The 114,499-nt window shown below is 72.3% G+C and carries 97 protein-coding genes (1 of these 97 running past the window's edge); 61 read left to right on the forward strand and 36 right to left on the reverse strand.

Features of this window, described 5'->3' with window-relative positions:
- Positions 1-695: 695 nt before the first annotated feature.
- Entirely contained in the window at positions 696-1,670 is a 975-nt protein-coding gene (locus AB0G17_RS07965; protein ID WP_361377282.1) for a carbohydrate kinase family protein, read from the reverse strand.
- 131 nt (positions 1,671-1,801) lie between these two features.
- On the opposite strand from AB0G17_RS07965, the gene AB0G17_RS07970 reads away from it, so the two are divergent.
- Together AB0G17_RS07970 and AB0G17_RS07975 are read left to right on the forward strand one after the other, a co-directional pair.
- Complete coding sequence (locus AB0G17_RS07970) at positions 1,802-2,008, forward strand: hypothetical protein (protein WP_361377285.1); 207 nt, start codon at positions 1,802-1,804, stop codon at positions 2,006-2,008.
- Positions 2,009-2,142: 134 nt separating this feature from the next.
- Positions 2,143-3,708 carry a hypothetical protein gene (locus AB0G17_RS07975; RefSeq protein WP_361377288.1) on the forward strand — a complete coding sequence of 522 codons (1,566 nt, stop codon included), beginning with the start codon at positions 2,143-2,145 and terminating at the stop codon, positions 3,706-3,708.
- 133 nt (positions 3,709-3,841) lie between these two features.
- Here the strand turns inward: AB0G17_RS07975 and AB0G17_RS07980 are convergent, their stop codons facing one another.
- Positions 3,842-4,198 carry an iron-sulfur cluster assembly accessory protein gene (locus tag AB0G17_RS07980; RefSeq protein WP_159692765.1) on the reverse strand — a complete coding sequence of 119 codons (357 nt, stop codon included), beginning with the start codon at positions 4,196-4,198 and terminating at the stop codon, positions 3,842-3,844.
- A 254-nt stretch (positions 4,199-4,452) separates the two neighbouring features.
- On the opposite strand from AB0G17_RS07980, the gene nadA reads away from it, so the two are divergent.
- Positions 4,453-5,640 (forward strand): quinolinate synthase NadA, encoded by a 1,188-nt coding sequence (nadA, locus tag AB0G17_RS07985; RefSeq protein ID WP_361377291.1) that lies wholly within the window; start codon positions 4,453-4,455, stop codon positions 5,638-5,640.
- 74 nt (positions 5,641-5,714) lie between these two features.
- Here the strand turns inward: nadA and AB0G17_RS07990 are convergent, their stop codons facing one another.
- The 4 genes from AB0G17_RS07990 to AB0G17_RS08005 all read right to left on the reverse strand — a co-directional run bounded on the left by AB0G17_RS07990 (position 5,715) and on the right by AB0G17_RS08005 (position 9,024).
- Complete coding sequence (locus AB0G17_RS07990) at positions 5,715-6,404, reverse strand: response regulator transcription factor (protein WP_361377294.1); 690 nt, start codon at positions 6,402-6,404, stop codon at positions 5,715-5,717.
- On the reverse strand, positions 6,401-7,690 hold the full coding sequence (locus tag AB0G17_RS07995; RefSeq protein WP_361378039.1) for a histidine kinase: 1,290 nt from the start codon (positions 7,688-7,690) through the stop codon (positions 6,401-6,403). The genes AB0G17_RS07990 and AB0G17_RS07995 overlap by 4 nt, the downstream gene beginning before the upstream one ends.
- A 160-nt stretch (positions 7,691-7,850) precedes the next feature.
- A complete protein-coding gene (locus AB0G17_RS08000) occupies positions 7,851-8,129 on the reverse strand; it encodes a hypothetical protein (RefSeq protein ID WP_361377297.1) in 279 nt (92 codons plus the stop codon).
- A 25-nt stretch (positions 8,130-8,154) separates the two neighbouring features.
- Positions 8,155-9,024: a PspA/IM30 family protein gene (locus AB0G17_RS08005; protein ID WP_361377300.1), complete on the reverse strand. Its 870-nt coding sequence runs from the start codon at positions 9,022-9,024 to the stop codon at positions 8,155-8,157.
- 175 nt (positions 9,025-9,199) lie between these two features.
- Here AB0G17_RS08005 and AB0G17_RS08010 point away from each other — a divergent pair, with 175 nt between their 5' ends.
- The 4 genes from AB0G17_RS08010 (at position 9,200) to AB0G17_RS08025 (ending at position 13,634) form a co-directional block, all read left to right on the forward strand.
- Positions 9,200-9,796: a DUF3043 domain-containing protein gene (locus tag AB0G17_RS08010; RefSeq protein ID WP_361377303.1), complete on the forward strand. Its 597-nt coding sequence runs from the start codon at positions 9,200-9,202 to the stop codon at positions 9,794-9,796.
- 86 nt (positions 9,797-9,882) lie between these two features.
- Entirely contained in the window at positions 9,883-10,590 is a 708-nt protein-coding gene (locus tag AB0G17_RS08015; protein WP_361377306.1) for a methyltransferase domain-containing protein, read from the forward strand.
- Between the two features lie 52 nt (positions 10,591-10,642).
- Entirely contained in the window at positions 10,643-12,400 is a 1,758-nt protein-coding gene (locus AB0G17_RS08020) for an ABC transporter ATP-binding protein (RefSeq protein ID WP_361377309.1), read from the forward strand.
- Positions 12,401-12,524: 124 nt separating this feature from the next.
- Complete coding sequence (locus AB0G17_RS08025) at positions 12,525-13,634, forward strand: trypsin-like peptidase domain-containing protein (protein ID WP_361377312.1); 1,110 nt, start codon at positions 12,525-12,527, stop codon at positions 13,632-13,634.
- 183 nt (positions 13,635-13,817) lie between these two features.
- On the opposite strand, the gene AB0G17_RS08030 is transcribed toward AB0G17_RS08025, so the two are convergent.
- The gene (locus AB0G17_RS08030; protein ID WP_329398201.1) at positions 13,818-14,027 is read right to left on the reverse strand and encodes a hypothetical protein; all 210 of its coding nucleotides are present in this window, start codon (positions 14,025-14,027) and stop codon (positions 13,818-13,820) included.
- A 79-nt stretch (positions 14,028-14,106) separates the two neighbouring features.
- On the opposite strand from AB0G17_RS08030, the gene AB0G17_RS08035 reads away from it, so the two are divergent.
- The 4 genes from AB0G17_RS08035 (at position 14,107) to AB0G17_RS08050 (ending at position 19,024) form a co-directional block, all read left to right on the forward strand.
- Positions 14,107-15,294, forward strand: a complete 1,188-nt coding sequence (locus AB0G17_RS08035; RefSeq protein WP_361377315.1) for a bifunctional adenosylcobinamide kinase/adenosylcobinamide-phosphate guanylyltransferase — start codon at positions 14,107-14,109, stop codon at positions 15,292-15,294.
- Between the two features lie 64 nt (positions 15,295-15,358).
- Positions 15,359-16,432: a nicotinate-nucleotide--dimethylbenzimidazole phosphoribosyltransferase gene (gene cobT / locus AB0G17_RS08040; RefSeq protein ID WP_361377318.1), complete on the forward strand. Its 1,074-nt coding sequence runs from the start codon at positions 15,359-15,361 to the stop codon at positions 16,430-16,432.
- Positions 16,433-16,517: 85 nt separating this feature from the next.
- Complete coding sequence (locus AB0G17_RS08045) at positions 16,518-18,284, forward strand: phosphatidylglycerol lysyltransferase domain-containing protein (protein ID WP_361377321.1); 1,767 nt, start codon at positions 16,518-16,520, stop codon at positions 18,282-18,284.
- Positions 18,281-19,024, forward strand: a complete 744-nt coding sequence (locus AB0G17_RS08050; RefSeq protein WP_361377324.1) for a hypothetical protein — start codon at positions 18,281-18,283, stop codon at positions 19,022-19,024. The genes AB0G17_RS08045 and AB0G17_RS08050 overlap by 4 nt, the downstream gene beginning before the upstream one ends.
- On the opposite strand, the gene AB0G17_RS08055 is transcribed toward AB0G17_RS08050, so the two are convergent.
- Complete coding sequence (locus tag AB0G17_RS08055) at positions 18,973-19,731, reverse strand: hypothetical protein (protein WP_361377327.1); 759 nt, start codon at positions 19,729-19,731, stop codon at positions 18,973-18,975. The genes AB0G17_RS08050 and AB0G17_RS08055 overlap by 52 nt on opposite strands.
- A gap of 84 nt (positions 19,732-19,815) precedes the next feature.
- On the opposite strand from AB0G17_RS08055, the gene AB0G17_RS08060 reads away from it, so the two are divergent.
- Positions 19,816-20,598: an adenosylcobinamide-GDP ribazoletransferase gene (locus tag AB0G17_RS08060; protein ID WP_361377329.1), complete on the forward strand. Its 783-nt coding sequence runs from the start codon at positions 19,816-19,818 to the stop codon at positions 20,596-20,598.
- A gap of 61 nt (positions 20,599-20,659) precedes the next feature.
- On the opposite strand, the gene AB0G17_RS08065 is transcribed toward AB0G17_RS08060, so the two are convergent.
- From AB0G17_RS08065 to AB0G17_RS08085, 5 genes are read right to left on the reverse strand one after another with little or no spacing between them, the layout of a single operon-like run.
- Positions 20,660-21,523 carry an endo alpha-1,4 polygalactosaminidase gene (locus tag AB0G17_RS08065; protein WP_361377332.1) on the reverse strand — a complete coding sequence of 288 codons (864 nt, stop codon included), beginning with the start codon at positions 21,521-21,523 and terminating at the stop codon, positions 20,660-20,662.
- A complete protein-coding gene (locus AB0G17_RS08070; protein ID WP_361378042.1) occupies positions 21,520-22,188 on the reverse strand; it encodes a spherulation-specific family 4 protein in 669 nt (222 codons plus the stop codon). The genes AB0G17_RS08065 and AB0G17_RS08070 overlap by 4 nt, the downstream gene beginning before the upstream one ends.
- Positions 22,189-22,247: 59 nt before the next feature.
- Entirely contained in the window at positions 22,248-23,702 is a 1,455-nt protein-coding gene (locus tag AB0G17_RS08075) for a hypothetical protein (RefSeq protein ID WP_361377335.1), read from the reverse strand.
- A complete protein-coding gene (gene pelF / locus AB0G17_RS08080; protein ID WP_361377338.1) occupies positions 23,699-25,252 on the reverse strand; it encodes a GT4 family glycosyltransferase PelF in 1,554 nt (517 codons plus the stop codon). The genes AB0G17_RS08075 and pelF overlap by 4 nt, the downstream gene beginning before the upstream one ends.
- A gap of 37 nt (positions 25,253-25,289) precedes the next feature.
- Positions 25,290-27,320: a hypothetical protein gene (locus tag AB0G17_RS08085; RefSeq protein ID WP_361377341.1), complete on the reverse strand. Its 2,031-nt coding sequence runs from the start codon at positions 27,318-27,320 to the stop codon at positions 25,290-25,292.
- 298 nt (positions 27,321-27,618) lie between these two features.
- Between AB0G17_RS08085 and AB0G17_RS08090 the strand changes: the two genes are divergently transcribed.
- From AB0G17_RS08090 to AB0G17_RS08120, 7 genes are all read left to right on the forward strand, one after another.
- The gene (locus AB0G17_RS08090; RefSeq protein WP_361377344.1) at positions 27,619-29,139 is read left to right on the forward strand and encodes a leucyl aminopeptidase; all 1,521 of its coding nucleotides are present in this window, start codon (positions 27,619-27,621) and stop codon (positions 29,137-29,139) included.
- Positions 29,140-29,438: 299 nt separating this feature from the next.
- Complete coding sequence (gene lpdA / locus AB0G17_RS08095; protein WP_361377347.1) at positions 29,439-30,827, forward strand: dihydrolipoyl dehydrogenase; 1,389 nt, start codon at positions 29,439-29,441, stop codon at positions 30,825-30,827.
- A 54-nt stretch (positions 30,828-30,881) separates the two neighbouring features.
- Positions 30,882-32,681 (forward strand): 2-oxoglutarate dehydrogenase, E2 component, dihydrolipoamide succinyltransferase, encoded by a 1,800-nt coding sequence (gene sucB, locus AB0G17_RS08100; RefSeq protein WP_361377350.1) that lies wholly within the window; start codon positions 30,882-30,884, stop codon positions 32,679-32,681.
- 109 nt (positions 32,682-32,790) lie between these two features.
- Positions 32,791-33,414 (forward strand): GntR family transcriptional regulator, encoded by a 624-nt coding sequence (locus AB0G17_RS08105; protein WP_361377353.1) that lies wholly within the window; start codon positions 32,791-32,793, stop codon positions 33,412-33,414.
- Between the two features lie 373 nt (positions 33,415-33,787).
- On the forward strand, positions 33,788-36,487 hold the full coding sequence (gene aceE / locus AB0G17_RS08110; protein WP_361377356.1) for a pyruvate dehydrogenase (acetyl-transferring), homodimeric type: 2,700 nt from the start codon (positions 33,788-33,790) through the stop codon (positions 36,485-36,487).
- A 349-nt stretch (positions 36,488-36,836) separates the two neighbouring features.
- Positions 36,837-37,838 carry a WYL domain-containing protein gene (locus AB0G17_RS08115; RefSeq protein ID WP_361377359.1) on the forward strand — a complete coding sequence of 334 codons (1,002 nt, stop codon included), beginning with the start codon at positions 36,837-36,839 and terminating at the stop codon, positions 37,836-37,838.
- Positions 37,839-37,918: 80 nt separating this feature from the next.
- Positions 37,919-38,443, forward strand: a complete 525-nt coding sequence (locus AB0G17_RS08120) for a DUF4240 domain-containing protein (RefSeq protein ID WP_361377362.1) — start codon at positions 37,919-37,921, stop codon at positions 38,441-38,443.
- Here the strand turns inward: AB0G17_RS08120 and AB0G17_RS08125 are convergent.
- Positions 38,440-39,540 carry a PP2C family protein-serine/threonine phosphatase gene (locus AB0G17_RS08125; RefSeq protein ID WP_361377365.1) on the reverse strand — a complete coding sequence of 367 codons (1,101 nt, stop codon included), beginning with the start codon at positions 39,538-39,540 and terminating at the stop codon, positions 38,440-38,442. The genes AB0G17_RS08120 and AB0G17_RS08125 overlap by 4 nt on opposite strands.
- Before the next feature lie 234 nt (positions 39,541-39,774).
- Between AB0G17_RS08125 and AB0G17_RS08130 the strand changes: the two genes are divergently transcribed.
- Both AB0G17_RS08130 and AB0G17_RS08135 read left to right on the forward strand, forming a co-directional pair.
- Positions 39,775-40,674, forward strand: a complete 900-nt coding sequence (locus tag AB0G17_RS08130; RefSeq protein ID WP_361377368.1) for a TIGR01777 family oxidoreductase — start codon at positions 39,775-39,777, stop codon at positions 40,672-40,674.
- A 208-nt stretch (positions 40,675-40,882) separates the two neighbouring features.
- Positions 40,883-42,247: an NAD(P)/FAD-dependent oxidoreductase gene (locus tag AB0G17_RS08135; protein WP_361377371.1), complete on the forward strand. Its 1,365-nt coding sequence runs from the start codon at positions 40,883-40,885 to the stop codon at positions 42,245-42,247.
- Between the two features lie 265 nt (positions 42,248-42,512).
- On the opposite strand, the gene AB0G17_RS08140 is transcribed toward AB0G17_RS08135, so the two are convergent.
- Positions 42,513-43,979 (reverse strand): regulator, encoded by a 1,467-nt coding sequence (locus AB0G17_RS08140; RefSeq protein ID WP_361377374.1) that lies wholly within the window; start codon positions 43,977-43,979, stop codon positions 42,513-42,515.
- A gap of 208 nt (positions 43,980-44,187) precedes the next feature.
- On the opposite strand from AB0G17_RS08140, the gene lipB reads away from it, so the two are divergent.
- The 4 genes from lipB to AB0G17_RS08160 all read left to right on the forward strand — a co-directional run bounded on the left by lipB (position 44,188) and on the right by AB0G17_RS08160 (position 47,321).
- Positions 44,188-44,985 carry a lipoyl(octanoyl) transferase LipB gene (lipB, locus tag AB0G17_RS08145; RefSeq protein ID WP_361377377.1) on the forward strand — a complete coding sequence of 266 codons (798 nt, stop codon included), beginning with the start codon at positions 44,188-44,190 and terminating at the stop codon, positions 44,983-44,985.
- 126 nt (positions 44,986-45,111) lie between these two features.
- Positions 45,112-46,089 (forward strand): lipoyl synthase, encoded by a 978-nt coding sequence (gene lipA, locus AB0G17_RS08150; protein ID WP_361377380.1) that lies wholly within the window; start codon positions 45,112-45,114, stop codon positions 46,087-46,089.
- 310 nt (positions 46,090-46,399) lie between these two features.
- Entirely contained in the window at positions 46,400-46,612 is a 213-nt protein-coding gene (locus AB0G17_RS08155) for a hypothetical protein (protein WP_361377383.1), read from the forward strand.
- Between the two features lie 10 nt (positions 46,613-46,622).
- On the forward strand, positions 46,623-47,321 hold the full coding sequence (locus AB0G17_RS08160) for a DUF4191 domain-containing protein (protein ID WP_361377386.1): 699 nt from the start codon (positions 46,623-46,625) through the stop codon (positions 47,319-47,321).
- Between the two features lie 273 nt (positions 47,322-47,594).
- Here AB0G17_RS08160 and AB0G17_RS08165 read toward each other — a convergent pair whose 3' ends face one another.
- Complete coding sequence (locus AB0G17_RS08165; RefSeq protein ID WP_361377389.1) at positions 47,595-48,062, reverse strand: RDD family protein; 468 nt, start codon at positions 48,060-48,062, stop codon at positions 47,595-47,597.
- A 242-nt stretch (positions 48,063-48,304) separates the two neighbouring features.
- Between AB0G17_RS08165 and glnA the strand changes: the two genes are divergently transcribed.
- Positions 48,305-49,714: a type I glutamate--ammonia ligase gene (glnA, locus tag AB0G17_RS08170; RefSeq protein WP_283143737.1), complete on the forward strand. Its 1,410-nt coding sequence runs from the start codon at positions 48,305-48,307 to the stop codon at positions 49,712-49,714.
- A 204-nt stretch (positions 49,715-49,918) separates the two neighbouring features.
- On the forward strand, positions 49,919-51,196 hold the full coding sequence (locus tag AB0G17_RS08175; protein ID WP_361377392.1) for a phospholipase D-like domain-containing protein: 1,278 nt from the start codon (positions 49,919-49,921) through the stop codon (positions 51,194-51,196).
- A gap of 51 nt (positions 51,197-51,247) precedes the next feature.
- Here the strand turns inward: AB0G17_RS08175 and AB0G17_RS08180 are convergent, their stop codons facing one another.
- A complete protein-coding gene (locus AB0G17_RS08180; protein ID WP_361377395.1) occupies positions 51,248-51,529 on the reverse strand; it encodes a hypothetical protein in 282 nt (93 codons plus the stop codon).
- A gap of 140 nt (positions 51,530-51,669) precedes the next feature.
- Here AB0G17_RS08180 and AB0G17_RS08185 point away from each other — a divergent pair, with 140 nt between their 5' ends.
- Positions 51,670-52,029 carry an arsenate reductase family protein gene (locus AB0G17_RS08185; protein WP_361377398.1) on the forward strand — a complete coding sequence of 120 codons (360 nt, stop codon included), beginning with the start codon at positions 51,670-51,672 and terminating at the stop codon, positions 52,027-52,029.
- Positions 52,030-52,106: 77 nt separating this feature from the next.
- Here the strand turns inward: AB0G17_RS08185 and AB0G17_RS08190 are convergent, their stop codons facing one another.
- Positions 52,107-52,631 (reverse strand): carboxymuconolactone decarboxylase family protein, encoded by a 525-nt coding sequence (locus AB0G17_RS08190; protein ID WP_361377401.1) that lies wholly within the window; start codon positions 52,629-52,631, stop codon positions 52,107-52,109.
- A gap of 261 nt (positions 52,632-52,892) precedes the next feature.
- Between AB0G17_RS08190 and AB0G17_RS08195 the strand changes: the two genes are divergently transcribed.
- On the forward strand, positions 52,893-53,366 hold the full coding sequence (locus AB0G17_RS08195; RefSeq protein ID WP_361377404.1) for a hypothetical protein: 474 nt from the start codon (positions 52,893-52,895) through the stop codon (positions 53,364-53,366).
- A gap of 12 nt (positions 53,367-53,378) precedes the next feature.
- On the opposite strand, the gene AB0G17_RS08200 is transcribed toward AB0G17_RS08195, so the two are convergent.
- A complete protein-coding gene (locus AB0G17_RS08200; protein WP_361377407.1) occupies positions 53,379-54,305 on the reverse strand; it encodes a Gfo/Idh/MocA family oxidoreductase in 927 nt (308 codons plus the stop codon).
- Between the two features lie 202 nt (positions 54,306-54,507).
- Between AB0G17_RS08200 and glnII the strand changes: the two genes are divergently transcribed.
- From glnII to AB0G17_RS08230, 6 genes are all read left to right on the forward strand, one after another.
- Complete coding sequence (gene glnII, locus AB0G17_RS08205; RefSeq protein WP_361377410.1) at positions 54,508-55,536, forward strand: glutamine synthetase; 1,029 nt, start codon at positions 54,508-54,510, stop codon at positions 55,534-55,536.
- 363 nt (positions 55,537-55,899) lie between these two features.
- Positions 55,900-56,499 carry a winged helix-turn-helix domain-containing protein gene (locus AB0G17_RS08210; protein ID WP_361377413.1) on the forward strand — a complete coding sequence of 200 codons (600 nt, stop codon included), beginning with the start codon at positions 55,900-55,902 and terminating at the stop codon, positions 56,497-56,499.
- Between the two features lie 217 nt (positions 56,500-56,716).
- Entirely contained in the window at positions 56,717-57,985 is a 1,269-nt protein-coding gene (locus tag AB0G17_RS08215; RefSeq protein WP_361377416.1) for a sensor domain-containing protein, read from the forward strand.
- The gene (locus AB0G17_RS08220; protein WP_361377419.1) at positions 57,970-58,617 is read left to right on the forward strand and encodes a response regulator transcription factor; all 648 of its coding nucleotides are present in this window, start codon (positions 57,970-57,972) and stop codon (positions 58,615-58,617) included. Before AB0G17_RS08215 ends, AB0G17_RS08220 begins: the two co-directional genes overlap by 16 nt.
- A 102-nt stretch (positions 58,618-58,719) precedes the next feature.
- Positions 58,720-59,865, forward strand: a complete 1,146-nt coding sequence (locus tag AB0G17_RS08225; protein ID WP_361378045.1) for a methyltransferase — start codon at positions 58,720-58,722, stop codon at positions 59,863-59,865.
- 116 nt (positions 59,866-59,981) lie between these two features.
- Positions 59,982-61,520, forward strand: a complete 1,539-nt coding sequence (locus tag AB0G17_RS08230) for a DUF1996 domain-containing protein (protein WP_361377422.1) — start codon at positions 59,982-59,984, stop codon at positions 61,518-61,520.
- Positions 61,521-61,607: 87 nt separating this feature from the next.
- Here AB0G17_RS08230 and AB0G17_RS08235 read toward each other — a convergent pair whose 3' ends face one another.
- Positions 61,608-62,003 carry a hypothetical protein gene (locus tag AB0G17_RS08235; protein ID WP_361377425.1) on the reverse strand — a complete coding sequence of 132 codons (396 nt, stop codon included), beginning with the start codon at positions 62,001-62,003 and terminating at the stop codon, positions 61,608-61,610.
- 372 nt (positions 62,004-62,375) lie between these two features.
- On the opposite strand from AB0G17_RS08235, the gene AB0G17_RS08240 reads away from it, so the two are divergent.
- The 6 genes from AB0G17_RS08240 (at position 62,376) to AB0G17_RS08265 (ending at position 68,656) form a co-directional block, all read left to right on the forward strand.
- The gene (locus tag AB0G17_RS08240; protein WP_361377428.1) at positions 62,376-63,179 is read left to right on the forward strand and encodes a tyrosine-protein phosphatase; all 804 of its coding nucleotides are present in this window, start codon (positions 62,376-62,378) and stop codon (positions 63,177-63,179) included.
- 199 nt (positions 63,180-63,378) lie between these two features.
- Positions 63,379-65,295, forward strand: a complete 1,917-nt coding sequence (locus AB0G17_RS08245; RefSeq protein ID WP_361377431.1) for a hypothetical protein — start codon at positions 63,379-63,381, stop codon at positions 65,293-65,295.
- A 100-nt stretch (positions 65,296-65,395) separates the two neighbouring features.
- Entirely contained in the window at positions 65,396-66,283 is an 888-nt protein-coding gene (locus AB0G17_RS08250; protein WP_361377434.1) for a metal-dependent hydrolase, read from the forward strand.
- A gap of 1 nt (position 66,284) precedes the next feature.
- Complete coding sequence (locus tag AB0G17_RS08255) at positions 66,285-67,358, forward strand: PDR/VanB family oxidoreductase (RefSeq protein ID WP_361377436.1); 1,074 nt, start codon at positions 66,285-66,287, stop codon at positions 67,356-67,358.
- Between the two features lie 13 nt (positions 67,359-67,371).
- Positions 67,372-68,085: a TetR/AcrR family transcriptional regulator gene (locus tag AB0G17_RS08260; protein ID WP_361377439.1), complete on the forward strand. Its 714-nt coding sequence runs from the start codon at positions 67,372-67,374 to the stop codon at positions 68,083-68,085.
- 49 nt (positions 68,086-68,134) lie between these two features.
- Positions 68,135-68,656 (forward strand): GNAT family N-acetyltransferase, encoded by a 522-nt coding sequence (locus AB0G17_RS08265; protein ID WP_361377442.1) that lies wholly within the window; start codon positions 68,135-68,137, stop codon positions 68,654-68,656.
- Positions 68,657-68,676: 20 nt separating this feature from the next.
- On the opposite strand, the gene AB0G17_RS08270 is transcribed toward AB0G17_RS08265, so the two are convergent.
- The 7 genes from AB0G17_RS08270 to AB0G17_RS08300 form a co-directional block, all read right to left on the reverse strand.
- Positions 68,677-70,272, reverse strand: coding sequence for a fused response regulator/phosphatase (locus AB0G17_RS08270; protein ID WP_361377445.1), 1,596 nt, complete (start codon positions 70,270-70,272; stop codon positions 68,677-68,679).
- A 130-nt stretch (positions 70,273-70,402) separates the two neighbouring features.
- Positions 70,403-72,436 (reverse strand): NB-ARC domain-containing protein, encoded by a 2,034-nt coding sequence (locus AB0G17_RS08275; RefSeq protein WP_361377448.1) that lies wholly within the window; start codon positions 72,434-72,436, stop codon positions 70,403-70,405.
- Between the two features lie 161 nt (positions 72,437-72,597).
- Complete coding sequence (locus AB0G17_RS08280) at positions 72,598-73,629, reverse strand: LacI family DNA-binding transcriptional regulator (protein WP_361377451.1); 1,032 nt, start codon at positions 73,627-73,629, stop codon at positions 72,598-72,600.
- A complete protein-coding gene (locus AB0G17_RS08285; protein WP_361377454.1) occupies positions 73,626-75,302 on the reverse strand; it encodes a glycoside hydrolase family 13 protein in 1,677 nt (558 codons plus the stop codon). The genes AB0G17_RS08280 and AB0G17_RS08285 overlap by 4 nt, the downstream gene beginning before the upstream one ends.
- A gap of 580 nt (positions 75,303-75,882) precedes the next feature.
- Positions 75,883-76,719 (reverse strand): carbohydrate ABC transporter permease, encoded by an 837-nt coding sequence (locus AB0G17_RS08290; protein ID WP_361378048.1) that lies wholly within the window; start codon positions 76,717-76,719, stop codon positions 75,883-75,885.
- Positions 76,720-76,721: 2 nt separating this feature from the next.
- A complete protein-coding gene (locus AB0G17_RS08295) occupies positions 76,722-77,726 on the reverse strand; it encodes a sugar ABC transporter permease (RefSeq protein ID WP_361377457.1) in 1,005 nt (334 codons plus the stop codon).
- A gap of 33 nt (positions 77,727-77,759) precedes the next feature.
- The gene (locus tag AB0G17_RS08300; RefSeq protein ID WP_361377460.1) at positions 77,760-79,034 is read right to left on the reverse strand and encodes an extracellular solute-binding protein; all 1,275 of its coding nucleotides are present in this window, start codon (positions 79,032-79,034) and stop codon (positions 77,760-77,762) included.
- Positions 79,035-79,353: 319 nt separating this feature from the next.
- Here AB0G17_RS08300 and AB0G17_RS08305 point away from each other — a divergent pair, with 319 nt between their 5' ends.
- From AB0G17_RS08305 to AB0G17_RS08335, 7 genes are all read left to right on the forward strand, one after another.
- On the forward strand, positions 79,354-80,982 hold the full coding sequence (locus tag AB0G17_RS08305) for a glycoside hydrolase family 13 protein (protein ID WP_361377463.1): 1,629 nt from the start codon (positions 79,354-79,356) through the stop codon (positions 80,980-80,982).
- Between the two features lie 25 nt (positions 80,983-81,007).
- Positions 81,008-82,030 carry a LacI family DNA-binding transcriptional regulator gene (locus tag AB0G17_RS08310; RefSeq protein ID WP_361377466.1) on the forward strand — a complete coding sequence of 341 codons (1,023 nt, stop codon included), beginning with the start codon at positions 81,008-81,010 and terminating at the stop codon, positions 82,028-82,030.
- A gap of 166 nt (positions 82,031-82,196) precedes the next feature.
- Positions 82,197-83,108 carry a phosphatase PAP2 family protein gene (locus tag AB0G17_RS08315; protein ID WP_361377469.1) on the forward strand — a complete coding sequence of 304 codons (912 nt, stop codon included), beginning with the start codon at positions 82,197-82,199 and terminating at the stop codon, positions 83,106-83,108.
- A gap of 99 nt (positions 83,109-83,207) precedes the next feature.
- A complete protein-coding gene (locus AB0G17_RS08320; RefSeq protein WP_361377472.1) occupies positions 83,208-86,198 on the forward strand; it encodes a bifunctional [glutamine synthetase] adenylyltransferase/[glutamine synthetase]-adenylyl-L-tyrosine phosphorylase in 2,991 nt (996 codons plus the stop codon).
- 217 nt (positions 86,199-86,415) lie between these two features.
- A complete protein-coding gene (locus AB0G17_RS08325) occupies positions 86,416-87,306 on the forward strand; it encodes an alkaline phosphatase family protein (protein WP_361377475.1) in 891 nt (296 codons plus the stop codon).
- Position 87,307: 1 nt separating this feature from the next.
- A complete protein-coding gene (locus tag AB0G17_RS08330; RefSeq protein ID WP_361377478.1) occupies positions 87,308-88,579 on the forward strand; it encodes an MFS transporter in 1,272 nt (423 codons plus the stop codon).
- Positions 88,580-88,593: 14 nt separating this feature from the next.
- Positions 88,594-89,658: a TolB-like translocation protein gene (locus AB0G17_RS08335; protein WP_361378051.1), complete on the forward strand. Its 1,065-nt coding sequence runs from the start codon at positions 88,594-88,596 to the stop codon at positions 89,656-89,658.
- On the opposite strand, the gene AB0G17_RS08340 is transcribed toward AB0G17_RS08335, so the two are convergent.
- The 3 genes from AB0G17_RS08340 to AB0G17_RS08350 form a co-directional block, all read right to left on the reverse strand.
- Positions 89,655-90,014: an isomerase gene (locus AB0G17_RS08340; RefSeq protein WP_361377481.1), complete on the reverse strand. Its 360-nt coding sequence runs from the start codon at positions 90,012-90,014 to the stop codon at positions 89,655-89,657. The genes AB0G17_RS08335 and AB0G17_RS08340 overlap by 4 nt on opposite strands.
- Before the next feature lie 128 nt (positions 90,015-90,142).
- The gene (locus AB0G17_RS08345) at positions 90,143-90,487 is read right to left on the reverse strand and encodes a VOC family protein (protein ID WP_361377484.1); all 345 of its coding nucleotides are present in this window, start codon (positions 90,485-90,487) and stop codon (positions 90,143-90,145) included.
- Between the two features lie 105 nt (positions 90,488-90,592).
- Positions 90,593-91,954 (reverse strand): glutamine synthetase family protein, encoded by a 1,362-nt coding sequence (locus tag AB0G17_RS08350; RefSeq protein WP_266978977.1) that lies wholly within the window; start codon positions 91,952-91,954, stop codon positions 90,593-90,595.
- 227 nt (positions 91,955-92,181) lie between these two features.
- Here AB0G17_RS08350 and AB0G17_RS08355 point away from each other — a divergent pair, with 227 nt between their 5' ends.
- The 5 genes from AB0G17_RS08355 to AB0G17_RS08375 all read left to right on the forward strand — a co-directional run bounded on the left by AB0G17_RS08355 (position 92,182) and on the right by AB0G17_RS08375 (position 98,092).
- Positions 92,182-94,155: an amino acid transporter gene (locus AB0G17_RS08355; RefSeq protein ID WP_361378054.1), complete on the forward strand. Its 1,974-nt coding sequence runs from the start codon at positions 92,182-92,184 to the stop codon at positions 94,153-94,155.
- Between the two features lie 134 nt (positions 94,156-94,289).
- The gene (locus tag AB0G17_RS08360) at positions 94,290-94,628 is read left to right on the forward strand and encodes a hypothetical protein (RefSeq protein WP_361377487.1); all 339 of its coding nucleotides are present in this window, start codon (positions 94,290-94,292) and stop codon (positions 94,626-94,628) included.
- A 76-nt stretch (positions 94,629-94,704) separates the two neighbouring features.
- Positions 94,705-95,364 (forward strand): DUF3105 domain-containing protein, encoded by a 660-nt coding sequence (locus AB0G17_RS08365; RefSeq protein ID WP_361377490.1) that lies wholly within the window; start codon positions 94,705-94,707, stop codon positions 95,362-95,364.
- Entirely contained in the window at positions 95,361-95,981 is a 621-nt protein-coding gene (locus AB0G17_RS08370; RefSeq protein ID WP_361377493.1) for a DUF305 domain-containing protein, read from the forward strand. The genes AB0G17_RS08365 and AB0G17_RS08370 overlap by 4 nt, the downstream gene beginning before the upstream one ends.
- A 197-nt stretch (positions 95,982-96,178) precedes the next feature.
- Positions 96,179-98,092 carry a S53 family peptidase gene (locus tag AB0G17_RS08375; protein ID WP_361377496.1) on the forward strand — a complete coding sequence of 638 codons (1,914 nt, stop codon included), beginning with the start codon at positions 96,179-96,181 and terminating at the stop codon, positions 98,090-98,092.
- 454 nt (positions 98,093-98,546) lie between these two features.
- Here AB0G17_RS08375 and AB0G17_RS08380 read toward each other — a convergent pair whose 3' ends face one another.
- Positions 98,547-99,371, reverse strand: coding sequence for an alpha/beta hydrolase (locus AB0G17_RS08380; RefSeq protein ID WP_361377499.1), 825 nt, complete (start codon positions 99,369-99,371; stop codon positions 98,547-98,549).
- On the reverse strand, positions 99,368-100,045 hold the full coding sequence (locus AB0G17_RS08385) for a DUF998 domain-containing protein (RefSeq protein WP_361377502.1): 678 nt from the start codon (positions 100,043-100,045) through the stop codon (positions 99,368-99,370). The genes AB0G17_RS08380 and AB0G17_RS08385 overlap by 4 nt, the downstream gene beginning before the upstream one ends.
- 72 nt (positions 100,046-100,117) lie before the next feature.
- Here AB0G17_RS08385 and AB0G17_RS08390 point away from each other — a divergent pair, with 72 nt between their 5' ends.
- From AB0G17_RS08390 to AB0G17_RS08400, 3 genes are all read left to right on the forward strand, one after another.
- The gene (locus tag AB0G17_RS08390; RefSeq protein WP_361377505.1) at positions 100,118-100,528 is read left to right on the forward strand and encodes a DUF6153 family protein; all 411 of its coding nucleotides are present in this window, start codon (positions 100,118-100,120) and stop codon (positions 100,526-100,528) included.
- 66 nt (positions 100,529-100,594) lie between these two features.
- Positions 100,595-102,265, forward strand: a complete 1,671-nt coding sequence (locus AB0G17_RS08395; protein WP_361377508.1) for a multicopper oxidase family protein — start codon at positions 100,595-100,597, stop codon at positions 102,263-102,265.
- Between the two features lie 196 nt (positions 102,266-102,461).
- Positions 102,462-104,210, forward strand: a complete 1,749-nt coding sequence (locus tag AB0G17_RS08400; RefSeq protein WP_361377511.1) for an NAD+ synthase — start codon at positions 102,462-102,464, stop codon at positions 104,208-104,210.
- A gap of 210 nt (positions 104,211-104,420) precedes the next feature.
- Here the strand turns inward: AB0G17_RS08400 and AB0G17_RS08405 are convergent, their stop codons facing one another.
- Positions 104,421-105,443 carry an endonuclease/exonuclease/phosphatase family protein gene (locus tag AB0G17_RS08405; RefSeq protein WP_361377514.1) on the reverse strand — a complete coding sequence of 341 codons (1,023 nt, stop codon included), beginning with the start codon at positions 105,441-105,443 and terminating at the stop codon, positions 104,421-104,423.
- A 318-nt stretch (positions 105,444-105,761) separates the two neighbouring features.
- On the opposite strand from AB0G17_RS08405, the gene panB reads away from it, so the two are divergent.
- The 3 genes from panB to AB0G17_RS08420 all read left to right on the forward strand — a co-directional run bounded on the left by panB (position 105,762) and on the right by AB0G17_RS08420 (position 108,692).
- On the forward strand, positions 105,762-106,640 hold the full coding sequence (gene panB, locus AB0G17_RS08410) for a 3-methyl-2-oxobutanoate hydroxymethyltransferase (protein WP_361377517.1): 879 nt from the start codon (positions 105,762-105,764) through the stop codon (positions 106,638-106,640).
- Between the two features lie 178 nt (positions 106,641-106,818).
- A complete protein-coding gene (locus AB0G17_RS08415) occupies positions 106,819-107,844 on the forward strand; it encodes an ATP-binding cassette domain-containing protein (RefSeq protein WP_361377520.1) in 1,026 nt (341 codons plus the stop codon).
- The gene (locus tag AB0G17_RS08420) at positions 107,841-108,692 is read left to right on the forward strand and encodes an ABC transporter permease (RefSeq protein WP_361377523.1); all 852 of its coding nucleotides are present in this window, start codon (positions 107,841-107,843) and stop codon (positions 108,690-108,692) included. Before AB0G17_RS08415 ends, AB0G17_RS08420 begins: the two co-directional genes overlap by 4 nt.
- A gap of 79 nt (positions 108,693-108,771) precedes the next feature.
- On the opposite strand, the gene AB0G17_RS08425 is transcribed toward AB0G17_RS08420, so the two are convergent.
- Positions 108,772-112,146 (reverse strand): BTAD domain-containing putative transcriptional regulator, encoded by a 3,375-nt coding sequence (locus tag AB0G17_RS08425; protein WP_361377526.1) that lies wholly within the window; start codon positions 112,144-112,146, stop codon positions 108,772-108,774.
- Positions 112,147-112,323: 177 nt separating this feature from the next.
- On the opposite strand from AB0G17_RS08425, the gene AB0G17_RS08430 reads away from it, so the two are divergent.
- Complete coding sequence (locus AB0G17_RS08430) at positions 112,324-113,124, forward strand: site-2 protease family protein (RefSeq protein WP_361377529.1); 801 nt, start codon at positions 112,324-112,326, stop codon at positions 113,122-113,124.
- Here the strand turns inward: AB0G17_RS08430 and AB0G17_RS08435 are convergent.
- Together AB0G17_RS08435 and npdG are read right to left on the reverse strand one after the other, a co-directional pair.
- Positions 113,114-113,305 (reverse strand): hypothetical protein, encoded by a 192-nt coding sequence (locus tag AB0G17_RS08435; RefSeq protein WP_361377532.1) that lies wholly within the window; start codon positions 113,303-113,305, stop codon positions 113,114-113,116. The genes AB0G17_RS08430 and AB0G17_RS08435 overlap by 11 nt on opposite strands.
- Positions 113,306-113,384: 79 nt before the next feature.
- The gene (gene npdG / locus AB0G17_RS08440) at positions 113,385-114,098 is read right to left on the reverse strand and encodes an NADPH-dependent F420 reductase (protein ID WP_361377535.1); all 714 of its coding nucleotides are present in this window, start codon (positions 114,096-114,098) and stop codon (positions 113,385-113,387) included.
- 160 nt (positions 114,099-114,258) lie between these two features.
- Here npdG and AB0G17_RS08445 point away from each other — a divergent pair, with 160 nt between their 5' ends.
- On the forward strand, positions 114,259-114,499 hold the start of the coding sequence (locus AB0G17_RS08445; RefSeq protein WP_361377538.1) for a hypothetical protein. It continues 362 nt past the right edge of the window; 241 of the gene's 603 nt are visible here — the first part of the coding sequence; it begins with the start codon at positions 114,259-114,261; the stop codon falls past the right edge of the window.

Here is a 114,499-nt window from a genome sequence, read left to right on the forward strand (position 1 = left end):
GCGGGGGACTTGAGGGGCGCGGGCCCGGCGGGCCGCGAGGTTGCCCCTGGCGGCACGATGACCCACAGCGGCGGCGGAGGTTGCGCACAGCGGGGGACTTGAGGGGCGCGGGCCCGGCGGGCCGCGAGGTTGCCCCTGGCGGCACGATGACCCACAGCGGCGGCGGAGGTTGCGCACGGCGGGGGGCCTTGAGGGGCGCGGGGAACTGCGCGACCAGCCCCCACCGGCCCGCGGCCGCGCGACGAACCGCAAGGGTCCAGGCGCAGCGCGGCGGCGCGCGGAGCGCAACGGCAGGACCGGGCCCCACCACGGAGCGGACCACGGCGCCGCGCGGAGCGCAACGGCAGGACCGGGCCCCACCACGGAGCGGACCACGGCGCCGCGCGGAGCGCAACGGCAGGACCGGGCCCCACCGCGAAGCGGACCGCGGCGGCGCGCGGAGCGCAACGGCAGGACCGGGCCCCACCGCGAAGCGGACCGCGGGCGGCGCGCAGCCCCGCCGCGGAGCGGTCGGGGCTACGGGAGTGTGGGGGTACGGAGTACCCCCCCACCGGTGAGGGCGGGCGGGTGGGGCAGGCCCCACCGCGGAGCGGGCATCAAGCCGCACGCAGCCCCGGCGCGCAGCGCCGGGGCTACCGGAGTGGGGGGTACGGAGTACCCCCCACCGAAAGGGCGGGCGGGCGGGGGCTCCGCCGCTACGCCAGGTACGCCCGGACCTCCGCCGCCGCCTCGTCCCCGTACGCCTTCGTGAAGCGGTCCATGAAGTGGGCCCGCCGCAGCTGGTACTCCTGGGTGCCCAGCGTCTCGATCACCAGCGTCGCCAGCATGCAGCCGACCTGCGCGGCCCGCTCGTGGCCGACGCCCCACGACAGCCCCGACAGGAAGCCCGCGCGGAACGCGTCGCCGACGCCGGTCGGGTCGACCTTCGCCTCCTCGTCCGGGCAGCCGACCTCGATCGCGTCCTCGCCGACGCGCTCGATGCGCACGCCCCGCGAGCCGAGGGTGGTGACCCGGTAGTCGACCTTCCCCAGGATCTCCGCGTCGCTCCAGCCGGTCTTGGACTCGATGAGCCCCTTCTCGTACTCGTTGGAGAAGAGGTACTTCGCGCCATCGAGGAGCGTACGGATGTCGTCGCCCGACATCCGGGCGATCTGCTGCGAGAAGTCCGCCGCGAACGGGATCCCGCGCGTCTTGCACTCCTCCGTGTGGCGGAGCATCGCCTCGGGGTCGTCGGCGCCGATGAGCACCAGGTCGAGGCCGCCCACGCGCTCGGCCACCGACTGGAGCTCGATCTGGCGGGCCTCGCTCATCGCGCCCGTGTAGAAGGAGCCGATCTGGTTGTGGTCGGCGTCCGTGGTGCACACGAAGCGGGCGGTGTGCAGGACCTCGGAGATGCGGACCGAGTTCGTGTCCACCCCGTGGCGGTCCAGCCAGGCCCGGTACTCGTCGAAGTCGGAGCCGGCGGCCCCGACGAGGATCGGCCGGGTGCCGAGCTGCCCCATTCCGAAGCAGATGTTCGCGCCCACACCGCCCCGGCGCACGTCGAGGTTGTCGACGAGGAAGGAGAGGGAGACCGTGTGCAGCTGATCGGCGACCAGCTGGTCGGCGAATCGGCCGGGGAAGGTCATGAGGTGGTCGGTGGCGATGGAGCCGGTGACAGCGATACGCACGGCTAGGACACTCCTGCGTGGAGGACTGTTGACAGTTAACGCTACCCGGTCCGGGGGACTCGTCTGAAGGGCTGAAACTACCCGATAGTAGGCCTTTTTTCGCTTGGCTCCCGATGCATACGGTGCGGAACATGGAAACCATGGAGCAGACCGGGAATGTCACGGCGTCCGAACCGGGCCTGGCGGCGCTGCGCGGCGCCTGTGCGCGGATGGCGCCCCACTGGGTGGTCCCGACGGAGCCCGGGCCCGCGCCCGTACCACCGTCCCGCATCCACGGGGTGTCCGTGCCGGACGACTCGGTCCGGCTCATCGCCACGATGTCCGAGTACGGCGACTGAGCGGGGCCGAAGGCGCGCCCGGGCCGGCCCGGGCGACGGGGCAGCGCGCGGAGGGAACCGTGCGCTCCCCCGCTCCGTCCAAGGCCTGTCCCCCGTAAAGGGGATGCGGGATACGACTGGACAGGAGCGATGCGGTGAGCAGCGAGCACACGCAGGAAGAGTCGCAACAGCGGCGGACGCGACGATCCCCCTTCGTCCTCGCCTCGGTCGCGGCGGCGGTGCTGGTCGCGGGCGGCGGCGGGGCGTACTGGGCGTCCACCGCCTCGGGCGGCTCGCCCGCCGCCGAGGGCGCCGCGGACGGAAAGGCCGGGGCGGGGGCGGACTCCACTCCGCCGCCGCTGGGCCTGGACAGCGGCAGGGAGGGCATCGCCCCCGGCGAACCGGACCCGAACGGAGTGGTCTACCGCGCCGGGGGGAAGCTTCCCGACGGCCCGACGAAGGCGGCGGTGTACCGCCCGGGCGGCACGGTCGGCGAGGCCGAGGTGGCGAAGCTGGCGAAGGCGCTCGGGATCGACGGCGCCCCCCGCCTCGAGGGGCCGGTCTGGAAGGCCGGGATCACCAAGGACGGCGGTGGTCCGGTCCTGACGGTTAATCAGAAGGCGCCGGGCGCCTGGACGTTCGCCCGGTACGGCGGCGGCGGCACGGACAACTGCCCCAAGGGCAGCAAGTGCCCCATGCACACCACCGGAGCGGACACCTCCACGACCTCGAACCCGGGCATCGCGCCGGGCGAGCACGACCCCACGGGAGGCGGCTCCCCGGTGAGCGAGCAGGCCGCGAAGGCCGCGGCCGCCCCCGTACTGAAGGCGCTCGGCCAGGACGACGCCAAGCTGGACGCGTCCCAGCTGATGGGCGCGGTCCGGGTGGTGAACGCGGACCCGGTGATCGGCGGCCTGCCCACGTACGGCTGGACGACCGGAGTCCAGATCGGCCCCGACGGCCAAGTGGTCGGCGGCAGCGGCCAGCTGAAGGCGCCGGAGAAGGGCGCCACGTACCCCGTGCTGAGCGGCGAGGAGACGCTGAAGCAGCTGAACGGTTCGGGCGGCGGGCGTCCGGCGAGCAAGGACTGCACGGGCCCGGTGCCGCTGGAGGACCAGCCGCAGGGCGAGCCCACCAGGGGCAGGCTGCCGAGCGACCCGCAGCGCAAGCTGCCCAGTGACCCGCAGGGCAACATCCAGCACCAGCCGTGCAAGCAGGGCACACCCTCGACGGTGACCATCGACAAGGCGGTGTTCGGGCTCTCCGCGCAGTACGTGGACGGGCGGCAGGCGCTCGTGCCGTCGTGGCTCTTCCAGGTGAGGCCGACCGGCGCCGCGCAGCCGGTCACCGTCACGGCCCCGGCGCTGGCCCCGAAGTACCTGGCGAAGCCGCCCGTGCCGCCGTCCGGGCCCGGCACTCCCCTGCCGACGCCGTCCGGGTCGTCACCGGTCGGCCACCAGGCCCTGGTCTCGTACGCGATCGACCAGGACGGCCGGACGCTGACCGTGACCTTCTGGGGCGGGATCTGCGACACCTACGCGGCGACCGCGGACGAGAGCGGCACGGAGGTCCGGGTCACGGTGGGCGTCGCGCACCACGACCCCAAGAAGATCTGCTCCATGATCGCCAAGAAGGAGACGGTCTCGGTGACGCTGCACCAGACGCTGGGTGAGCGTCAGGTGGTGGACGCCAACACCGGGAAGGCGCTGCCCAAGAGCTGAGCGGGCCCGGCGTACACAGACCGCCCGGCGCAGACAGACCGCCCGGCGTACACAGACGAGGAGGGCGGGCACCCCGTGGGGTGCCCGCCCTCCTCGTACGTACGAAGCGTCGCGGCTCGCGGAGCCGTACGCCTCAGCTGAAGGAGTCGCCGCAGGCGCAGGAGCCCGTCGCGTTCGGGTTGTCGATCGTGAAGCCCTGCTTCTCGATCGTGTCCACGAAGTCGATCGAGGCGCCGCCCAGGTACGGGGCGCTCATGCGGTCGGTGACGACCTTGACGCCGTCGAAGTCCTTGACGACATCGCCGTCGAGCGAGCGCTCGTCGAAGAAGAGCTGGTAGCGCAGGCCGGAGCAGCCGCCGGGCTGGACCGCGACGCGCAGCGCCAGGTCTTCCCGGCCTTCCTGGTCAAGGAGGGCCTTGACCTTGGCCGCGGCGGCGTCGGACAGGAGGATGCCGTCGCTCACAGTGGTGGTCTCGTCCGATACGGACATCTGCTTCTCTCCCGGGTTGTACGGAGACTGCTTGCCGACGGTTGCAACCGGCGGTGCCCCGGATTCATTCCGGGCCATGCGTGTGTCTTGGCTCCCCTTCATGCTCGCACACCCGGCACCCGGCCGGAAAAGACCTGTGGACAGAGTCGAAAGGGGATGTGTCACATCGACGCTATGGCCATCGTCAAACTGACGTGAAGCAGTTATGATAGATAGCGTCATTTAGACGAAAACTCGTCTGCGAAAGAGAAAGGGTGCGTGACGTGACCACCGCCCAGCCCCTGGACGTCCAGCCGACGCCGCTCGCCCTGCTGCTGCTCGGCCGCGAGGCCGACCCGAAGAGCGAGCGCGGCGTGGAGTGCCCCGGCGACCTGCCGTCCCCGTCCGACCCGGACCTGGTGGCGCGGGCCCGCGCGGCCAAGGAGAAGCTCGGGGACAAGGTCTTCGTGCTCGGCCACCACTACCAGCGCGACGAGGTCATCCAGTTCGCCGACGTCACCGGTGACTCCTTCAAGCTGGCCCGGGACGCCGCCGCGAAGCCGGAGGCCGAGTACATCGTCTTCTGCGGTGTGCACTTCATGGCCGAGTCCGCGGACATCCTGACCTCGGACGACCAGAAGGTCGTGCTGCCGGACCTGGCGGCCGGCTGCTCGATGGCCGACATGGCCACCGCCGAGCAGGTCGCCGAGTGCTGGGACGTGCTGACCGAGGCGGGGGTCGCCGAACAGGTCGTGCCCGTCTCTTACATGAACTCCTCCGCCGACATCAAGGCCTTCACGGGCAAGCACGGCGGCACGATCTGCACCTCGTCCAACGCCAAGAAGGCGCTGGAGTGGGCCTTCGAGCAGGGTGAGAAGGTGCTCTTCCTGCCGGACCAGCACCTGGGCCGCAACACCGCCGTCCGCGACATGGGGATGTCGCTGGAGGACTGCGTGCTCTACAACCCGCACAAGCCCAACGGCGGTCTGACCGCCGAGGAGCTGCGGAACGCCAAGATGATCCTGTGGCGCGGCCACTGCTCGGTGCACGGCCGGTTCTCGCTGGACTCGGTCAACGACGTACGGGAGCGCATCCCGGGCGTGAACGTGCTGGTGCACCCCGAGTGCAGGCACGAGGTCGTCGCCGCCGCGGACTACGTGGGTTCGACGGAGTACATCATCAAGGCGCTGGAGGCGGCGCCGCGCGGGTCGAAGTGGGCCATCGGCACGGAGCTGAACCTCGTCCGCCGTCTGGCGAATCGATTCGCCGCGGAGGACAAGGAGATCGTCTTCCTCGACAAGACGGTCTGCTTCTGCTCGACGATGAACCGGATCGACCTGCCGCACCTGGTGTGGACGCTGGAGTCCCTCGCGGACGGCAAGCTGATCAACCAGATCCAGGTGGACGCGGAGACGGAGAGCTTCGCGAAGCTGGCGCTGGAGCGGATGCTGGCGCTTCCGTAGGAAGCAGGTACGTATGTGTAAGGGCCGCTCCCCCATGGGGAGCGGCCCTTACACATACAGCGCGCGCCAGTCGGCTACTCGACCCTCGGGCGCACCAGCCCCGACTCGTACGCGATCACCACCAGCTGGGCCCGGTCGCGGGCGCCCAGTTTGGCCATCGCGCGGTTGACGTGGGTCTTGACCGTGAGAGGGCTGACTACCAGGCGCTCGGCGATCTCGTCGTTGGAGAGGCCGCCCGCGACCTGGACGAGGACTTCGCGTTCGCGGCCGGTGAGGGCCGCCAGGCGTTCGGCGTGGGCGCCGGGCGGGTCGCCGGAGCCGTCCCAGCTGCCGCCCTGGGCGAGGAAGCTGGCGATGAGGCCCTTGGTCGCCAGCGGCGAGAGCAGGGCCTCGCCGGCCGCCGCGATCCGGATGGCGTTCAGGAGCTCCTCCGGCTCGGCGCCCTTGCCCAGGAAACCCGAGGCGCCCGCCCGCAGCGACTGCACCACGTACTCGTCGACCTCGAAGGTCGTGAGCATCACCACGTGCACATCGGCGAGTTCGGGGTCCTCGCTGATCATGCGGGTGGCGGCGAGGCCGTCCGTGCCGGGCATCCGGATGTCCATCAGGACCACGTCCGCCCGGGTCGAGCGGGCCACGGCGACCGCCTCGGCCCCGTCAGACGCCTCGCCCACCACGTGCATGCCCGGCTCGGAGTCGACGAGGACGCGGAAGGCGGAGCGCAGCAGTGCCTGGTCGTCCGCGAGTACCACCCTGATCGTCATGCGCAGCCTTCCCCCGGTCCCTCGGCCGCCCGCACGGCGTCGGCCGCCTCGCGGGGCCCTGCCGTACGGGCCGTGTCGGCCGTCTTGACCGGCAGTATCGCCTGCACCCGGAAGCCGCCGCCGTAGCGGGGTCCCGCCGTGCAGGTGCCGCCGAGCGCGCTGACGCGCTCGCGCATCCCCAGCAGACCGTGGCCCCCGCCGCCGCCCCCGGCGGCGCAGTCGCCGTTCCCGGTGCCGTTGTCGCCGTTCCCGGTGCCGTTGTCGATGACCGTGATCTCCGCGTTCGGCCCCACCCGCACCACGCTGACCTCGGCCTTCGCGTCCGGACCGGCGTGTTTGCGTACGTTGGTGAGCGCCTCCTGGATCACCCTGTACGCGGCGAGGTCCACGGCCGCCGGGAGCCCGGAGCTCACGGCCGCGTCCAGCGGGGCGAGCTCGACGGGGAGGCCCGCGCGGCGGAAGCCCGCCAGCAGGTCGTCCAGGAGCGCGAGGCCCGGGGCGGGCTCGGTGGGGGCTTCGGGGTCGCCGGACTGGCGCAACAGGCCGACGGTGGCGCGCAGTTCGTTCAGCGCCGAGCGGCTGGCCTCGCGTACGTGCGCGAGGGCCTCCTTGGCCTGGTCGGGGCGCTTGTCCATGACGTGCGCGGCGACCCCGGCCTGGACGTTGACCAGCGCGATGTGGTGGGCGACGACGTCGTGCAGGTCGCGGGCGATGCGCAGGCGCTCCTCGGCGACCCGGCGGCGCGCCTCCTCCTCGCGGGTGCGCTCGGCCCGCTCGGCGCGCTCGCGGATGGACTCCACGATGGCCCGGCGGCTGCGGACGGCGTCACCGGCGGTCGCGGCGAGGCCGGTCCAGGCGAGCACGGCGACGTTCTCCTGCGCGTACCAGGGCGCGTCCCCGAAGAACATCGCGGTCGCCGTGAGGACGCCCATGGTGGTGATGCCGACGCGGTAGGTGGTGGCGCGGTCGGTGTGCGCGGCGACCGTGTACAGCGCGACGACCGGGGCGATCGCGATCGGGGCGGGCGAGTTCCCCGCGAGCAGGTCGGCGACGGTGACGCCGCCGGTCAGACCGAGGACCGCGAGGGGGCTGCGGCGGCGCAGCACCAGGGAGACGGCGCCGAGCACCGCGAGGACGAGGGCGGTCGCGCTGGGGGTCCTGGTCCCGAAGACGGGGCCGTTGGAGCCGTGCGGGTCGGCGAAGGAGCCGACGACCATGCAGACGAGGACGACCCCGGCGAGGGCGGCGTCCCCGGCGAGGGGGTGGGCGCGGAGCCATCCGTGCATACGGGCGAACGTCACGCCTCCCTACGGTACGGGGCACGGGCGCCGTGCGGAGCCGGTCCGGGCCGAGGCGGTACCGCACGCACCCCCTTGAGGTGCCCAGGCGATGCCGCACCCCCTTGAGGGGCGCGGGGCTGGGCGCGCCGCACGCGCGGCGGAACGCTCAGCCCGGGATCAGCCCGTCGTCGCTGAGCATCTCCCTGACCTCGTCCAGGGTCGCGTCCCCGGCCGGGAGGATGAGCTCCGACGGCTCCAGGGCGTCGTCCGGGAGGGGGTCGCCCAGACGGCGCACCGCGTCCAGGAGCGCGCCCAGGGTCCGGCGGAAGCCCGACTCGTCCCCCGCCTCCATCTCCTCCAGCAGCTCGTCGTCCAGCTTGTTGAGCTCGGCGAGGTGGCTGTCCGCCACCTTCACCTGGCCCTCCCCCATGATCCGTACGATCATGGCGACTCCTCCTTGGCCCTCGGCCCTACTGCTTGTCGAAGCGGGGGGTCTGCTGCTGCGGACGGTCCTGCGGGCCGGCGGTGCCGCCCTCGATGGCCTGCTGGCCCGACGTGCCGCCGGTCAGCTCGGCCTTCATCCGCTGCAGTTCCAGCTCTACATCCGTACCACCGGAGATGCGGTCGAGCTCGGCCTGGAGGTCGTCCTTCTGGAGGCCGGACTGGTCGTCGAGGGCGCCGGAGGCCAGCAGCTCGTCGATCGCGCCGGCCCGCGCCTGGAGCTGCGCGGTCTTGTCCTCGGCCCGCTGGATGGCCATGCCGACGTCGCTCATCTCCTCGGAGATGCCCGAGAAGGACTCGGCGATCCGGGTCTGCGCCTGGGCCGCCGTGTACGTCGCCTTGATCGTTTCCTTCTTGGTGCGGAAGGCGTCGACCTTGGCCTGGAGCCGCTGGGCCGCGAGGGTGAGCTTCTCCTCCTCGCCCTGCAGGGTCTGGTGCTGTGTCTCCAGGTCGGTGACCTGCTGCTGGAGCGAGGCACGGCGGGTCAGCGCCTCGCGCGCCAGGTCCTCACGGCCGAGCGCCAGCGCCTTGCGGCCCTGGTCCTCCAGCTTGGTGGACTGGCTCTGGAGCTGGTTCAGCTGCAGTTCGAGCCGCTTGCGCGAGGTCGCCACGTCGGCGACTCCGCGGCGCACCTTCTGAAGCAGCTCCAGCTGCTTCTGGTACGAGTAATCGAGGGTCTCGCGCGGGTCCTCGGCCCGGTCAAGGGCCTTGTTCGCCTTCGCGCGGAAGATCATCCCCATACGCTTCATGACACCGCTCATGGGCTTCGCGCGCCCCCTTCTGACGGACTCCAGCACCAGCTGCTGCAACAGAACCCACAGTACGGGCCCTGCATCCATTACCGCACTGTTCGGGCGCGGATGCGGTCATCCGCAAGGACGACTGCGTCCCCGCCCGCTCCGGCGCAAGGAGTAGGTGGCCCCCCGTAATCACATCCCTACTGACGCAAGGCGTTGCGGGATCGTTCCCCACCGGCCTGTGGTCCATGCGCGCGACCCCGTACCCTTGGGCTTTGTGTTCCGTAGCCGTTCCAATGACGAGAAGGCCCCCACCGACAAGGTGACGGCGGACCTCTCCAAGCAGCCCCGCGACCCCGAGGCACCCAAGGGCCGCCCCACTCCCAAGCGGAGTGAGGCGCAGACCCAGCGCCGCCGTGCGTCGACCGTGCCGAGCGACCGCAAGGAGGCCGCCAAGCGTTCGCGCGAGGTCCGCCGTATCGAGCTGGCCAAGCAGCGCGAGGCGCTCGCCAACGGCGACCAGCGCTATCTGCCCGCCCGCGACAGGGGCCCCGTGCGCAAGTTCGTGCGCGACTACGTCGACTCGCGGTTCTGCGTCGCCGAGTTCTTCCTGCCCCTCGCGGTGATCATCCTGGTCCTCTCGATGGTCCGGATCGGCAGCCTGCAGAACATCGCGCTGCTGCTGTGGCTCGTGGTGATCGTGCTGATCGTGCTCGACTCCATCGGTCTGGCGTTCCGTCTCAAGAAGCAGCTCAAGGAGCGCTTCGCCGACGAGCCGACCAAGGGCGCGGTGGCGTACGGCCTGATGCGTACGCTCCAGATGCGTCGGCTTCGTCTGCCGAAGCCGCAGGTCAAGCGTGGGGAACGACCCTGAGCACGGAAGTCGCCGCCTTCAGCGGCGCCTCCGGCGACTGGCTCAAGGGCCTGAGCGGTCTGCGCAACACCGTGCGCCAGGAGCTCGTGGCCCGTCAGCTCGACGAGCAGATAGCCGCCCGGTTCCCGGTCGGCCAGCGCCTGCGCGTCCTCGACGTCGGTACGGGCCAGGGCACCCAGGCCCTGCGGCTGGCCCGGGCCGGGCACACGGTGACCGGTCTGGAGTCCGACCCCGAGATGCTCAGGGTGGCCCGCGAGTCGCTGGCCACCGAGCCGGAGGGCATCCGCGAGCGGGTCCGGCTGATCGAGGGCGACGGCAACGAGACCGGGGTGCACTTCCTGCCCGGCTCCTTCGACGTGGTGCTCTGCCACGGCGTACTGATGTACGTCCAGGAGCCGGACGCCATGCTGGCGGGCCTGGCCCGGATGCTGGCCCCCGGCGGCCTGCTCTCGCTGCTGGTACGGAACGCGGACGCGCTCGCGATGCGCCCCGGGCTCGCCGGTGACTGGTCCGCCGCGCTCTCGGCCTTCGACACCGACGCGTACACCAACCGCCTGGGGCTCCCGGTCCGCGCCGACCGGCTGGAGAACCTGACCCGCACCCTGGATGGCATCGCGGCCCCGCTGCACGCCTGGTACGGCGTGCGCGTCTTCACGGACAACGTGTCCAACGACGTCCAGCTCCCGGCCGCCGAGGAGCTCGACCGGCTGCTCGCCGCCGAGGACAAGGCGGGCCGCACCGATCCCTACCGCCGGGTCGCGGCGCTGCTGCACCTGTGCGGAGTGCGGGGCTGACCGCTCCGTTCGGGTGAGTCAGGTAGGGCGGGCTTTTTCACGTCCTACCGGTGTGACCACTGACGCAGAGCGCTCCAAGCTGCCCGCCCGGGAGACCTGGCGGGCCCTTTACCGCCACTTCCGGCCCCATCGCGCCACCGTCGCCCTGGGGGCGTTACTGACCCTGGCGGGCGCCGCCACCGGGCTCGCCCAGCCACTGGCCGCCAAGGCGCTGGTGGACCGCCTCGGCGGGGACGAGCCGATCGCGGGGGTGCTCGTCCTGCTCACCGCGCTCGTGGTGGTGGGCACGGTGGTCGAGTCGTTCGGGGCGTACGTCCTGGAGCGCACCGCCGAGTCCGTGGTGCTCGCCGCCCGGCGCACCCTGATCGGCCGGCTGCTGCGGCTGCGGCTGCCCGAGGTCGAGCGGCTGCCCCCGGGTGACCTGATGTCCCGGGTGACCTCCGACACCACTCTGCTGCGGGCGGTCACCACCCAGTCCGTGGTCTCGGCCGCCACCGGCGGGCTGACCTTCCTCGCGACGATCGCGATGATGGCCTATATGGACGCGGTGCTGCTCGGCGTCACGCTCGGCGTGATCGTGCTGATCGGCTCCGCGGTGGCGATGGTGATGCCGCAGATCGCCCGGGCGACCGCGCGGGCGCAGGAGTCGGTGGCCGAGATATCCACCGTCCTGGAGCGGGCGTTCGGCGCCTTCCGCACCCTCAAGGCCTCCGGCGCCGAGGAGCGCGAGACGGCGGTGGTGGACGCGGCGGCCGCGGAGGCCTGGCGGCACGGGGTCCGCTCGGCCAAGTGGCAGTCGGTGGCCGGGACTTCGGTGGGCCTCGCCGTGCAGGTGTCGTTCCTGGCGGTGCTCGGGATCGGCGGCGCGCGGGTCGCCTCGGGCGCGATCTCGGTCTCGACGCTCGTCGCGTTCCTGCTGTTCCTGTTCTATCTGATCGACCCGGTCTCGAAGCTGGTGCAGGCGGCCACCCAGTACCAGGTGGGCTCCGCCGCGATCGCCCGGATCGAGGAGGCCGAGCGCCTGGAGACCGAGGAGTGGGAGGCCGGCGCCGCGCCCTCGCCGCGCACCAAACCCGCCTCGGTGGTCTTCGACGAGGTGACCTTCCGCTACCGCGACGACCTTCCGTACGTCCACCACGGGGTCTCCTTCGAGGTGCCGGGCGCCGGGATGACCGCCTTCGTGGGGCCCTCGGGCGCGGGCAAGACGACCGTCTTCGGCCTGGTCGAGCGGTTCTACGAGGCGACCGGCGGCCGGATCCTGATCGACGGCCGGGACGTGCGCGACTGGCCGCTGGCCGAGCTGCGCGCCACCATCGGCTATGTCGAGCAGGACTCCCCCGTGCTGGCCGGGACCGTCCGCGAGAACCTGGTCTTCGGCGCCCCCGACGCCACGGACGCGGAGATCGCCGACGTCCTCGTACGGGCGAAGCTGGACGCGCTGGTGGAGCGGCTGCCGGACGGCCTGGAGACCGTGGTGGGGCACCGCGGGTCCAAGCTGTCGGGCGGTGAGCGCCAGCGCGTGGCCATCGCCCGCGCGCTGCTGCGCAGGCCCCGGCTGCTGCTCCTGGACGAGGCGACCTCGCAGCTGGACGCGGTCAACGAGCTGGCGCTGCGCGACGTGGTGGCCGAGGCCGCGCGGGAGACGACGGTCCTGGTGGTGGCGCACCGACTGTCCACGGTGACGCTGGCGGACCGGATCGTGGTCATGGAGGCGGGCAGGGTACGGGCGGTGGGCACCCACGCCGAGCTGGTGGCCGGGGACCCGCTGTACGGGGAGCTGGCGGCGACGCAGTTCCTGGCGACGGCGTGATCGGGGGGGCGCTGCGGCTTCGTCCACGGGACCGGTCCGACCTGATTGGACCGACCTGATCGTTCCGACCTGATCGGCCCGTCGTGGGAGGCCGTTCGCCGGGGGCGGGGCAATACTGCGGAACATGGATGGATCCGTGAACCGCGACCGGGTTCGCCGGTCGCTCCTCCCCCTGGCGGCGGCCCTGTGCGCCACCGCCCTGCTGGCCGGCTGCTCGGGCTCGGGCTCCGGCTCCGGCGTGTCGCACTCCTCCCCGGCGCAGGCCGACGTGGCCGCGCCGAAGGAGGCCGAGGCGCCCCGCAAGGCGGACGGCAACGGGCTGCAGGCCGACTACGAGCGGGTGATCAAGGATGTACTGCCGTCGGTCGTCCAGATCGACGCGGCCAACAGCCTGGGCTCCGGCATCGTCTACGACGCCCAGGGGCACATCGTCACCAACGCCCATGTGGTGGGCGGCGAGAGGACCTTCAAGGTGTCCACCGCCACCGGCGGCGGCGCGATCACCGCCAAGCTGGTGGCGGCCTACCCCGAGCAGGACCTCGCGGTGATCAAGCTGGACTCGCTGCCGAAGGGCCTCAAGCCCGCCAGGTTCGGCGACTCCTCGAAGGTCGAGATGGGCCAGATCGTGCTGGCGATGGGGTCGCCGCTCGGCCTGTCCAGCAGCGTCACCCAGGGCATCGTCTCGGCGACCGGCCGGACGGTGACCGAGAGCCCCCGCGGCGGCGGCACCGGCGCCACCATCGGCAACATGGTGCAGACGTCGGCGGCGATCAACCCCGGCAACAGCGGCGGCGCGCTGGTCAACCTGGACAGCGAGGTCATCGGCATCCCGACGCTGGCGGCGACCGACCCGGACATGGGCGGCAGCGCGGCCGCGGGCATCGGCTTCGCCATCCCGGTCTCGATGGTGAAGACGGTCGCGGACCAGATCATCAAGAGCGGCAAGGTGACCGACTCGGGCCGGGCGGCGCTCGGGGTGACCGGGCGTACCGTCGTCGACGCGAACTACCAGCCCGCGGGCGTCGCGATCGTCGAGGTGAAGAAGGGCGGGGCGGCCGACCGGGCGGGGCTGCGGGCCGGGGACGTCATCACCCGGCTCGGGGACACCGACATCAGCACGATCACCTCGCTGTCGGAGGCGCTGGCCGCCGACAAACCCGGCCAGACCATCCAGCTGACCTACACGCGCGGCGGCTCGGCGAAGACCGCCCAGGTGACCCTCGGCGAGATCTGAGGCGGCGGGAGCTGCGCGGCGAGATCTGAGGCGGCGGGATCCGAGGCGGCGGGATCCGAGGCGGCGGGATCCGAGACCGGCCGCCCTGGCGGAGCGCCCGCCCCGGCGCGCGGCGGCGCCCGCGGACCCCTTCGGTCCGCGGGCGCCGTCGTGTGCCTCCGTACGTCCGTGCGTCAGGACGCGTCAGGACGCGTCGGCGTGCAGGCTCATCGGGCCGTAGATCTTCTTGCCGTCGTCGAAGAGGTGCACCTGGTCGGCCCCGCCCTCCATCAGGTCCTTCCAGACCTCACCGATCCAGGACTCCGCGTCGCCCTGGGTCGTGAACTCCTCCGGCGCCACCGCCGGCTCGACCTCCGTCCCGTCGGACTTCTCGAATCGCCACGTCCACGCCATGTCCGCCTCCCGGGTCACGTTGCTGCCCGCAGCGTAGCCGGGCGCGCACCGGGTGCGGTGACGCGGGAGGATCGTCTTCGTGGAACTGACTCTCCTCGGCACCGGAGCCCCCGGCGGGCTGCCGCGCCCCGACTGTCCCTGCGCCGCGTGCGCCTCGGCCCGCGGCGAGCAGGCGCGCGCCGCGACCGCCCTGCTCGTCGACGGCGCCCTGCTGCTCGATCTGACCCCCGGGGCCGCGCTGGCCGCCGCCCGGGCCGGGCACTCGCTCACGGGCGTACGGCAGGTCCTGCTCACCCATCCGCACGACGGGCCCGCGGTGGAGCTGCCCCCGGGGCTCCCGTCGGCCGGGCGGGTGCCGGACGGCCGGGTCCTGACGCTGATCAGCGGGCACCGGGTGCGGGCCGTGCCGCTGGACGCGCCGGGCACCGGGTACGAGGTGACCTCGCCGGAGGGCGAACGGCTGCTGTATCTGCCGCCCGGCGGCACGCCCTCGGGGATGGCCGGGGCGTCGCGCCCGTACGACATGGTGGTCTGCGACGTACTGGCGCGGCCGGACGCGCTGGCGCGGCTGCGGGCGGCGGGGGCCGTGGGGCCCGCCACCGACGTGGTGGCCGCGCACCTCGACCACGACGTGCTGCCCGGCCGCGAGCTGGACCGGCGACTGGCGGCGGCCGGGGCGCGGGCGGTGCCGGACGGGACGACGCTGATCGTCGGCGAGTACCACGCGGTGCCCGATCTGCCGCGCCGCACGCTGGTGCTCGGCGGGGCGCGCTCGGGCAAGTCGGTGGAGGCCGAGCGCCGTCTTGAGGCCTTCCCGGAGGTCGTGTACGTGGCGACGAGCGGCACCCGCGAGGGCGATCCCGAGTGGGCGGCGCGGGTCGGACTGCACCGCGAACGGCGGCCGGGCGCCTGGCGCACGGAGGAGACCTGCGACCTGGTGCCGCTGCTCGCCTCGGCCGGGCCCGCGCTGCTCGTCGACTGTCTGTCGCTGTGGCTGACCGACGCGATGGACCGGGCCGGGGCGTGGGAGGAGGAGAAGCTGCCCGAGGCGGTGCGGGAACGGATGGCCGAGCTGGTCGCGGCGGTCCGCGCGACCCCCAGGACGGTGGTGTTCGTCAGCAACGAGGTGGGCTCCGGGGTGGTGCCCGCGACGCGCGCCGGGCGGATGTTCCGGGACGAGCTCGGCAGGCTCAACACGGCGGTCGCGAACGAGTGCGAACACGTCCTTCTGGTCGTCGCCGGGCAGGCGTTGGTGCTGCGCGGCTGAGCCGGGGCCTGATCTTGCCGCACCACCCGTGGGGCGGCCGCGAACTGCCGGTACTGTTCAGCGAATGAGCAGGCTGAATCTCGACGACTTCTCCGATCTGATCGAACGCCCCGACAGCGGTGTGCGGCGTGACGCCGAGGAACGCCGGGAGCGGCTGACCGTGCCGGCCGGCGCGCTCGGCAGGCTCGACGAGCTGGGCGAGTGGCTGTCCGCCGCGCAGGGCACGGTTCCGGTCAAACCCATCGAGCACCCGCACGTGATCCTCTTCGCGGGCGACCACGGCGTGGCCGAGCTGGGTGTCTCGGCCCGCCCGGCGGGCTCCGCGCACACCCTGGTGCGGTCCGTGCTCGACGGCGCGGGGCCCGTCGCCGTACTCGCCCGCCGCCTGGGCACCTCCGTACGGATCGTCGACGCCGGTCTGGACTGCGACCCGGGGCTGCTGCCCGAGGACGTCGTACGGCACCGGGTGCGGCGCGGCAGCGGGCGGATCGACGTCGAGGACGCGCTGACCGTCGAGGAGGCCGAGGCGGCCGTACGCCTCGGGATGAGGATCGCCGACGAAGAGGCCGACTCCGGCACCGACTTGGTCGTCCTCGGCGACCTCAGCGTCGGCGGCACCACCGCCGCGGCCACCCTGATCGCGGCGCTCTGCGGCACCGACGCCTCGGTCGTCACCGGGCGTGGCGGGGCCGCGATCGACGATCTGGCGTGGATGCGCAAGTGCGCGGCGATCCGGGACGCGCTGCGCCGCGCGCGGCCGGTTCTGGGCGACCAACTGGAGCTGCTGGCGGCCGTCGGCGGTGCCGACCTTGCCGCGACCACTGGTTTTCTGCTTCAGTGCGCGGTGCGCCGAATGCCGGTCATCCTCGACGGGGTGGTCTCGTCGGCCTGCGCGCTGGTCGCTCAGCGAGCCGCCTTCCGGGCTCCGGACTGGTGGCTGGCGGGTCAGCTGAGCGGTGAGCCTGCCCAGTCCAAGGCACTGGACCGGATGGCACTCAACCCTCTGCTCGACCACGGCGTCACTGTCGGTGAAGGAACCGGGGCCCTGCTCGCCCTCCCTCTCGTACAGGCCGCCGCCGCCCTGGCCGCGGAGCTGCCCGAGCGCGCGGAGACCGAGGGGGATCGCGCCGAAGACTGAGCCGCGGTGCGGCCGGGGCACCGCCCCGGCCGCGGCCGTGACCGCCATGAGGCGCGATGTCCGATGCCCCATATGATCGCGTTTCATGGGAGAAGTCCGCTTGACCACCGAAGGATTGAACCGGAGCACCGTCCGGTCGCGACGCAGTGCGGCATTCGCCGTCTGGTACCTGCGCGCCGTGACGTTCATCAACTTCCTGAGCGCCGTGTGGGTTTCCCTGGGCCAGGACCTTCGGCGTCACAACACGGACAACTATTTCACGCCGTACCTGCTCGACGCGGGGTTCGCCTCGGGCGTGTTCACGTTGTTCCTCGCGGTCACCATGCGCCGCCGCAAGCGTGCCGCCTGGATCCTCAACATGGTGCTCAGCAGCCTCGTCCTGCTGCTGTTCGCGTTCGTCATGGTCTTCCCGGAGATCCGGCAGTACGCGCAGAACTGGGTGTCGCTCGTGCTGACCGCCGCCTTCGTGCTCGCGCTGCTGCTCGGGCGCCGCGAGTTCTACGCCAAGGGCGACCGCGCCAACCCCAGGCTCGCGGCGGTCGTCGCGGTCGGCGGGCTGCTGCTCACCTCGCTGCTGGCCGCGCTCCTGGTCACGGTCACCAACACGTACCAGGGCAGCCAGCACTCCACGTTCCTGGGCCGCTGGCGGTACGGCGTGATGCGGCTCGTCTCGCTGGTCCCCGACGACCACGACATCACCGGGATCGACACCCCGGGCTGGGTCAACGTGGCCATCAACGTCCTGTCCACGCTGCTGCTCATCGCCGTGATCTACGCGGCCTTCCGCAACCGCAAGGCCGTCGACCCGATCTCCGTCGAGGACGAGGAGAGGCTGCGCGCGCTCCTGGACAAGCAGGGCGAGCGCGATTCGCTCGGCTACTTCGCGCTGCGCCGCGAGAAGAGCGTCATCTGGTCCCCCACCGGCAAGGCGGCCGTGGCCTACCGGGTGGTGGGCGGCGTCTCGCTGGCCTCCGGCGACCCGATCGGCGACCCCGAGGCGTGGCCCGGCGCGATCGAGCCGTGGCTGGCCGAGGCGCGCGAGCACGGCTGGACCCCGGCGGTGATGGGCGCCAGCGAGGAGGCGGGCACCATCTACGCCCGGCACGGCCTGGACGCGCTCGAACTCGGTGACGAGGCGCTCGTGGAGACCGCCGACTTCACCCTGGACGGCCGCGCCATGCGCACCGTGCGCCAGGCGTACAACCGGGTGAAGCGTGCCGGGTACGAGGTGAGGATCCGCCGTCACGCGGACATCCCTGCCGATGAGATGAGCGAACTGCTGCACAAGGCCGACGACTGGCGCGACGGCGCCACCGAGCGCGGTTTCTCCATGGCCCTGGGCCGTCTGGGTGACCCGGCCGACGGTCAGTGCGTGATGCTGGAGTGCACCGACGGCGACGGCGCCCTGCGGGCCGTCCTCAGCTTCGTGCCGTGGGGCCCGAACGGGCTCTCCCTCGACCTGATGCGCCGCGACCGGGACTCGGAGAACGGCCTGATGGAGTTCATGGTCATCGAGCTCCTCCAGCGCGCCAAGGAGATCGGGATCACTCAGGTCTCGCTGAACTTCGCGATGTTCCGCTCCGTCTTCGAACGTGGCTCCAAGCTCGGCGCCGGACCCGTGCTGCGGCTGTGGCGCTCGCTGCTCAGCTTCTTCTCCCGCTGGTGGCAGATCGAGTCGCTGTACCGCGCCAACGCCAAGTACCGCCCCATCTGGGAGCCCCGCTTCATGCTCTTCGAGAAGTCCGCCGACCTGCCGCGCATCGGTATCGCGGCCGCGCGCGCCGAAGGCTTCCTGGAGGCGCCCGGGCTGCCCAAGTGGCTGCACCGCAAGCACCTGGAGTCCCAGAGGTGAAGGTCCCCCGCTCCCTGACGGGCAACGGACCAGTACGTCGGTTCGCCCGGCGGGAGTGGGGTCCGCTCCACCTGGCCGTCCGCTACGCGCTCACCACACAGCGCTGGCGGGCGGTCCCCATGACGCTCGGCGCGGTCGCTTTGACATCGTTGTTCCAGCTGGTGCAGAACCAGCCCTGGGGCTTCAGACCGGTCCAGGTCCTCGGCTCGGTGAAGGCCGAGGACGAACTGTGGATCTCCCTGCTGCGCACCCCGCTCTCCCTCTTCGTCCCGGCCCTGGACCTGCCGGTCTGGGGCGCGCTCGTCCAGCTGCTGCTGGTCTTCGGGGTCGCGGAGATCTGCATCGGCCGCCGCCACACCCTGCTCATCGCGTACGCGGCGACCCTGGCCGGGACGATGTACGCGCGCGTGGGCATCGCGCTGGGCCCCGACAGCGTCCTGGGGCTGCCCGCCTCGGACGCCAAGATGGTCGACACCGGCCCCTCGGCCGCGGTGGTGGGGCTCGCGGTGTACGTGTGCTGGCGGTACCGGGCGTACTGGACGGCCGGGATCGTGGCCGCGTCGATGGCCGGCGAGGTGCTGATCAAGGACAACCTCGCGGGCAAGGAGCACATCGCGGCGCTCATCGCGATGGGGGCGCTGTGCTGGATCACCGCCGTACGCCAGAAGCGCCGCCGTGCCCGCGCCGCTCAGGGGCGGCGCACCGGCAGCCTGTCCGGGGCACCGCCGATAAAGTCCTGAGCCCGGCGCCGCAGCCGCGTCCAGCGCCGGTCGTGCCGGTAGACGCGCACGGCCGACCGGGCGCGGGCCCGGGGACGGTTGCGGTAGAACCGGCGGGCCCAGGGCGAGCCGGGCCGGGCGAGCCGGATCGCGCCGACGAGCGCCACGAACGGGATCAGCGTGCCCATGATCGCGAGCCGGAACTTGCCCTTGAAGAGCGCGAGCAGCACGAAGCAGAAGTTGATCCCGAGGGTGAGGATGAACGACGCCCGGTCGTGCTGCTCCTGCGCCGTCATGTCGTTGACGCCGAGCGGCGAGAACCCGCCGAGGGCGAGCAGGACGAGGGCGGCGGTCAGCACCACCACCTCGACGCTCTTGCGGCCCTGCTCGGTCCAGTAGACGTCGTCCAGGTGCAGGATCAGCGCGAACTCGTCCAGGACCAGGCCCGCGCCGACGCCGAAGACCACGGCGAAGACAGCGGCGCCGATCCCGTGCCGCCCACTGCCGACCGCCCCGAACCCGCCCAGCACGGTGAGGATCACCCCGGGCACCACATGGTGGATGTGCATCCCGCCCGGCTTGATGTTGCGGAACGGGCCGCGCCCGGCCCGGATGAGCCGGGTGATCGTACGGGTGACGAGGAAGGTCAGCACGAACGACGCCAGGGCGAGCAGCATCGGAAGCTTGCCCGGCTCGACGAAGTTCCGGTTGAACCAGCTCATCCCCATCCGCCCTGTATTGGAACAGTGCACGCAATATGCGCAATTTACCCCTGTGGGGCGGGGGACGGCGCCCGGGATACCCTGCGGCCGATGAATCCCATGGACGGCATACGGTTCGCCTTCGGCACGCTCACCGCGCTCCCGGTCCGGGTCACCCGCTGGGACAGGGAGGCGGCCCGCGCCGGAATGCTCTGGGCGCCGCTGGCGGGCCTGGTGATCGGCGCCTGCGCGGCGGCCGCCGGGGGCTTCTTCCTCCTCCTCGGCTCGGGCCCGCTGCTCGCCGCCGTCGCCACGGCCGCGGTCCCGGCCGCGCTCACCCGGGGCCTGCACCTGGACGGTCTGGCGGACGTGGCGGACGGCCTGGGCAGCGCGAAGCCCGCGGAGGACGCGCTGCGGATCATGAAGCAGTCGGACATCGGCCCGTTCGGGGTACTCACCCTGGTCTTCGTCCTCCTGGGCCAAGTGGCCGTCCTGACCGAGCTGTACGCGGAGAGCTGGGCCCGGGGCGCGGTGGCGACGGCGGTGGCGGCCGTGACGGCCCGCCTGACCCTGACCCTGACGTGCCGCCCCACGGTCCCCCCGGCCCGCCCGGACGGCTTGGGCGCGGCGGTGGCGGGCGTGGTTCCCCCGCGGGCGGCGGCGGGGGTGGCGGTGCTGGTCGCGGCCGGGTGCGCGGCGGGGGCGTGGGCACTGCTGGGCCTTGGCGCGGCCCTCCACCACGGCCTGGCGGTGGTAGCGGGCCTGCTGGCGGCCCAGCTGCTCCTGACACACTGCGTACGCCGCTTCGGCGGGGTCACGGGGGACGTGTTCGGCGCGGTTGCCGAGACGGCGACGACGACGGCCCTGATCGTGTCGGTGCTGGGCGCGGGCTAGCCCGCGACACCAGGTGGCTCGTTTGTCCGCGGGCCGTCTGTGGCTGGGCCGAACGTGAGCCTCAACAGGCCCGGCGCCACACCCCCAGCTCCAACTCCTTCCGCATCGCGCTCAGCCGCAACCCCCGCGCCGCATCGCAGAACTTCCCCGGCGCCAGCTTGTACTCCACGTTGAAGACGGCTTTCCCCGCCTTCACGAACGGCGCCAGCCGATCGCATTCACCGAACTCCGCACACTGCTCGTTCACCGCGAAGTCGAAGTCCCCCACCAGCTCCGGGATCTGGTCGAGGTCGTTCTTCAGCCCCACCGCCAGCCCCCGCTCGTGGGCGAGCCGCGCGACCAGGCGGTTGTACGCGAGCTGCTGCGCCCCCGTGAGCGGGAAGCCGGTCTCGTTGTCGTAGCCGTCCATGTTGTCCGGCTCGACCGCGTCGAACCCCTTCTCCCGGCACATGTCGAACCGCTTGGCCATCAGCGGCCCCAGGACGTCCGTGCGGCGGACGTCGAGCCAGCGCTCGCCCTTCCAGCCGTTGCTCTTGCCGAGCACCGACCTGGGGAACCGACCGGCGTCCGGGCGGAAGTCCTCCCAGGCGCCGGTGGAGACGTAACAGATGACCTTGCGTCCGCGCCGGTGAAGATCGTCGACCTGCGCCCGGGACACGTTGAAGCCGTCGACGTCGTACACCGGCACGTCCACCGTCGGGTCGAGCTTCCCGGTGAGCTGCCACTGCCAGGCCAGGCCGGGCCGGGGCTGCCAGCGGGGGCCGCCCGGGGTGGGCGCGGGGCCGGAGGGCCCGGGGGACCCGGTGGGGGCGGGCGCGGCGCTGGACTCGTCCGGACCGGGTTTCTCGTCCTCGTCCGAGGACGACGAACACCCCGCCACCAGAAGCAGCAGCAGGACCAGCGCGAGCGGGAGGCGGCGTCTCATCGGGCGGGCTCCAAATGATGCGGCAGGGTGCCCCAGGGGTGCGGGACGTCGCCCGGCACCGCGCAGTGCACGGACGTGGTGAGCCGGGCGCCGGGCGGGGCCGCGTACACGAGGTGGCAGAAGCGCTCGGGCGGATGGCCCAGCGTCCACGCCGGGGCGCGCACCTCGGGATAGGCCGCCCAGGTGCCCTCGAACGTGACGAGCAGGTCCGCGAGGCCGGCGTAGCCGGGGTCGGGGTGGGCGCCGTGGTTGAGGACCAGCGTGCGGGCCCCGGCCGCGCGGGCCGCGACCGAGAGCCGCCGGTAGTGCGCGAGGAGCGCCGGGTCGGTGGCCGCCTGGTCGAGGAAGGCCCCGTCGGCCCCGTACCAGTCGCGGTGGCGCAGCAGGTCGCGTACGACGTCGGCGTGCGGGCGGCGGCCGTAGTCCGTGTCCGCGTAGCCGAGGACGGGGACACCGGCCGCCCGCAGCCGCGCAGCGGCCTCGGCGAACGCCGGGTCGGGGGCCTCGCCCGCGCCATTGGCGGGGTTGAGCACCACGCCGTACAACCGGGGGGCCGCCGCGATCAGCGTCTCCCAGGCCTCGGGCCGCTCGGCGGGGTGGTCGTAGAACGGGACGAGGAGGTTCCTCCCGGCATCCCGCGCGTGCGTGGCGTGCGTGGCGTGCATGGTGTGCGTGACTTCCGTCCTGATGTGCGCGGGGTCGCCGCGCGGGGCCTCGTACGCGGTCATACCCGGTGGGCCGTCACCCGACCCAGCAGCGCCGTCACGAGCCCGGCCAGCACCACCGCCGCCACACCCGCCACCACCGGCCCGACCGTACGGGGGTGGCCCGCGCCGGTCGCCAGGGCGAGGACCTGCACCCCGGCCGCCGCGCAGCACACGGCGGCGGCGCTGCGTACCGCCCCGAAGGACTGGAGGAGCAGCGCCGTCCACAGCACCGTGCCGGTGAGCAGCAGCCCGGTGAGGCGGAGCGCGCCCAGTTCGGGCGAGCCGGGCCACAGCAGCGTTCCGGCGAGGGTGAGGGCGGACAGCACGGCGAGGTAGCCGCCCAGACAGACCGTGATGGTGATGACGATCGCCTTGCGGAAGCCGTACGCGGTGGTGCTCGCCCGCAGCCCGGCCCGGCTCTCGCTGCGGAAGCGGTACAGCAGCCACTCGGCGGGCCCCATGCTCAGGGTGAGCGCCACGGCCGAGGGCGCGGCCACGGCCGAGCCCGCCCCGTCGGCGAGCACGTCCCCGACGGCCGCGTAGAGCACCAGGACCCCGGTGCCCAGGCCGAACAGCGCGTACGGGACGCAGGCGGTGAGGGGCGGTCCCGGCCGGTCGTCGGCCGCTCCCCCGGCGCCGCGGCCCGCACCGGCCAGCGCGCGCCGGGCGAAGCCGGCCGCGGCGGCGAGCGAGAACAGCAGCAGCCCGGCGCGCAGCGCGTCCGGCAGGTCGTAGCAGACGGTCGGGGCGGCGCCCGCCGCCATCGGCAGCAGCGCGCACAGCAGGTCCCGCTCGCGCCCCAGGGCGAGCAGCACGGTCGCCGCCGCCAGGTACCCGGCCTGCCCGGCGGCGAAGGCGGCCGCGGGCAGTTCGCCGGGCCCGCTCGCCACCAGCGCCACCAGGGAGCTCAGCACGGCCCCAAGCGGCGCCCCGGTGCGCAGCGCGGCGGCCGCGGCGGGCCGGTCGCCCAGGCCGAGCCAGGAGTACGCCCGGTGCGCGAGCCCCTGGTTCCACATCCAGCCGGTGACGGCCCCGGCGATCAGCGGGACCGTACCGGCGGGAAGGCCGTACCCGTCCGTGGGACCGGCGAGCAGCGGCGCGCCCAGCACGTACGCGAGGCCGGGCAGGGCGAAGACCAGGCCGCGCAGGAGGCAGGCGGGCAGGTCGGCGTGCCAGGGGGCGCCGCCCGTGTCCGCGGCGGGCGGGTAGCGGCGCTCCACGCGCGCGTAGAGGTCCTCGGCGAGCTCGAAGGAGTCCTGGCGGCCGTAGGTCATCCGTATGTGGTCGTCGGTCATGCCGTCGGACTCCAGGATGGCCGCGACCTCGTCCGGGTGGACGGCGGCGGCGATCAACTCCTCCAGACGGGCGGCCAGTTCGTCGACGGGGTCCGCGGCGGCGCCGTGCGGGCGCTGACGCGGGATGAAGGGCAGGGTGTCCTGCCCCTCCTTGCCCAGCCAGAGCGAGCCGCTCACCAGACGGATCCGTCCGAGGCCAGCTCCCGGTACCAGGGGTCGGCGAGTTCGAGCGTCCAGTCGTCCGACTCCTCGGGCACCTCGATGCGCGGCTCGGCGGCCGCCGCGTACCGGGGTACGGGTTCAGGGGCTCCGGCGAGCTCCAGATAGATCCGGCGGAAGCCGTCCACGGACCGGTGCAGCGTGAACTGGTCGACGACCCGGCTGCGGGCCAGCGCGCCCAGTTCGGCGCGCCGTTCGGGGTCGCGCAGCAGCGACAGCGTGGCCTCGGCCATCAGCGCGGGCTCGCGCGGCGGCACCACCAGACCGGCGTCCCCGACGGCCTCGCGCACCCCGCCCACGTCCGTGGAGACCGTGGCGCGGCCGCAGGACATCGCCTCTATCAGCGAGAAAGGGAACCCCTCACTGATGCTGGAGAGCATCACCACGCTCCCCGCCGCGTACGCGCCGGCGACATCGCTGACGCGGCCCTCGTAGCTGATCCCGTCGGTGACGCCGAGTTCGGCGGCGAGCTTCTCCAGGCGGGTCTTGTAGTCGGCGCCGCCCGCCGGGACGCCGCCGAAGAGCCGCATCCGCACCTCGGGCATCTCCACGCGGACCATCGCGTACGCCCTGATCAGCGTCTCCAGGTCCTTGATGGGGTCGATCCGGCCCGCCCAGCTCAGGGTGGGCACGGCGGGATCGGGGCCGGCGTGCGGGAAGAGGCTGGGGTCGACGCCGTTGTAGACCGTCCTGATGCGGTCCACCGGCGCCCCGCCGCGCTCCTCCCAGCGGCGGTTGTACTGGTTGCACGGGGTGATGAGGTCGGCCTGGCGGTACCCCATCGAGTTGAGCTCGCGGTAGAAGCTGAGGATCACCGACTTCACCGGCCAGGTCTGCTCGCCCGTGCGGTAGCCGAGGTAGCGCTCGCGCAGATAGATGCCGTGTTCGGTGAGGAGGAAGGGCACGCCGTCGAAGTGCTGGGCGGCGAGCGCGGGCAGGGTGGCGAGCCCGCTGCTGACCGCGTGGGCCACGCAGTCCTCCGGGAGCCGGGCGGTCAGCGGGCGCAGCGCGTGTTCGAGGAGGTCGGTGGCGGTCAGGGCGTCGTGCACGGTGGGCCGTGCGTCGGCTATCCGCAGGTGCGGCATGGTCCAGATCCACATCAGCGACCGCAGCGCGGCCTCCGAGCGCAGCGCCGCCGAGAGCCGCCCGGCCCGGGCCAGCCGCGCCAGGGCGTACAGCCCCTGGGCGAAGTCGCAGCCGGACTCCGGGTCGAGCATCGAGAGCAGGAACCGCTCGTAGACATCTGTGAAACGGCGCCGCTCCTTGCCGAGGAGTGGCCGCCGCCGCCCCGGCACCGGCCCCCACAGGGGGAACGCCGTGTGCCGGTACACGTTCGGCGGAAGCTCCCAGGTGACCGGCTCACGGCCGCTGCCGGTGAGGGCCAGGACATTGAAGTCGACCTCCGGCATACCGCGGACGAGCTGGTCGCACCAGGTGCTCACGCCACCGTGAATGTGCGGATAGGTGCCTTCTGTGAGCATGGTGACATGACGGCCACTGCTCGGCATTGGTGTCCCCCCTGGACAGCGAATGTCAGTCGGCCGGTCAGGCCGGAAGCTTCAGCGTGACCGCCGCCTGCAGCGATCCGGGTGAGGACCAGGCGGAGCGCTGACCCGCGTACGGCGTGCCGAACACGGTGGTACCGAGGAGCTGTTGCTGACGGGTGCCCTCGGGAGCGGTGATGGGTGCCACCACGCCCGCCGGCGCCTGGACCGTCACGGTGGTGCCGATCCGATACGCCGTGACCTTGCCGTCCGCCACCGCCTGGGCCCACGTGGACTGGCGGCTGAGTTCCGTGCCGATGTCCCGCTGGCGCAGGTTGACGACGGGCGCGCTGTCCGCGAACAGCCCGCGGTAGTCGCCGAGCACCTTGTCGAGCACCGGGTAGAGGAGCCTCTCCTCGGCGAGGTTGGACTGGTGGACATAGTGCGGCCGCGGGTCGTTGCCGAGCACGTGGCGCAGTGCGGTTCCGGCCTCCTGGGGAACGATGTGGGACTGATACCCGGTGGCCGTGTCCAGCGGCGCCGCCAGGCAGGTGGACGTCGGGTTGTCCTCGCAGATCCCGCTGCCGCCGTCGGCCTTGGACGTGTAGATCCAGTTGTACTCGTCGGTCATCTCGGCCGACTTGCCGACGTTGTAGTACACGTTCATCGGGTAGCGCGGCACGGTGAGGGCCTTGCCGACCGGGCGCTGCTGCGGCTCGCGCGAGTTGTCGCTCCCGGTCCACTTGACCCCGGCGTCGAGGAGACCGGCGGCCAGGTTGGGATTGTCCTGGGGCTGCTGCGGCAGGGTCTTCAGGCCGGAGTGCTCCCCGGTGACCAGCTCGGTGCGGTCGACCGGAAGGCCCTTCTGCACGGCCCACTGGTAGTTGTTGTTGATCTGGCCGGAAATATCGCTCCGGCTCACCCACTTGGTGCTGCCGTCGGCGTTCTTCGCGCACGTCCAGGGGACGGTGGTGGTGTCCTGGACGCAGCCGAGGAACTCGTGCGTGTAGGTGTGGTTCTCCCAGCGGAACTTGGCCTTGTCGGCGAGCAGCTGGGCGGCGAGCGCGTCGGTGCCGCCGTGCTCGGCCTTCCACTCCTCCCCGGAGCCCGCGTTGAACAGCATGTCCAGGGTGAAACCGCTGGTCTGCTCCCACTGGGCGGCGTACTGCGCGTCGGCCGCCGTCATCCGGATGTCGCTCGTCTGACCGCCCCCGCCGGCGCAGTCGAAGTCACCGGGCGTGCAGTTGAGCGTGGTGTCCCAGCGGGCGTCCGGCGCGAGGACGTCGTCGACGTGCACGGCGAAGTAGTTGCGGCTCTGTCCGAGATGTACGCCCTGGGTCAGCCATTCCACCATGCCGCGGGCCAGTACCTTGAACTGCTCCTGGTACTGGTTGTAGGCGAAGGTGACGACGAGTTCGCTGCGCCCGTCGTGGGTGTAGGAGCCCACCAGGGAGCCGCCGGTGGGTGCGGTGAGATAGCTGGTGTAGCCGTCCCGGGGATGGCCCGCGTAGCCGTAACTCTCCGAAACCACCGCGGAGTTGTCCTCGAAGGGCACCGGACCGTCGAGGTAGCCGAAGGGGCCCGTCAGGCCCTGCGCCGTGACCTGGGTCCTGGCGCCGTCGAGCACGCCGGCCCAGCCGCCGCTCTGGTCCGTGTAGTCGAGCCCGACCTCGGGGTGGGCCCAGGTGTAGGCGTCGATCTGGCGGATGCCGAAGGTCTTCTCGTACGCCGCGAGCGCGGTCTGCTCGGGGGCATCGGCGGCGCCGAACGGGATCTCGTTGGGCGCGACGACGCCCTGGAACTTGGCGCGGGGCCGCCCGTTCACCGTGTCGCTCAGGAACGCCGCATCCACGGTCTGGCGCCCGGCGTCGTTCAGTCGCACCGTCTGGTACGGCAGCCCGATGCTCTTCAGCTGGGCCGTCAGCGCGTCCACCGCGCTGCCGCCGTCGTCGAGGACGAGCACCTTGAGGTCGATGCGCGCGGGTGTCGCCGTCGTGTCGGCCGCGGCCGCGGGTATGCCCGCCGCCAGGACGCCGACGGCGAACAACGCGGCCGCGGTTCTGCCCGCTTTCAAGCGGTATGCCTTCTTCATGTTCCCCCCTCATGGGGGTCCTTCCGCATGCGTGCGCACATTGGAGGACCTGTGGAGATGATGCAAAGGAGCCTCGTGCGCCCTTGCCCGAACGGGCCGAGTGTGACCGAGCTCTCACAGTCTGTCGGGCAAACATTGAAGAGACACCACGGATGAGTGAATTGCCGCCGCCGTGATCGAAGCGCATCTGCGCGCGTACGCTCGTATCCGCGCCCAACTCGGCCGATTTACGATGCGCCGGGGCACAGCCGACCCATCCCTCGGCTCGGAAACTCAACGGAAGAGAGACTTCACCACCGTGACTGCTCTGACTCTCAGCACTGCCGGTGCCGCGACGCTGCGCGCCGACGCCATCGTCGTCGGCGTCGCCAAGGGCGCCGGGCCCAAGGCGGGGACGGTCGTCGCTCCGGGCGCCGAGGCCGTGGACAAGGCGTTCGGCGGCAAGCTCGCCGGCGTCCTGGAGACCCTGGGCGCCTCCGGGGCCGAGGGCGAGGTGACCAAGCTGCCGTCGCCGTCCGGCCTGAAGGCACCGGTCGTGCTGGCGGTCGGACTCGGCAGGGCTCCCGAGAAGGACGAGGCGTTCGCCGCCGAGGTGCTGCGCTCCGCCGCCGGCACCGCGGCCCGCGCGCTCCACGGCACCAAGAAGGCCGCGTTCGCGCTGCCCGTGGAGGCGGCCGAGGACGTGGCGGCCATCGCGGAGGGCGCGCTGCTCGGTGCGTACGCCTTCACCGCGTACCAGGACGGCGGCAAGAGCGCGAAGGCGCCACTGGCCGACATCGCCCTGCTCGGCGCCAAGCCGCGTGACAAGGCTCACAAGGCGGCCGCCGAGCGCGCCGTGATGCTGGCCGAGGAGATCAACCGCGCCCGCGACCTGGTGAACACCCCGCCGAACGACCTCTACCCCGAGTCCTTCGCCGCGGTCGCCACCGCGGCCGGCAAGGAGCACGGCGTCAAGGTCCAGGTGCTCGACGAGAAGGCGCTCACCAAGGGCGGCTACGGCGGCATCCTCGGCGTCGGCGCCGGCTCGGAGAACGCGCCCCGCCTGGTGCGCATCGCCTACACCCACCCCGCCGCGGCCAAGTCGCTCGCGTACGTCGGCAAGGGCATCACCTACGACTCGGGCGGCATCTCGCTGAAGCCGGCCGGCCACAACGAGACGATGAAGTGCGACATGGCCGGCGCCGCCGCCGTCTTCGCCGCCGTCGTCACGGCCGCCCGCCTCGGCCTGAAGGTGAACGTCACCGGCTGGCTGGCGCTCGCCGAGAACATGCCGTCCGGCACCGCCACCCGCCCGGGCGACGTGCTGCGCATGTACAGCGGCAAGACCGTCGAGGTCCTCAACACCGACGCCGAGGGCCGGCTCGTGCTGGCCGACGCGCTGGCCAAGGCCTCCGAGGAGAACCCGGACGCGATCGTCGACGTGGCGACCCTGACCGGCGCCATGATGATGGCGCTGGGCAGCCGCACCTTCGGTGTGATGGCCAACGACGACGCCTTCCGCACCGCCGTCCACGAGACGGCCGAGGACGCCGGCGAGCAGTCCTGGCCGATGCCGCTCCCCGCCGACCTGCGCAAGGGCATGGACTCCCCGACCGCCGACATCGCCAACATGGGCGAGCGGATGGGCGGCGGTCTGGTGGCCGGTCTGTTCCTGAAGGAGTTCGTGGGCGAGGGCATCACCTGGGCCCACCTGGACATCGCGGGCCCGGCCTACAACGAGGGCGCCCCCTTCGGCTACACCCCCAAGGGCGGCACCGGCTCCGCGGTCCGCACCCTGGTCCGTCTCGCCGAGCGCACCGCCGACGGCGACCTGGGCTGACGCCGTGGACACGAACGGCCTCGGGCACGGGCCCGAGGCCGTTCGTGTGCACCACCCGGACCCGTCCGGATTCCGCTCTGGACGAAATCCGTAGGTACGTACATGGCTGCCGCCCTCCCAACGGGACGATCAGCCGTCTCAGAGCCCGGCCCCGCGTCCCGCCTTCCGGCAACAAGTGCGAAGATGGGTTCTCGGCAGGACAGGGCCCCCACCACAGGGCCGACGAAGACAGCGGCCGAACACCAGCCGCCGCCCGGTCACGGGACCGGCGCCCGGCGCACATGCATGGAGGACGTGACGTGGCGAACGACGCCAGCACCGTTTTCGACCTAGTGATCCTCGGCGGTGGCAGTGGCGGCTACGCCGCGGCCCTGCGCGGAGCGCAGCTGGGCCTGGACGTCGCACTGATCGAGAAGAACAAGCTCGGCGGCACCTGCCTGCACAACGGCTGCATCCCCACCAAGGCCCTGCTGCACGCCGGTGAGATCGCCGACCAGGCGCGCGAGGCCGACCAGTTCGGTGTCAAGGCCACCTTCGAGGGCATCGACATCGCGGCCGTCCACAAGTACAAGGACGACGTGATCTCGGGCCTCTACAAGGGCCTCCAGGGCCTGGTCGCCTCCCGCAAGGTGACGTACATCGAGGGTGAGGGCCGCCTCTCGTCGCCCACCTCGGTCGACGTCAACGGGCAGCGCGTCCAGGGCCGCCACGTCCTCCTGGCGACCGGCTCCGTGCCGAAGTCGCTGCCGGGCCTGGAGATCGACGGCAACCGCATCATCTCCTCGGACCACGCGCTGACCCTGGACCGGGTCCCGCAGTCCGCGATCATCCTGGGCGGCGGCGTCATCGGCGTCGAGTTCGCCTCGGCGTGGAAGTCCTTCGGCACCGACGTCACGGTCGTCGAGGGCCTCAAGCACCTCGTCCCGGCCGAGGACGAGAACTCCTCGAAGCTTCTTGAGCGCGCGTTCCGCAAGCGCGGCATCAAGTTCAACCTGGGCACCTTCTTCCAGAAGGCCGAATACACCCAGAACGGTGTCAAGGTCACGCTGGCCGACGGCAAGGAGTTCGAGGCCGAGGTCCTCCTCGTCGCCATCGGCCGCGGCCCGGTCTCCCAGGGCCTCGGTTACGAGGAGCAGGGCGTCGCGATGGACCGCGGCTACGTGCTGGTCGACGAGTACATGCGCACCAACGTGCCGACCATCTCGGCCGTCGGTGACCTCGTCCCGACCCTCCAGCTCGCGCACGTCGGCTTCGCCGAGGGCATCCTGGTGGCGGAGCGTCTGGCCGGTCTCAAGACCGTCCCGATCGACTACGACGGTGTGCCGCGCGTGACGTACTGCCACCCCGAGGTCGCCTCCGTCGGTATCTCCGAGGCCAAGGCCAAGGAGATCTACGGTGCGGACAAGGTCGTCGCTCTGAAGTACAACCTCGCGGGCAACGGCAAGAGCAAGATCCTCAAGACCGCGGGCGAGATCAAGCTCGTCCAGGTCAAGGACGGTGCCGTGGTAGGCGTCCACATGGTCGGTGACCGTATGGGCGAGCAGGTCGGCGAGGCCCAGCTGATCTACAACTGGGAGGCTCTGCCTGCCGAGGTCGCGCAGCTCATCCACGCGCACCCGACGCAGAGCGAGGCTCTCGGCGAGGCCCACCTGGCGCTGGCCGGCAAGCCGCTGCACTCCCACGACTGATTGCCCTCGGGCGCGACGACCACTTCCGCAAATCTGTAAGGAGAAACTGAAACCATGTCGGTTTCCGTAACCCTTCCGGCGCTCGGCGAGAGCGTCACCGAGGGCACCGTCACCCGCTGGCTGAAGGCCGAGGGCGAGCGCGTCGAGGCCGACGAGCCGTTGCTCGAGGTCTCGACCGACAAGGTCGACACCGAGATCCCGGCCCCCGCCTCCGGCATCCTGGCCTCCATCAAGGTGGCCGAGGACGAGACCGTCGAGGTCGGCGCCGAGCTGGCGATCATCGACGACGGCTCCGGTGCTCCGGCCGCCGCCCCGGCCCAGGCCGAGGCCCCCGCCGCCGAGCAGCCCGCCGCCGCTCCCGCCCCGGCCCCCGCGGCCGAGGCTCCGGCCGCCCCGGCGCCCGCCGCCGAGGCCCCGGCTCCGGCCGCCGCCCCGGCCGGTGGCGCCTCCGGCACCGACGTGACGCTGCCCGCCCTGGGCGAGTCCGTCACCGAGGGCACCGTCACCCGCTGGCTGAAGCAGGTCGGCGAGGAGGTCGCCGAGGACGAGCCGCTCCTCGAGGTCTCCACCGACAAGGTCGACACCGAGATCCCCGCCCCGGTCGCCGGTGTGCTGCTGGAGATCGTGGTCGGCGAGGACGAGACCGCCGAGGTCGGCGCCAAGCTGGCAGTCATCGGCGCCGCCGGTTCCGCGCCCGCCGCGGCCCCGGCCCAGGCCGCCCCGGCTCCGGCCGCCGCTCCGGCTCCGGCCGCTCCGGCCGCTCCGGCCCCGGCTGCCGCTCCGGCGCCCGCCCCGGCCGCTCCGGCTCCGGCTCCGGCCGCCCCCGTGGCCGCGCCGGCTCCGGCCGCGCCCGCCGCGCCCGCCGCGCCGGTCGCCGCTCCGGCTCCGGTGACCCCGGCTCCGGCCCCGGTCGCCACCTCCGGTGACGACGGTGCGTACGTCACGCCGCTGGTCCGCAAGCTCGCCTCCGAGTCCGGTGTGGACCTGGGCGCGGTCAAGGGCACCGGCGTCGGCGGCCGCATCCGCAAGCAGGACGTCATCGCCGCGGCCGAGGCCGCCAAGGCCGCCGCCCCGGCGCCGGCCGCCGCCGCTGCCCCCGCCGCGAAGGCCGCCCCCTCCCTGGAGGCGTCCCCGCTGCGTGGCCAGACGGTCAAGATGACCCGGATGCGCAAGGTCATCGGCGACAACATGATGAAGGCCCTGCACTCGCAGGCGCAGCTCACCACCGTCGTCGAGGTGGACATCACCAAGCTGATGAAGCTGCGCGCGGCCGCGAAGGACTCCTTCGCCGCCCGCGAGGGTGTCAAGCTGTCCCCGATGCCGTTCTTCGTGAAGGCGGCGGCCCAGGCGCTGAAGGCCCACCCGGTCATCAACGCCCGGATCAACGAGGACGAGGGCACCATCACGTACTTCGACTCGGAGAACATCGGCATCGCCGTGGACTCCGAGAAGGGTCTGATGACGCCGGTCATCAAGGGTGCGGGCGGTCTGAACCTCGCCGGCATCTCCAAGGCCACGGCCGAGCTGGCCGGCAAGGTCCGCGCCAACAAGATCACCCCGGACGAGCTGTCCGGCGCGACCTTCACGATCAGCAACACCGGCTCGCGCGGTGCGCTGTTCGACACGGTCATCGTGCCGCCGAACCAGGTCGCCATCCTGGGCATCGGTGCCACGGTCAAGCGCCCGGCGGTCATCGAGACCGCCGAGGGCACGGTCATCGGCATCCGCGACATGACCTACCTGGCGCTCTCCTACGACCACCGTCTGGTGGACGGCGCCGACGCGGCCCGCTACCTGACGGCCGTCAAGGCGATCCTGGAGGCCGGCGAGTTCGAGGTCGAGCTCGGCCTGTAGGACGCGCGACCGTACGGTCTGTGACGAAGGCGCCCCCGCCCGGAGTGATTCCTGGTGGGGGCGCCGCCGTATTGTCTTAGAGGTCACCGCTCGCGTGAAGGAGCTCGTCATGACCCCGCCCGTCGTCCACTCGCTGCGCGAGCAGATCCGCGAGCACATCGTGGAGGGGATCGTCAGCGGCCGCTGGAAGCCGGGTGAGCGGATCGTGGAGCGCCGGATCGCCGTCGAGCTCCAGGTGAGCCAGACGCCCGTCCGGGAGGCCCTGCGGGAGCTGGAGTCCCTCCGCCTGATCGAGTCGGCCCCCAACAAGGGCGTACGCGTACGGAACCTGACGGCGGCCGACCTGGAGGAGAGCTACCCCGTCCGGGCGGGCCTGGAGCAGATCGCGGCCGAGCTGGCGGCGGACCGTCTCGCGGCGGACTGCTCGACGCTGGAACCGCATGTGGCGGCCCTGTACGAGGCGGACGCGGCGGCGGACGGGACGGCGCAGGTGCGCCATACGGTGGGGTTCCACCGGGAACTGGTCCGCGCGGCGGACAACAGCGTGCTGCTCCACACGTGGGAGGGGCTGGGAATCGAGGTCTTCACGGCTCTGTCGATCCGGTGGCTGGGGACGGTGCAGAAGTCGTACGCGGAGGAGCACCAGGAGTTGGTGGAGGCGTTCCGGCGCCACGATCCGCGGATCGGCACGCTGGTGAAATCCCACGTCTTGGGCTGCGCGCCGCGGGCTTGACCGGGGGAGGCCCCCGCCCCACCCCGCCCCTTCCCGCTGTGACATGTGCGGCTCCGCCGCGTGGCCTCCAACCCCCACCCAGCCGCTGACGGCCGAGGACCCGGGGCTCGGCCCCGTGAGGGGACCCCGCTCATACTCCGGCGCCCCCGCTCATCCGAACCCCTCCCCACCTGCGAAAACAAGGCACCCCGTGCCCCCATCCACGGCACCCTGTGCCGACTTTCCCGATATCAAGGAGTTTTTCGCTCAACGCTTTGATCGATCATCGATCGTCGGCTTACAGTCAACGGCGGACTTACCCGGTCCACCGCCCTGTCCTGCCAGACAAGGCACCCCTTATCTCCACCCCCCTCCTGTCCGGAAGGCGGCGATCATGATCGACCCCACGCCCAAGTCTCCGAGCGAGCTCGACCAGCTCCCGGACCGTGACACCGAGGAGACCGCCGAGTGGGCGGCCTCCCTCGATGCCGTCGCCAAGGCCGCCGGCCCGCACCGGGCCGCGTATCTGATGCGCCGCACGCTCCAGCACGCCGAAGGCGCGGGCCTGGCCCTGCCGAAGCTGCTGGAGACGGACTACGTCAACACCATCCCCACCTCCGCCGAGCCTGCCGTCGACGGCGACGAGGAGATGGAGCGCCGGATCACGGCCTGGAACCGGTGGAACGCCGCCGCGATGGTCACCCGCGGCGCCAAGCACGGCGTCGGCGGCCACATCGCCACCTTCGCCTCCGCCGCCTGGCTGTACGAGACCGGCTTCAACCACTTCTTCCGCGGGAAGGAGGCCGACGGGTCCGGCGACCAGCTCTACATCCAGGGCCACGCCTCCCCCGGCATCTACGCCCGCGCCTTCCTCGACGGCCGTCTCAACGAGACGCACCTCGACAACTTCCGGCAGGAGTCCGGCGGCAACGGCCTGCCCTCCTACCCGCACCCCCGCCGCCTCCCCTGGCTGTGGGAGTTCCCGACCGTGTCGATGGGTCTGGGGCCGCTCTCCGCCATCTACCAGGCCCGGTTCAACCGGTATCTCACCAACCGGAACATCAAGGACGTCTCCGGCTCCCACGTGTGGGCCTTCCTCGGTGACGGCGAGATGGACGAGCCCGAGTCGACCGCAGCACTCGCGCTCGCCGCGCGTGAGGGCCTCGACAACCTCACCTTCGTCATCAACTGCAACCTGCAGCGCCTCGACGGCCCCGTCCGCGCCAACTTCAAGATCGTGCAGGAGCTGGAGGCCCAGTTCCGCGGCGCCGGCTGGAACGTCGTGAAGTCGCTGTGGGGCGGCGCCTGGGACGAGCTGTTCGCGCTCGACACCACCGGCGCCCTCGTCCGCCGGCTCCGCGAGGTCCCGGACGCGCAGGTGCAGACGTACCAGACGCGTGACGCGGCCTACATCCGCGAGGACTTCTTCGGCAAGGACCCGGCCCTCGTCGAGATGGCCAAGCTGCTCTCCGACGACAAGATCCTGGAGTGCTTCCACCTCTCGCGCGGTGGTCACGAGCCCCGCAAGGTCTACGCCGCGTACAAGGCCGCCCTGGAGTTCAAGGGCGCGCCCACCGTCATCCTGGCGCAGACCGTCAAGGGCTTCACCCTCGGTGAGGGCTTCGCGTCCAAGAACGCGAACCACCAGATGAAGAAGCTCTCCAACGACGAGTTCAAGAACATGCGGGATCTGCTGGAACTGCCGATCTCCGACTCCCAGTTCGTCGACGGGGTCGTTCCCTACGGGCACCCCGGCGCCGACTCCCCCGAGGTCCGCTACCTCCAGGAGCGGCGCGCCGCCCTCGGCGGCCCGGCACCGGCCCGCCGTACGCACGCGCTCGCCCCGCTGCCCGCCCCGGCCGACAAGGCGTTCGCCGCCTTCGACAAGGGCTCCGGCAGCCAGTCCATGGCCACCACCATGGCGTTCGTCCGGCTCGTCAAGGACCTCATCCGCGACAAGGAGACCGGCAAGCGCTGGGTCCCGATCGTCCCGGACGAGGCCCGTACCTTCGGCATGGAGTCGCTCTTCCCCTCGCTCGGCATCTACTCGCCGAAGGGGCAGACGTACGAGCCGGTCGACCGCGACCAGCTGATGTACTACCGCGAGGCGAAGGACGGCCAGATCCTCAACGAGGGGATCACCGAGGCCGGTTCGATGGCGGACTTCATCGCCGCGTCGTCCGCGTACGCGACGCACGGCGAAGCGATGATCCCGTTCTACATCTTCTACTCGATGTTCGGCTGGCAGCGCACCGCCGACCAGATGTGGCAGCTCGGCGACCAGCTGGGCCGCGGCTTCCTGGTGGGCGCCACCGCCGGTCGTACGACGCTGACCGGTGAGGGCCTGCAGCACGCCGACGGCCACTCGCCGGTGATCGCCGCGACCAACCCGGCGGCGCTCACCTACGACCCGGCGTTCGCGTACGAGATCGGCACGATCGTCAAGGACGGTCTGCGCCGGATGTACGGCGAGGCGGCCCCGGGCGAGGACCAGAACGTCTTCTACTACCTCACCGTCTACAACGAGCCCATGCCGCAGCCCGCCAAGCCGGCCGGGATCGACGAGGGCATCATCAAGGGCCTCTACCGCTTCAACACGGCCGAGTCGGCCGGGCTGAACGTGGCGGCCGCCAACCCCGCGCGCATCCAGCTGCTCGCCTCGGGCACCGCGATCCACTGGACGCTCCAGGCCCAGAAGCTGCTCGCCGAGGAGTGGGGCGTGGCCGCCGACGTGTGGTCCGCGACCTCCTGGACCGAGCTGCGCCGGGACGCCCTGGAGGCGGACGCCGCGCTGCTGCGCGGCGAGGAGCGCGTGCCGTACGTACGCCGGGCGCTGGCCGGTGCCGAGGGCCCGGTCCTCGCGGTCAGCGACTACATGCGCCAGGTCCCGGACCAGATCGCGCAGTGGGTCGAGCAGGACTACTCCTCGCTCGGCGCCGACGGGTTCGGCCTCTCCGACACCCGTGACGCGGCCCGCCGCCACTTCGGCGTCGACGCCGAGTCGATCGTGGTCGCGGCCCTGGCCCAGCTGGCCCGCCGCGGCGAGGCCAAGGCCTCGGCGGTCAAGGAAGCCCGCGAGCGGTACGGCCTGTAAGGCCACAGGACGCGGTGTACGCCCGAGGGGCGCGGCTCTGGCCGTGCCCCTCAGGCGTTTGCGCGCGCCCCCTTTTTGGCCCGGAGTTCGTCTGCGGGTGGTTGGTGGGTTGCTCGCGCAGTTCCCCGCGCCCCTAAAAGATGCGGGGTGCAGCGGCCGCAACCCCTCAGGGGCGCGGGGCTGTGACATGTGCGGCTCCGCCGCGTGGGCGCGACCAGCCCAAACGGACCGCAACCGACCGACGGCCAGGCTTTTAGCGGCGCGGGGCTGTGACATGTGCGGCTCCGCCGCGTGGGCGCGACCAGCCGCCCGCTCACCCGCAGACAAAGACCGGGCCATCATGGGGCACATGCGTGCCGCCCGGCTCATCAGAATGGTTCTGCTTCTCCAGTCGCGTCCCTCAATGTCCGCCTCCCAGCTCGCCCGCGAGCTCGACGTGTCCGAGCGGACCGTCACCCGGGACGCGCAGGCGCTGGCCGAGGCGGGGGTGCCGGTGTACGCGGACCGGGGCCGGGCCGGGGGCTACCGGCTGGTCGGCGGCTACCGCACCCGGCTCACCGGGCTCGGCAAGGACGAGGCGGCGGCGCTGTTCCTGTCCGGGGTGCCGGGCGCGCTGCGGGAGATGGGCCTGGAGGACGCCGCCTCGGCCGCGCGCCTCAAGGTGTCGGCGGCGCTGCTCCCCTCGCTGCGGGACGCGCCCGCGAGCGCCGGGCGCCGCTTCCATCTGGACGCGCCCGCCTGGTGGCAGGAGCCGGGCACGCCCGAACACCTGCCCGCCGTGGCCCGTGCCGTATGGGCGGACCGGGCGGTGGAGGTGGTCTACCGGCGCCGGGACGGGGAGGTCGTGACGCGCCGCCTGGAACCGTACGGGCTCGTCCTCAAGGCCGGGGTCTGGTACGTGTGCGCCCGCGCCGGCGGGGAGCGCCCGGACTTCCGGGTGTACCGGCTCGACCGGTTCGACGAAGTGGCCGACGGCGAGGACGGTTTCGTACGGGACGAGTCCTTCGATCTGCCCGGGTTCTGGGCCGAGCGGGCGGCCGGGTTCGCCCGGGCGACGCTCAAGGAGACGGTAGTCGTACGGGTGTCGGAGGCCGGGGCCGCGCGGCTGCCGTACGTCACGGGCGACCGGAAGTCGGTCCTCGCGGCCCTGGAGGCGGCGGCCGGGGAGGCGGACGCGCGGGGCTGGGTGACGCTCGCGCTGGCCGTGGAGTCGTACGACGTGGCGTTCGGCCAGCTCATGCAGCTGGGGCCGGAGGTGGAGGTGCTCGAACCCGCCGCGCTGAGGGAACGGTTCGCCGGGGCGGCCCGCGCGATGGGCGAGCTCTACGGCCGTGACCCACGGGGCGACTGATCCGATCCGGCCGCCCGAAGGGCTGATTTGCGCGGCTCCGCGTGCGCGCCCACCCGCCAGCCACGATGCTGGATCCCGTGATGGACGAGACGGAATTCTGGGAGCTGATCGACAGCACCCGCGCGGACGCCGAGGGCGACCCCGAGGACCATGCGGAGCTGTTGGTGGAGCGCTTGCTGCAGCTCGACCCGGAATCCGTCCTGGACTTCGCCCGGCACTTCGAGGCCCGCTACAACCGCGCCTACGCCTGGGACCTGTGGGGCGCGGCGGCCGTGCTGCTCGGCGGCGCCAGCGATGACGCGTTCGACTACTTCCGCTGCTGGCTGATCGGCCAGGGCCGGGAGGTGTTCGAGGGCGCGGTGCACGACCCGGACCACCTCGCCGAACTCCTGGACGACTTCGACGAGGAGATCGACGGCGACGGCGAGGACCTCGGATACGCGGCGGACGAGGCGTACGAACAGCTCACCGGGGCCGTGGCGCCCGATCTCGGCATCTCGCCCCAGCCCTCCGAACCACTGGGCACCCCGATCGACTTCGAGGACGACCGCGCCCTGGCGGAACGGTTCCCCCGCCTGTGGGAACGATTCGGCACGTCGGTCTAGGACTGCGCCCAGGATTCCGGGTGGCCGTCCGTCGGCGCCAGGGCCAGCAGGGCCACGTCGTCCTTGGCGCGGCCCGCGTACCGGACGAGGTCGTCGCGTACCGCCTCGGTGAGCGTGGCGAGGCCGTCGCGCGGGGCCAGCGCGGCCAGCCGTTCCGCGAGGGGGTAGAACGCGCCGGCCTCGTCGCGCGCCTCGGTCACCCCGTCCGTGTACGCGAGGATCCTGTCCCCCTCGGCGAGCTTCACCCGTAGCTCGCGGGGCGGCGCGAGGTCCGTGAGGCCGAGGCCGAGCGGCGGCGCGGGCTCGGCGGCCAGTTCGGCGGCGGTGCGGCCGCGCAGCAGGAACGGCCCGGGGTGGCCGCAGCTCACCACCCGTACGACGGGCTCGTGCGGCGGGAACTCGAGCAGGAGCGCGGTCGCGAACAGCTCGCCGTGCCCGTCCGGTCCGGCGTCGATCACCAGGCGGCGGTCGAGGCGGGCGGCGACGCCCGGCAGCGTGGGCTCGTCCAGGACCGCCTCGCGGAAGGCGCCGAGCAGCGCGGCCACCGTGCCGACCGCCGCGAGGCCGTGGCCCTGGACGTCCGCGATCACCGCCCGTACGCCGTGCGGGCCCTCGCGCACGTCGTAGAAGTCGCCGCCGACCAGCGTGCCGCGCTGGGCGGCCTGGTAGAGCCCGGCGCAGCGCACCGGCCCCACCGCGTCCGGCAGCGGCGGCAGCACCGCGAGCTGGGCGGCCTCCGCGACGGTACGGACGGTCACCAGCTGGTGGTCGCGGCGCTGGCGCACCCAGGCGACGACGACGCTGAAGACCACGACGACCGCGAGGGTGAGGACGTCGCCGGGGTGCGGGTACCAGTCGTGGGTGTGCGGCAGCAGGACGCCGACGAAGGTGACGGCGGCCAGGACGACGGTGCCGATCGGGCCGTAGGCGAAGGCGGCGAGCGGCGGCACGGCGGCCAGGAAGTAGCCGAGCTCGACCCCGTTGGGGGTGGCGAGCTGGGCGGCCGTGATCCCGGCGAGGACCACTACCGGGAGCGCCCGCTGCCACAGCGGCCGGGGAGCGACCGGCAGCAGCCCGGACACGCCCTCGTCCACCATGGGAAGCTCCTCGGCCGCCGGGTTTCTGCTGTTGTCTCCTGTTCTACGTCACTCGGTGAGCGAGCGCCCCATCAGGACGTCGTCCACGTACTCCCCGCCGACGGGTTGCCCGGCTCGAAGAACGGCGCGAACGGCGGCTCGGGCCGGGGCGGGACTGTGCCATCGGGCCGCCGGTGCGGAAGCATGGTGCGCGCCCCGGGGCGGGGCACCCCTCCACCATCGGGAGAAGGCGGCATGCGGATCGCGATCACGGGCTCGACCGGGCTCATCGGCACGGCGCTGGCGCAGTCGCTGCGGGCGGACGGGCACGACCTCGTCCGGCTGGTACGGCGCCCGGCGCGGTCCGGCGACGAGGTCGAGTGGGACCCGAAGCGGCAGTCCGTGGACACGACCGCGGCCGGGCTCGTCGGGTGCGAGGCCGTGGTCCACCTGGCCGGGGCCGGGGTCGGGGACCACCGGTGGACCGCCGCGTACAAGAAGGAGATCCGCGACAGCCGGGTGCTCGGCACGGCCGCCCTCGCCGAGGCCCTGGCCTCGCTCGACGCGCCGCCGAAGGTCCTGCTGTGCGGCTCGGCGATCGGCTACTACGGCGATACGGGCACGCGCGCGGTGGACGAGCAGGCGCCGCCCGGCGACGGCTTCCTGGCGGGGGTCTGCGTGGAGTGGGAGGAGGCGGCGGCCGCGGCCCAGGAGGCCGGAATCCGTACGGTGTTCGCCCGCACCGGACTGGTGGTGGCCCGCGAGGGCGGCGCCTGGGGCAGGCTGTTCCCGATCTTCCGGGCGGGGCTGGGCGGGCGCCTCGGCAGCGGCCGGCAGTACTGGTCGTTCATCTCCCGGCACGACCACATCGCGGCGCTGCGGCACCTGCTCGACACCCCCGGACTGTCCGGCCCGGTGAACCTGACGGCCCCCGAGCCCCTCACCAGCCGCGAGGTGACGGCGGCGATGGCCCGCGTCCTGCACCGCCCGGCACTCTTCCCCGTCCCGGCACCGGCGATCCGGCTGGTCCTGGGCGAGTTCTCGCAGGACGTGCTGGGCAGCCAGCGGGTCCTCCCCCGCCGCCTCCTGGACTCGGGCTTCCGGTTCGCGTTCCCGGACATCGACGGGGCGATCAGGGCGGCGCTGCAACGGTAGGGGGCGGGCGGCGGCAGCGTCCCGTACCCGTGGCCCGTCCGGAACGGCACCGGCGCACGGAGTGCGGCCGCGTGCCTCCGTGCCCGGTCGCGTGCGCGCGTCGCGGAATCGACCGCGCTTTCTAGTCTCTCTCCGAACTCCTGCATTCCGTGGGCCGGTTGGGGGCATGAGGCCTCCACCAATCCGCGCCGACCTCAGGGAGGGGCACGTGCTCAGCACCGCACACCATGCGGACGTCGTCATCGTGGGGGCCGGGCTCGCCGGCCTGTCAGCGGCTCACCAGCTGACCGGCGCGGGGGTCACGGTCATGGTCCTGGAGGCCGCCGGGGAGGTGGGCGGGCGCATGTCCACCGAGCACCTCGACGGCTTCCGCCTCGACCGGATCGGCCAGCTGCTCTCCACCTCGTACCCGGAGCTGATGCGCACGCCCGGCCTGGACGGCCTGGCCCTGAGCGCGTTCGCGCCCGGGGTGCTCGTCCACAGCGCGGGCCGCCACTACCGGGCGGGCGTGCCACGGAGCGCGCGGGGCGCACTCGCCGCAGCGCGCGCCCTGGCGAGCGCCCCCAGGGGAGGCCCTCGGGGCGTGCCCAGGAGCTCCGCGCGGGGCGCCCCCCGCGGCGCCCCGACCCCGCTCGGCGGCGCGCTCGACCAGGCCCGGCTCGGCGCCTCGCTGGCCCGGCTCGCCGCGACGCCCGTCGAGCGGCTGCTCGCCCGGCCCGAACTGCCCATCGGGGCCGCCCTGCAGACCCGCGGCCTGCCCGCGCGCACGCTGGACGGGTTCGTACGCCCCCTGCTCTCCGCGCTGCTCTGCGACCCGTATCTGACCACCTCCAGCCGGTGCGCCGACCTGGCCCTGCGCGGCTTCGCGCGCGGCCGGCTGTGCGTGCCGTCGGGGGGCGCGGCGGTGCTGCCGGAGCTGCTCGCGGCCGCGCTGCCGCCCGGCACGGTCCGTACCGGCGTCAAGGTCACCTCGGTCGCCACGACCTCCGTGACCACCGCCGACCACGGCGTCATCGGCTGCCGCTCGCTGCTGCTCGCCACCGACGCGCGCGCCGCGGCCGAGCTGCTGCCCGGCCTTCGGGTGCCGCCCTTCCACCGGGTGACGGTGGTGCACCACACCGCCCCCGCGCCCCCGCTGGCCGAACCCGCGCTGCTGCTCGACGCGGACGGGGGCGGGCCGGTGGCGCACACGGCGGTGATGAGCGAGGTCGACCCGGCGCGCGCGCCGCACGGCCGGGCGCTCGTCAGCTCCACCGTGCTCGGCCCCCCGCCGCCGGACCTGGAGACCTCGGTCCTGGCCCACCTGGGCCGCCTGTACGGGACGTCGACGGCCGACTGGGACCTGCTCGCCGTCCGGCACACCCCGGAGGCGGTCCCGGCGATGCCCGCACCCCACGACGTACGCCGCCCTGTGCGGCTGCTGGCGGGCCTGTACGTGTGCGGGGACCACCGGGACACCAGCACGGTCCAGGGGGCCCTGTACTCGGGCCGCAGGGCCGCGCATGCCGTCCTGGGGGACCTGGGGTTGCGCCCGGCATCCCAGGCCTCGTCGGCCATCCGCCCTGCGGCCTGATCCGCTACCGCCTGCGGTGGTTCGTCTGCGGACCGTGCGTGGCTGGTCGCGCCCACGCGGCGGAGCCGCACATGTCACAGCCCCGCGCCCCTTAAATGCGCCCCTGCGGGGCGCCCCTTCAGGGGCGCGGGGAACTGCGCCAGCGACCCAGCACAGCCGCAGACGAACACGGGTTCAGGGGCGCGGGGAACTGCGCGAGCAACCACCCACCCACCGGCGGCCGCGAGGCGGGCAATGGCATCCCGCCCCGTGGGCGCCCCACCACCTACCCGAGTGCGGCGACCCGGTCGCGATACGTCCGTACCGCCGCCGCGTCCCGGTACGGCTCCAGCCGGCGCTCGAAGTCCCGCACGTACTCGACCGCCCGCACCGACCGCATCTCACTCGCCTGCTGCGCCGCCTCCGCGGCCAGCGCGCAGGCCTGGTCGAGCTCGCCGAGGCCGAGCCGGGCGCAGGCGAGGACGACCCGGCAGAAGAGCCGTGAGCGGGCGTACGCCGGGGCGCGCATTTGCAGGGAGCGCTCGGCGTGCTGCGCGGACGCCCGGTACTGCTGGAGATCGCGGTGGCAGTGGCCGAACTCGTCCGCGAGCTGCGCGTCGTCGAAGAACCGCGCCCAGTGCGGCACGTCGTCGCCCGGCCGGGCCGCCTCCATCGCCCGTTCCGCCCGCACCAGGGAGGCCGTGCACGCCCGGATCTCACCGAGCACGCCGTGCCCGCGCGCCTCCACGGAGTGCAGCAGCGCCTGGACCACCGGCGGCGCCGAGGAGCCGACGCCCTGCTGGGCGACCCGCGCCAGCTGCACCGCCTCCCGGCCGTGGCCGAGGTAGACGGCCTGACGGCTCATGGTGATCAGCACGTACGACCCGTACGCCCGGTCGCCCGCCGCCTGCGCGAGCCGCAGCGCCTGGACGAAGTACCGCTGCGCCAGACCGTGCGCCGCGATGTCGTACGAGGTCCAGCCCGCGAGCCGGGTGAGGTCGGCGGCCGCCGCGAAGAGCCTGCGGCCGGTGTTCTCGCCGTACGAACCGCGCAGCATCGGCTCGGCCTCGTGCTCCAGATAGCGCACCAGGGCCTGGCGCGCGTGACCGCCGCCGTAGGCGTGGTCCAGGGTTCGGAAGAGCTCCCCGATCGAACGCAGGGCGGCGATGTCGCCGCTGGTCACGCGCTGTCCGGGGCCCCGGTCGGAGCCGCGCTGCCGGGGCACGCTGGGGCGGCCCTGGCTGGGGAGGCGGGGGCCCGGGGGAGCCGCCTCGCCCCCGAAGCGCGGGGACGGGTCGCCGTGTCCGACGCGTTCGTCGGCGCGCCCGATCAACCAGTCCCGGCTGGGCACCACCAGGCCGGCCGGGGTGAACGCGATCTTGCGTAGCTCGATGTGGCTGCCGGAGTCCTTACGCCACAGACCGCTGACGATGTCGACGGCCTCCTCCGGGGTCGCGGCGAACTCCAGACCTGCGTACACCGGCGCGCACGCGTCGAGCCCCAGGTCCTGTGCCGAGAGTCTGCGCCCCAGGCGCCGAGTGAACACCTCGGCGATCAGCGCGGGCGTGGTGCCGCGCGGCTGCTGCCCGCGCAGCCACCTGGTCACCGACGTCTTGTCGTACCGCAGATCGAGGCCGTGCTCCAGACCTAGCTGGTCAACGCGGCGCGCGAGGCCCGCGTTCGAGAACCCGGCCTCCGCGATGAGCGCGGCGAGCTGGCGGTTGGGCGTGCGCTGCGCGGGTCGTTCCGTCATCAGCTGTGCGATCTCCTGCCTTCCGGGCCAAGCGGGCAGCCCTCATGGAACGGGGGGAATTTAGCGGTCAATACCGCCCTGACCGCCGCCTTCGCCCCGCATTCATCCGATCGTGTGAGGAGGTGCCGTTTCTGCCCGCCGCACGCTGCCGTCGAACGCGGTCGTACAGTGGCTGAGGCGCATGGATGTACTGGGTGAGGAGCCGGGCGTGAACGAGCTGCGATTTGTCCGACTGGGTTTCGGCGACGACGCGGTCGAGTACCAGGTGGCCTGGGACGAGCAGCGGCGGGTGCACGCGGCCCGGTTCACCGACGAGATCCCGGACACCTGTCTGCTCCTGGAGCACCCGCCGGTCTACACGGCGGGCCGGCGCACGGACCCCAGCGAGCGCCCCCTGGACGGCACGCCGGTGGTGGACGTGGACCGGGGCGGCAAGATCACCTGGCACGGCCCGGGCCAGCTGGTGGGTTACCCGATCCAGAAGCTGCCGCGCCCGGTGGACGTGGTCGCGCATGTGCGCCGGCTGGAGGACGCGCTGATCCGCACGGCCGCCGACTTCGGCCTGGAGACCACCCGCGTCGAGGGCCGCAGCGGGGTGTGGGTGCTCGGCGACCCGGTGGAGCAGCGGCCGAAGCCGGCCGGGCTCTCGCTCGACTTCGACCCCCGGCTCACCGACGACGAGTTCGACCCGCGGCTGAACGGCCCGGAGTACGCCCCCTCGAACGCGGGCCAGCGCCGCGAGGACCGCAAGCTCGCGGCGATCGGCATCCGCGTCGCCAAGGGCGTGACAATGCACGGCTTCGCGCTGAACGTGAACCCGGACAACACCTGGTTCGACCGGATCGTGCCGTGCGGCATCCGCGACGCGGGCGTGACCTCGCTCTCGTACGAACTGGGCCGCGAGATCACGATCGCCGACGTCCTGCCGGTGGTCGAGAAGCACCTCAAGGACATCCTGGAGAACGCGGAACTGGCGCCCAGGGAGATCGAGCGCGCTACCGCCTAGTACGCCCCGGGCGCACCCCGGACGGGAATGCGCTCCCTTGGCCGTGGGTTGGCCAGACGTAATGCCACGCAAATAACGGGCGTACCCTGGTGTCCGCCGAAGAATCGAAGTCATAGGGAGCACGTCGTGTCCGCAGTCGCACCCGACGGACGCAAGATGCTGCGCCTGGAGGTCCGGAACAGCCAGACCCCCATCGAGCGCAAGCCCGAGTGGATCAAGACCCGGGCGAAGATGGGCCCCGAGTACACCAAGATGCAGAGCCTGGTGAAGAGCGAGGGGCTGCACACGGTCTGCCAGGAGGCCGGCTGTCCCAACATCTTCGAGTGCTGGGAGGACCGCGAGGCGACCTTCCTCATCGGCGGCGACCAGTGCACCCGGCGCTGCGACTTCTGCCAGATCGACACGGGCAAGCCCGAGGCGCTCGACCGCGACGAGCCCCGCCGCGTGGGCGAGTCCGTGGTCACCATGGACCTGAACTACGCCACGATCACCGGCGTCGCCCGCGACGACCTGGCGGACGGCGGCGCCTGGCTGTACGCGGAGACCGTGCGCCAGATCCACGCGCAGACGGCGGACCGCGCCGACGGCCGCACCAAGGTCGAGCTGCTCGCCCCCGACTTCAACGCGGTCCCCGAGCAGCTGGCCGAGGTCTTCTCGTCCCGCCCCGAGGTCTTCGCTCACAACGTGGAGACGGTGCCGCGCATCTTCAAGCGGATCCGCCCCGGCTTCCGCTACGAGCGCTCGCTCGACGTCATCACCCAGGCCCGCGACTTCGGCCTGGTGACCAAGTCGAACCTGATCCTCGGCATGGGCGAGACCCGCGAGGAGGTCAGCGAGGCGCTCCAGCACCTGCACGACGCCGGGTGCGAGCTGATCACCATCACGCAGTACCTGCGCCCGTCGCTGCGCCACCACCCCGTGGAGCGCTGGGTGAAGCCGCAGGAGTTCGTGGAGCTCAAGGAGGAGGCCGACGAGATCGGCTTCTCCGGTGTGATGTCGGGCCCGCTGGTCCGCTCCTCGTACCGCGCGGGCCGGCTCTTCCAGCAGGCGATGGAGCGCCGGGGCCAGACGGCCACGACGGAGGGCAGCGCCGTCGGCGTGTGAATTCGCGCACAAGGAGCTACCGGCCAGTAATGGCCGATACGACGCGGCCCGTACATCCCTCGCAGGTAGGAGGTGTGTACGGGCCGCGTCAGCGTTTCACCGGAGCGCGTCAAGGTTTCATTGGCGTTTGACCGGTCGGACATGCCCTGGTAACACCAGTGAGTGACGCTGGCTTCACGCACCGCGCACGCCCCCGACGTGAGCCCGCGCGCACGCCCGCACCTGCTCCACCCCCGCTCCACCCCTGCTCCTGCTCCACCCCTGTTCCGCCGCTGTCCCGTTCCGGTTCCCGTCCTGGGAGGACCTCACGATGCAGTCCGCGACGACCGTACGCGCCACCGCGATCCCGTCCGTCTCCGACGCACTGCGCGCCATGGAGTCCTTGCTGATGGGCGCCGGCCAGCGCACCGCCCGCCGCAACGCCTGGACGGCGGTCCTGGAGGACCGCCGCAGGGCCAAGGACCGGACCGAGGCCCAGCACGTGCTGGAGGCCGTGGCTAGCCGTCGGCCCCAGGCCACGTAAACTTCAGTTCATGGCGAGGAAGGAAATCGCAGACACTACTGCGAACACCGGGCGACTGAAGCAGATCGCCCTCACGTACAAGATGACCCGCAAGGCCGACTCCAAGGTCGGTCTCGTCGTCGCGGCAGTGGGAATCGTCACCTTCGGTGTCTTCCTCGCGTTCGGGTTCTTGATCGGTCACCCCATCTACCTGGGCATTCTCGGCTTCCTGCTGGCCTTCCTCGCCATGGCGATCGTCTTCGGACGCCGTGCCGAGCGCGCTGCCTTCGGGCAGATGGAAGGACAGCCGGGGGCCGCGGCCGCGGTGCTCCAGAACATCGGCCGCGGCTGGACGACGACCCCGGCGGTGGCGATGAACCGCAGCCAGGACGTCGTGCACCGGGCGGTCGGCAGGGCCGGCATCGTGCTGGTGGCCGAGGGCAACCCGAACCGGGTGAAGTCGCTGCTGGCGGCGGAGAAGAAGAAGATGGCGCGGATCGTGGTGGACGTCCCCGTCCACGACGTGATGGTCGGCGACGGAGAGGGCCAGGTGCCCTTGAAGAAGCTCCGCACCACGCTGCTCAAGCTCCCGCGCGTGCTGGCGGGGCCGCAGGTCACCGCGGCCAACGACCGGCTCCGCGCGATGGGCGACCTGATGAGCAACATGCCGCTTCCCAAGGGGCCGATGCCCAAGGGGATGCGGATGCCGCGCGGCGGAAAGGCGCGCTGACGCTCCGCTGCGGCGGACGGGAGGGGCGGCCGGGACCGAGTGGTCCGGGCCGCCCCTTTTCCGTGCGTACGGGACTGTGCGGTGCGCATTTTCCGCGCGTACGGGACTGTGCGGTGCGCATTTTCCGCGCGTACGGGACTGTGCGGTGCGCATTTTCCGCGCGTACGGGACTGGGCGGTGCGCGCTGGGAGTGCGTTCGGCTGCGGGCCGTGCGTGGCTGGTCGCGCAGTTCCCCGCGCCCCTTGCGGGGCGCTCCTTGAGGTACGTACGAAACTAGATCCGGACCTGGATCGCTCGGGCCAGGCGGTCGTGGAGGCCGCGGCCGTCGCGGTCCCAGACCAGGGCCGGGACGGCGAGGCAGAGCAGGACGCTGCGCAGCAGCGAGCGCGGGAAGCTCAGGCGGCCGCCGCCCTCGGCGATCAGACGCAGACGCAGGATGCGCTTGCCGGGCGTGAACCCGACCGTACCCACGGTCAGGATGCTCATCACCAGGAAGACGACGAGCGCCCAGTTGTTGGTGAGGTGGAGACTGCGGTGCGCGAGCAGCCCGTATGCGATCAGGGCGCTCACCGACCAGTCGATGAAGATGGCGCCGAAGCGCCGACCCAGGGGGGCGATGGCGCCCGGCCCCTGCTCCGGCAGACCGAGCTGCTCGCCCCGGTAACCGAAGTCGACGCCCATCTCCTCGGCCGCCGCGCGGGGCCCGGAGAGCCACGATCCGATTGCTTGCCTGTTGTCCACGCTTCCACGGTACCGGCCGGTGTTCGAAGGCCTGCCCCCGGGATGGCCGGGAGAGCCGCATTTATCCCCTTTGTACGCTTCTTGATGCGCCACCTACCCGGGTCCCGGTTAACTTGGGCGAAACAAACGGGTCACGCTTGAGAAATCCCGCCTGCCTATGGTCAGGTCCAGCGTGTGCCACCGCACTGGCCGCACCACGAGCTACAACCCCGTCTCCCCCGGACGGGAGTAGGAGGAGTTGGATGTTCCAGAACGCCGACGACGCCAAGAAGTTCATCAAGGACAACGACGTCAAGATGGTCGACGTCCGGTTCTGTGACCTTCCCGGCGTGATGCAGCACTTCACGATTCCGGCGACGGCGTTCGACCCGTCCGAGGAGCTGGCCTTCGACGGCTCGTCGATCCGCGGCTTCCAGGCCATCCACGAGTCCGACATGGCGCTGCGCGCCGACCTGTCGACCGCGCGCCTGGACCCGTTCCGCCGCGACAAGACGCTGAACATCAACTTCTTCATCCACGACCCGATCACGGGCGAGCAGTACAGCCGCGACCCGCGCAACATCGCCAAGAAGGCCGAGGCCTACCTCGCGTCGACCGGCATCGCGGACACGGCGTACTTCGGCCCGGAGGCCGAGTTCTACGTCTTCGACAGCGTGCGCTTCGCCACCACGGCGAACGAGGGCTTCTACCACATCGACTCCGAGGCGGGCGCCTGGAACACCGGTGCGGTCGAGGACAACCGCGGCTACAAGGTCCGCTACAAGGGCGGCTACTTCCCGGCCCCGCCGGTCGACCACTTCGCCGACCTGCGTGCCGAGATCTCCCTGGAGCTGGAGAAGTCCGGCCTCCAGGTCGAGCGCCAGCACCACGAGGTGGGCACGGCCGGCCAGGCGGAGATCAACTACAAGTTCAACACGCTGCTGGCCGCGGCCGACGACCTGATGCTCTTCAAGTACATCGTGAAGAACGTCGCGTGGCGCAACGGCAAGACCGCGACCTTCATGCCGAAGCCGATCTTCGGCGACAACGGCTCGGGCATGCACGTCCACCAGTCCCTGTGGACCGGCGGCGAGCCGCTCTTCTACGACGAGCAGGGCTACGCGGGCCTGTCGGACACCGCCCGCTACTACATCGGCGGCATCCTCAAGCACGCCCCGTCGCTGCTCGCCTTCACCAACCCGACGGTGAACTCCTACCACCGCCTGGTCCCCGGCTTCGAGGCCCCGGTCAACCTGGTGTACTCGCAGCGCAACCGCTCGGCAGCGATGCGCATCCCGATCACGGGCTCGAACCCGAAGGCCAAGCGCGTCGAGTTCCGCGCGCCGGACCCGTCCTCGAACCCGTACCTCGCGTTCTCGGCGCTGCTCCTCGCGGGCCTGGACGGCATCAAGAACAAGATCGAGCCGGCCGAGCCGATCGACAAGGACCTCTACGAGCTCGCCCCCGAGGAGCACGCGGGCGTCCCCCAGGTCCCGACCTCCCTCCCGGCGGTGCTGGAGGCCCTGGAGGCCGACAACGAGTACCTCCAGGCGGGCGGCGTCTTCACGTCCGACCTGATCGAGACGTGGATCGACTACAAGCGCACGTCGGAAATCGCCCCGATCCAGCTGCGGCCGCACCCGCACGAGTTCGAGCTGTACTTCGACATCTAAGCCGCACCGGCTGTCACACGCCTGAGCGCGCACGAGGCCCTGTCACTCCCTCCCGGGGGGAGCGGCAGGGCCTCGTGCATGGCGGCTGTCGGGGGCGGTTGTGGGCCCGAACTCGACCTTCCCGGGCACTTCTTGGCAAGATCGAGCGCTCCCGGTACAGGTTACGGCCCGGCCGGATCCGATCACATCCGAGAGGAACCAACTTTGCGCTCGCGCTCGCGCCACGCGTTCCGCACCGCCGCCCTTGTCACCGCGGTGTTCGCGTCGACCCTCACCGCCCAGGCCACCACCACCGCCGTCGCCGACGTCCCCGCCCCCCTCAAGACCGAGGCCGTCTTCAACAACCCCACCGGCACCGCCGCCGAGCAGCAGGCCATCGTCACGCGGCAGGTGGAGCTCATAGCGGGGGCGCCCGCCGGGGCGCGGATTCGGCTGGCCATGTTCTACGCCGACGACCCGGCCCTGCCCAACGCGCTGATCGCCGCCCATCAGCGGGGCGTCGAGGTGCAGGCGATCTTCGACGAGAAGGCCGTGGGCATGGGTCCGTACAAGAGCCTGCTCGCCGAGCTCGGCGGGGACACGGCCAAGGCGTCGTGGGTGATGAGCTGCGGCGCCGGGCGCGGGTGCGTCGGTACGCGGGCGCTCGGGACCGTCGACGCCATCAACCACAACAAGTTCCTGCTGCTGTCGCAGACCGGCTCCACCCCGAACGTCGTCGTCCAGTCGTCCGCCAATCTGCACGTCGGACGGGACGGGACCAAGGGGTGGAACAACGCCTTGGTCCTCACCGGCAACGACGGGATCTACAATGCCTACAACGGGTACTTCGACGACCTCAAGGCCCGGCGCGCCAACAACTACTACTACTCCACCGGGCGGCCCCCCGTCGCCTCCGGCAACGCCAAGGCGCACTTCTATCCGCGCGCCGAGAGCAACGGCTCGCCCTACAACGACCCGTCCGAGGACACCGTCGCCACGGTGCTCGACAACGTGAAGTGCTTCGGGAACTCCCAGTACGGCACGACCGACAACCACCGCACCCGCATCCGGGTCAGCATGACCATCTTCAGCCGCCCCTACCTCGCCGACCGGCTCGCCGAGCTCGACGCGCAGGGGTGCTACGTGGAGGTCTCCGAGACGTACAACCCGGACAGCGCGCTGGAGAAGCAGTCCCTGGAGACGCTGCTCCGCAAGACGTCGAGCGTATACGGCGGCGTCATCACCAAGTACTACTGCCAGGCCGACTCCACCTGGATCCACGACAAGTACCTGCTCGTGGAGGGGAACTACTACAACACCCCGGACCGCAAGGTCCTGTGGACCGGCAGTCACAACTGGAGCGGGAACTCGCTGCGGCAGAGCGACGAGACCATGCTCCAGCTGGAGGACAGCGGCGTCTTCGACTCGTACGTGGCCAACTTCAACCAGCTGCGGGCCGCGACCACGCATCAGCCCGCCAACGGGGCCCCGGCCACCTGCTGAGCCCGTGACGAGGTGCCGCGCCCCGGTCCCGGCGGCGCGGCACCCCTGCCGTCAGCGGCCCGAGCGGATCAGGGCCCGGACCATCCGGCACGTCGTGTCCGACGGCGGGTGCACTCCGATCAGCTCCGCCGTGCTCCGTATCTTGCGGTCGGGCGCGTGCTCCGGCTGGTACACCCCCGTGTCGAGCAGCGCGATGGCCAGGCGCATCGCCTTGAGGCGCCGGTTGTGCGTCTCGTACCACACCCGCGGGCGCCCGGCGGGCAGCGGGACTTTCTTGACGGACAGAAGGGACAGCTGTTGCGGGGCGCGCGAAGTCAGTACGGCAGCGGCCATGGGCATCCTCCTGGGCGGTCGGGAACCCTCTCGAACTGCCTCAATTTTACTGCCCGGCACTGACAATCGCCGCTGCCAATCAGGGCTGGCCGAAGGGTCTTTGAGCAGGTCACAGCCGTACCGGCGGTACCGTGTCCCCCATGGAGATCTGGATCAACCCCGCCTGTTCCAAGTGCCGCAGCGCCGTCGACCTGCTGGACGCGGAAGGCGCCTCGTACACCGTCCGCCGCTACCTCGAAGACGTGCCGTCCGAGGACGAGATCCGGGCCGTGCTCGACCGGCTCGGCCTCGAACCGTGGGACATCACGCGCACCCAGGAGGCCGACGCGAAGGAGCTCGGGCTCAAGGAGTGGCCGCGCGAGGCCGGCTCGCGCGGGCGCTGGATCGCGGCGCTCGCCGCGCACCCCAAGCTGATCCAGCGCCCGATCATCACGGCGGACGACGGTACGGCGGTGGTGGGCCGCACCGAGGAGGCGGTACGGGACGCGCTCTCCCGGTAAGGCCCCCGGCTCCCGCCCCGGCGCCCGATCCGGCGCCCGATCCGGCACCCGCCCCGGGACCCGGTCCCGCGCCCGTCTCAGCGCACCCGCTCGTCCGTCCCCGCCACCTTCCGCGCGGTGACGTTCAGGCGGTTCCACGTGTTGATCGTGAAGATCAGCGCGAGCAGCCCGCCCAGCTCCTGCTCGCTGAACTCCTCGGCCGCCTCCTCGAACACCTCGTCGCTCACCTCGCCGTCCGCGATCAGCGTCACCGCCTCGGTGAGGGCGAGCGCCGCGCGCTCCTGCGGCGTGAAGAAGTGCGCGGCCTCGCGCCACACGCCCACCATGTGCAGGCGCTCCGGGTTCTCGCCCGCCTTGTGCGCGTCGCTGACGTGCATGTGGAGGCAGTACGCGCAGTTGTTGATCTGCGAGGCCCGTATCTGCACCAGCTCCACCAGGGCGGGGTCGAGGTGCTCGGTGGCCGCGCTGTTGAGGGCGATGATCGCCTTGAACGCCTTCGGGTTGGCCTTGGCGAAGTCGATCCGCACGGGGTTGTGGGCGGCGGCCCGGGCGATGGTCTCGGTGATGTCGGTGGTCTTCGGGGCGATCTGCGTCGTCGTCATGATCAATAATCTACGGGGGCGGGCGACCGGTCCCCAGGTGCATTTCCGGGGCAGAAAGTTGGGTCAATTCTTCGCGGCCCGCGCGAGCCGACCGGAAACCCCCGCAGGGGTCCGCAGGAGTCCCCCGGGCCTCCCGAGCCCTTCCCGACCTCCCCCGTTGTCATACTTTCGGGTGAATTATTTCGTACCTAAAGCGGACTTTTCCCACCCAAACCCCGCCTATCTTGGAGGCTCCCCCTCACGCACCCCGTAGGAGACCCCATGCAGCAGAACTGGTTGTTCGGTGGCGTGTACGGGACTGTGCTGAGCAGTGCGCTGCTCGCCGCGCTGCACAGCGAGGGCATGCCGTACACCCCGTACTACAACGCCGCCTGGATCCTGGTGACCGCCGGGACCACCGCGCTCGCCCACGCCTACGCGCACCACATGTCGTCCCACCGGCAGAACGGCGGCGGCCGGCGCTGGCGGCGGCTCGCCGTCACCCTCGCCGGGGAGTGGCCGCTGATCGCCGCCTGTTTGCCCACCGTGCTGCTGCTCGTCGCCTCCGGGCTCGCGGGCTGGGCGGAGCCCGACGCCACCGCCGCGGGGCTGCTGCTCAACACGGCGCTGCTGTTCGGCTGGGGCACCTTCGCCGCGCTGCGGGAGGGCTACCGGCGCCGGTCCGCCGCGTTCCTCGGGGTCGCCGACGCGGCGATCGGACTGCTCATCGCGGGCGCCAACGCCGTCATCAAATGACCCGGCCGGCCGTCACCGCCCGCCCCCCAGCTGCCGTTCCGCCTCCGCCAGCACCTGCGTCACCCGCGCCCCGAACCCCGCGTCGCACGGATGCGGCACCCCCTCGCGTACCGCGCGCAGCAGCGCGTCGAGCGCCGCCGCGAACGACTCGTCCGCCCCGCTCCAGTCCGGCATCGCCGCCACGCCCCGCTTCCCCAGGAACTCCACGCCCACGCCCGCCGCGGCCTCGGGCGCCGTGAAGCCCAGGGTCACCGTGGCGGAGGCGCCCGAGGTGTGGCGCAGGATCAGATGGGCCGTGTCGCCGGGGCCGGGCGCGGCCGTCACCGAGGTGACCTCGCCGAGCACCGGCACCAGGACCGACAGGGCGTGCGGGCCGACGTCCCAGAGCGCGCCCTTCTCGCGGCGCCAGGGCGAGGCGGCGTACCGGCTGGGCTCGGCGCCGGGCGTGAACAGCGTGCCGAGCCAGTGCGCGCGGCCGGTGAACCAGCCGTCGAGCTTGGCCTGGCGCTCGATCCAGTCGGCCGGGCCCGGGGCGAAGCGCAGCGTGAAGAAGACCACGGAGGCGACCCCTGCCCGCTCCGCCGCGTCCGCGACCTCGCGCGCGTGGGCGGCGTCCGTGGCGACCGGCTTGTCGAGCAGCAGATGGCACCCGGCCGCCGCCGCCCGTATCGCGAGCGGCGCCTGTACGTCCGGGGGCAGCGCGAAGGCGACCGCGTCGCACGCCGCGAACAGCTCGTCCACCTCCCCGTACACGGGGACGGAGTGCTCGGCGGCGAGCGCGGCCGCCGCCTCGGGGCGGCGCCCCCACACCCCGGCGAACTCCACGTCGGGGTGCGCGGCGAGCGCGGGCGCGTGCGCGGCGACGGCCCACGGGCCGGTGCCGAGGAGGCCGGTCCGGAGGGGTGCGGGGCGGGCTGCGGTGCCGGGTGCGTTGGTCATACGGACAAGTGTGCTCGGCACGACGAACAAAATCGGGATACGAACGAAACCTGAGTAACACCGGGTTCACAAACGGGCAACGGACGGGAAATGCCGGGGTGTGAGGCTGCCCGCAACAGCCTCGAACGCCCCGCACGGCGCCGACGGCCCCGCCGCACCGCGGCTCCCGCACCACCAGCAGCTCCCGCAAAGGATGGCTTCCGTGACGTTCAAGGCTGAGTACATCTGGATCGACGGCACCGAGCCGACCGCCAAGCTCCGCTCGAAGACCAAGATCATCGCGGGTGTGCCCGACGGCACCGAGCTGCCGGTGTGGGGCTTCGACGGCTCCTCCACCAACCAGGCCGAGGGCCACGCCTCCGACCGCGTGCTGAAGCCGGTCTTCTCCTGCCCGGACCCGATCCGCGGCGGCGACAACCTCCTCGTCCTGTGCGAGGTCCTGGACATCGACGGCACGCCGCACGCGTCCAACACGCGCGCGCTGCTGCGTCCCGTCGCCGAGCGGTTCGCGGCGCAGGAGCCGATCTTCGGCATCGAGCAGGAGTACACGTTCTTCGACGGCGCCCGCCCGCTGGGCTTCCCGGTCGGCGGCTTCCCGGCCGCGCAGGGCGGCTACTACTGCGGTGTCGGTGCCGACGAGATCTTCGGCCGTGAGATCGTCGAGAAGCACCTCGACCACTGCCTCGCCGCCGGGCTGAGCATCTCCGGCATCAACGCCGAGGTCATGCCGGGCCAGTGGGAGTTCCAGGTCGGCCCCGTCGGGCCGCTGGAGGTCTCCGACCAGCTGTGGATCGCGCGCTGGCTGCTCTACCGCACGGCCGAGGAGTTCAACGTCTCCGCCACCCTCGACCCCAAGCCGGTCAAGGGCGACTGGAACGGCGCGGGCGCGCACACCAACTTCTCCACCAAGGCCATGCGCGAGGGCTACGACGCGATCATCACCGCGTGCGAGTCGCTCGGCGAGGGCTCGAAGCCGCTCGACCACGTCAAGAACTACGGCGCCGGCATCGACGAGCGCCTGACCGGCCTGCACGAGACCGCCCCGTGGGACAAGTACCACTACGGCGTCTCCGACCGCGGTGCCTCGGTGCGCATCCCGTGGCAGGTCGAGGTCGACAAGAAGGGCTACATCGAGGACCGCCGCCCGAACGCGAACGTCGACCCGTACGTCGTGACCCGGCTGATCGTCGAGACCTGCTGCACCGGCCTGGAGAAGGCCGGTCAGGTCTGAGCCGGACCGATACGCGTCCCCAAGGGCGCTCACCGCACACGCGGTGAGCGCCCTTCGGGCTTTGTGGCAGGGCGAGTTGCGGTCACCCTGCGCCAAGGTTTCGTATCACCCTGTGGGAGGGCACTGCTCGGCGCCGGGGTCATCTGGTTCAATGAGCACATGGCCAGCCATCCGAACCCCGCGACAGGTCGCAGCGACCTCGAGCCGTTCTGGCCGTCTCGTCAGGACCACGACTTCGACCGGGTGTGTTGCCGCGCGGTGAACGCGCCGGCCCTCTAAAGCCTCCCTCATCGAAGGCCTTCGGCCCGCGCGCAACGACGTACGTCCCCTGCCGACGACTCCGCGCGAAAGAGCTGACCTCTCATGGCGAACGCCCGTACCCTCTCCGCTTCCGCTGCGACCACCGCCCGCCCCGCTCCCGTGCCCCTGGGGCGCCACCGACTCCGTGCCGTCGACCGCGACGAGGTGGCCGCCACCGGCACGGTCGTCGACTTCCTTCCGCCGGGCGCCACTTGGCTGCCCGCGCCCCAGCACACCCTGCCCGCGCTGCCCGGACAGCCGCCGATGATCGGCTATCTGGTGCTCGTCCCGGCCGACCAGCAGCCGCCGCTCGCCGCCGCGCCCGAGCCGGTGGCCGAGCCGGCGGCCGAGGAGCCCGACGCGGACGCGGCGGACGGCGGCGACGCGCTCGTCCGCGTCGACATGGTCCGCCGGACCGCCGAGGTCGACGGGCGCCTGCTCGACCTCACGTACCTCGAATTCGAGCTGCTCGCCCATCTGGTGGCGCACCCTCAGCGGGTGCACACCCGGGACCAGTTGGTGACCACCGTGTGGGGGTACGGCCACGTCGGCGACGGCCGGACCGTGGACGTCCACGTCGCCCGGCTGCGCCGCAAGCTGGGCGCGCAGCACCGCCACGCGATCAAGACGGTCCGGCGGGTCGGGTACAAGTACGCGCCCTGACCGGCCCACCGGCCGCACCCGGCGCCCCCGGCACGCTTCGTCCGTGCCGGGGGCGCCCTCGTATACGGCCGCGTCGGCGGGAGAGGGCAGGATACGAGGTCAGGGGGTGGTGCCAGATACACCCCGGCCGGGGGGACCGGCCCCGTGACCGCACCCGTGCGGCGCGGCGAGACTGGGTTCCGCAAGCACGCGGGGCTCACGAAGGGGGACGAGGACCATGGTGACGCGCACAAGGGCGGGGCTGCTCGCCGGTGGCCGGGGGTTCGGCCTGTCGACGAGCGCCATGGCCGTCGGGATCTTCCTGTTCACTCTGGCCGTCGTCTCGATCGCCCTGATCCCCGTCGGCGTGGGCGTGTTCACCACCCCGGCCGTGCTCGACGCGGTACGGGCGTACGCCAACCGGCGTCGCTCGCTCGCCCGGGAGTGGCTGGGGATGGAGATCGCCGTGCCGTACCGGTCGCTCCCCCGTGAGCAGCGGGCCGGGGTGCTCGGCGCGGTGGAGCGGTGCGGGGCGCTCCTGAAGGACCCGGCGACCTGGCGCGACCTGGAGTGGTTGTTCGTCGACATGACGGCGGGCGCCCTCATCGCCGTACTGGCGCCCGCGCTGCTCCTCTACAGCGTGTGGGGCGCGGTGCTCGCGGCGGGCGTCTGGAAGCCGATCGACGAGGCGGGCGGCGGCCTGTGGTTCACGTTCCTCCACATCACCTCGCAGTCGACGGCCAACCTGGCGGCCGTCCTCGGTGTCGCGTACGCCGTCCTCGGTCTCTTCGTGAACCCGGCGCTGATCAGGGCCAACTTCACGATCGCCAGGTCGCTGCTCTCCCCCACCCGGGAGCAGGCGCTGGCCCTGCGGGTGGAGCGCCTCACCGAGACCCGGCACGACGCCGTGGACACCTCGGCCGCCGAACTGCGCCGCATCGAGCGCGACCTGCACGACGGGGCGCAGGCCCGGCTCGTCGCGATGGGCATGAACCTCGGCACCGTCGAGGCGCTGATCGAGAAGGACCCCGCGCAGGCCAAGGCGCTGCTCGCCAAGGCGCGCGAGTCGTCCGCCGAGGCACTGGCCGAACTGCGCGACCTGGTCCGGGGCATCCACCCGCCGGTCCTGGCCGAGCGCGGCCTGGGGGACGCGGTGCGCGCCCTGGCGCTGCGCCTGCCGGTGCCCGTCGAGGTCGACGTGGACCTGCCGGCCGGGCGCGCCGAGGCGCCGGTGGAGTCGGCCGCGTACTTCGCGGTCAGCGAGGTCCTCACCAACGCGGTCAAGCACGCCGACGCCGAACGGATCTGGCTCGACCTCTCGTACGGGAGCGGGGCGCTGCGCATCTCGGTCACCGACAACGGGCGCGGCGGGGCGCGGGTGGGCGGCGGCTCGGGGCTGAGCGGCCTGGAGCGGCGACTGGGTACATTCGACGGCGTCCTGGCCGTCAGCAGTCCCGTGGGCGGCCCCACCATGGTGACCATGGAGATTCCTTGCGCGTTGTCCTAGCCGAAGATCTCTTCCTGCTCCGCGACGGGCTCGTACGGCTGCTTGAGGCGTACGACTTCGAGATAGTCGCGGCGGTCGAGTCCGGCCCCGAACTGACCCGGGCGCTGGCCGAGTCGGACCCCGAGGTGGCGATCGTCGACGTACGGCTGCCGCCCACGCACACCGACGAGGGGCTGCAGTGCGCGCTCGCCGCGCGGCGGGCCCGGCCGGGGCTGCCGGTGCTGGTCCTGTCGCAGCACGTGGAGCAGTTGTACGCGCGCGAGCTGCTCGCCGACGGGAACGGCGGCGTCGGCTACCTCCTCAAGGACCGGGTCTTCGACGCGGAGCAGTTCGTGGACGCGGTGCGCCGGGTGGCGGGCGGCGGCACCGCGATGGACCCGCAGGTGATCTCGCAGCTCCTGTCCCGCCAGGTCCGCGACTCGCCGATCGGCGGGCTCACCCCGCGCGAGCTGGAGGTCATGGAGCTGATGGCGCAGGGCCGGTCCAACGCGGCGATCGCGCAGCAGCTGGTGGTGACGGAGCGGGCGATCGCCAAGCACACGTCCAACATCTTCGCGAAGCTCGGCCTGCCCGTCTCCGATGACGACAATCGGCGGGTGCTGGCTGTGCTGGCGTACTTGGAACGGGGCTGACGCGGCGGTACGGGGCCGGATCGGCGTACGCCGCCTGCCGGCCCCGGGCGGCTTGGCGCGGGAGCGGCCCCCCGGCGGGTTAGCCTGGCGGCAATGAACCGTATGAGCACGCCCTGGGGCGAGTACGACCTGACCCGCTTTCCCGAGGACCCGCGCGACCAGCTGCGGGCCTGGGACGCCGCCGACGAGTATCTGCTGCGGCACCTGGAGGACACGGACCTCTCGGGGTCCGTGGTCGCCCTCGGTGACCGGTGGGGCGCTCTGACGACCGCCCTCGCCGCCCGGGGGGCCGGCTCGCTCACGCAGATCAGCGAGTCCTTCCTCGGCCAGGAGGCGACCCGCGCGAACCTGGCGCGGGCGGGAGTGCCCGAGGACGCCGTCACGCTGCTCTCCACCCACGACGAGCCGCCGGCCCGGGTGGACGTCCTGCTCGTACGGGTGCCGAAGAGCCTGGCCCTCCTGGAGGACCAGCTGCACCGGCTCGCGCCGGGCGTGCACGCGGACACCGTGGTCGTCGGCACGGGCATGGTGAAGGACATCCACACCTCCACGCTGAACCTGTTCGAGCGGCTGCTCGGTCCGACGAAGACCTCGCTGGCCGAGAAGAAGGCCCGGCTGATCTTCTGCGAGCCGGACCCGGAGCTGGCCCGGCCGGTCAACCCGTGGCCGCTGACGTACTCGCTGGAGATGGGCATCGGCCCGGCCTCCGGGCTCGCCGTCACCAACTACGCGGGCGTGTTCTGCGCCGACCGCCTCGACATCGGCACCCGCTTCCTGCTCCAGCACATGCCCGCCCGCACCGGCCCGGACCGGGTCGTCGACCTCGGCTGCGGCAACGGCATCGTGGGGACGGCGGCGGCGCTCACCAACCCCGAGGCGACGGTGGTGTTCACGGACGAGTCGCACCAGGCGATCGCCTCGGCGCGGGCGACGTTCCGGCTGTGCGCGGGAGCGGCGCGGGAGGCCGACGCGGAGTTCCGGCTCGGCGACGGGCTCAGCGGGTTCCCGCCGGGCACGGCCGATCTGGTGCTCAACAACCCGCCGTTCCACACCCATCAGGCCACCACGGACCGCACCTCCACGCGGATGTTCACGGACGCGCGCGAGGCACTGCGCCCGGGCGGCGAGCTGTGGGTGGTCGGCAACCGGCACCTGGGCTACCACCTCAAGCTGGAGCGGCTCTTCGGCAACAGCGAACTCGTCGCCAGCGACCCGAAGTTCGTGGTGCTGCGCGCGGTGAAGCGCTGAACGTCCGGCCCGGCAGACCGGTGTTCCTGGAGATACCTACGAAATAGCCGGGGCGTTGAACGCCCCACGCGCCCCATGCGTATGGAACGACGCGCTGCTTCAAGCGAAGGAGTTCCATGGGACGCTCAATACGAAAACGGCCGACCTTCCCCCGGCGGATGACGATGGCCGCCGCGGCACTCTTCATCGGTGGGGGCGGCCTTGTCGCGGTGAATGTGTACGCCTCGGCGAGCGACGACCCGGGCAAGGCCCAGGTACGGGCCGCCCCGGTGCGGAATTTGTCGACGATCGACTGTCCGGACGTGTCCAACAGCCTGCCGGACGTACCGGATTCGGCCCGCCCCGAGGTGGACCGCGAACTGGCCGCCATTGATACGCAGATCACCGACGCATACGAGAGGTTCGCCTCCAACAAGGACCAGGTGGACCGGGATCCCGGCTATGCGCGGCAGGCCGTACTGGATCCGCTGAAGGACAAGCGGACGGCGTCGCTCGACCGGATCGTGATCGCGGTGGGCCGCAGTGGCGGACAGCGGCCGCAGGGAATGCAGGGGCTCGCCCCGTGCACCCTGCGGGCGGACGACAACGGCGGAGGCGGCCAGGAGGCCGGACAGGCCCAGGGCCAATGGCAGAACCAGGCCCAGGGCCAGGGCCAAGGGCAGAACCAGGGCGGCCAGGGCCAGAACCAGGGCGGCGGCCAGGGCCAAGGGCAGGGCCAGGGCCAACAAGGCCAGGGCGGTCAGGGCGGTCAGGGCGGTCAGGGCGTCGGGAACGGCCCCTCCAAGCGCGACTTCGTCGACATCCGCTCGGTACAGCCCAATGTCCAAGCACCCCGCACCCAGTCCAACGGCTCGACCGGTCTCTTCACCAGTAGTTGCGGCGTCAACCAGAATGCCAAGCGGAATCCGGACAACGTCATCGTCGCGCCCGGTGTGAGCAATGGCGCCCACCATATGCACGACTATGTCGGAAACCAGGCGAACGACGCCTTCGCCAGCGACGCCGATCTGGCCAATGGCGGTACGAGCTGCCGTAATCAGGGCGACAAGTCCACGTATTACTGGCCCGTGATCCGCCTTCAGAACGGCCAGAACGAGAACGACGCCAACGCGGACGGCGGCGGCAAGGACAAGAACGTCGGAAAGATCCAGACACCCGTCCAGGTCACCATCAAGTTCGCCGGAAATCCGGTCAGCAAGGTCACCGCGATGCCGCGCTTTCTGCGGATCATCACCGGCGACGCCAAGGCGTTCACCAACGGCAACGCGAATGCCAACGCGTCCTGGAGCTGCACCGGATTCGAGAACCGCCAGCTCAAGGACAAATACCCGATCTGCCCGCAGGGCAGCAACGTCGTCCGCACCTTCAAATTCCAGAGCTGCTGGGACGGAAAGAACACGGACAGCGCGAACCACCGGACGCACGTCGCCTTCACGGGCAGGAACGGTGCGTGCCCGCGCGGCTTCAAGGCGATCCCGCAGTTGCAGCAGCGGATCGTCTACGCCGTACCGCCGGGCCCCGGGTTCGCCGTCGACTCGTTCCCCGAGCAGCTCCACAAGCCGGTCACCGATCACGGTGACTTCATCAACGTCTTCAGCGATCAGCTGATGAGGAAGGCGGTGACCTGCATCAATACGGGGCGCAGCTGCGCCTGACCGACAGGGCGCGCACGCGCCTGGAAACCCGCTCCCCCTGATTGGCTCCCCCGGGTCACCCCACCCGGGGGAGCACCCCCTGCGCGGTCAGCTCATGTGGTGGTGTCCGGAATGGTTGGTCCCGGTCTCGACACTCCCACCGAGCCGGCCGCGCAGCGCGTTGACCACGCTCTCGTCGCCGACGGCGACCCACTTGCGGCCCACCAGATAGGCGCCGCCGTAGTCCTTGGCGCCATTGATCCACTCCCGCTGGCCGCGGTCGGTGGCGAAGGTCGCCAGGACGTAACGGCCGTCCGTGGTGTCGCAGTTGGCCTGTCGCAGCTCGGCCGCGTTCGTGGAGATCTTCGGCTTGCAGGCGGCCTGGGCCGCGATCTCTTCGAGGCTTCCGCCGGCTGTCTTCGGTGCGTCGTGGCCGTGCCCGCCGCAGCCTGCGGCGAGGGTCACGACCGCGGCCGCCAGGGCCGCTCGTACAAGGGTGCGCATACCTCCATCGTGCCCTCAACCACCCGTCTCTCGTGGGCATTTGGCCATTTCAGTGGCCTCGTCACCCGATCCGCGGCCCGCCGTCACAGTGCGCTCCGGACGTGCCTGCTGCCGCCCTCCCGCGACCCGAGGGGGCCGGGCCCGCGCCCGATCGGCCGAGCCTGTCAGGACGTACGTCCGGACGCCCGTCCGGACGTACGAAGCTCGTCGCCGTGGGAGTCACCGGCCTCCTCCGCAGTTGCACACCCGCTTGACACCGGGCCGCCCGGGCGCTTCGCCGCGGCTTGGTTACGTTTCGGGGCGGATCGGGGCACACATGGACGAGTCCGTCCACGCCGTGTCCCTCCTCCCCGCACAGGAGTACGTCCACCCATGACCGCGATTCCCGCCACCAGCGTCGCCAACCTCCGCGATCTCGGCGGTACGCCGCTCGCCGGGGGCCGTACGGTCCGGCCCGGCCTGGTCTTCCGGGCCGGAGCGCTCGACCGGTTCGACCCGGGCGGGGACCCGGCGGTGGCCGGGCTGGGGCTGCGCACGGTCATCGACCTGCGTACGGACGCCGAGCGGGCCGAGCGGCCCGACCGGGTGCCGCAGGGGGCGCGGCTGGTCGTCGCGGACGTGCTGGCGGACGCGGTGGGCGCGGACGGGGCGCCGGCGGCCGCGCGGCTGCGGCACGTGCTGGCCGACCCCGTCGCGGCCGAGCAGCACCTCGGCGGGGGCCGGGCGCAGCTGGTGTTCGGGGACCTGTACCGGGGCATGGTGTCGTCGCCGTCGGCCCGGGCCGCGTACCGGACGCTGCTGCTCGAGCTGGCGGACGAGGACGCGGGGCCGGTGCTCTTCCACTGCACGGCGGGCAAGGACCGTACGGGGTGGGGGGCGACCGTGCTGCTGTCCCTGCTGGGGGCGGAGCCGGAGGTGGTGGAGCGGGAGTATCTGGCGGTCAACGGGGCCGTGCGGCAGGCGTTCGCGCCGCTGGTCGAGGGGTTCACGGCGCAGGGGGGTGACCCCGAGGTCGCGCTCGCGGTGATCGGGGTGGTGCCGGAGTATCTGGCGGCGGGGTTGGGGGAGGTGGGGGATCGGTACGGGTCCATGGGGGCGTATGTGCGGGAGGGGTTGGGGGTGGGGGAGGACACGGTGCGGCGGCTCCGCTCCCGCTTGGTGAACTCCCCTACCTGAACCCTCCGGGGGTGGGGTGGGCGGAGGCGAGTCCCCCGGGCGCCGGGCGGCCGCGTCACCGGGGCTCCGCCCCGGGCCCCACCCGCCCGCAGACGAACACCCGGCCAAAAAGGGGCCCCCACCGGCCCGCGGGCCGGCGCCGGGCAAAGGGGCGCGGGCAGGGGCCCGGGTGACGTGACCATCGCATCATTCGCTCGTTTTGCTGAACGTGGCCCCGCCCCAGGACATCCTCACCCGCCCCACCCCCATCGGCATCGAGCAGGCCGAAGCCGCTCTCGTCGAGCACTATCCCCGGCTGACCCGGCTCGCCTACCTCGTGCTGCCGCCCTCGCTCGGGCGCAACCGGCGCGTGCTGACCGCGCACGCGCTGGTGCAGCGGTCGCTGCCCCGGGGGCGCGGGAGCGCGGAGGCGGTGATTCCGGCGCCCCGGCGCGGCGACCCGGGGTACGGGTTCGTGCGGCGGCAGGTCGTACGGCAGGCCCTGGAGGCGGGGCTGCCGTTGCGGCGGCGGGCCTGGCCCAAGCGCGCGCAGTTGCCCCCGGTGCTGCCGCATGTGTGGGGGCTGCGGCTGTTCCCCCGCTCCGGCGGAGCCGATGAACTCGCCCTGGACCAGCGGCTCTCCGCGCTCAGCGGGCCAGCCCGCGCCGCCTTCGTACTTCGCGGCCTCGACCGGCTGAGCGATGAGGAGGCGAGGAACGAGCTCGGCGCCCTGGGAGTCGAGGATCCCGGCGCCGCCCTCGACGAGGCCGGGGACCCCGGCGACGCCGCCGCCCTGCTCGAAACTGCCGAGTTCGATCCCTGCTCGCTCCAGGCCCGGCCCACCGACCTGATGCGCCGCCGCCAGCACCTGCGCGCCGCCCTCGTCGCCGCCGCCGCGCTCGCGGTCTGCGGCACGCTCCTCGGTCTCCCGGGCGACGGCTGGGGGCCGGACGGGGCGGCCGCGCCGCCGTACGCCCGCAATCCCGCCGCCGAGGCCGCCCTCGACCCGGCGCGGGTGGCCCGGGTGGACGGCGCCGCGTGGCGGACCTCGGCCCGTACCGACTTCTCGGTCTGGCCCGCCCGCGGCTCCCTCACCGGCGACACCGCGCTGCTGCGGCGCGCCCTCGCCGTCTGGGCGCGGCCCGGCCGTTCCGTGCAGGTCTCCGCCACGCCGGGGACGCCGTCGGGCCCGCCGATGGGCGCGCCCCAACTGCTGTACGCGGGGCGCGTCGACCGGGCCTCGGTCGTGCTCTTCTACGACGGCCTGCGCGTCGCCCGGTACGCGGAGCCGGTGGACGGCACCTCCGGCGCGGCGCTCGACTTCGCGCGCGTGGACGGCGCCGACGCCGCGTCCGCCGGGGCGCTCGTGGTCGGCCGCACCGACGGCAACGTCCGTTATCTGACCGCCCCCTGGGTGCGCGAGGCGGCCGTGCGGGACCTGCTGGATCCGGCCGCCGCCCCCCGCCCGCTCCCCCGCGACCGCGACGGCGTGACCGCTCCCCTCGTCTCGCCCGCCCAGGCCCGCGACTGCACCTCCTGGGACGTGCTCCAGCTGCGCGAGGACTCGGCCGGGCGGCTCCTGACCGACCTCGGGGAGCTCGCGCCCGCCCGCCTCACCTGGGGGCCGCCGGACGCGCCCAAGGACATCACCGGCACCGCCGCCCGGGAGGCCTGGGCCCGCACCGCGTGCCTGCTGCCGACCGTGCGCTCGCACGGGGTACGGGCCGTGAACGCGTGGCAGTTCGCCAGGCAGCCGCTGCCCGAGGCCAACGGCACGGCCGCCTGGCTGTGCACCCGGGCCGACACCTGGTCCGGCACCGACAGCCGGGTGCTCGCCCAGTTCCAGGCGCCCGGCGCCGGGAAGGCCACGGCGGGCGCGGTGGCCGCGCGCGCCGAGGACAGCGCCGCCTGCGGGACGCACGAGCCGCTGGTGCTCGCCGGGGTGCTGTGGAAGTCCCGGGGCGGGCACTGGTACGTGCTGGCGGCCGGCAGCGAGGACGTGGTCCGGGTCGCCGTCTCCGGCGGTGTCGAAGCCTCCGAGCGCGGCCATCTGCTCGCCGTGCGCACCCAGGAGGGCGCCCGCGCGCAGCTGACCGGCCGCCTGGCCAACGGCACCCAGGTGGCAGCCCTGCGCTGAGCCCGGGGGCCTCCGCTTCCGGCCTCGGTGACCGGTTCCGTACGAACAACTCCTCGTACAACCCTGTTGCCAGACGCCTACCCGTCAGTACATTGACGCCATGTCTAATACGCCGCAGCCCGCTCCGGTGGTCTCGGAGCACATAGAGCTCAAGGCCCGGAACGTCTCGTTCGCGTGGGAGAAGACGCCGCTCCACTGGGTCCCGGGCGACCCGTTCACCGGTCACATGATCAATGTGCTGCACCTGCTGCTCCCGGCGGGCGAGCGCTGGTTCGTGCACGTGTACAAGCAGGTGCTGCCGTACATCCGCGACGAGCGGCTGCGCGAGGACGTCATCGGGTTCATCGGGCAGGAGGCCACGCACTCGGCCGCCCACGACGACGTGCTCCCCCACCTCAAGGCGCTCGGCCTGGACCCCACTCCGTACACCGCGCAGGTCGACTGGCTCTTCGAGAAGCTGCTCGGCGACCGGACGCTGCCGCCGGGGCGGGCGCGCGAGTGGTGGCTGATGGAGCGCGTCGCCACGATCGCGGCCATCGAGCACTACACCGCGTTCCTGGGCGACTGGATCCTCAACGCCGACGCGCTGGACAAGCGCGGCGCCGACGCGGTGATGCTGGACCTGCTGCGCTGGCACGGCGCCGAGGAGGTCGAGCACCGGTCGGTCGCCTTCGACCTGTTCATGCACGTGGACGGCGGTTACCGGCGCCGGGCGCGGACCTGGGCGACCGCGTTCACCGCGCTCGTCTTCCTCTGGCAGCGCGGCGCCCGGTTCTTCATGGCGAACGACCCCTCGCTGCTGGACGGCAGGGCCACCTTCCGCGCCTTCCTGCGCGCCGGACGCCAGGGCACGCTGCCCACCACCGCCGCGATGGCGCGCTCGATCCCGCGCTATCTCAGCCGTACGTACCACCCCTCGCAGGAGGGCTCGACCGCGCAGGCCGTGGCCTATCTGGCGAGCTCGCCCGGCGCCAACGGAGGCCGCTGACATGCCGCGTACGAGGTCCGTGGTCCTGGCGGCGGGGGCGGCGCTGCTCGTACGGAGGGCGGTGCGCCGCCGGATCGCCGCGTCCCCGCTGTGGCCGATGCCCGCCCTGGAGACGCCGGTGTCGGGACGGGGCGGGCGGCGCGCGCCCTCGCTGCGGCTCACCGTCGCCGAACGGGCCGTGCCCGCCGAGGGCGTGGCGCTGCTGCGGCTCGAATCCCCGGCGGGCACGCCGCTGCCCGAGTGGCGCCCGGGCGCCCACCTCGACCTGGTGCTGCCGTCCGGGCTGATCCGCCAGTACTCGCTCTGCGGCGACCCGGCCGACCGCGCCACGTACACCGTCGCCACCCGGCTGATCGCGGACGGGCGCGGTGGCTCGCGCGAGGTTCACGAGCAGCTGCGGGAGGGCGCCGAACTGGTCGTGCGGGGACCGCGCAACCGTTTCCCGCTGACCGAGGCGCCGTCGTACGCGTTCGTCGCCGGCGGTATCGGCATCACCCCGGTGCTGCCGATGCTGAGGGCGGTGGAGGCGGCGGGCGCCGAGTGGCGGCTGCTGTACGGCGGGCGCTCGCGGGCGACCATGCCGTTCCTGGACGAGATCGAGAAGCTCGACCCCGAGGGCGGACGGGTGACCGTCGTCGCCGAGGACGAGGCCGGGCTGCCCGACACGGCCGCGTTCCTGGCGGGTTCGGGCGAGGGCGCGGCGGTGTACTGCTGCGGACCCGAGCCCTTGATGGAGGCGGTGGCGGCGGCCCTGCCCGAGGGGCGCACCCTCCATCTGGAGAGGTTCACGCCCGGCGCGAGCACCGCGCAGCTCGGCACCTTCGAGGTCGAACTGCGCCGCACGGGCCGCACCCTCACGGTCCCGGCGGGCCGCTCGGTGCTCGCCACGGTCCGCGAGGAGCTGCCGGACGTCTCGTACTCGTGCGAGCAGGGCTTCTGCGGAACCTGTCAACAGCGGGTCCTGGAAGGGGAGATCGACCACCAGGACGAGCTCCTCACCGACGGCGAGCGGCAGGACTCGATGCTGATCTGCGTATCGCGCTGCCTGGGGCAGAAACTCGTGCTCGACCTGTAGGTACTCTGTTCGCATGACGACCGGGGTGCGGCGCAGGATGGGCGTCGAGGAGCGCAGGCGGCAGCTGATCGGGGTCGCGCTGGAGCTGTTCAGCCACCGCTCCCCCGACGACGTCTCGATAGACGAGATAGCGGCGGCCGCCGGGATATCGCGGCCGCTGGTCTATCACTACTTCCCCGGCAAGCAGAGCCTGTACGAGGCGGCGCTGCGGCTGGCCGCCGACGAGCTGGCGGGCCGGTTCGTGGAGCCGCACGAGGGGCCGCTGGGGGCCCGGCTGCTGCGGGTGATGGGCCGGTTCTTCGACTTCGTCGAGGGGCACGGGCCGGGTTTCGCCGCGCTGATGCGGGGCGGGCCCGCGGCCTCGGCGGTCGGCTCGACCAACGCCAACGCCATGATCGACGAGGTGCGGCACGCGGCGTACCTCCAGATCCTCGCCCACCTCGGCGTCCAGGACCCGCCCGCGCGCCTGGAGTTGGTCGTGCGGTCGTGGGTCTCGCTCGCCGAGTCGACCGCGCTGATCTGGCTCGACGGGCGGCGGATCCCGCGCGCCGAGCTGGAGTTGCAGCTGGTCCACGACTTCGCGGCGCTGGCGGCGGTGAGCGCGGCGTACGACGACGAGATGGCGGCCGTGGTGCTGCGGATCGTCGCGGACGAGCCGGCGGACGGGCCGTTCGGGGACCTGATGGCGCGCCTGGTGGCCCTGGCGCCCGCCGACGGCTCCCACTGAGCCGCACCCGTACGGCGATCGCGGAGCCCGTCCCCGTATTTTGATCACCATGACGACACCCACGGAGACGCTCTCCTTCCGCCTCGCCTCCGAAGAGGACGTGCCCACCCTGGTCGCCCTGTACGACGGGGCCGCCCGCTGGATGCGGGGCAGCGGCATCGACCAGTGGCAGCCCGGCGAGAAGGACGCGGCGCACTTCCGCGAGCGGATCAAGGAGGGCGAGGTCTGGCTCGCCCTGACCGCCGACGGCCGCGCGGCCGGGGCGTACGAACTGTGGTGGGTGGACGAGCCCGCCTGGGGCGTACGGCCGCCGGAGGCGGGCTATGTGCACCGGCTGATGACCGACCGCGCGCTCGCCCCCGCCGGAACCGGCCGGGCCCTGCTCACCCACGCCGAGCAGCGCATCGCGGCGGCCGGGCGCCCCCTGTCCCGCCTCGACTTCAAGGCCTCCAGCCCGGGGCTGCGCGGCTACTACGAGCGGGCCGGGTACGCGGTGGCCGGGGAGCAGCCGTTCAAGGAGGGCGGGGGCAGCAACTACGCCGTCGTGCTGATGGAGAAGCGGCTCGGCTGAGCCACGTCACCCGAGGGGCTTCACACCAGACCGGTGAGCCGCAGGGCCAGCAGCGCCACGTCGTCCTCGCGGCTGCCGAACGCGCTCAGCAGCGCGTCGCACAGGGTGCCCGTGCCGCGCGAGGCGCTCGCCGCCGCGATCTGGCGCAGCCGCTCCATGGACACCTCCAGATCGGTGCCCCGGGTCTCGATGAGGCCGTCCGTCACCATCAACAGGACGTCGCCGGAGGCGAGTTGGTGACGGTACGGGTCGGGGTGGTCCAGGCCCAGGCCGAGCAGCGGCCCGTGGACGTCGAGATAGGCGGCTTCGCCCCCGGCGTGGATGACCAGGGGCGGCAGGTGGCCGGCGTTGGCGACCTGGGCGCGGCCGAGCAGCGGGTCGATGAGGGCGAGGCAGAGGGTGGCGGTGGCTTCGGGGTGGTAGAGCTGGAGCATCCGGTCCAGGCGGCGCACCAGGACTGCCGGATCGCGTTCGTCGGTCGCGTACGCCCGTAACGCGTGGCGCAGTTCGACCATGACGGTGGCCGCGTCGAGCGAGTGGCCCACGACGTCGCCGACCCCGACGAGGAGTCCGTCGGGGGTGGGCAGCGCGGTGTAGAAGTCGCCGCCGATCTCGGCGCGGGTGGAGGCGGGCACATAGCGCACGGCGACGTCGGCGCCGGGCAGCCGGGGCTGGTGCTGGGGCAGGAAGCTGCGCTGGAGGGTGAGCGCGATGTGCCGCTCCTCGGCGGCGCTGCGCAGCGACTCGGCGGCCAGCGCGGTGGCCTCGGCGAGATGGGCGAGCAGGGCGCGGGTGTCCTGGCCGGCGGTGGCCTGGACGGGGGTGACCAGACAGACCGGCGGCTGGTCGGCGCGGCTGCGGGCCAGCATCAGCCGGGCGTCGCCGTGCCCCTCGCCGGTGGGCAGCACGCCGGAGGGCCACAGCGGCGCGGGGGCGATCCGCGACCGTACGCCGGTGCAGCCCGCCATGGCCCGCTGGAGCAGCGGGGCCACCGCGGCGGCGGTGGCGGGCGGTTCGTGGCGCGGCGGGCCGCCCGCGTACAGCGTGCCGTCGGCGCCGAAGACGTAGGCGGCGGCCCGGCAGCGGATCAGGGCGGCGGCCGCGGCGGCGGCCGTGTCGGCGAGCTCCTGGGGGCAACTCGCCCCGTACAGCGCGGTGGTGGCGGTGGCCAGGCGGGCGAGGCGGCCCGCGCGGGCGTCGGCGTCGTGGCGGAAGCGGGCGCCGCGCAGGGCGGCCCGGACGACGGCCTGGATCTCCTCGGGCTCGACGGGGACGGCGAGGTAGGCCTCGGCGCCCGCGTCCAGGCCCCGGGTGCGGTCGTGCGGGGTGGTGGCCGCGGCCGAGAAGTGCACCACGGGCATCCGGGCGATCTCCGGGTGCGCCTTGATGCGGCGGCACAGTTCGAAGCCGTCCATGTCGGGCAGGCCCACATCGACCAGGGCCGCGTCGGGCAGGGCGCCGTTGCGGACCCGGGTGTCGAGCTCGACCAGGGCGGCCGCCGCGGTGGACAGCGGCACCACCCGGTGCCCCGCGCGCCGCAGGACCGCGCCCATGGCGTAGCGGTTGGCGTCGATGTCGTCGACGACCAGCACGGTGGTGTCGTGGGACGGGTTCACGGCGAATCCCCCGTGGGGCCGTCGGCCCCGGTGGGCGTGGTGCGGACTGGGCGGGGCGGGCCTGACAGGCCCATGGGTACGTCCTCACGGTAGCGCGCGGGCCGGCCGTGGGGAGTCCCGGTCAACTTCCCTATGCGAAATCACCCTTGAGTGCAAGGCTGAGCCCCTGGTCGAGCCCGGCGCGCGCGCCCCGGCGGAAGGCACTGTCGTACGCCTGGTCCCCGAGAGCGGCCCTGGCCCGGCGCTCGCACTCCTCGCGCACGGCGGCGAGCCGGGGGGCACCCATCTGGGCCTTGCCGACGGTACGCCAGTACTCCTGCCCGATCCCGAGGACCTGGGCGCCCTCCTCGCCGTCGCCCCGGGCGGCCAGCGCGCAGGCGAGCAGGTCGAGGCCGAGCGCGATGCCGAAGCTGTCGTGGAGCAGCCGCTTGCCGGCCAGCATCGCGCGGGCGTGCTCGGCGGCCTCGGTGGCGCGGCCGAGCGCCTGCGCGGTGACGGCGAGCATGTAGTCGGCGTACGCCCGCATCCAGCGCTCGCCCCGGCTCGCGCACTGGTCGCGCAGCCAGGTCGCCTCGGCGGCGGCCTCGCGGTAACGGCCGAGGTTGCTGAGGGCGTAGACGCGGACGAGGACGCACAGGGCGAGGCCGGGCGAGAGGTCGTCGTCGGCCGCGTCGATGGCCGGGGTGAGCACGTCGAGTGCGCCCTCGGCGTCGCCGGGCGTCAGGATGGCCGCGCCGAGCAGATAGGAGGCGCGCAGCCGGCTCTCGGGGCCGGCGGTTCGCGCGGCGCATGCGCGGGCCTGGCTCAGCGCGGTCTCCACGTCGCCCTGGAGGAGCACGGTCATGCCGAGCGCCCACTGGGCGCGGTCGCGGCGGGGGCCGGGCCCGGGGGCGAGGGCGAGGGCGCGCTCCAGGAAGCCGCGGCCCTCGCGCAGATGGCCGCAGCAGATCCAGTAGAACCAGAGCGAGGAGGCCAGGTCGAGCGCGGCGGCCGGGTCGGTGGCGAGCAGGTGGTCGAGGGCGGTGCGCAGGTCGGCGTGGCCCGCGGCCAGCCGCTCGTACCACTCGACCTGGTCCGGGCCCATCCAGTCGGCCTCGGCGGCGCGGGCCAGCCGGCGCCAGCGCTCGGCGTGGCGCCCGGCCACGGCCGCCTCCTCGCCGAGCTCGCCGAGCCACTGGCGGCCGTACTCGCGGATGGTGTCGAGCATCCGGTAACCGGCCCGTCCGCGGTGCGTCCCGGCCCGTACGACGGACTTGGCGGCCAGGCCCGCGAGCGCGGGGCCGACGGTTTCGGGGGCGAGCGGGCCGCCCGCGGCGACCTCCTGGGCGGCTTCGAGGTCGAAGCCCCCGGCGAACACCGAGAGCCGGGCCCACAGCAGCCGTTCCAGCGGGGCGCACAGCTCGTGGCTCCAGCCGATGGTCGTCCGCATGGTCTGGTGGCGGGGCAGCCGGGTGGAGCGGGTGTCGGCGAGGACCTCGAAGCGCGAGTCGAGCCGTTCGGCGAGCTGCTCGACGCTCCACGAGCGCAGCCGGGCACCGGCGAGTTCGATGGCGAGCGGGATGCCGTCGAGTCTGCGGCAGACCGCGGCGGCGGCCTCGGCGCGAGCCGGGGTCTCGAAGGACTTCAGCGACAGGTGCGGCACGGCCTCGACGGCGCGCTGCTGGAAGAGGGTGAGCGCGGCGCCCTCGGGCGGCAGCGGGGCGAGCGAGAAGACACGTTCCTCCGGGCGGCCCAGGGACTGCCGGCTGGTGGCCAGGACGGTCAGCCCCGGCGAGGTCTGGAGCAGCTCCCCGATGAGGTGGCCACAGGCGGAGACCAGGTGCTCACAGGTGTCCAGGACCAGCAGCAGCCGTTTGTCGCCGAGCCGGCCGCACAGCGCCTCGGCGGCGGTGCGGCTGCTCTGGTCGGTGACGCCCAGGTGGTCGGCGACGGTGGCGGCGAGCAGCTCGGGGTCGTACAGCGGGGACAGTTCGACCCACCACACCCCGTCGGGACAGAAGGCTCGGCGCTCGCGTGCGGCGCGCAGGGCGAGCCGGGACTTGCCGACGCCGCCCGGGCCGGTGACCGTGACGAGCCGGCGGTCCCGCAACAGGCCGTCCAGGGTGGCCAGTTCCACCGACCGGCCCACGAAGCTCGTGGTCTCCGCTGGAAGATTCCCCAACACGGACACAGTCTGGACCAGAGACTGACGCGGTCCGGACACAATCGCACAGTTCAACCGGAAACAGTCGGAAACAGTCGGGAAGAGGCCAGGAGCAATCAGATCAACAGCATCTTCTGAGCGTATTTCTCAGCGTACGGAGCATGCCGAGAAACGTCGGTCGGTCACTGGCGTACGCGCGCGGTGGACCCCCGCACCACCAGCTCCGGCTGGAACACGAACTCCGTGCGCTGCACCGGGTTCCCCCGGATCTCTTCGAGCAGCGCGCCCACCGCGGCCGTCGCCATCGCCCGCACGGGCTGGCGGACGGTGGTCAGCGGCGGGTCGGTGAACGCGATCAGCCGCGAGTCGTCGAAGCCCACCACCGACACCTCGCCGGGCACCGCGAGCCCGCGCCCGCGCGCCGCGCGGATTGCCCCGAGCGCCATCATGTCGCTGGCGCACACCACCCCCGTACAGCCCTGGTCGAGCAGTGCGCCCGCCGCGACCTGGCCGCCCTCGACGCTGAAGAGGGTGTGCCCGATGTACGCGGCGGCCTCCTCGGCGCGCAGCCCGAACCGCTCCCCGAGCGCGGCCGTGAACCCCTCGGCCTTGCGCCGCGAGGGTACGTATCTGAGCGGCCCGGCCGCGAGGCCGATCCGGGTGTGGCCGAGGTCCGCGAGATGGCCCACCGCCATCGCCATCGCCGCGTGGTCGTCGGGCGAGACGAAAGGCGCTCGGATGCGCTCGTTGTACCCGTTGACCAGTACGAACGGCACCCCGCGCTCGGTGAGCGCCAGATAGCGGGCGGGGTCGGCGGCGGTGTCGGCGTGCAGCCCCGACAGGAACACGATGCCGTTGACCCCGCGCTCCTCCAGCTGCTCGACCAGCTCGTCCTCGGTCGCCCCGCCGGGCAGCTGGGTGCAGAGCACCGGGGTGTACCCGTGCCCGGCGAGCACCTGCTCCACGGCCTGGGCGAAGGCGGGGAAGATGGGGTTGGTGAGCTCCGGAGTGACCAGGCCGACGAGTCCGGCGCTGCGGTGCCGCAACGGGGCGGGCCGCTCCCAGCCGAGGACGTCCAGGGCCGCGAGCACCCGCTGCCGGGTGGCGTCGGCGACGCCCGGACGCCCGTTGAGCACCCGGCTGACGGTGGCCTCGCTGACGGCCGCCTGGGCGGCGATGTCGGCGAGGCGCGGCCCGGACCCGGAGTCGGTCACACCTCCCACCACACGGTGGTGTCGGGGTGAAGGACGAACTCCCCGCCGGTGAGGGCGATCTCGTCGCTGTCGCCGGAGAGGCTGTCGCTGGAGAGGAGGACCTTGCCGGGTGCGGGCATCCGCACGGCCTCCCCGGTGAGGTTGACCGTACAGACGAACCCCTCGCGGGCGAAGGCGAGGACGCCCTCGGGGGCGTCCAGCCAGCGGACCGAGTCGCCCGAGCCGAGGCCCGGGTGCTCGCGGCGGGCGGCGAGGGCGGCGCGGTAGAGCTCCAGGGTGGAGCCCGGGTCGCCGGTCTGGGCCTCGACCGAGAGCGCGCCCCACGAGTCGGGCTGCGGCAGCCAGCTGCCACCGCTGCCGAAGCCGTACGAGGACCCCTCGACGGTCCACGGGATGGGCACCCGGCACCCGTCGCGGAAGCCGTCCTGGCCCTCGGCGCGGAAGAACGAGGGATCCTGGCGGACCTCGTCGGGCAGGTCGGTGACGTCCGGGAGGCCGAGCTCCTCGCCCTGGTAGAGGTAGGCGGAGCCGGGCAGCGCCAGCATCAGCAGGGTCGCGGCGCGCGCCCGGCGCAGCCCGAGCGCGCGGTCGCCCGGGGTGCGCAGCTGGGTGCCGAGGCCGGGCGGGTTGGCGAAGCGGGTGGCGTGCCGGGTGACGTCGTGGTTGGAGAGCACCCAGGTCGCGGGCGCGCCGACCGGGCGCATGGCGGCGAGCGAGACGTCGATGACGTCACGGAGTGCGGTGGCGTCCCAAGGGGCGCCGAGGTACTGGAAGTTGAAGGCCTGGTGCAGCTCGTCGGGGCGTACGTAGTGGGCCGTGCGCTCGACCGTGGGCGTCCACGCCTCGGCGACGGCTATGCGCTCACCGGGGTACTCGTCGAGGATGCGGCGCCAGGAGCGGTAGATCTCGTGGACGCCGTCCTGGTCGAAGAACGGCATGACATCGTTGCCCAGCAGCTTGAGCTGGTCGGCGCCGCCGATGTCGGGCAGCCCGGGGGCCTTCACCAGCCCGTGGGCGACGTCGACGCGGAACCCGTCGACGCCCATGTCCAGCCAGAACCGCAGGATCGAGCGGAACTCGTCGGCGACGGCCGGGTGCTCCCAGTTGAAGTCGGGCTGCTCCGGGGCGAACAGGTGCAGGTACCACTCACCGTCGGGGGTACGGGTCCAGGCGGGGCCGCCGAAGATGGACTCCCAGTCGTTGGGCGGCAGTTCGCCGCCTTCGCCGCGTCCGGGGCGGAAGTGGTAGCGGGCCCGCAGCGCGGATCCCGGCCCTTCCCTCAGGGCGCGCTTGAACCACTCGTGCTGGTCGGAGGAGTGGTTGGGGACGAGGTCGACGATGATGCGCAGCCCGAGGTCGTGGGCGTCCCGGATGAGGGCGTCGGCGTCGTGCAGGGTGCCGAACATCGGGTCGATGGCGCGGTAGTCGGCGACGTCGTAGCCGGCGTCGGCCTGCGGGGAGGCGTAGAAGGGGGAGAGCCAGACGGCGTCGACGCCGAGGTCGCGGAGGTAGGGGAGCTTGTGGCGTACGCCGTCGAGGTCCCCCATCCCGTCGCCGTTGGCGTCGGCGAAGCTGCGCGGATAGACCTGGTAGATCACGGCGTCCTGCCACCAGTTGGTACGGGTCCCGGTGTGGGCCGGGGTGGTGGCGGGGGCGGTGAGGTGCGGGGTCATTTCGTCCCTGGGTCGGTGGGTTGGTGTGGTGGGTGTTCACGTGCGGGTGGGCGGCGCCTGCGGCGGGCTTTTGGCCCCACCCCGCCCCTTCCCCAAACCCTCCGGGGGTGGGTGGGGGTGAAGGTGGGTTTCCCGGGGCTACGCCCCCGGACCCCGCTTGCGGGGCCTGCGGCCCCTGCACCCCGCTCGGGGCTCCGCCCCGGACGCCGTCGGTGGGACACGGGGGTGGGCGGGTAAGCCCGTTCGTCTGCGGACCGTGCTGGGTTGCTCGCGCAGTTCCCCGCGCCCCTGAGATGCGCCCCTTCGGGGCGCCCAGGGGATTGCCGCGCAGCGGCATCTATAGGGGCGCGGGGAACTGCGCGACCAGCCCTCCACAGCCCGCAGCCGAACTCCGGGCCAAGAAGGGGCGCGGGGCCGTGACACATGCGGCTCCGCCGCGCGGGCGCGACCAGTTGGGGCGGCCCGCAGGCGAAAGGGGGTCCGGGCGAAGCCCGGTCAGCGGGGGCCCGGGGGCGCACCCCGCCGCCCGGCCGCCCGCCAGAGGGCTTGAGGGAACGGGCGGGGTGGGGGCATAAACACGTCACCCCTTCGTCGCCCCCGCCGTCATCCCCGCAACCAGATGCTTCTGCGCGAACAGGAAGAACACCGCCGCCGGCACGGCGATCAGCACGGACGCCGCCGTCATCGGCCCCCAGTTCGCCGTGTACTGCGTCACGAACGTCTGGAGACCGCCCGCCAGCGTCAGGTTCTCGTCCCCCACCATGAACGCCGACGAGTACGCGACCTCGCCCCACGCCGTGATGAAGGAGTAGAACGCCGTCACCGCCAGCCCCGGCTTCGCCAGCGGCAGGATCAGGCGCCAGAACGTGCCGAACGGGTTCAGCCCGTCCACCCGCCCCGACTCGTCGATCTCCACCGGGATCCCGTCGAAGAAGCCCTTCATCATCCAGGCGCAGAACGGGACGGCGATCGTCAGATACGTGATGATCAGGCCCACCGGCTGGTTCAGCAGCCCCAGCTGGCCCATCAGGTTGTAGAGCGGGACGATCAGGATCGCCATGGGGAACATCTGGGTGATGAGGAGGGTCCACATCAGCGGGCGCATGCCGGGGAACCTGAAGCGGCTCACCGCGTAGCCCGTGGTCGCGGAGATGAAGACGCCGAGCAGCGTCGTCACCCCGGCGATCAGCGCCGAGTTCGCGAACCAGGTGAAGAAGCTCGTCTTGTCCACCAGATAGCGGTAGTTGTCGAGCGTCGTGTCCTTGAAGAAGTCCGTGGTGATCGCGTACTTCGCCGGCTTCAGCGATGTCAGCAGCACCCACAGGACGGGGAAGACGGCGATGACCGACGCCCCGATCAGCGTCGCGTGCAGGCCGACCGAAGCCAGCGGCGACCGCTTACCGCGTTCCGACGCCATCGTCACCACACCTCTCCCTGCTTGCGAAGCGACCGCCGGTACACGAGCGCGAAGACCATCAGCACCGCCAGGATCAGTACGCCCCACGTCGCCGACCCCGCGAAGTCCCGCGGGCTCTCCACGAACGCCTGGCGGAACGCCTGCGTCACCAGGATCTCTGTCGAGTCACCGGGACCGCCCCGCGTCAGCAGGAAGATCACCGGGAACATGTTGAACGTCCAGATCGTCGACAGCAGGATCACCGTGGACGAGACCGCCCGCAGGCCGGGGACGGTGATGTAGACGAACCGCTTCCACGGGCCCGCCCCGTCCATCTCGGCCGCCTCGTACAGCTCGCCCGGGATCGACTGCAGGCCGCCCAGGAGCGCCACCATCATGAAGGGCACGCCGAGCCAGACGTTGACCGCGATGACCGAGAACTTCGCCCAGGTCGGGTCGTCCAGCCACGGCACCGCCGAGATGCCGCCGCCGTCCAGGACCTTGTTCAGCAGGCCGTTGTCGCGGTTGAAGAGGAAACGCCAGGCGAACACCGAGACGAAGCCGGGAACCGCCCACGGCAGGATCAGCATCATCCGGTACGCCGCACGGCCGCGGAACTGCCGGTTGAGCATGTTCGCCAGCACCAGGCCGAGCAGGAACGTGGCGGAGACACAGCACACCGTCCACACCACGGTCCACACCAGCCGCTGCATGAACACGGGGTCGTTCAGCACGTCCACGTAGTTGTCGAACCCGACGAACTTGTAGGTCGCGTCGATGTGGTTGGCGCCGATCGTGCGGCCCACGTTGCGCTCGTTGGCGTCGGTCAGCGACAGGTAGATGCCGCGGCCGAGCGGCCACCCGATGATCACGCCGAGGACGATCACCACGGGGGCGACCATCGTCCAGGCGTACCAGTGCGTCGAGAGCGCCCGCCGGAGCCGGCCGGGGCGCTCGCCAGTGCGGCCCCGGCCGCGGGCGCTGTCGCCCGCGGCCTTCGCCGTCGACTGGCCGGTGTGGACAGTCATGTCAGTCAGTACCCGTCTCCCGCTGCCCGTCCGCTACTTCCAGTCCTTGAGGATCTTGTGGAAGGCGGTGCCGGAGGCCTTGGCCGCGTCCTCGGGCGAGGAGGCGCCGGTGACGGCCTTGGTGAACTGGAGCTTCAGCGGCTCGAACAGCGCGCCGTTCTCCGGGATCCAGGCGCGCTCGACGGCCTTGTCGACGGCCGGCTTGAAGAACTGGACCATCTCGTTGGACTTGACGTCCGGCTGGTCGTACGCGGCGGTCCGGGTCGGCAGCAGGCTGAGCGCCTTGGTGGTCTGCACCTGGACGGTCTGCGAGGTCAGGTAGTCGACGAAGGCGTGCGAGGCGTCGCGGTTCTTGGAGCCGGCGTAGACCGCGAGGTCGTGGCCGCCCTGCGGGGCGCCCTGCGCGGCGGAGCCGGCCGGGACCGCGGCGATGCCGAGGTTGGCCTTGTCCTTGAAGGCGTCGCCGGCGTAGGCGTCGGCCACGGCCCAGGGGCCGTTGACCATCATGGCGACCTTGCCCGACTTGAAGGCGGTCTCCATGTTGTTCCAGCCGTCGGTCGCGTTGGTGATCGCGGCGCCGGAGGTGACCAGGTCACGGGCGGCCTTGAAGGCCTTGACCCCGGCCGGGGAGTCGACGGTGACCTTCTTGTTCTTGGCGTCGACCAGGTCGCCGCCCTCGCCGTAGATGAACGGCAGGAACCAGTACGAGTCGTCGCCGCGCAGGTACATACCGGTCTGGCCGGTCTTGGACTTGATGGCCGCGGCGGCCGTCTTCAGCTCTTCCAGGGACTTCGGCGGCTCGACGCCCGCGTCCTTGAGCATCTTCTTGTTGTAGAAGAGGCCGAGGGTGTCGATGACCTGCGGGACGGCGTACATCTGGCCGTCGTACTTGCCGCTGGCCGCGGCCTGCTTGAGGAAGGCGGAGTCCACTTCCTTGGCCTTGGCGTCCGGGACCTTGTCCAGGTAGCCCAGCGAGGCGAAGTCGGCGACCCAGCCGACGTCGGCGCGGATGACGTCCGGCGCGTCGGAGCCGCTGCTGAACGCGTTCTTGATCTTGTTCTGCGCGTCGCCGTACGGCACGTTGACGTACTTGACGGTGACCTTCGGGTGCTGCGCGTGAAAGTCCTCGGCGATCTTCTTGAACGTCGCCTTCTCGGTGTCGTTCGAGGTGTCCCACCATGTGACGGTGCCGGAGAGCTCGCCCGAGCTCTTCTTGTCACCGCTGTCACTGCTGTCACTGCCGCCGCAAGCCGTCGCCGCGAGCGCCAGGGTCGCGACCAGCGCGGTGGCCGCTATGCCACGTCGCATGTGAACTCCTTCAACGGGTGCCGCGCCATCACGGCGCCGGATCGCCAGGAACGTAACAAGGATGAAAGAAGACCGAAAGACCTTGCGAAGAATTTCTGCAAGGCCGGTCGATCGTTACATCCGCGTGTCCACACGGTTGCCGATGCGCGCCTTGTCAGAAGGCCCTCGCGTACACCATGGGCACGTCCGGCAGCCCGGCACCGCCCTTGCAAGCCTTCCGCAAGAGCTTGCAGGACTGTTACCTTCGGGATGCAGCGGCGTTGATCCCGTAGGCGCAGTACGCAGAACACCGCGCAGGCCAGTGGAGAGGGACCCGTTCATGACGCAGGAGCTGACCACGACCACCGCCGCCCCGGGCCGGGCCCCCGGCGGCGACAGCGGTACCGGCTGGTGGCGCGACGCCGTCATCTACCAGGTGTACGTCCGCTCCTTCGCGGACGGCGACGGCGACGGCATCGGTGACCTGCCCGGCATCCGGGCCCGCCTGCCGCACCTGGCCGAGCTCGGCGCGGACGCGGTCTGGCTCACCCCGTTCTACGCCTCCCCGCAGGCCGACGGCGGCTACGACGTGGCGGACTACCGGGCCGTCGACCCGCTCTTCGGGGACCTCCAGGACGCCGACGACCTGGTCCGCGAGGCCCATCGGCTCGGGCTGCGGGTGATCGTCGACATCGTCCCCAACCACACCTCCGACCAGCACAGCTGGTTCCGCGCGGCGCTCGCGGGCGGCCCCGAGCGCGACCGCTACCACTTCCACCCCGGCAAGCGGGCCGCCGTGCCCGCCCAGGGCGGCGCCGCTCCCCCCAACGACTGGGAGTCGGTGTTCGGCGGCCCGGCCTGGACCCGGACCGAGGACGGCGACTGGTATCTGCACCTGTTCGCCCCCGAGCAGCCCGACCTCAACTGGGAACACCCCGAGGTGCGGGCCGAGTTCGAGTCCGTGCTGCGCTTCTGGCTCGACATCGGCGTCGACGGCTTCCGCATCGACGTGGCCCACGGCATGATCAAGGCGCCGGGGCTGCCCGACATCGGCGCCCGCGAGCAGGCCAAGCTGATCGGCGCCCAGGAGCTGCCGTTCTTCGACCAGGACGGCGTCCACGAGATCCACCGCTCCTGGCGCAGGCTGCTCGACTCCTACGACGGGGAGCGCATCGCGGTCGCCGAGGCCTGGGCGCCCTCGCCCGAGCGCCTGGCCCTGTACGTACGCCCCGACGAACTGCACCAGGCCTTCAACTTCCAGTTCCTGAACTGCCCGTGGGACGCCGCCGAGATGCGCGCGGTCGTCGACGCCTCGCTCGCCGCGACCCGCGCGGTCGGCGCCCCCACCACCTGGGTGCTCTCCAACCACGACGTGGTGCGCCACCCGACCCGCTACGGCGGCGGCGAGCGGGGCCTGCGCCGGGCCCGCGCGGCGGCCCTGCTGATGCTGGCGCTGCCCGGCTCCGCCTACCTCTACCAGGGCGAGGAGCTCGGCCTGCCCGAGGTGACCGACCTGCCCGACGAGGTGCGCCAGGACCCGTCCTTCTTCCGCGCCGAGGGCCAGGACGGCTTCCGCGACGGCTGCCGGGTGCCCATCCCGTGGACCGCCGAGGGACCCTCGTACGGCTTCGGCAGCGGCGGCAGCTGGCTGCCGCAGCCCGACTCCTGGCGCGGCCTGTCCGTCGAGGCCCAGACCGGCGACCCGCGCTCGACCCTGGAGCTCTACCGCTCGGCCCTCACCCTGCGCCGCGAGCTGCCCGGCCTCGGGGACGGCGAGATGGAGTGGCTGGAGGCGCCCGAGGGCCTGCTGGCGTTCGCCCGGCCGGGCTTCGTCTGCACGGTCAACACGGGCGCCGGAGCGGTCCAACTGGCCGTCCCCGGAAGGCCGCTGCTGTCGACCTCGGCGCTGGAGTTCACCGGCGGTAACGTCACGATTCCCGCCGAATCCGCAGTCTGGTGGGCAATCTGACGTGCGACCGGTACAGTCCAATCCCGTGACCGCACGGCTTGCCGACATCGCAGCCCAGGCGGGGGTCAGCGAAGCCACAGTCAGCCGCGTGCTCAACGGCAAGCCCGGTGTGGCCGCGGGCACCCGTGAATCCGTGCTTGCCGCGCTCGACGTCCTCGGCTACGAGCGGCCGGTGCGGCTGCGCAGGCGCAGCGCCGGACTCGTCGGTCTGATAACGCCGGAGCTGGAGAACCCGATCTTCCCGGCGCTCGCCCAGGTCATCGGCCAGTCCCTGACCCGCCAGGGGTACACCCCCGTGCTCGCCACCCAGACGCCCGGCGGCTCCACCGAGGACGAGCTCACCGAGATGCTGGTGGACCGGGGCGTCTCGGGCATCATCTTCGTCTCCGGGCTGCACGCCGACACCACGGCCGACATGGACCGCTACGAGCAGCTGCGTGCGCAGGGCGTGCCGTACGTGCTGGTGGACGGCTTCTCGCCGAAGGTGCAGGCGCCCTTCATCTCCCCCGACGACCGGGCGGCGATGCGGCTCGCGGTCACGCACCTCGCGGCCCTGGGCCACACCCGCATCGGGCTCGCCGTGGGACCCAAGCGGTTCGTGCCGGTGCTGCGCAAGATCGAGGGCTTCACGGCCGCGATGGAGGACTCGCTGGGGCTGACCCAGGGCGAGGCCGAGGCGCTGGTCCAGCACTCGCTGTACACGCTGGAGGGCGGCCAGGCCGCGACCACCGCGCTGATCGCGGCGGGGTGCACGGCGGTGGTGTGCGCCAGCGACATGATGGCGCTGGGCGCGATCCGGGCGGCCCGGCAAGCCGGTCTTGACGTGCCGAAGGACATCTCGGTGGTCGGTTTCGACGACTCCCCGCTCATAGCGTTCACCGATCCACCACTGACCACGATCCGCAAGCCGGTGACCGCCATGGGTCAGGCGGCGGTCCGCGCCCTCCTGGAGGAGATCGGCGGCACCCCGGCCCCGCACAGCGAGTTCGTGTTCATGCCCGAGCTGGTGGTTCGCGGTTCAACCGCTTCTGGGCCGGCTCCCAAGTAGCTCTCCGCTGGGGCGCCTGCCCGCCCCGGCATAAAATCGGGGGACGGCGATCGGTCCCTCCTCCGTGAGGAGTCCTCCAACGGGAGGAGGAATCCGGACCGAACCCGACCGAAGGACGATCTGCGGGGCCGTGGTCCATCTGGCAGACTCTCTCGCTATGGGTGAAATGACCGTGAAGACTCAGGAAGGTACGGCGGACACCCCGTCGGCCGCCTCGTCGGCTGCGCCCACACCCGTCTCCGAAGAGCACGTCACCGAAGCGCCGACGACGCCGGTCCCGGTAACACCCGCCACCCTTCTCCAGCGGCTGCGCACCCCGCGCCGCCCCCGGATCTGGTTCGAAGTCCTGCTGATCGCGGTGAGTTACTGGACGTACTCACTGATCCGCAACGCCGTCCCCGAGCAGAAGTCGCAGGCGCTCGACAACGCCGACTGGATCTGGTCGGTGGAGCAGCACCTCGGCATCGCTGTGGAGCGGTCCGTCAACCACACCGTCAACTCGGTGGCATGGCTGATCACCGGCATGAACTACTACTACGCCACGCTCCACTTCGTGGTGACGATCGGCGTCCTGGTGTGGCTCTTCCGCAGCCACCCCGGCCGTTACGCGGCATCCCGGCTGATCCTCTTCGCCACCACCGGCGTGGCCCTGGTGGGCTACTACTTCGTCCCACTGGCGCCGCCCCGCCTGATGAACAACGGCGACTTCGTCGACACCGTCGTGGTCCACCACACCTGGGGTTCGATGGCCTCGGGCGACCTGAAGAACATGTCGAACCAGTACGCGGCGATGCCGTCCATGCACATCGGCTGGTCGCTGTGGTGCGGCCTGACCGTCTTCGCCCTCGCCAAGGCGCCCTGGGCGCGGATCCTCGGCCTGCTCTACCCGACGGCGACCCTGGTCGTCATCGTCTCGACCGCCAACCACTTCTGGCTGGACGCGGTGGGCGGCATCCTGTGCCTGGCCTTCGGCTTCCTCGTCTCGTACGCCTGGTACGGCAAGCTGCCGCACCTGCTGGCGAGGCGCGTCGAGAACACGCCACGCGGCCGCGCGGTCACCGTGACCACGCGCGCGTAGCCGTTCCTCACCTGCCCTGACCGCGCCCGCTCCGGATAGGCTCGGATCCGACCTTGATCCGGCGCCGGAGCCGGGCGCGGTGCAGTGGGAGGCGGCGGGATGACGGCGGTGCCGGGGCGCAGGAGCAGCACCTTCACACGGCTGCTGCGGTTCGGCTTCACCGATCCGTCGCAGGCCGAGCGGCTGCTCGACACCCCGGAGCTCGGCTCCGTACGGACCGATCCGGTGCTCCTGGACGCGCTGGGGGCGACCGCGGACCCCGATCTGGCGCTCGCCTCCCTGGTACGGATCGTGGAGGCGCAGGACCCGGCCGAGCGGCAGGCGCTCCTGGACACCCTGATCAGCGCCAAACCGCTGCGGGACCGCCTGCTCGGGGTCCTGGGGGCCTCCGAGGCGCTCGGGGACCATCTGGCCCGGCATCCGCGCGACTGGCACGCGCTGGTCACCTACGAGGCCGTGGACCTGCACCCCGGGGTCGCGGAGTTCGAGCGGGGCCTCGCGCGGGCCCAGGACCCGGTGTCGCTGCGGGTCGCCTACCGCAGATGCCTGCTGGCCATAGCGGCGCGCGATGTGTGCGGGACGACCGATGTGGCCGAGACGGCCGCCGAGCTCGCGGACCTGGCCACCGCCACCCTGCGGGCGGCGCTCGCCATCGCCCGGACCGCGGCCCCGGACGACGCCGCGATATGCCGGCTCGCGGTGATCGCGATGGGCAAGTGCGGCGGCCACGAGCTGAACTACGTCTCCGACGTCGACGTGATCTTCGTCGGGGAGCCGGCGGACGGCGCCGACGAGCGCAAGGCGCTCCAGGCCGCCACCCGGCTCGCCTCGCACCTGATGCGGATCTGCTCCGAGACCACCGTCGAGGGCACCATCTGGCCCGTCGACGCCAATCTGCGCCCCGAGGGCCGCAACGGCCCGTTGGTGCGCACGCTCTCCTCGCACCTCGCGTACTACCAGCGCTGGGCCAAGACCTGGGAGTTCCAGGCGCTGCTCAAGGCACGGGCGGTGGCCGGGGACCCGGAGCTGGGGGCCGCGTACATCGAGGCGGTCTCGCCGCTGGTGTGGCAGGCCGCCGAGCGCGACAACTTCGTCGCCGACGTGCAGAAGATGCGCCGCCGGGTCGTCGACAACATCCCGGCGGCGCAGGTCGACCGCGAGCTGAAGCTGGGGCCCGGCGGGCTGCGGGACGTCGAGTTCGCCGTGCAGCTGCTCCAGCTGGTGCACGGGCGCGGTGACGCGACCCTGCACAGCGGCACCACCCTGGACGCGCTCGGCGCGCTGGCCGCGGGCGGCTACGTGGGGCGCGCGGACGCCGCCCAGCTCGACGACGCGTACCGCTTCCTGCGCGCGATGGAGCACCGCATCCAGCTGTACCGGCTGCGCCGCACCCATCTGGTCCCCGAGGACGAGGCCGACCTGCGGCGCCTGGGCCGCTCGCTCGGCCTGCGCACCGAGCCGGTCAGCACGCTCAACCGGGAGTGGAAGAAGCACGCCTCCGTGGTGCGGCGCCTGCACGAGAAGCTCTTCTACCGGCCGCTGCTCGACGCGGTCGCCCAGCTCTCCCCCGGCGAGACCCGGCTCAGCCCGCGCGCGGCCGGGCAGCGCCTGGAGGCCCTGGGGTACGCGGACCCGGCCTCGGCCCTCAGACACCTGGAGGCGCTCTCCTCGGGCGTGACCCGCAAGGCCGCCATCCAGCGCACCCTGCTGCCGGTCCTGCTCGGCTGGTTCGCCGACTCGGCCGACCCGGACGCGGGCCTGCTGGGCTTCCGCAAGGTCTCCGACGCGCTCGGCAAGACCCCGTGGTACCTGCGGCTGCTGCGCGACGAGGGCGCGGCGGCCGAGAACCTGGCTCGGGTGCTCTCGGCCGGCCGCCTCGCCCCGGACCTGCTGCTGCGCGCCCCGGAGGCGGTGGCGATCCTGGGCGACCCGGAGGGCCTGGGGCCACGCGGGCGCGAGCCGCTGGAGCAGGAGGTGATGGCCGCGGTGGGCCGCTCCGAGAGCGCCGAGGGCGCGGTGGCCGCGGCCCGTGGCGTACGCCGCAGAGAGCTGTTCCGCACCGCCGCGGCCGATCTGATCGGCTCGTACGGTACGGAGGAGAGCCCGGCCGAGGAGGACCCGGGGGCGCTGGTGGACCGGGTCGGGAACGCGGTGACGGACCTGAACGCGGCGACGCTCGCGGGCGCGCTGCGGGCGGCCGTGCGGGCGGAGTGGGGCGAGACCCTGCCCACCCGGTTCGCGGTCATCGGCATGGGCCGCTTCGGCGGGCACGAGCTGAGCTACGGCTCGGACGCGGACGTCCTGTTCGTCCACGAGCCGCGCGAGTTCGTCGACGAGCAGGAGGCCACGCGGACCGCCACCCGGGTCGTCGCCGAGATGCGCCGGCTGCTCCAACTCCCCACCTCGGACCCGCCGTTGCTGATCGACGCGGATCTGCGCCCGGAGGGCAAGAGCGGCCCGATGGTACGCACCCTGGCGTCGTACGCCGCGTACTACCGCCGCTGGTCGCTGGTGTGGGAGAGCCAGGCGCTGCTGCGCGCCGAGCCGATGGCGGGCGACGCGGAGCTCGGTCGGCGGTTCGTCGAGCTGATCGACCCGCTGCGGTACCCGGCCGAGGGGCTCGGGGACGACGCGGTGCGGGAGATCAGGCGCCTCAAAGCCCGGATGGAGTCGGAGCGGATGCCGCGCGGCGCCGATCCCACGCTCCACACCAAGCTGGGGCGCGGCGGCCTCTCGGACGTCGAGTGGACGGTCCAGCTGCTCCAGATGCAGCACGGCTGGGCCGAGCCGGGCCTGCGCACCACCCGCACCCGGGAGGCACTCTCGGCCGCCCACGCGGCGGGGCTGATCTCCACGGAGGACGCGGTGACGCTGGACGACGCGTGGGTGCTGGCTACGCGGGTGCGGAACGGGGTGATGCTGGTGCGGGGGCGTCCCGGGGACACGTTCCCGTCGGACGGGCGCGAGCTGGCGGCGGTCGGCCGGTATCTGGGGTACGAGCCCGGTCATGTCGGGGACATGCTGGACGACTACCGCCGGGTCACGCGGCGGGCGCGGGGTGTGGTGGAACGCCTCTTCTATGGGGCATAACCGTTTTGAGCGCGGCTGCGGGCCGTCCCCAACTGGTCGCGCAGTCCCCCGCGCCCCTTGAGTGCCGCTGCGCGACCAGCCCCCACCGGCCCGCGGACAACGAACGACCCCATTCGTTCCCACTACCTTCACCCGCAAGGATCTTCCGGTCTCCACACCCCACCCCTAACCTCACGGTGCACCGCCCCCCACATCCCCCCTCACCGGAGGTACCGCCGTGTCCGGCTGGTCCATACCCCGCCGCCGTACCCGCACCGCCCTCTTCTCCGCCGTCGGCCTCGCCGCCGCGTCCGCCGGCCTGTGGGCCGGGCTCGGCGGGACGTCCGCCGCCTCGACGACGGCGGCCGTGCCCACCCCCGACCACACCGTGGTCGTGGTCTTCGAGAACCACGCGTACAACCAGGTCATCGGCAGCTCCAGCGCCCCGTACATCAACTCGCTGAAGAGCGGCGGCGCCAACCTCACGCAGTCGTTCGCCGAGACCCACCCGAGCCAGCCCAACTACTACGCGATGTTCTCCGGCTCCACACAGGGCATCACGGACGACAGCTGCGTCAAGGTCGGCTTCTCCTCCGCGCCCAACCTGGCCTCCGAGGTCATCGCCCAGGGCAAGACGTGGGCGAGCTACAACGAGTCGCTGCCCAGCCAGGGCTCGACCACGTGCAGCAGCGGCAAGTACGCGCAGAAGCACAACCCGTGGTTCGGCTTCTCCAACGTGCCGACCTCCAGCGCCAAGACCCTCGCGCAGTTCCCGACGGACTTCACCACGTTGCCGACCGTCTCGTACGTCGTGCCGAACCTGTGCAGCGACATGCACGACTGCTCGGTCTCGACCGGGGACACCTGGCTGAAGAACAACCTGAAGGCGTACGCGGACTGGGCCAAGACCCACAACAGCCTGCTCGTCGTCACCTTCGACGAGGACAACCGGCTCGCGGGCAACAAGATCGCGACGGTCTTCTACGGCCAGCAGGTCATCCCGGGCTCGTCGTCCTCCACCACGTACAACCACTACAACGTGCTGCGCACGATCGAGGACATGTACGGCACCACGCACGCCGGCCAGGCCGCCAACGCCTCGGACATCACGGGCATCTGGGCCTCCTGACGTGTACGTAGCAGACAGCCGCAGCTCTCCCGCGGCCCCCGCCGCCCGGCTCACCCCCGGGCGGCGTTCCGCCGTGGCCCCGACCGTGCTCGCGCTCGGCGCGGTCAGCCTGATCACCGACGTCTCCTCGGAGATGGTCACCGCCGTCCTGCCGCTCTATCTGGTCACGGGCCTGGGCCTGTCCCCGCTCGGCTTCGGGCTGCTGGACGGCGTCTACAACGGCTTCAGCGCGCTGGTCCGCCTGGTCGGCGGGCATCTGGCCGACCGGGGCGGACGCCACAAGGCCGTGGCCGTGTTCGGCTACGGCCTGTCGGCGGTGTGCAAACCCCTGCTCCTGGTGGCGGGTTCACTGCCGGTGATCGGCGCGGTGCTCGCGGCCGACCGGACCGGCAAGGGGCTGCGCACGGCGCCCCGCGACGCGATGATCTCGCTGGCCTCGGCGCCCGAGACGCGCGGGCGGGCGTTCGGCGTGCACCGCGCGATGGACACGGCGGGCGCGCTGCTCGGCCCGCTGGCAGCGTTCCTGATCCTCCGTCAGGCGGTGGACGGATACGACGCCGTCTTCACCGTGAGCTTCTGTGTGGCGGCGGTGGGCGTCCTGGTCCTGGTGTTGTTCGTGCCCGCGCGTACGGCCGCCGCCGAGCGGGCCCCGGACGCGCCGCGCGCCTCGCTGCGGGCGGCACTGGCGCTGCTCGGCGAGCGCGAGGTGCGCCGACTCGCGCTCTGTGCCCTGCTGTTGGGCCTGGCCACGGTCAGCGACTCCTTCGTCTACCTCCTGCTCCAGCGGCGCCTGGACGTGCCCGACCGCTGGTTCGCGCTGCTGCCGCTGGGGACCGCGGCCGCGTTCCTGCTGCTGGCCGTGCCGTTGGGCCGCCTCGCCGACCGGGTGGGCCGCTGGCGGGTCTTCCTCGGCGGCCATGCGGCGCTGCTGTGCGCGTACGCCCTGCTGCTCCCGGGCCGGCCCGGGGCGGCGCTCCCGTACGTCGTCCTCGCCCTGCACGGTCTCTTCTACGCGGCGACCGACGGCGTCCTGATGGCCGCGGCTGCGGGCGCCGTCCCGGCCGAACTCCGCTCCAGCGGGCTCGCGTTGATCCAGACCGGCCAGGCCTCGGCCCGCTTCGTCTGCTCGATCGCGTTCGGCGCGGCCTGGACGGCGTGGGGCGACCGCACCGCGCTGGGCACGGCGGCCGTGGCGCTCGCGGTATGCGCGGCGGGGGCGGTGCTGCTGCGCCCGGCGGACGTGTCCGAGACCGACGGGGGAAGGCCCGCATGACCCGCGTGACCCACATGACTCTCCGCACCAAACTGATCGTCCTCGTGACGGCCCTGGTCGTCCTCGCGGGCGTGGCCACCGCGTCCGTGCTGCACGCGGCGGGCCGCGAGGACCGCAAGAACCAGGTGCAGGCGGGCGGCCCGCCGGTGGAGGGCGGCCAGGTCTCGCTCGCCCCGTCCTCCGGCCGCCGGATCGTCTTCCGCAACATGGCCTGGGGCCCGCACCGCGACGAGCTCGCCACGGTCCCGGCCGCCGACCCGTCGGGGCCGCGCACCGCCTCCGGGGTGAAGTGCCTGCGCTTCTACGCCGCCGCCGGGACCGGGGTGTGCCTGCGGGCCGAGCGGGGCACGGTGCGGGACGGCTACGGCGCGGTGATCCTGGACGCGCGGCTCGAAGAGCGCGCCCACTACAGCCTGCCGGGCATCCCGACCCGGGCGCGGGTCTCGCCGTCCGGACATCTGGCCGCCTGGACGGTCTTCGTGGGCGGCGACTCGTACGCGGGCACCGACTTCTCCACCCGCACGGCGATCCTGGACACCCGCACCGGCGAGCTGACCAAGACCCTGGAGGACTTCGCGATCGAGCGCGACGGCCACCCGTACCACGCCTCGGACGTGAACTTCTGGGGCGTCACGTTCGCCGACGACGAGCACTTCTACGCGACGATGGCGACGGGCAGGAAGACGTACCTGGTCCGGGGCGACCTCCCGTCCCGCAAGGTCACGACGCTCCGCACCAACCTGGAGTGCCCGTCCCTCTCCCCCGACGGCACCCGCCTCGCCTTCAAGAAGCGTGTCCCCGGCCTCCCGGCGGACGCCCCCTGGCGCCTGTACGTCCTGGACCTCGCCACGATGCGCGAGACGGCCCTGACGGAGCCGCGCAGCGTGGACGACCAGCTGGTGTGGCAGGACGACCACACGGTCACGTACTCCCTGCCGGGCGACTACGGGGCCGACCTCTACACGCTGCCGGCGGACGGCACGGGCGCGCCCCGCCGCCTGCTGACGGCGGGGCTGGCGCCCGCGTATCTGGGGCGCGGCCAAGGCCCCTCCGGTGGATCTCGTCCGGACGCGTCCTAGTCCTTGTGGGAGCGGTACGACTCGCGTTCCATCTCGCGGACCTCGACCAGGACGTGCAGTCGGCGGCCCTCCGGGGCCGTCGCGTGCTTGCGGGCGATGTCGCGGACCGCTTCGGCGAGCTGCTCGCGGGTCTGCCGCGTGCGGCCGGTGAGGATGGAGAGCTGGATGAAGACGGCGTCGATGTCGTCCTCGCCCTCGCCGAAGTACGACTCCTCTATCCGCCGGAAGCGCGACTTGAAGGCCTCGGCCGGGGCGTCGACGATGGCCGGCGCGGCGGCGTGCACCTCGCGCGCGAAGGCCTGGCGGTCGAAGGTCCCGGTGAGACGTTCCGAGTACTCGACATCGACGAAGGGCATGCTCAATCCTCTGGTCGCACGGCAGAACCGGCTGGCTCTCAGCAGCGGCAACCGGCCGCCGCCGGGCGCTATTCCCGGGCGCGCCGACGGGCCCGCCCGGGGCGGGGGCGGGCCCGTCGGCGGGTGCCTCAGGAGGGCTGGATCAGCCCGATCAGATTCCCGTCGGGGTCCTTCACGGACGCCGTCAGCCGGCCGCCGCCCACGTCCTGGACGTCCTGGACCGACTCCGCGCCCGCGTCGAGCAGGGCCTTCACGCTCTTCTTGATGTCGTCGACGTGCCAGTACGGAACCGGCCCCGTCATCCCCTTGCCGTGCCCGTTGGGATCCAGGCCGATCTCCTGGCCCGCCGCGTTGAACTGCACGTAGTACGGCTCGTCCATCACGGGATCGGCGCCGAGCAGCCCGCCGAACAGGGCCTTCGCCCGGTCGATGTCCTTGACGGGGTAGATGATCGTCTTCAGGCCCTGGGTCATGGGGATGTGCTCCTCGCGGTGCGTACGGCAGGAGCGGCTTCCGGCCGCCCCTGCCATGACACACCCGGGCGGCCGGACGCGCCCGCCGGCGTCACCCGAACGCGTCTACAGCACCGGGAGGTTCTTCCGCAGCTCGAACGCCGTGACCTCGCTGCGGTACTCCTCCCACTCCTGCTTCTTGTTCCTGAGGAAGAAGTCGAAGACGTGCTCGCCGAGCGTCTCGGCGACCAGTTCGCTGCGCTCCATCAGCGAGATCGCCTCGCCCAGGTTCTGCGGCAGCGGCTCGATGCCCATCGCGCGGCGCTCGGAGTCCGAGAGCGCCCAGACGTCGTCGTCGGCGCCCGCCGGGAGCTCGTAGCCCTCCTCGATGCCCTTGAGGCCGGCCGCGAGGAGCAGGGAGTACGCCAGGTACGGGTTGCAGCCGGAGTCCAGGGAGCGGACCTCGACGCGGGAGGAGCCGGTCTTGCCGGGCTTGTACATCGGCACGCGGATCAGCGCGGAGCGGTTGTTGTGGCCCCAGCAGATGTACGAGGGGGCCTCGCCGCCCGCGCCCGCCGTGCGCTCCGAGCCGCCCCAGATGCGCTTGTAGGAGTTGACCCACTGGTTGGTGACGGCCGAGATCTCGGCGGCGTGCTTGAGCAGGCCCGCGATGAAGGAGCGGCCGACCTTGGAGAGCTGGTACTCGGCGCCCGACTCGTAGAACGCGTTGCGGTCGCCCTCGAAGAGCGAGAGGTGGGTGTGCATGCCGGAGCCGGGGAACTCCGAGAACGGCTTCGGCATGAACGTCGCCTGGACGCCCTGCTCCAGCGCCACCTGCTTCATGACCAGGCGGAACGTCATGATGTTGTCGGCCGTGGAGAGCGCGTCCGCGTACCGCAGGTCGATCTCCTGCTGGCCCGGGGCGCCCTCGTGGTGGCTGAACTCGACCGAGATGCCCATCGACTCCAGCATGGTGATCGCCTGGCGGCGGAAGTCCATGCCGACGTTCTGCGGGGTGTGGTCGAAGTAGCCGGAGTTGTCGGCGGGCACCGGGCGGGTGCCGTCCAGCGGCTTGTCCTTCAGCAGGAAGAACTCGATCTCGGGGTGGGTGTAGAAGGTGAAGCCCAGGTCCGAGGTCTTGGCGAGGATCCGCTTGAGGACGAAGCGCGGGTCCGCGAAGGACGGCGAGCCGTCGGGCATCAGGATGTCGCAGAACATCCGCGCGGTGCCCGGGGCCTCCGCGCGCCACGGCAGGATCTGGAACGTGCTCGGGTCCGGCTTGGCGATCATGTCGGACTCGTACACCCGGGCGAAGCCCTCGATGGCCGATCCGTCGAAGCCGATGCCCTCGTCGAACGCCTGCTCCAGTTCGGCAGGAGCCACCGCGACCGACTTCAGGAAGCCGAGCACATCGGTGAACCACAAACGCACAAACCGGATGTCACGCTCTTCGAGGGTGCGGAGCACGAACTCCTGCTGCTTGTCCATAGCCACATCCTTGCAGTTCAGACGGCCTGTGCACCACCGCCCGGGCATGAGGGGGAGACATCAGTATCAGGGCCCGGGATTACCGCCACATTACGCACCCTCTATGACCTGCCGCACGTCACCTCCCCACAGTCGCACCGGGTTCCGTGTGGGGCGAGGCCGTGGGGGATACTCGCTGCTCGTCGTACGCAGAAACGTGGGAGAACCGAAGCATGACCGGCACCCAGATGGAGCCCCCGGATACCGTCGCCGCAACGCCCGCGCGGGAGCCCGCCGTCCGCCGCTGGCGGGCCTGGCTCCTCGACGGACTGTCCGAGCACTCCGCGCGCCACCCCGGACCGCACGGCACCCCGCCGCAGGAGCACAAGGGCCACTCGTGGTGGCGGGTGATGTGCCTGACGGGTGTGGACTACTTCTCCACCCTCGGCTACCAGCCGGGCATCGCGGCCCTCGCGGCCGGACTGCTCTCCCCGATGGCCACCCTCGTACTGATCGCGCTGACCCTGCTCGGCGCGCTGCCGGTCTATCGGCGCGTGGCCGAGGAGTCCCCCAACGGCGAGGGCTCCATCGCCATGCTGGAGCGGCTGCTGCCCTGGTGGGCGGGGAAGATCTTCGTCCTGGTGCTGCTCGGCTTCGCGGCCACCGACTTCATGATCACGATCACGCTCTCGGCGGCGGACGCCTCGGCCCACGTCGTGGAGAATCCTTTCGCCCCGGACTGGCTGCACGGCTCCAACCTCTGGATCACGCTGGCCCTGGTCGCGGCGCTGGGCGCGGTCTTCCTCAAGGGGTTCAAGGAGGCCATGGGCGTCGCCGTGGTCCTGGTCGCGGTCTACCTCACGCTCAACCTGGTCGTACTCGCCACCGCCGTCGGCAAGATAGCCACCGAGCCGGTCGTGGTGAACGACTGGTGGCACGCGATGAGCGCCGAGCACTCCTCGCCGCTGGCGATGGTCGGCGTCGCCCTGCTGGTCTTCCCCAAGCTCGCGCTCGGCATGTCCGGCTTCGAGACGGGCGTGGCGGTGATGCCGCAGATCACCGGCGACGCCTCCGACACGTACGCGAAGCCGCTCGGCCGCATCCGCGACACCCGCAAGCTGCTGACCACCGCGGCCCTCGTCATGAGCGGCTTCCTGCTGGTCTCCAGCCTCGCCACGACGATCCTCATCCCGGAGGCGGAGTTCAAGACGGGCGGCGACGCCAACGGCCGCGCGCTCGCCTACCTCGCCCACCAGCACCTGGGCGAGGCCTTCGGCACGGTGTACGACGTGTCGACCATCGCGATCCTCTGGTTCGCCGGGGCGTCGGCGACGGCCGGGCTGCTCAACCTCGTCCCGCGCTACCTCCCGCGCTACGGCATGGCCCCGGAGTGGACCCGCGCGGTGCGCCCGCTGGTGCTGCTCTTCGTGGCGATCGCCTTCTTCATCACCTGGTGGTTCGACGCCGACGTCGACGCGCAGAGCGGCGCGTACGCGACCGGGGTGCTCGTCCTGATGCTGTCGGCCGCGTTCGCCTCGACCGTCGCCGTACTGCACCGGGGCAAGCGGGCCGCCGCCCTCGGGTTCGCCACCATCACCGCCGTCTTCGCGTACACCCTGGTCACCAATGTCATCGAGCGGCCCGACGGACTGAAGATCGCGCTGCTGTTCATCCTGGCGATCCTGCTCTCGTCGTTCGCGTCCCGGGTGCACCGGGCGTTCGAGCTGCGGGCCACCGAGGTGACCTTCGACGAGGCGGCGGGCCGGTTCATCGACGAGGCGGCGAAGAGCGGCCCGCTGCGGCTGATCGCCAACGAGCCGCAGGAGCACAGCACCCGGGAGTACCGCGCCAAGGAGTACAGCCAGCGCGAGGAGACCCACATCCCCGACGGGCGGCCGGTGCTGTTCCTGGAGGTGTTCGTGCAGAACTCCTCGGACTTCACCACCGAGCTGACCGTGCACGGCGACGAGAAGCACGGGGTGCGCAGGCTGCGGGTGGAGGGCGCGGTGGTGCCCAACACCATCGCGGCGGTGATGATGAAGGTGCGCGAGCGCACCGGCGAGGTGCCGCACGCCTACTTCAACTGGACCGAAGGCCATCCGCTCAGCCATCTGCTGCGCTTCCTGGTCTTCGGCGACGGCGAGGTCGCCCCGGTCACCCGTGAGGTGCTGCGGCGCGCCGAGCCGGACCTGAAGCGGCGTCCGCGCGTCCACGTGGGCTGACGGGCGGAGGGGCGCGGGCCCGGTTCCGGCCGGGTGGCCGGATCTTGGCCGACCCCACCCTGCCGCGCGGCGCGCTCCCTCGCCTAGCATCTGCGCCTATGGGGGGAGTGCGACGCCTTGGCATCACACGTCCCGTGGCGCTGCTGAGCGCCATGGCGACGCTCCTCGCCGCGCTCTTCCTCTGCCTCACCGCGGGTGGCACGGCGAGCGCCGACCCCGTCCCCCGGGCCCAGCACGCCGTACCGGTGAGCGGCGCGGCGCAGTACAGCTGTCCGAGCGACCGGCGCGACTGCGGGCTCTTCCCGCACGCGGACCCGGCCGTGCTCACCGCGCCGCCGCCGCTCGACACTTCGGCGCCGGGGGGCGCGCACGCGGTACGGACCGCCGCGGTCCGCCCCTCGGGGGCGCCGGTCCGGGGCGGAGCCCGGCCACGGGCGCCCGGCCTTCATGTCCTTCAGGTGCTGCGGACGTAGCTCCACTGGTTGTGCGGTCTTTGACGGTTTTTGACACCTCCCCGACTTCCCCATCACCAGAAGGACTTGAGCCCCCATGGCCACCAAGGAAACGAAGAGCTCGCGCCAGGCGCGGATAGCCGAGATGCGCCGTGCCGAGCAGGCTCGCGAGCGGCGCAACAAGATCGTCGCGGTCACCGTGTCGGTGGCGATCGTCGTCGGACTCGTCGGCTTCGGCGCCTACCTGCTGAACAAGGAGTCCGCGGACAAGGACAAGCAGCAGGCCCAGAAGGCCGCCGACGCCAAGGCGACCATCGCGGGCGAGAAGGACTGGGACCCGAAGAAGCTCACCCGCAACCACGTCTCCAAGAAGGTGTCGTACCCGATGAAGCCGCCGGTCGGCGGCGACCACGACCAGGTGTGGATGAACTGCGGCGGCGTCGTCTACAAGAAGCCGGTCCCGGACATGAACGCGGTGCACTCGCTGGAGCACGGCGCGGTGTGGGTGACGTACAACGACAAGGCGCCCGCCGCCGATGTGCAGAAGCTCTCCGACAAGGTCTCCAAGACGCCGTACTCACTGATGAGCCCGTACCAGGACCAGGCCGGGGCGATCATGCTCAGCGCGTGGGGCAAGCAGGTCACCGTGACCAGCGCGGACGACCCGCGGGTCAGCCAGTTCTTCGCCAAGTACGTGCAGGGCGCGCAGACCCCGGAGCCGGGCGCGGCGTGCACGGGCGGGCTGGACCAGAAGTGAACCGCACCTACTGGGCTTCCCTCGCGGCGGTCGTGGCGGCGCTGGTGTTCGCGACGGTGGCCACGGTCGCCAATGCCACCGGCGACGGTGACTCCGAGCCCGCCGCGCACACGCCGACCGCCGTCTCGGCGGACGCCGGCTTCGCGCGCGACATGGCCATCCACCACCAGCAGGCGGTGGAGATGTCGTTCATCGTGCGCGACCGCACCCAGAACGAGGAAGTGCGCCGCCTGGCGTACGACATCGCCAACACCCAGGCCAACCAGCGGGGCATGCTGCTCGGCTGGCTCGATCTGTGGGGGTTGCCCAAGTCGGAGCCGGAGCAGCTGCCGATGGCCTGGATGGGCATGGGCAGCGAGCCCGGCGCGGACGGCGCCCTCATGCCCGGCATGGCGACCAACACCGAGCTCGACCGGCTGCGCAAGGCCGACGGCAAGCAGGCGGAGATCCTCTACCTCCAGCTGATGACCGAGCACCACAAGGGCGGCGTCCACATGGCCCAGGGCTGCGCCCAGAAGTGCACCACCGAGGTGGAGCGCGCTCTGGCGCAGGGCATGGTCGACTCGCAGCGGTCGGAGATCGACCTGATGGCACAGATGCTGAAGGCACGCACGTAACCCGGGCTTAGGGGACCACACCTTCCCAACGCCATCAAAACGGACCCAAGTCCCGCCTCATGGGCGGGACTTGGGTTTCTCTTGACATAGGCATGCCCCCTGCATGAACCGATCGTCACCAGAGTGACGCTGTCCAGTGAAAGCCTCAAGCAGGGGGTCACATGAGAACAGGCCGCACCAGGCGGCGTGCCGTGAGCATGGCAGCGACACTGCCTCTGCTCGCCGGCGCGCTCGCTCTCGGCATACCGTCCGCCCACGCGGCGGACCCCGTGCCGTCCGGGCGGGCCGCCCTCACGGGAACCAAGCCCGCGTGGGCCACCGGCGCCGCCGACCAGGGCGCCACGGCGGACAGCAGCAAGGTCGACGCGCGCGTCTACCTCGCGGGCCGTGACGCCAAGGGCCTCGCCGCGTACGCCGCGGCGGTTTCGGACCCGAACTCGGCGTCGTACGGGAAGTACCTGAGCGCCGCGCAGACGCAGCAGCGTTTCGGGGCGACCAAGGAGCAGATCGCGGCGGTCACCAGCTGGCTGAAGTTGGCCGGGCTGACCGTCACGGGCAGCAACGCGCACTACATCTCGGTCTCCGGCGACGTCGCCGCGGCCGAGAAGGCGTTCGCCACCCAGCTGCACAACTACCGCAAGGGCGCCCGCACGTACCGCGCCCCGGTGAAGACCGCCTCCGCGCCGGGCGCGCTGGCCGACGCGGTGCTCACCGTGACCGGTCTCGACAACGCCCCGCACAAGGCGACGCACCACGAGACGCTGCCCGGGCCGGGCGCCGCCTTCAAGAACTCCGGGCCGTTCTCGACGTACTACGGCTCGAACATCGCCACCACCCTGCCGGACGCGTACGGCACCAAGATCCCGTACGCGGTCAAGGGGTACACCGGCAAGCAGCTGCGGGCGGCGTACGGCGCCGGCGGCTACACCGGCAAGGGCGTCACCGTCGCGATCACCGACGCGTACGCCTCGCCGACCATGGCGAAGGACGCCCAGCAGTACGCGCTGCGCAACGGCGACAAGTCGTACAAGCACGGCCAGTACAGCGAGGTGAAGCCCGCCGACTACAACAGCGTGGAGGCGTGCGACGCGGCCGGCTGGTACGGCGAGGAGTCGCTCGACGTCGAGGCCGTGCACGCGGTCGCGCCGGACGCGGACATCGTGTACGTGGCGGGCGCGTCCTGCAACGACCCGGATCTGCTCGACGCGCTGAACAAGGTCGTCGACAACCACCTGGCCGACATCGTCTCCAACTCGTGGGGCGACATCGAGGCCAATGAGACGCCGGACGTGGCGGCGGCCTACGACCAGACGTTCAAGCTGGGCGCGGTCGAGGGCATCGGCTTCTACTTCTCCTCCGGCGACGACGGCGACGAGGTCGCCAACACCGGCAAGAAGCAGGTCGACACCCCGGCCAACTCGGCGTGGGTGACGGCGGTCGGCGGCACGTCGCTGGCGGTCGGCAAGGGCGACACGTACAAGTTCGAGACGGGCTGGGGCACGCTGAAGGCCTCGCTGGCGGCGGACGGCAAGAGCTGGACGAACTTCCCGGGCGCGTACACCTCGGGTGCGGGCGGCGGCACCAGCTCCACGGTGAAGCAGCCGTTCTACCAGCGGGGCGTGGTGCCCGACTCGCTCGCGAAGGCGAACGGCTCTTCCGCTCGCATGCGGACGATCCCGGACATCGCGGCGGTCGCGGACCCCAACACGGGGTTCCTGGTCGGCCAGACGCAGACGTTCCCCGACGGTGCGGTGAAGTACGACGAGTACCGCATCGGCGGTACGTCGCTGGCGGCGCCGGTGATCGCGGGCGTCCAGGCGCTGGCGCAGCAGGCGCGGCACTTCCCGATCGGGTTCGCGAACCCGTCGATCTACGCGCGGTACGGGTCGCCGCTGTACCACGACGTCACGGATCACCCGCTGGGTGCGCGTGACCTCGCGGTGGCGCGGGTGGACTTCGTGAACGGTGTCGACGCGGCGGGCGGTCTCGCGACGTCCGTGCGGACGCTGGGCAAGGACAGCTCGCTGCACGCGGTCCGTGGCTACGACGACGTGACGGGCGTGGGCACGCCGTCGCGTGGCTACGTGGCGTCTTACGGCCGCCACCACTAGCCACGACGTGGCCGGCTGTCCGGCTTGCGCGTGAACACCCCCGCCCTGGGGCCGGTTTCGGTCCCGGGGCGGGGTTTTTTACCCCACCCCGCCCCTTCCCCAAATCCCTGGCCGGGAGGCCGGGTAACGGGCCGGGCCGGGCCGCGCATACCGGGGCTGCGCCCCCGGACCCCCTTGTTCGTCTGCGGACCGGCGGGGGCTGAGCGCGCAGTTCCCCGCGCCCCAGGTTCAACCCCCTCAGGGGCGCGGGGAACTGCGCGCTCAGCCGTACGCGACCCGCAGACAAACAGGGGTCCGGGGCGGAGCCCCGGGGTGGGGTGCAGGGGCGGAGCCCCGGGGCGGGGTGCAGGGGCGGAGCCTCGGGGCGGGGTGCAGGGGCCGCAGGCCCCGCAAAGGGGGTCCGGGGGCGTAGCCCCCGGGAAATCACCTTCACCCCCACCCACCCCCGGAGGGTTTAGGGAAGGGGCGGGGAGGGGCTCAACACCGCCGATACCACCGCACCCGGCTCATCCAGCATCACCAGGTGCCCCGCCCCCTCCGCCACCCGCAGATCACCCCGCAACGCCTCCGCCAGGCCCCGCTGGCGGAGAAGCCAGGACGCGGACGTGCCCGCCGCAAGCACCGTCACCGGGACCGGCGGAAGCGGGAAGTGGTCGCGGAGGGTGAGGAGTTCGGCCGCGACCGGCCGGTAGCGGGCGTTCTCCAGGAGCAGACCCCGCCACACCCGCGACGAGCGGTAGCAGCGGCGGACCAGAGAACGAGGCGCCGGATCGGACCCGCCCGTGCGGGAGAGGCGGACCGTGGCCCGGCGCAGCAGGGGCCCGAGGGCGGCCGGCGCCCCCACCCCCGCCAGCACCGCCCCGGCCACCCGGGCAGACACCACCCGCGCAGACACCCCCACCCGAGCCTCCGGCTCCACGCTGGAGTCCACCAGCACGAGCGCGGCCGTACGGGCCGGATGCAGCCGGGCGTAGGCCTCCGCGTGGAACCCCGCGATCGAGTGCCCCACCACCGTCACCGGCCCGCAAACCCCCACCGCGTCCAGGACGGCCGCGATCCGGTCCGCCTCCCCCGAGGCCGTCGGCGGGGCCGTCGCCGGGCCGGAGAGGCCGTGGCCGGGGCGGTCGAAGCGGACCACCGTGCGGTGCGGGGCGAGGAGCGCCGCCACCTCGTCCCAGTCGAACCACGCCATGCCCAGGCCCGCGCTGAGCAGCACGGGCGGACCGCTCCCCGCCACCACCACGTGGTGCGGCACCCCGTCGATCCGTACGAACGTCATACTCGATTCTCGCGCGAGACGGCGTACGCGAGCACCCCCAGCCACACCGCCACGAGCAGTACCTGCGCCCGCTGCCCGGCACCCAGCGACCACGTGCCGCGCCCGGCCTCGAACGCGGCGATGGCGGCCAGCGTCCAGACGGTGACGGCCAGTTCGAGCACCACGAGCAGAGGACCCACCCGGGCCAGCACCGCCCACCGGCCGTAGCGGCGGGCCGCGACGGTGAGCGCCACCACCGCCACCAGCGCGCCGGCCATCGCCAGGCTGCTGCTCACCGCGTGCCCGGCGTGCGTGGCCGGGACCAGACCTGCCGTCTCGCGCGCCGCGCACCCGGGGTCGACGGTCGGCGCGCAGCTCAGCGGGAGCCGGGCGTCGGCCACGGTCGCCGCGCCGAACAGGACGAGCCCCCACCACCCGACCACCGACCAGGGCCGCCGGTCGCACCACCACAGCGCCCACACCGCCCCACAGAACACCAGCGCCCCGGCCGTCAGGTCCGTCGCGCGGAAGAGCCCGCCGAGCGGCTGATCGGCCGCGGCGAGCTCGCTCACGTACGTCTGTACGGGGTCGAGACCGGTGTGGAGGACCACTTCGAGCACCCACGCCGTGTACGCGAGCGCGCCGAGCGCCAGCAGGACCACCACCGGCCGGACACGTGAACGATCAAGGGGCATAGTGGCGCCAATGGTACGTATTCCACCTCCCCCGCCCGTCGAGCCATACCGGGTGGGGGTAAGGTGCGGTCCATGGTGACCGCGAGGAGGACGACGGCGTACGGGCAGCTGCTGCTCTGCGCCGCGCTGCTCTTCGGCATCTTTACGATGCACACGGTCGGGCATCCCGCGGAGCACCCGGCGGCGGCCGGGGCGCACTCCCCGACGGCCATGGCCATGACCATGGCCGCACCCGCGACCGCCGGTCACCACCAGGCCGCCGCTCCCCGTCACGAGCCCATGAGCGGGATGGACCCCGGGTCGGTGTGTCTCGCGGTGCTCGGCGCGTGGGGCATCGCGCTGCTCGCCGTACGGCTGCTGTCGTCGCGCGGCCGGACGGCGGACAACGGCGTCGTACGCGGCCGGACCCTGCGGCCCCCGTGGCCCAACCCTCCCCCTCCCTACGGGAGTTCCGTCGCCGCCTTGTCGGTGCTGCGCCAGTAGGAGCGCGCGAAGCAGGAGACGCGTCCCCTACCACTTCCGCACGCCCACACCACGAGGTGCACAGTCATGTCCGCACACCCCACCCGACGCGCCGTGCTCGGCGCCACCACCGCCGTCGCGGGCGGCGCCCTGCTCGCCGCCTGCTCGGGATCCGACTCCATGGACGGAATGGACGGAATGGACGGCATGGATGGCATGGACGGCATGAGCCACGGCTCCAAGCCGTCGGCCACCCCCTCCGGCTTCGTCGACCCCGCCGGCCCCGAGGTCGCCGCCGCCGAGGCCCGGCGCGGCTCCGGGCCCGTCCGCGCCGTCCGGCTCACCGCCACCGCCACCCCGCTCGACCTGGGCGGCGGGCGCACCGTCCGCTCCTGGGCGTACGGCGATCGGCTGCCCGGACAGGAGGTGCGGGTCACCGCGGGCGACACGCTCGCGCTCACCCTCGCCAACCACCTCCCCGAGCCCACCTCACTGCACTGGCACGGCCTCGCCCTGCGCAACGACATGGACGGGGTGCCGGGCCTCACCCAGCGGCCGGTCGCGCCGGGGGCGTCCTTCGCCTACCGGTTCGCCGTCGCCCACCCCGGCACCTACTGGTTCCACCCCCACTCCGGCGTCCAGCAGGACCGGGGGCTCTACGCCCCGCTGATCGTCGAGGACCCGAAGGAGCCGCTGGCGTACGACCGGGAGTGGGTCGTCGTCCTGGACGACTGGGTCGACGGGGTGGACGGCTCGACACCGGACGCGGTGCTGGCGGAGCTGCGGAAGGGGATGGGGATGGGGGGCGGATCCGGCGGCTCCATGGACCACTCCGGCCACGACATGAGCGGCATGGGTGACATGGGTGGCACAGGTGGGACGGGTGGCACAGGTGGCACGCCGGCGCAGACACCCCCCGCCGGCCCCTCCCGCATGCTCATGGGCGCGAGCAGCGAGCCGCTCGGCGGGGACGCGGGCGACGTCGCGTATCCGTACTACCTGGTCAACGGCCGTACGCCGCAGGCTCCTTCCTCCTTCACGGCCAAGCCGGGCGACCGCGTCCGGCTGCGGATCATCAACGCGGGCGGGGACACCGCCTTCCGAGTGGCGCTCGGCGGCCACGAGCTGACGGTGACCCACACGGACGGCTTCCCGGTCCGGCACACCACCACGGACGCGCTGCTGCTCGGCATGGGCGAGCGGTACGACGTGCTCGTCACGGCGGGCGACGGGGTCTTCCCGCTGGTGGCACAGGCCGAGGGGAAGAACGCGGCGGCGCTCGCGGTGCTGCGTACCGGTGACGGGGCCGCGCCCGGCGCCTCCGTACGCCCGAAGGAGCTGACCGGGCGGCTGCTCACAGCCGACCGGCTCGCGCCGGACGCGTCCGTGGCGCTGCCCGCGAAGGCGCCGGACCGCACGGTGAAGCTGACGCTGACGGGCGGGATGGCGAAGTACGACTGGGCCTTCGACGGGAAGCCGTACCGGCCGGACGCGCGGCACCCGGTGCGGGCGGGCGAGCGGGTGCGGATGGTCTTCGCCAACACGACGTCGATGTGGCACCCGGTGCATCTGCACGGCCATACGTTCGCGCTGGCGGGCGGCGCGGGCGGGGCCCGCAAGGACACGGCCGTCGTGCTGCCGGGGCGGACCCTGACCGTGGACTTCGACGCGGACAACCCGGGGCTGTGGATGGTCCACTGCCACAACGTCTACCACTCGGAGGCGGGGATGATGACGGTCCTCGGCTACCAGAGGTAGGCCCGAGGCAGGCCGCCGGTGAGCCGAGGCAGGCTGCTGGTGGCCCGAGACAGGCCGCCGGTGAGCCGAGGCAGGCTGCTGGTAGGCCCGAGACAGGCCGCCGGTGGGCCGAGACAGGCCGCCGGTGGGGTGGAGCGGGGGCGCCGCGCCCTCGCTCGACCCCCCATCGCGTCGCTTTGACGATTACACTGGCGGGGTGCCTCAACTACGTCTCGCTCTGAATCAGATCGACTCGACCGTCGGCGACATCGCCGCGAACGCCGAGGCGATCGTGCACTGGACCCGGCACTCCGCCGAGCAGGGGGCGCACCTCGCCGCCTTCCCCGAGATGATGCTGACCGGCTACCCGGTCGAGGACCTGGCGCTGCGGTCGTCGTTCGTCGAGGCGTCCCGGCAGGCGCTGACCGGCCTCGCGGCGCGGCTGGCCGCCGAGGGCCTCGGCGAGCTCCCGGTGATCGTCGGCTATCTCGACCGGTCGGCCGCGCAGCCCCGTTACGGCCAGCCCGCGGGCGCCCCGCGCAACGCGGGCGCCGTGCTGCACCGCGGCGAGGTCGTGCTCAGATACGCCAAGCACCACCTGCCCAACTACGGCGTCTTCGACGAGTTCCGGTACTTCGTACCCGGCGACACCATGCCCGTGATCCGGGTCCACGGCGTCGACGTGGCCCTCGCGATCTGCGAGGACCTCTGGCAGGACGGCGGCCGCGTCCCGGCCACCCGGTCCGCCGGGGCCGGGCTGCTGGTCTCCATCAACGCCTCGCCGTACGAGCAGAACAAGGACGACACCCGGCTCGAACTGGTCCGCAAACGGGCCCAGGAGGCGGGCTGCACCACCGCCTACCTGGCGATGACCGGCGGCCAGGACGACCTGGTCTTCGACGGCGACTCGATCGTCGTCGACCGGGACGGCGAGGTCGTCGCCCGCGCCCCGCAGTTCTCCGAGGGCTGCGTCCTGCTCGACCTGGAGCTTCCGGCCGCGGGCCCGGTCCCGTCCGGGACCGTCGACGACGGTCTGCGGATCGAGCACGTGACCCTCTCCGAGGAGCCCGTCCCGGCGTACGAGCCGGAGCTGACCGGGGGGCAGGCGGACCGCCTCGACGATGACGAGGAGGTCTATTCGGCGCTGGTCACGGGGCTGCGCGCGTACGTGACCAAGAACGGCTTCCAGTCCGTCCTGATCGGCCTGTCCGGCGGCATCGACTCGGCGCTCGTCGCCGCGATCGCCTGCGACGCGCTCGGCGCGGAGAACGTGTACGGCGTGTCGATGCCGTCCAAGTACTCCTCGGACCACTCCAAGGGCGACGCGGCCGAGCTGGCCCGCCGCACCGGACTGAACCTGCGCACGGTGAGCATCGAGCCGATGTTCACCGCCTACATGGTCTCGCTCGGCCTCACCGGGCTCGCCGAGGAGAACCTCCAGTCGCGGCTGCGCGGCACCATGCTGATGGCCATCTCCAACCAGGAGGGCCACCTGGTGCTCGCGCCGGGCAACAAGTCCGAGCTGGCGGTGGGGTATTCGACCCTGTACGGCGACTCGGTCGGGGCGTACGGCCCGATCAAGGACGTCTACAAGACGACCGTCTTCCGCCTCGCCAACTGGCGCAACGAGGCGGCGGCCGCCCGGGGCGAGGTCCCGCCCATCCCGGAGAACTCGATCACCAAGCCGCCCAGCGCCGAGCTGCGCCCGGACCAGGTCGACACGGACTCGCTGCCGGACTATCCGGTCCTGGACGCGATCCTCGCCATGTACGTCGACCGCGACCAGGGCCGCGAGGCGATCGTGGCGGCGGGGTTCGACGCGGAGCTGGTGGCAAAGACGCTGCGGCTGGTCGACACCGCCGAGTACAAGCGGCGCCAGTACCCGCCGGGCACCAAGATCTCCGCGAAGGGCTTCGGCAAGGACCGGCGGCTGCCGATCACGAATCGGTGGCGGGAGAAGGTGTGACGGGTGACAACGTCTGTCAGCTGACAACTGCCATCTGACGGCTGACAGCTGACAGCTGACGGCTGTTATCTGACGGCTGACGGCTGTTATCTGTCAGCTGACGGTTGACGGCTGTTATCTGTCAGCTGACGGCTGCTGTTTGTCAGCTGACAACTGACGGCTGACAGCTGTGATTTGTCAGCCGTCAGCCATTAGCCGTCAGCCGTCGGCTCAGACCTTCAGCCGCGCCGCGATCGGCAAGTGGTCGCTCGCCGTCCTGCCCAGCGTCCACGACGACTTCGGCTCGACGCCCTTGACCATGATCTGGTCGATCCGGGCCATCGGGAACGACGCGGGCCAGGTGAAGCCGAAGCCGTTGCCCGCCGCGCCCTGGGTGGAGCGCATCTGCGAGGTGATGTTGTTCAGGGCGCGGTCGTTCATGGTGCCGTTGAGGTCGCCGAGCAGGACCACCTTCTTCAGCGGCTCGCTCGCGATCGCGTCGCCCAGGGCGTCCGCGCTGGCGTCCCGCTGGCGCGCGGTGAACCCGGCGCTCAGCTTCACCCGTACCGAGGGCATGTGCGCCACGTACACCTTCACCTGGCCGGCCGGCGTGCTCACGGTGGCCCGCATGGCGCGGGTCCAGCCCATCTTGATGTCGACCGGCTCGGCGTCGCTCAGCGGGAACCTGGACCACAGGCCCACCGTGCCCTGCACCGAGTGGTGCGGGTAGGTCCCGCCCAGCGCCTTCGCGTACGCGTCCACGCTGCTGCCCGGCAGCTCCTCCAGGGCCAGGACGTCGGCGCCGGAGGCGATGAGCTCGCGGGCGGTGCCGGCCGGGTCGGGGTTGTCGGCGTTCACGTTGTGCGTGGCGACGACGAGGTTGCCGCCCTTGCTCTCCTTGTCGGTGAGCAGCCCGCCGAAGAAATTGAGCCAGACGACCGCCGGGAGCACCAGGGCGATCAGCGCGGTCGCCGAGCGGCGCCACAGGGCGAGGCCCAGGAGCACCGGGACGAAGAGGCCGAGCCACGGAAGGAAGGTTTCCGTGAGGCTGCCCAGGTTGCCGATCCGATTGGGGACCTTCGCGTGGACCAGCATGACCAGGGCGATCAGCACCGCGAGCCCGGCCAGGACCAGGCCGCGCCGCCAGATGCCGGGGTCGCCCTTCCAGCCGTCCAGCAGGCGCCGGACCCGGGATCCGGAGCGCTCGCCCTCCGCGCTGCCGCTTCCCGTCTCCGTCACGTACGCCCGCGTCATACCGTCGTCCTCACTGCCTTGCCGTTCGCACTCCGCCGCACCGATGACCCTAGGCGATGGAGGCCGGCTTTCCCTGTCGTCGTACTGCCTCGATGACGACAGGGCGCCGCGCCGGGTTCCAGCAGGTCACGGCCGAAGGGGTGGCTGTGACGAAACGCGCACATTTGCGGGCCTAGGTGGTTCAAAGCTCACGTATTTACCTGACCGATTTGCGTGACCTAGGCACCCACTTCCCGTCGGCGGGGGTGGGATGCCACCATGGAAGTGGTCCGGAGACGCCGTCAGGGCGCTTCGAGATGACGAACAGGAGCCGTTGCGATGACGCAACAACTTGAGGCTGCGCAGAATCCGCCCGGAGCACGTTCCGACAGCAGCAAGGCGCTGTACGGGGGCAAGTCCACGCGCCGCGTCACGATCCACGACATCGCCTCCGCCAAGGCCCGGGGCGAGAAGTGGCCCATGCTCACCGCGTACGACGCGATGACCGCGTCCGTCTTCGACGAGGCCGGGATTCCCGTCCTCCTCGTCGGCGACTCGATGGGCAACTGCCACCTGGGCTACGAGACGACCGTCCCGGTCACGCTCGACGAGATCGCCATGCTGTCCGCCGCCGTCGTACGGGGCACCAAGCGCGCCCTCGTCGTCGCGGACCTGCCGTTCGGCACCTACCAGGAGGGCCCGGTGCAGGCGCTCCGCAGCGCCACCCGCCTGATCAAGGAGACCGGGGTCGGGGCCGTCAAGCTGGAGGGCGGCGAGCGCTCGCTGGCCCAGACCGAGCTGCTGGTGCAGTCCGGCATCCCCGTCATGTCCCACCTGGGCCTGACGCCGCAGTCCGTGAACGCCATGGGCTACCGGGTGCAGGGCCGCTCCGACGAGGCCGCCCACCAGCTGCTGCGCGACGCGAAGGCCGCGGAGTCCGCGGGCGCGTTCGCGGTGGTGCTCGAACTCGTACCGGCCGAGGTGGCCGCCGAGATCACCCGCTCGCTGCACATCCCCACCGTGGGGATCGGGGCGGGCGTGGAGTGCGACGCGCAGGTGCTCGTCTACACCGACATGGTCGGGCTGACGGGTGGCAAGGTGCCGCGGTTCACCAAGCAGTACGCGAACATGCGGGGCGTCCTGGCGGACGCGGCCAAGGAGTTCGCCGGAGAGGTCGTCGGCGGGGCGTTCCCGGCCGAGGAGCACACCTTCCACTGAGCGACGCGGGCGCTGTCGTTCGGCTGCGGCCGAACGCGCCCACGCGGCGCAACCGCGCATGTCACAGCCCCCGCCCAGGGGGCACGGCGGCCCGTCGGCACCCACGTGTCGGCGGGCTGTCGGCGTCTGTAGGCAAGCTGTCGGTGGATTGTCGGTGGCGCCTGGCACCTTGGTGGTCATGACGCGAATCGACAACAACCCCGAAGGCGGCGCGGCCAACGCCGTCACGGTGCGGGGGCTGGTGAAGCACTTCGGCGACACCAAGGCGCTGGACGGCGTGGACCTGGACGTCCGCGAGGGCACGGTCCTCGGAGTCCTGGGGCCCAACGGCGCCGGCAAGACCACCCTCGTCCGCTGCCTGTCCACCCTCATCGTGCCGGACGCCGGCACCGCCACCGTCGCCGGGTACGACGTGGTGAAGCAGCCCCGCCAGCTGCGCCGCACCATAGGCCTCACCGGGCAGTACGCCTCGGTGGACGAGAAGCTGTCGGGCTGGGAGAACCTGTACATGATCGGGCGGCTGCTCGATCTGTCCCGCAAGGACGCCCGGGCCCGCGCCGACGAGCTCCTGGAGCGGTTCTCGCTCACCGAGGCGGCAAAGCGGCCCGCGATGAACTACTCGGGAGGCATGCGCCGCCGCCTCGACCTCGCGGCCTCGATGATCGGCCGCCCGGCCGTGCTCTACCTGGACGAGCCGACCACCGGTCTCGACCCGCGCACCCGCAACGAGGTGTGGGACGAGGTCCAGCGGATGGTGGCCGAGGGCGCCACGGTGCTGCTCACCACCCAGTACATGGAAGAGGCCGAGCAGCTGGCGAACGAGCTGACGGTCATCGACCGCGGCAAGGTCATCGCCAAGGGCGGCATCAACGAGCTGAAGGCGAAGGTCGGCGGCCGCACCCTGCAGATCCGGCCCGCCGACCCGGCCCAGCTGGGCGCGATGGCCCGCGCCATCACCGAGGCCGGTCTGGACGGGGTCTCCGGCACCCAGGCCGTCCCCGACGAGGGTCTGCTGAACGTGCCGATCCTCAGCGACGAGCAGCTGACCGCCGTGGTCGGTCTGCTGGGCGCCCGCGGCTTCGGCATCGCCCACATAGGCACCCATCTGCCCAGCCTGGACGAGGTGTTCCTGGCCATCACCGGTCAGAAGCCCACCCTCCAGGAGTCCGAGAGCGACGACACGATCGAGGAGGTCGCGGCATGAGCACCGCCACCACCGCCAAGGCCCCCGCGAAGGCGCCGACCGGCATCCGCCCGCCCGTCACGGACGCCGACAGCCGGATCGGCCCGCGCGCCAATCTGCGCCACATAGGCGCCCTGGTGCGCCGCAACGCGCTCCAGATCAAGCAGGACCCGGAGTCGATGTTCGACGCCGTGCTGATGCCGATCATCTTCACGCTGCTGTTCGTGTACGTGTTCGGCGGCGCGGTCTCCGGCAAGGGCAACCAGGACGCGTACGTCAACTACCTGATCCCGGGCCTGATGGCGATGCAGGGCCTGAACATCGCGATGGCTGTCGGCACCGGCATCAACGACGACTTCAAGAAGGGCGTCATGGACCGGTTCCGGACCATGCCGATCGCCCGGTCGTCGGTCCTGATCGCCAAGATCGTGGTCGAGATCGGCCGCATGGTCGTCGCCACCTCGATCCTGCTGATCATGGGCTTCATCCTCGGTCTGTCCATCCACACCTCGGTGTTCGAGCTGCTCGCGGCGGTCGGCCTGTCCCTGGTGTTCGGCGCCTCGCTGATGTGGATCTTCATCCTGCTGGGTCTCACCATGAAGACGGCGCAGGCCGTCCAGGGAGTGGCGATGCTGGTGCTGATGCCGCTGCAGTTCGGCTCCTCGATCTTCGCGAAGCCGACCACGATGCCGGGCTGGCTGCAGACCTTCACGGACTACAACCCGCTCTCCAACCTCGCGGACGCCGCCCGCAACCTGGTCAACGGCGGCCCGGTGGCCCACTCGGCGCTGATGACGCTGGGCTGGGCGGTCGCGATCACCGCGGTGACGGCTCCGCTGGCGGTCGCCAAGTTCCGCAAGCGGACCTGATCATGACGAGCCGTCAGGCAGGCCACCGGGTCTGATCCTGACGAGCCGTCAGGCAGGCCATCGGGCCTGACGGCGCCCCTCACTCCCGTTCGCGTTGTGCCAGGGCGGCGGCCTCCTCCAGGGAGAGGCCGCCGCCCTCGGCGTACGCGGCGTCGTAGGCGGCGGCGTCGAGCAGCGGGCGGACCATCGCCTCCACCCTGTCCCGCTGCTCCACCTCCCAGGGCGTGGCGACGTGGACCGCCGGCATCAGGGCGTCGTGCGCGCCGATCAGCCGCGCCGCGCCGGCGGCGGCCCCGGCGCCGGCTTCGCCGGGTTCCGCCAGCCCGGCCCACGACCAGGCGACGGAGAGCAGGTGCACCGGGATCATCTGGGGCGCGACCATCCGGGACATCGGTTCGAGGCCCCGGGCCAGCGCGGCTCGGCCGTCCACCAGAGCCTTGTCATAGGCGCCCTCCAGGTTCTCCAGCCAGCCCCGCAGGCCGAGCACGAAGCCCTCGAAGAGCGAGAGGTTGCTCGACTTGAACTCCTCCATCAGCAGCTCGATCTGCGCCCGGGCCTCCGCCTGCCGCTCGGTGCGGCCCAGCCACATCGCGAGGAACATCCGGGCCGCGGGCTGCGCCTCGTACCCGGCCTGGCGGCCCGCGTCGAGGATCCCGCGCAGCATCGCCTCGCCGCGCTCGCCCTCGCCGGTCTCCAGCAGTACGGAGGCCAGGCGCGCCTTCAGGAGCGACACCTGTGCCTGGGCGCCGAGCCGTTCGGCGTACCGCACGGCCTCGGCGTAGTCCTCGCCGGCCAGCGCGAACCGGCCGCTGCGCTCCCGGGCCTCGGCGCGGGCGGACAGCGCCTCCGCGGCGCCCCAGTCGTCGCCGAGGCGCCGGAAGATGTCAAGGCCCGCCTCGGCGTCGCGGGTCGCCTCACCGCCCCAGTCGCCGCGATTGGCGAGGACGTTGGCCCGCATCTGGAGGGCGTTGGCGAGCTCCCATTCGTAACCGAACTCCTCACAGGCCCGTACGGTCGCGTCGAGCAGTTCCCTGAACGTGTCCGCGTCGCTGGTGAGGAGGACGGGGAAGAACCAGAGCGCGCCGGGCATCCGGCAGGTCTGCGGCAGCCCCGGCCGGTAGACGTCCACGATGGCGCGCAGCCGCTCCTTCGCCTCGGGCGTCGTCCAGTCGTCGCCGGTGTGGTCCATGGAGGCGAGCAGGAACAGCCGCACCCCGCGCCGGGCCTCCTGGAGCACGTCGGGCTCCATGGGCGGCGGGCTGTCGGTGCAGCGCGCGAAGACCGGCGGCGCGGGCTCGGCGGGCGGCGCGAACGGGTCGGGGCCGAGCTCCGCGACCGCCCCGCACCAGCGGCGGGACTCGCCGCGCAGATCGCGCATGTGCCAGTACCCGGCCAGCGCGTGCACCAGGCAGAGCGCCTCCTGCTCGTCGCCGAGGTCCACCGCCCGGCGCAGCGCGGTGCGCAGGTTCTCGTACTCCCGCTCCAGGAACTCGACCGCGGCGCGCTGTCCGCGGCCGCGCAGCAGGGGGTCGGTGGTGCGGGCCAGTTCGCGGTAGTGCACGAGGTGGCGGCGCTCGGTGGCGCTCCGGTCCCCGGCGTCGTCGAGCCGCTCCGCCGCGTACTCGGCGACGGTCTCCAGGAGCCGGTAGCGCATCTCGCCGCCGTCCGCGGGGGCGGCGACGACCAGCGACTTGTCGACGAGGGAGCCGAGGAGCGGGGCGACGTCGAGGGCGGCGACACCGGCCGGGCCGTCCGCGCGGACCTCCCGCGCCGCGGGGCCTGCGCCGTCGGCGCAGACCTCCTCCGCCGCCGCCAGGTCGCAGCCGCCCGCGAAGACGGAGAGGCGGCGCAGGACCGTGCGCTCCGGCTCCTCCAGGAGGTCCCAGGACCAGTCGACGACCGCGCGCAGGGTCTGTTGGCGCGGCAGTACGGTACGGCTGCCGCTGGTCAGCAGGCGGAACCGGTCGTCGAGCCGGTCCGCGATCTGACGAGGCGTCAGCATACGGAGCCGGGCGGCGGCGAGCTCCACCGCCAGCGGCAGACCGTCGAGCCGGCGGCAGATCTCGGCGGCCGCCCCCGGGTCGTCCTCCACCCGGAAGCCCGGCCGCGCCGCCGCGCCCCGCTCCGCGAGCAGCCGCAGCGCCACCGGAGCCGGCAGCGGCTCCACCGGCCGCACCAGCTCGCCCGGCACGCCCAGCGGCTCCCGGCTGGTGGCGAGGACGGTCAGCCCCGGGCAGCGAGCCAGCAGATACTCGGCGAGCCCGGCGGCGGCGTCGATCACGTGCTCGCAGTTGTCCAGGAGCAGCAGCATGCGGCGGCGCTCGCAGTGCGCGGCGAGGTGGACGAGCGGGTCGCCGCCGGTGCGGTCGGCGGCCCGCAGCTCCTCGGCACCGGCGCCGTGCAGCACGGTCTCCCGGGCTCCGACCGAGGTGAGGACGGCGGCGGGCACGGCCGCCGGGTCGGCCACCGGGGCCAGCTCGGCCAGCCACACGCCGTCGGGCCAGCCGTCCCCGGCCGCGCCGGCGGCCTCGGCCACCTCCTGGGAGAGCCGGGTCTTCCCGGCCCCGCCGGGCCCGAGCAGCGTCACGAGCCGCGCGCCGCCCAGGTCCCCCCGGATCGTCTCGATGTCGGCCTCGCGCCCGACGAAGGAGGTGAGCCGGGCGCGCAGGTTGCCGGGGGCGGCGGGGCGGGCGGCGGACGGCGCGGCGGGCGCCTCGGCGGCCGGCGCGTCCGGGGTGTGCAGCAACTCCCCGTGCAGCGCCCGCAGTTCGGGGCCCGGGTCGGTGCCGAGGCGGTTGGCGAGGGTGCGGCGGACGTCCTCGTACGCGGCGAGCGCCTCGGCCGTGCGGCCCGCCGCGCGCAGGGCGCGGATGCGCAGCGCGTGCAGCGGCTCGTCGAGCGGGTGGTCGGCACAGAGCGCGGCCAGCTCGGGCAGCGTCTCCTCGGCCCGGCCCAGGGCGAGCGCGGCGGCCAGGCGGGCGCGGCGGGCGTCGAGGCGGCGGGCCTCCCAGCGGGCCGCCTCGGCCATGCGGTCGGGCAGATCGGCGAGGACCGGCCCGGTCCACAGCGCCAGCGCGTCGTCGAGCCGGGACAGGGCCTTGGCGGGGTCGCCCTGCTCCAGGGCGCGGGTGCCGTCCCCGGCCAGTCGCTCGAACCGGTACAGATCGATGTCGTCCGGCTCGGCGTCGAGACGGTAGCCGCCGCCCTCCACCGAGGCGATCGCGCTGTGCCCGACCACCCGCCGCAGCCGCCCGACCAGTGCCTGGAGCGCACCGGCCGCGTCGGCGGGCGGCTCGCCGGTCCACACCTCGTCGACCAGCAGGCCCACCGGGACCGTACGGCCGGGGCGCAGGGCGAGCACGGTCAGCAGGGCGCGCAGCCGCGCCCCGCCGACGGCGACCGCCGTTCCTTCGGGGTTCAACAGCTGGGTGGTGCCGATAATCCGGTAGCGCACGGCCCCATTCTCCGTGACGTGCGCAGTCCCCGTGTCGCCGCCCGCCAACTCCCGCCAACTCCCGGCAGCGAGAGGGTGGCCAGGGGTGGAACTCGGCAGGGATCGCCGGACGTTCCCGGGGTATCACCTGTACGGTCGGGGCCGTCCGACCGCCCCTCCACCCCGGGAGCCCCGCACATGGCCACCGCCACCTCGCGTCGCAGCGACCGGAGGATCAGCCCGGTCTTCCTGGGGATCGTCGCCGTCACGGCGGTCGCGGGATGGGCGGTGTGGACGGGGTTCTCGAACGTGCCGGGCCTCGCCGTCTTCCTCTTCGTGACGGGCGCCTGGATCGTCTCGCTGTGCCTGCACGAGTACGCGCACGCCCGCACCGCGCTGCACGGCGGTGACATCTCGGTCGGCGCCAAGGGCTATCTGACGCTCAACCCGCTGAAGTACACGCACGCGATGCTGTCGATCGTGCTGCCGGTGATCTTCGTGATCATGGGCGGCATCGGTCTGCCCGGCGGTGCCGTGTTCATCGAGCGCGGCCGGATCCGGGGCCGCTGGAAGCACAGCCTGATCTCGGCGGCGGGCCCGCTCACCAACGCGCTCTTCGCGGTGGTCTGCACGGCCCCGTTCTGGCTGCACGCGCTGGACGGCGTGCCCGCCGAGTTCCGCTACGCGCTGGCGTTCCTGGCGCTGCTCCAGGTCACGGCGGCGATCCTGAACTCCCTGCCGGTCCCGGGCCTGGACGGGTACGGGGTGATCGAGCCGTGGCTCTCACACGGGGTGCGCCGCCAGATCGAGCCGTTCGCGCCCTTCGGGCTGCTCGCGGTCTTCGCGTTCCTGTGGCTGCCGTCGGTGAACGACGTGTTCTTCGACGCGATCCACTCGATCCTGCGCGGCCTCGGCGTCACCGAGTTCGACACCTACTGGGGCCAGCGCCTCTACCGCTTCTGGCAGGGCACGCCGGACATCCCGTCGCTCACCGGCTGACGGCGGCGGCCCGCCGGCCCTCGGCCTTCGCCTTGCGCAGGTAGTACCAGGCCATGTTGGAGGAGAGCCCGGCGAGCAGGATCCAGACGACGCCGGTCCAGTTGCCCTGGACGAAGGAGACCACAGCGGCGGCGACCGCGAGGGCGCAGACGACGAGGGCGTACAGAGCGAGGCGGGGCATGGGGGTCGGCTCCTGTCCGGGTACGGCGCTGATGCCCGTCCAGTGTCCCCCATGCCCCGTGCCGGCCCGCACGGCGGACCTACACGTCGGTCACGCGCAGGCCGGCGTGCGCCTTGTAGCGGCGGTTGACCGAGATCAGATTGGCGACCAGCGACTCCACCTGGTGGGCATTGCGCAGTCGGCCCGCGAAGACGCCGCGCATGCCGGGGATACGGGCGGCCAGCGCCTGCACCAGGTCGGTGTCGGCGCGGCTCTCGCCGAGCACCATCACATCGGTGTCGATCTCCTCGATCGAGGCGTCCTGGAGGAGCACCGCCGAGAGGTGGTGGAAGGCGGCCGTGACCCGTGAGTCCGGCAGCAGGGCGGCGGCCTGCTCGGCGGCGCTGCCCTCCTCGGGCTTCAGGGCGTACGCGCCCTTCTTGTCGAAGCCGAGCGGGTTGACGCAGTCCACGACGAGCTTGCCCGCCAGCTCCTCGCGCAGCGCCTCAAGCGTCTTGGCGTGCCCGTCCCACGGGACCGCGACGATCACGATGTCGCTGCGGCGCGCGCACTCGGCGTTGTCCGCGCCCTCCACGCCGAGCCCCAGCTCGTCGGCGGCGGCCCGGGCGCGCTCGGCGGCCCGCGAGCCGATGATCACCTTCTGGCCCGCCCGGGCCAGCCGGTAGGCGAGCCCGCGCCCCTGGTCACCCGTGCCACCGAGCACGCCGACGACCAGGCCGGAGACGTCGGGCAGGTCCCAGGGGTCCTTGGCGGCGGGCTTCGGGGTGTTCTCAGCGTTGTCAGTGGAAGTCATGGAGCGACTTTACGCCGGGCGTTACCCGGTGGTACGCGCCAGGGCCGGGCCGGGCGCCGCCACGTGTGACGGGGCGTCACGAGGGCGGAGCCGGTCCCGTTCGGGTGAGGAGCGGCCGATGCGGCCCGCCGGGGCGTGCGGTGCGGCAGGATGCCGGGCCATGGATGCCGTACGCGTCGCGCTGTTGCGGGAAGTCCTCGCGGGGACGGAGTGGCTGCGGGGCACCCGCCGGTTCGCGGGGGTGCTGCGGGGGTCGGTGGTGCCGAACGGCGGGGGGCTGCTGCTTGTGGGGACCGAGGCGTACGAGCCGTGGCACCTGGCGGCGCATCTGACCGACGAGGCCGCGTGGTCGGGGGTCCCCGAACTGACCCCCACGCTGGTACGGCACCGGGTCGAGCCGG

This window comes from Streptomyces sp. NPDC023838, from assembly GCF_040639555.1.
GTDB lineage: Bacteria > Actinomycetota > Actinomycetes > Streptomycetales > Streptomycetaceae > Streptomyces.

Bases quoted from the DNA above. Each gene is read 5' to 3' on its own strand.
- AB0G17_RS08380 (WP_361377499.1), bottom strand. From the start codon at position 99,371: ATGACGTTCGTACGGATCGACGGGGTGCCGCACCACGTGGTGGTGGCG.
- AB0G17_RS08305 (WP_361377463.1), top strand. From the start codon at position 79,354: ATGACGCAGGAGCTGACCACGACCACCGCCGCCCCGGGCCGGGCCCCC.
- AB0G17_RS08435 (WP_361377532.1), bottom strand. From the start codon at position 113,305: ATGCCCCGCCTCGCTCTGTACGCCCTCGTCGTCTGCGCCCTCGCGGTC.
- glnA (WP_283143737.1), top strand. From the start codon at position 48,305: ATGTTCCAGAACGCCGACGACGCCAAGAAGTTCATCAAGGACAACGAC.
- AB0G17_RS08415 (WP_361377520.1), top strand. From the start codon at position 106,819: ATGACGCGAATCGACAACAACCCCGAAGGCGGCGCGGCCAACGCCGTC.
- AB0G17_RS08290 (WP_361378048.1), bottom strand. From the start codon at position 76,719: ATGGCGTCGGAACGCGGTAAGCGGTCGCCGCTGGCTTCGGTCGGCCTG.
- AB0G17_RS08260 (WP_361377439.1), top strand. From the start codon at position 67,372: ATGACGACCGGGGTGCGGCGCAGGATGGGCGTCGAGGAGCGCAGGCGG.
- AB0G17_RS08140 (WP_361377374.1), bottom strand. From the start codon at position 43,979: ATGACGGAACGACCCGCGCAGCGCACGCCCAACCGCCAGCTCGCCGCG.
- AB0G17_RS08065 (WP_361377332.1), bottom strand. From the start codon at position 21,523: ATGAGACGCCGCCTCCCGCTCGCGCTGGTCCTGCTGCTGCTTCTGGTG.
- AB0G17_RS08115 (WP_361377359.1), top strand. From the start codon at position 36,837: ATGCGTGCCGCCCGGCTCATCAGAATGGTTCTGCTTCTCCAGTCGCGT.
- AB0G17_RS08225 (WP_361378045.1), top strand. From the start codon at position 58,720: ATGAGCACGCCCTGGGGCGAGTACGACCTGACCCGCTTTCCCGAGGAC.
- AB0G17_RS08365 (WP_361377490.1), top strand. From the start codon at position 94,705: ATGGCCACCAAGGAAACGAAGAGCTCGCGCCAGGCGCGGATAGCCGAG.
- sucB (WP_361377350.1), top strand. From the start codon at position 30,882: ATGTCGGTTTCCGTAACCCTTCCGGCGCTCGGCGAGAGCGTCACCGAG.
- AB0G17_RS08195 (WP_361377404.1), top strand. From the start codon at position 52,893: ATGCAGCAGAACTGGTTGTTCGGTGGCGTGTACGGGACTGTGCTGAGC.
- AB0G17_RS08335 (WP_361378051.1), top strand. From the start codon at position 88,594: ATGACTCTCCGCACCAAACTGATCGTCCTCGTGACGGCCCTGGTCGTC.
- AB0G17_RS08390 (WP_361377505.1), top strand. From the start codon at position 100,118: ATGGTGACCGCGAGGAGGACGACGGCGTACGGGCAGCTGCTGCTCTGC.
- AB0G17_RS08130 (WP_361377368.1), top strand. From the start codon at position 39,775: ATGCGGATCGCGATCACGGGCTCGACCGGGCTCATCGGCACGGCGCTG.
- AB0G17_RS08030 (WP_329398201.1), bottom strand. From the start codon at position 14,027: ATGGCGTGGACGTGGCGATTCGAGAAGTCCGACGGGACGGAGGTCGAG.
- AB0G17_RS08235 (WP_361377425.1), bottom strand. From the start codon at position 62,003: ATGCGCACCCTTGTACGAGCGGCCCTGGCGGCCGCGGTCGTGACCCTC.
- AB0G17_RS08385 (WP_361377502.1), bottom strand. From the start codon at position 100,045: ATGCCCCTTGATCGTTCACGTGTCCGGCCGGTGGTGGTCCTGCTGGCG.
- AB0G17_RS08355 (WP_361378054.1), top strand. From the start codon at position 92,182: ATGGAGCCCCCGGATACCGTCGCCGCAACGCCCGCGCGGGAGCCCGCC.
- aceE (WP_361377356.1), top strand. From the start codon at position 33,788: ATGATCGACCCCACGCCCAAGTCTCCGAGCGAGCTCGACCAGCTCCCG.
- AB0G17_RS08005 (WP_361377300.1), bottom strand. From the start codon at position 9,024: ATGGATGCAGGGCCCGTACTGTGGGTTCTGTTGCAGCAGCTGGTGCTG.
- AB0G17_RS08320 (WP_361377472.1), top strand. From the start codon at position 83,208: ATGACGGCGGTGCCGGGGCGCAGGAGCAGCACCTTCACACGGCTGCTG.
- cobT (WP_361377318.1), top strand. From the start codon at position 15,359: ATGAGCAGGCTGAATCTCGACGACTTCTCCGATCTGATCGAACGCCCC.
- AB0G17_RS08250 (WP_361377434.1), top strand. From the start codon at position 65,396: ATGTCTAATACGCCGCAGCCCGCTCCGGTGGTCTCGGAGCACATAGAG.
- AB0G17_RS08180 (WP_361377395.1), bottom strand. From the start codon at position 51,529: ATGGCCGCTGCCGTACTGACTTCGCGCGCCCCGCAACAGCTGTCCCTT.
- AB0G17_RS08340 (WP_361377481.1), bottom strand. From the start codon at position 90,014: ATGCCCTTCGTCGATGTCGAGTACTCGGAACGTCTCACCGGGACCTTC.
- npdG (WP_361377535.1), bottom strand. From the start codon at position 114,098: ATGACTTCCACTGACAACGCTGAGAACACCCCGAAGCCCGCCGCCAAG.
- AB0G17_RS07970 (WP_361377285.1), top strand. From the start codon at position 1,802: ATGGAAACCATGGAGCAGACCGGGAATGTCACGGCGTCCGAACCGGGC.
- AB0G17_RS08240 (WP_361377428.1), top strand. From the start codon at position 62,376: ATGACCGCGATTCCCGCCACCAGCGTCGCCAACCTCCGCGATCTCGGC.
- AB0G17_RS08155 (WP_361377383.1), top strand. From the start codon at position 46,400: ATGCAGTCCGCGACGACCGTACGCGCCACCGCGATCCCGTCCGTCTCC.
- AB0G17_RS08345 (WP_361377484.1), bottom strand. From the start codon at position 90,487: ATGACCCAGGGCCTGAAGACGATCATCTACCCCGTCAAGGACATCGAC.
- AB0G17_RS08000 (WP_361377297.1), bottom strand. From the start codon at position 8,129: ATGATCGTACGGATCATGGGGGAGGGCCAGGTGAAGGTGGCGGACAGC.
- AB0G17_RS08430 (WP_361377529.1), top strand. From the start codon at position 112,324: ATGGCCACCGCCACCTCGCGTCGCAGCGACCGGAGGATCAGCCCGGTC.
- panB (WP_361377517.1), top strand. From the start codon at position 105,762: ATGACGCAACAACTTGAGGCTGCGCAGAATCCGCCCGGAGCACGTTCC.
- AB0G17_RS08395 (WP_361377508.1), top strand. From the start codon at position 100,595: ATGTCCGCACACCCCACCCGACGCGCCGTGCTCGGCGCCACCACCGCC.
- AB0G17_RS08160 (WP_361377386.1), top strand. From the start codon at position 46,623: ATGGCGAGGAAGGAAATCGCAGACACTACTGCGAACACCGGGCGACTG.
- AB0G17_RS07990 (WP_361377294.1), bottom strand. From the start codon at position 6,404: ATGACGATCAGGGTGGTACTCGCGGACGACCAGGCACTGCTGCGCTCC.
- pelF (WP_361377338.1), bottom strand. From the start codon at position 25,252: ATGCCGAGCAGTGGCCGTCATGTCACCATGCTCACAGAAGGCACCTAT.
- AB0G17_RS08210 (WP_361377413.1), top strand. From the start codon at position 55,900: ATGGCGAACGCCCGTACCCTCTCCGCTTCCGCTGCGACCACCGCCCGC.
- AB0G17_RS08375 (WP_361377496.1), top strand. From the start codon at position 96,179: ATGGCAGCGACACTGCCTCTGCTCGCCGGCGCGCTCGCTCTCGGCATA.
- AB0G17_RS07980 (WP_159692765.1), bottom strand. From the start codon at position 4,198: ATGTCCGTATCGGACGAGACCACCACTGTGAGCGACGGCATCCTCCTG.
- AB0G17_RS08215 (WP_361377416.1), top strand. From the start codon at position 56,717: ATGGTGACGCGCACAAGGGCGGGGCTGCTCGCCGGTGGCCGGGGGTTC.
- AB0G17_RS08200 (WP_361377407.1), bottom strand. From the start codon at position 54,305: ATGACCAACGCACCCGGCACCGCAGCCCGCCCCGCACCCCTCCGGACC.
- AB0G17_RS08185 (WP_361377398.1), top strand. From the start codon at position 51,670: ATGGAGATCTGGATCAACCCCGCCTGTTCCAAGTGCCGCAGCGCCGTC.
- AB0G17_RS08125 (WP_361377365.1), bottom strand. From the start codon at position 39,540: ATGGTGGACGAGGGCGTGTCCGGGCTGCTGCCGGTCGCTCCCCGGCCG.
- AB0G17_RS08265 (WP_361377442.1), top strand. From the start codon at position 68,135: ATGACGACACCCACGGAGACGCTCTCCTTCCGCCTCGCCTCCGAAGAG.
- AB0G17_RS08060 (WP_361377329.1), top strand. From the start codon at position 19,816: ATGAATCCCATGGACGGCATACGGTTCGCCTTCGGCACGCTCACCGCG.
- AB0G17_RS08285 (WP_361377454.1), bottom strand. From the start codon at position 75,302: ATGACCCCGCACCTCACCGCCCCCGCCACCACCCCGGCCCACACCGGG.
- AB0G17_RS08420 (WP_361377523.1), top strand. From the start codon at position 107,841: ATGAGCACCGCCACCACCGCCAAGGCCCCCGCGAAGGCGCCGACCGGC.
- AB0G17_RS08230 (WP_361377422.1), top strand. From the start codon at position 59,982: ATGGGACGCTCAATACGAAAACGGCCGACCTTCCCCCGGCGGATGACG.
- AB0G17_RS08085 (WP_361377341.1), bottom strand. From the start codon at position 27,320: ATGAAGAAGGCATACCGCTTGAAAGCGGGCAGAACCGCGGCCGCGTTG.
- AB0G17_RS08105 (WP_361377353.1), top strand. From the start codon at position 32,791: ATGACCCCGCCCGTCGTCCACTCGCTGCGCGAGCAGATCCGCGAGCAC.
- AB0G17_RS08070 (WP_361378042.1), bottom strand. From the start codon at position 22,188: ATGCACGCCACGCACGCCACGCACGCGCGGGATGCCGGGAGGAACCTC.
- AB0G17_RS08190 (WP_361377401.1), bottom strand. From the start codon at position 52,631: ATGACGACGACGCAGATCGCCCCGAAGACCACCGACATCACCGAGACC.
- AB0G17_RS08315 (WP_361377469.1), top strand. From the start codon at position 82,197: ATGACCGTGAAGACTCAGGAAGGTACGGCGGACACCCCGTCGGCCGCC.
- AB0G17_RS08255 (WP_361377436.1), top strand. From the start codon at position 66,285: ATGCCGCGTACGAGGTCCGTGGTCCTGGCGGCGGGGGCGGCGCTGCTC.
- AB0G17_RS08025 (WP_361377312.1), top strand. From the start codon at position 12,525: ATGGATGGATCCGTGAACCGCGACCGGGTTCGCCGGTCGCTCCTCCCC.
- AB0G17_RS08120 (WP_361377362.1), top strand. From the start codon at position 37,919: ATGGACGAGACGGAATTCTGGGAGCTGATCGACAGCACCCGCGCGGAC.
- AB0G17_RS08405 (WP_361377514.1), bottom strand. From the start codon at position 105,443: ATGACGCGGGCGTACGTGACGGAGACGGGAAGCGGCAGCGCGGAGGGC.
- AB0G17_RS08295 (WP_361377457.1), bottom strand. From the start codon at position 77,726: ATGACTGTCCACACCGGCCAGTCGACGGCGAAGGCCGCGGGCGACAGC.
- AB0G17_RS07995 (WP_361378039.1), bottom strand. From the start codon at position 7,690: ATGCACGGATGGCTCCGCGCCCACCCCCTCGCCGGGGACGCCGCCCTC.
- AB0G17_RS08350 (WP_266978977.1), bottom strand. From the start codon at position 91,954: ATGGACAAGCAGCAGGAGTTCGTGCTCCGCACCCTCGAAGAGCGTGAC.
- AB0G17_RS08045 (WP_361377321.1), top strand. From the start codon at position 16,518: ATGGGAGAAGTCCGCTTGACCACCGAAGGATTGAACCGGAGCACCGTC.
- AB0G17_RS08300 (WP_361377460.1), bottom strand. From the start codon at position 79,034: ATGCGACGTGGCATAGCGGCCACCGCGCTGGTCGCGACCCTGGCGCTC.
- AB0G17_RS08055 (WP_361377327.1), bottom strand. From the start codon at position 19,731: ATGGGGATGAGCTGGTTCAACCGGAACTTCGTCGAGCCGGGCAAGCTT.